Origin of the sequence: Pseudoxanthomonas sp. (assembly GCF_036845285.1) — a bacterium.
Classification (GTDB): Bacteria; Pseudomonadota; Gammaproteobacteria; order Xanthomonadales; family Xanthomonadaceae; genus Pseudoxanthomonas_A.
Genome location: NZ_DAIUEE010000015.1, coordinates 1 through 82,785 on the forward strand (window position 1 = coordinate 1; position 82,785 = coordinate 82,785).

Annotated in this window: 70 protein-coding genes and 2 riboswitches; of the genes, 35 read left to right on the top strand and 35 right to left on the bottom strand. The window is 67.0% G+C overall.

Features of this window, described 5'->3' with window-relative positions; translation table 11 throughout:
• Positions 1-802: adenosylhomocysteinase (locus V7060_RS15825; RefSeq protein ID WP_334180210.1), on the bottom strand; the 802-nt coding region annotated here is incomplete at its 3' end.
• Between the two features lie 34 nt (positions 803-836).
• Positions 837-964, bottom strand: a riboswitch (S-adenosyl-L-homocysteine riboswitch).
• A 153-nt stretch (positions 965-1,117) separates the two neighbouring features.
• On the opposite strand from V7060_RS15825, the gene ppc reads away from it, so the two are divergent.
• A complete protein-coding gene (gene ppc / locus V7060_RS15830) occupies positions 1,118-3,841 on the top strand; it encodes a phosphoenolpyruvate carboxylase (protein WP_334180211.1) in 2,724 nt (907 codons plus the stop codon).
• A 98-nt stretch (positions 3,842-3,939) separates the two neighbouring features.
• On the opposite strand, the gene V7060_RS15835 is transcribed toward ppc, so the two are convergent.
• From V7060_RS15835 to metK, 4 genes are all read right to left on the bottom strand, one after another.
• The gene (locus V7060_RS15835; RefSeq protein WP_334180212.1) at positions 3,940-5,799 is read right to left on the bottom strand and encodes an ATP-binding cassette domain-containing protein; all 1,860 of its coding nucleotides are present in this window, start codon (positions 5,797-5,799) and stop codon (positions 3,940-3,942) included.
• A gap of 40 nt (positions 5,800-5,839) precedes the next feature.
• Positions 5,840-6,340, bottom strand: a complete 501-nt coding sequence (locus tag V7060_RS15840; RefSeq protein ID WP_334180213.1) for an acyl-CoA thioesterase — start codon at positions 6,338-6,340, stop codon at positions 5,840-5,842.
• Positions 6,341-6,443: 103 nt separating this feature from the next.
• Entirely contained in the window at positions 6,444-7,985 is a 1,542-nt protein-coding gene (locus V7060_RS15845; protein ID WP_334180214.1) for an SDR family oxidoreductase, read from the bottom strand.
• 133 nt (positions 7,986-8,118) lie between these two features.
• A complete protein-coding gene (metK, locus tag V7060_RS15850) occupies positions 8,119-9,330 on the bottom strand; it encodes a methionine adenosyltransferase (RefSeq protein ID WP_334180215.1) in 1,212 nt (403 codons plus the stop codon).
• 206 nt (positions 9,331-9,536) lie between these two features.
• Here metK and V7060_RS15855 point away from each other — a divergent pair, with 206 nt between their 5' ends.
• The 3 genes from V7060_RS15855 to V7060_RS15865 are packed head-to-tail and all read left to right on the top strand — an operon-like array spanning position 9,537 to position 13,221.
• Positions 9,537-11,264 (top strand): GNAT family N-acyltransferase, encoded by a 1,728-nt coding sequence (locus V7060_RS15855; protein WP_334180216.1) that lies wholly within the window; start codon positions 9,537-9,539, stop codon positions 11,262-11,264.
• Positions 11,261-12,079 carry a UDP-2,3-diacylglucosamine diphosphatase gene (locus tag V7060_RS15860; protein WP_334180217.1) on the top strand — a complete coding sequence of 273 codons (819 nt, stop codon included), beginning with the start codon at positions 11,261-11,263 and terminating at the stop codon, positions 12,077-12,079. The genes V7060_RS15855 and V7060_RS15860 overlap by 4 nt, the downstream gene beginning before the upstream one ends.
• Before the next feature lie 32 nt (positions 12,080-12,111).
• Positions 12,112-13,221 (top strand): metal-dependent hydrolase, encoded by a 1,110-nt coding sequence (locus tag V7060_RS15865; protein WP_334180218.1) that lies wholly within the window; start codon positions 12,112-12,114, stop codon positions 13,219-13,221.
• Here V7060_RS15865 and V7060_RS15870 read toward each other — a convergent pair.
• From V7060_RS15870 to V7060_RS15890, 5 genes are all read right to left on the bottom strand, one after another.
• A complete protein-coding gene (locus V7060_RS15870) occupies positions 13,215-14,042 on the bottom strand; it encodes a methyltransferase domain-containing protein (RefSeq protein ID WP_334180219.1) in 828 nt (275 codons plus the stop codon). The genes V7060_RS15865 and V7060_RS15870 overlap by 7 nt on opposite strands.
• A gap of 11 nt (positions 14,043-14,053) precedes the next feature.
• The gene (gene dusB, locus V7060_RS15875; protein ID WP_334180220.1) at positions 14,054-15,052 is read right to left on the bottom strand and encodes a tRNA dihydrouridine synthase DusB; all 999 of its coding nucleotides are present in this window, start codon (positions 15,050-15,052) and stop codon (positions 14,054-14,056) included.
• Between the two features lie 45 nt (positions 15,053-15,097).
• A complete protein-coding gene (locus V7060_RS15880; protein WP_334180277.1) occupies positions 15,098-16,063 on the bottom strand; it encodes a ribokinase in 966 nt (321 codons plus the stop codon).
• Positions 16,064-16,181: 118 nt separating this feature from the next.
• Positions 16,182-17,480, bottom strand: a complete 1,299-nt coding sequence (locus V7060_RS15885; protein ID WP_334180221.1) for a nucleoside transporter C-terminal domain-containing protein — start codon at positions 17,478-17,480, stop codon at positions 16,182-16,184.
• A 69-nt stretch (positions 17,481-17,549) separates the two neighbouring features.
• On the bottom strand, positions 17,550-18,119 hold the full coding sequence (locus V7060_RS15890) for a TMEM165/GDT1 family protein (RefSeq protein WP_334180222.1): 570 nt from the start codon (positions 18,117-18,119) through the stop codon (positions 17,550-17,552).
• 329 nt (positions 18,120-18,448) lie between these two features.
• Between V7060_RS15890 and V7060_RS15895 the strand changes: the two genes are divergently transcribed.
• From V7060_RS15895 to V7060_RS15910, 4 genes are all read left to right on the top strand, one after another.
• Entirely contained in the window at positions 18,449-18,655 is a 207-nt protein-coding gene (locus V7060_RS15895; protein ID WP_334180223.1) for a hemin uptake protein HemP, read from the top strand.
• A gap of 137 nt (positions 18,656-18,792) precedes the next feature.
• The gene (locus tag V7060_RS15900) at positions 18,793-21,009 is read left to right on the top strand and encodes a TonB-dependent hemoglobin/transferrin/lactoferrin family receptor (RefSeq protein WP_334180224.1); all 2,217 of its coding nucleotides are present in this window, start codon (positions 18,793-18,795) and stop codon (positions 21,007-21,009) included.
• Positions 21,010-21,013: 4 nt separating this feature from the next.
• Positions 21,014-21,640: a Hemin transport protein gene (locus V7060_RS15905; protein WP_334180225.1), complete on the top strand. Its 627-nt coding sequence runs from the start codon at positions 21,014-21,016 to the stop codon at positions 21,638-21,640.
• A 13-nt stretch (positions 21,641-21,653) separates the two neighbouring features.
• Positions 21,654-22,616 (top strand): DUF6607 family protein, encoded by a 963-nt coding sequence (locus V7060_RS15910; protein ID WP_334180226.1) that lies wholly within the window; start codon positions 21,654-21,656, stop codon positions 22,614-22,616.
• A gap of 99 nt (positions 22,617-22,715) precedes the next feature.
• Here V7060_RS15910 and V7060_RS15915 read toward each other — a convergent pair whose 3' ends face one another.
• The 3 genes from V7060_RS15915 to V7060_RS15925 are packed head-to-tail and all read right to left on the bottom strand — an operon-like array spanning position 22,716 to position 25,182.
• Positions 22,716-23,897: a PDZ domain-containing protein gene (locus V7060_RS15915; RefSeq protein ID WP_334180227.1), complete on the bottom strand. Its 1,182-nt coding sequence runs from the start codon at positions 23,895-23,897 to the stop codon at positions 22,716-22,718.
• 27 nt (positions 23,898-23,924) lie between these two features.
• Positions 23,925-24,626, bottom strand: coding sequence for a hypothetical protein (locus V7060_RS15920; protein ID WP_334180228.1), 702 nt, complete (start codon positions 24,624-24,626; stop codon positions 23,925-23,927).
• Positions 24,619-25,182: a sigma-70 family RNA polymerase sigma factor gene (locus V7060_RS15925; RefSeq protein WP_334180229.1), complete on the bottom strand. Its 564-nt coding sequence runs from the start codon at positions 25,180-25,182 to the stop codon at positions 24,619-24,621. Before V7060_RS15925 ends, V7060_RS15920 begins: the two co-directional genes overlap by 8 nt.
• Positions 25,183-25,322: 140 nt before the next feature.
• On the opposite strand from V7060_RS15925, the gene V7060_RS15930 reads away from it, so the two are divergent.
• The 8 genes from V7060_RS15930 (at position 25,323) to V7060_RS15965 (ending at position 31,005) form a co-directional block, all read left to right on the top strand.
• A complete protein-coding gene (locus V7060_RS15930; RefSeq protein WP_334180230.1) occupies positions 25,323-26,282 on the top strand; it encodes an SPFH domain-containing protein in 960 nt (319 codons plus the stop codon).
• Between the two features lie 3 nt (positions 26,283-26,285).
• The gene (locus V7060_RS15935; protein WP_334180231.1) at positions 26,286-26,717 is read left to right on the top strand and encodes an NfeD family protein; all 432 of its coding nucleotides are present in this window, start codon (positions 26,286-26,288) and stop codon (positions 26,715-26,717) included.
• A 19-nt stretch (positions 26,718-26,736) separates the two neighbouring features.
• A complete protein-coding gene (locus tag V7060_RS15940) occupies positions 26,737-27,231 on the top strand; it encodes a hypothetical protein (protein WP_334180232.1) in 495 nt (164 codons plus the stop codon).
• A gap of 64 nt (positions 27,232-27,295) precedes the next feature.
• Positions 27,296-28,417 carry a glycine cleavage system aminomethyltransferase GcvT gene (gene gcvT / locus V7060_RS15945; RefSeq protein WP_334180233.1) on the top strand — a complete coding sequence of 374 codons (1,122 nt, stop codon included), beginning with the start codon at positions 27,296-27,298 and terminating at the stop codon, positions 28,415-28,417.
• Positions 28,418-28,504: 87 nt separating this feature from the next.
• Positions 28,505-28,900, top strand: a complete 396-nt coding sequence (gcvH, locus tag V7060_RS15950) for a glycine cleavage system protein GcvH (RefSeq protein WP_334180234.1) — start codon at positions 28,505-28,507, stop codon at positions 28,898-28,900.
• A 108-nt stretch (positions 28,901-29,008) separates the two neighbouring features.
• Positions 29,009-29,527 (top strand): hypothetical protein, encoded by a 519-nt coding sequence (locus tag V7060_RS15955; protein ID WP_334180235.1) that lies wholly within the window; start codon positions 29,009-29,011, stop codon positions 29,525-29,527.
• Positions 29,528-29,894: 367 nt separating this feature from the next.
• Positions 29,895-30,353 carry a hypothetical protein gene (locus tag V7060_RS15960; RefSeq protein WP_334180236.1) on the top strand — a complete coding sequence of 153 codons (459 nt, stop codon included), beginning with the start codon at positions 29,895-29,897 and terminating at the stop codon, positions 30,351-30,353.
• 115 nt (positions 30,354-30,468) lie between these two features.
• Positions 30,469-31,005: an SRPBCC family protein gene (locus tag V7060_RS15965; RefSeq protein ID WP_334180237.1), complete on the top strand. Its 537-nt coding sequence runs from the start codon at positions 30,469-30,471 to the stop codon at positions 31,003-31,005.
• 54 nt (positions 31,006-31,059) lie between these two features.
• On the opposite strand, the gene V7060_RS15970 is transcribed toward V7060_RS15965, so the two are convergent.
• Positions 31,060-32,487 (bottom strand): serine hydrolase domain-containing protein, encoded by a 1,428-nt coding sequence (locus V7060_RS15970; RefSeq protein WP_334180238.1) that lies wholly within the window; start codon positions 32,485-32,487, stop codon positions 31,060-31,062.
• Between the two features lie 87 nt (positions 32,488-32,574).
• Here V7060_RS15970 and V7060_RS15975 point away from each other — a divergent pair, with 87 nt between their 5' ends.
• The 3 genes from V7060_RS15975 to V7060_RS15985 are packed head-to-tail and all read left to right on the top strand — an operon-like array spanning position 32,575 to position 35,900.
• The gene (locus tag V7060_RS15975; RefSeq protein ID WP_334180278.1) at positions 32,575-33,174 is read left to right on the top strand and encodes a LemA family protein; all 600 of its coding nucleotides are present in this window, start codon (positions 32,575-32,577) and stop codon (positions 33,172-33,174) included.
• A gap of 16 nt (positions 33,175-33,190) precedes the next feature.
• Positions 33,191-35,107 carry a M48 family metallopeptidase gene (locus V7060_RS15980; protein ID WP_334180239.1) on the top strand — a complete coding sequence of 639 codons (1,917 nt, stop codon included), beginning with the start codon at positions 33,191-33,193 and terminating at the stop codon, positions 35,105-35,107.
• Between the two features lie 58 nt (positions 35,108-35,165).
• Positions 35,166-35,900, top strand: a complete 735-nt coding sequence (locus V7060_RS15985) for a hypothetical protein (protein WP_334180240.1) — start codon at positions 35,166-35,168, stop codon at positions 35,898-35,900.
• A 1-nt stretch (position 35,901) separates the two neighbouring features.
• On the opposite strand, the gene V7060_RS15990 is transcribed toward V7060_RS15985, so the two are convergent.
• Positions 35,902-37,500, bottom strand: a complete 1,599-nt coding sequence (locus tag V7060_RS15990; RefSeq protein ID WP_334180241.1) for a choline dehydrogenase — start codon at positions 37,498-37,500, stop codon at positions 35,902-35,904.
• 216 nt (positions 37,501-37,716) lie between these two features.
• Between V7060_RS15990 and V7060_RS15995 the strand changes: the two genes are divergently transcribed.
• Complete coding sequence (locus tag V7060_RS15995) at positions 37,717-39,075, top strand: MFS transporter (protein ID WP_334180242.1); 1,359 nt, start codon at positions 37,717-37,719, stop codon at positions 39,073-39,075.
• A 50-nt stretch (positions 39,076-39,125) separates the two neighbouring features.
• The gene (locus V7060_RS16000; RefSeq protein WP_334180243.1) at positions 39,126-39,476 is read left to right on the top strand and encodes a DUF1304 domain-containing protein; all 351 of its coding nucleotides are present in this window, start codon (positions 39,126-39,128) and stop codon (positions 39,474-39,476) included.
• Between the two features lie 107 nt (positions 39,477-39,583).
• On the opposite strand, the gene V7060_RS16005 is transcribed toward V7060_RS16000, so the two are convergent.
• From V7060_RS16005 to V7060_RS16020, 4 genes are read right to left on the bottom strand one after another with little or no spacing between them, the layout of a single operon-like run.
• Positions 39,584-40,072 carry a hotdog fold domain-containing protein gene (locus tag V7060_RS16005; protein ID WP_334180244.1) on the bottom strand — a complete coding sequence of 163 codons (489 nt, stop codon included), beginning with the start codon at positions 40,070-40,072 and terminating at the stop codon, positions 39,584-39,586.
• 19 nt (positions 40,073-40,091) lie between these two features.
• On the bottom strand, positions 40,092-40,487 hold the full coding sequence (locus V7060_RS16010; RefSeq protein WP_334180245.1) for a hypothetical protein: 396 nt from the start codon (positions 40,485-40,487) through the stop codon (positions 40,092-40,094).
• 36 nt (positions 40,488-40,523) lie between these two features.
• The gene (locus V7060_RS16015; protein WP_334180246.1) at positions 40,524-43,001 is read right to left on the bottom strand and encodes an acyl-CoA dehydrogenase; all 2,478 of its coding nucleotides are present in this window, start codon (positions 42,999-43,001) and stop codon (positions 40,524-40,526) included.
• Positions 42,998-43,951, bottom strand: a complete 954-nt coding sequence (locus V7060_RS16020; RefSeq protein ID WP_334180247.1) for an alpha/beta hydrolase — start codon at positions 43,949-43,951, stop codon at positions 42,998-43,000. Before V7060_RS16020 ends, V7060_RS16015 begins: the two co-directional genes overlap by 4 nt.
• Positions 43,952-44,093: 142 nt before the next feature.
• Between V7060_RS16020 and V7060_RS16025 the strand changes: the two genes are divergently transcribed.
• Complete coding sequence (locus V7060_RS16025; protein WP_334180248.1) at positions 44,094-44,702, top strand: TetR/AcrR family transcriptional regulator; 609 nt, start codon at positions 44,094-44,096, stop codon at positions 44,700-44,702.
• A gap of 28 nt (positions 44,703-44,730) precedes the next feature.
• On the opposite strand, the gene V7060_RS16030 is transcribed toward V7060_RS16025, so the two are convergent.
• From V7060_RS16030 to V7060_RS16040, 3 genes are read right to left on the bottom strand one after another with little or no spacing between them, the layout of a single operon-like run.
• Positions 44,731-45,144: a hypothetical protein gene (locus V7060_RS16030; RefSeq protein ID WP_334180249.1), complete on the bottom strand. Its 414-nt coding sequence runs from the start codon at positions 45,142-45,144 to the stop codon at positions 44,731-44,733.
• Between the two features lie 21 nt (positions 45,145-45,165).
• Positions 45,166-45,981 carry a DUF2145 domain-containing protein gene (locus V7060_RS16035; protein WP_334180250.1) on the bottom strand — a complete coding sequence of 272 codons (816 nt, stop codon included), beginning with the start codon at positions 45,979-45,981 and terminating at the stop codon, positions 45,166-45,168.
• 5 nt (positions 45,982-45,986) lie between these two features.
• Positions 45,987-46,433, bottom strand: a complete 447-nt coding sequence (locus V7060_RS16040) for a hypothetical protein (RefSeq protein WP_334180251.1) — start codon at positions 46,431-46,433, stop codon at positions 45,987-45,989.
• A 109-nt stretch (positions 46,434-46,542) separates the two neighbouring features.
• Between V7060_RS16040 and V7060_RS16045 the strand changes: the two genes are divergently transcribed.
• The 6 genes from V7060_RS16045 to V7060_RS16070 all read left to right on the top strand — a co-directional run bounded on the left by V7060_RS16045 (position 46,543) and on the right by V7060_RS16070 (position 53,309).
• Positions 46,543-47,286: a helix-turn-helix transcriptional regulator gene (locus V7060_RS16045; protein ID WP_334180252.1), complete on the top strand. Its 744-nt coding sequence runs from the start codon at positions 46,543-46,545 to the stop codon at positions 47,284-47,286.
• A 512-nt stretch (positions 47,287-47,798) separates the two neighbouring features.
• Positions 47,799-49,589, top strand: coding sequence for a phosphoenolpyruvate carboxykinase (GTP) (locus tag V7060_RS16050; RefSeq protein ID WP_334180253.1), 1,791 nt, complete (start codon positions 47,799-47,801; stop codon positions 49,587-49,589).
• A 371-nt stretch (positions 49,590-49,960) separates the two neighbouring features.
• A complete protein-coding gene (locus V7060_RS16055; RefSeq protein WP_334180254.1) occupies positions 49,961-50,551 on the top strand; it encodes a sigma-70 family RNA polymerase sigma factor in 591 nt (196 codons plus the stop codon).
• Complete coding sequence (locus tag V7060_RS16060; protein ID WP_334180255.1) at positions 50,548-51,033, top strand: hypothetical protein; 486 nt, start codon at positions 50,548-50,550, stop codon at positions 51,031-51,033. Before V7060_RS16055 ends, V7060_RS16060 begins: the two co-directional genes overlap by 4 nt.
• A gap of 11 nt (positions 51,034-51,044) precedes the next feature.
• Positions 51,045-51,938: a DUF4097 family beta strand repeat-containing protein gene (locus V7060_RS16065; RefSeq protein WP_334180256.1), complete on the top strand. Its 894-nt coding sequence runs from the start codon at positions 51,045-51,047 to the stop codon at positions 51,936-51,938.
• A 72-nt stretch (positions 51,939-52,010) separates the two neighbouring features.
• A complete protein-coding gene (locus tag V7060_RS16070; protein ID WP_334180257.1) occupies positions 52,011-53,309 on the top strand; it encodes an aspartyl/asparaginyl beta-hydroxylase domain-containing protein in 1,299 nt (432 codons plus the stop codon).
• A 6-nt stretch (positions 53,310-53,315) separates the two neighbouring features.
• On the opposite strand, the gene V7060_RS16075 is transcribed toward V7060_RS16070, so the two are convergent.
• From V7060_RS16075 to V7060_RS16100, 6 genes are all read right to left on the bottom strand, one after another.
• On the bottom strand, positions 53,316-53,909 hold the full coding sequence (locus V7060_RS16075) for a 2OG-Fe(II) oxygenase (RefSeq protein ID WP_334180258.1): 594 nt from the start codon (positions 53,907-53,909) through the stop codon (positions 53,316-53,318).
• Between the two features lie 4 nt (positions 53,910-53,913).
• Positions 53,914-55,758, bottom strand: a complete 1,845-nt coding sequence (locus V7060_RS16080) for a sulfotransferase (protein WP_334180259.1) — start codon at positions 55,756-55,758, stop codon at positions 53,914-53,916.
• Between the two features lie 74 nt (positions 55,759-55,832).
• On the bottom strand, positions 55,833-58,697 hold the full coding sequence (locus V7060_RS16085; protein WP_334180260.1) for a TonB-dependent receptor: 2,865 nt from the start codon (positions 58,695-58,697) through the stop codon (positions 55,833-55,835).
• Positions 58,698-59,087: 390 nt separating this feature from the next.
• Complete coding sequence (locus V7060_RS16090; RefSeq protein ID WP_334180261.1) at positions 59,088-62,021, bottom strand: TonB-dependent receptor; 2,934 nt, start codon at positions 62,019-62,021, stop codon at positions 59,088-59,090.
• A gap of 293 nt (positions 62,022-62,314) precedes the next feature.
• Positions 62,315-63,148, bottom strand: a complete 834-nt coding sequence (locus V7060_RS16095; RefSeq protein WP_334180279.1) for a hypothetical protein — start codon at positions 63,146-63,148, stop codon at positions 62,315-62,317.
• 148 nt (positions 63,149-63,296) lie between these two features.
• The gene (locus V7060_RS16100) at positions 63,297-64,193 is read right to left on the bottom strand and encodes an Hsp33 family molecular chaperone HslO (protein WP_334180262.1); all 897 of its coding nucleotides are present in this window, start codon (positions 64,191-64,193) and stop codon (positions 63,297-63,299) included.
• 123 nt (positions 64,194-64,316) lie between these two features.
• On the opposite strand from V7060_RS16100, the gene mtgA reads away from it, so the two are divergent.
• Genes mtgA through V7060_RS16115 form a run of 3 tightly spaced genes read left to right on the top strand, consistent with a single transcriptional unit; the run spans position 64,317 to position 66,515 of the window.
• On the top strand, positions 64,317-65,090 hold the full coding sequence (gene mtgA, locus V7060_RS16105) for a monofunctional biosynthetic peptidoglycan transglycosylase (protein WP_334180263.1): 774 nt from the start codon (positions 64,317-64,319) through the stop codon (positions 65,088-65,090).
• Positions 65,087-66,127: a glycosyltransferase family 2 protein gene (locus tag V7060_RS16110; RefSeq protein ID WP_334180264.1), complete on the top strand. Its 1,041-nt coding sequence runs from the start codon at positions 65,087-65,089 to the stop codon at positions 66,125-66,127. The genes mtgA and V7060_RS16110 overlap by 4 nt, the downstream gene beginning before the upstream one ends.
• A complete protein-coding gene (locus V7060_RS16115; protein ID WP_334180265.1) occupies positions 66,087-66,515 on the top strand; it encodes a CBS domain-containing protein in 429 nt (142 codons plus the stop codon). The genes V7060_RS16110 and V7060_RS16115 overlap by 41 nt, the downstream gene beginning before the upstream one ends.
• Positions 66,516-66,524: 9 nt before the next feature.
• Here V7060_RS16115 and V7060_RS16120 read toward each other — a convergent pair whose 3' ends face one another.
• From V7060_RS16120 to V7060_RS16140, 5 genes are all read right to left on the bottom strand, one after another.
• The gene (locus tag V7060_RS16120; RefSeq protein WP_334180266.1) at positions 66,525-68,474 is read right to left on the bottom strand and encodes an AsmA family protein; all 1,950 of its coding nucleotides are present in this window, start codon (positions 68,472-68,474) and stop codon (positions 66,525-66,527) included.
• Between the two features lie 87 nt (positions 68,475-68,561).
• A complete protein-coding gene (locus V7060_RS16125) occupies positions 68,562-69,257 on the bottom strand; it encodes a hemolysin III family protein (RefSeq protein WP_334180267.1) in 696 nt (231 codons plus the stop codon).
• 78 nt (positions 69,258-69,335) lie between these two features.
• Positions 69,336-70,952 (bottom strand): peptide chain release factor 3, encoded by a 1,617-nt coding sequence (locus V7060_RS16130; protein ID WP_334180268.1) that lies wholly within the window; start codon positions 70,950-70,952, stop codon positions 69,336-69,338.
• 79 nt (positions 70,953-71,031) lie between these two features.
• Positions 71,032-71,958, bottom strand: coding sequence for a M23 family metallopeptidase (locus V7060_RS16135; protein WP_334180269.1), 927 nt, complete (start codon positions 71,956-71,958; stop codon positions 71,032-71,034).
• Entirely contained in the window at positions 71,955-73,049 is a 1,095-nt protein-coding gene (locus V7060_RS16140; protein WP_334180270.1) for a phytase, read from the bottom strand. The genes V7060_RS16135 and V7060_RS16140 overlap by 4 nt, the downstream gene beginning before the upstream one ends.
• Positions 73,050-73,162: 113 nt before the next feature.
• A riboswitch (SAM riboswitch) is annotated at positions 73,163-73,279 on the top strand.
• 91 nt (positions 73,280-73,370) lie between these two features.
• Between V7060_RS16140 and V7060_RS16145 the strand changes: the two genes are divergently transcribed.
• The 4 genes from V7060_RS16145 (at position 73,371) to V7060_RS16160 (ending at position 78,134) form a co-directional block, all read left to right on the top strand.
• Positions 73,371-74,417 carry a homoserine O-succinyltransferase gene (locus tag V7060_RS16145; RefSeq protein WP_334180271.1) on the top strand — a complete coding sequence of 349 codons (1,047 nt, stop codon included), beginning with the start codon at positions 73,371-73,373 and terminating at the stop codon, positions 74,415-74,417.
• A complete protein-coding gene (locus V7060_RS16150) occupies positions 74,414-75,637 on the top strand; it encodes an O-succinylhomoserine (thiol)-lyase (protein WP_334180272.1) in 1,224 nt (407 codons plus the stop codon). The genes V7060_RS16145 and V7060_RS16150 overlap by 4 nt, the downstream gene beginning before the upstream one ends.
• Positions 75,634-76,710 (top strand): homoserine dehydrogenase, encoded by a 1,077-nt coding sequence (locus tag V7060_RS16155; RefSeq protein WP_334180273.1) that lies wholly within the window; start codon positions 75,634-75,636, stop codon positions 76,708-76,710. Before V7060_RS16150 ends, V7060_RS16155 begins: the two co-directional genes overlap by 4 nt.
• A gap of 83 nt (positions 76,711-76,793) precedes the next feature.
• A complete protein-coding gene (locus tag V7060_RS16160; protein ID WP_334180274.1) occupies positions 76,794-78,134 on the top strand; it encodes a c-type cytochrome in 1,341 nt (446 codons plus the stop codon).
• Positions 78,135-78,178: 44 nt separating this feature from the next.
• On the opposite strand, the gene V7060_RS16165 is transcribed toward V7060_RS16160, so the two are convergent.
• The gene (locus tag V7060_RS16165) at positions 78,179-81,220 is read right to left on the bottom strand and encodes a two-component regulator propeller domain-containing protein (protein ID WP_334180275.1); all 3,042 of its coding nucleotides are present in this window, start codon (positions 81,218-81,220) and stop codon (positions 78,179-78,181) included.
• 762 nt (positions 81,221-81,982) lie between these two features.
• Positions 81,983-82,729 (bottom strand): methylamine utilization protein MauJ, encoded by a 747-nt coding sequence (gene mauJ / locus V7060_RS16170; RefSeq protein WP_334180276.1) that lies wholly within the window; start codon positions 82,727-82,729, stop codon positions 81,983-81,985.
• Between the last annotated feature and the right edge of the window lie 56 nt (positions 82,730-82,785).

An 82,785-nucleotide genomic window follows, 5' to 3' on the forward strand; every position in this document is an offset into this window, starting at 1 on the left:
CGCAGACCACCGCCACCTTGCCGGCCAGCATCACGTCGAGCGCGCGCTTCAGGCCGTCGGCCAGCGACTCGCGGCAGCCATAGAGGTTGTCGAACTTCGACTTGGTGACCGAGTCGTTGACGTTGATCGCCGGGATCAGCAGCTTGCCCTGCTCGGCCAGCTGGTAGAGGCGGTGTACGCCGGTGGTGGTCTCTTCGGACACGCCCTTCCAGTCCTTGACCACGCGGGTCCAGTAACCGGGACGCTCCTTGGCGACACGCTTCAGCAGGTCCTTGATCACCTGCTCCTCGTGGCTGCCCGACGCGCTGTTGACCCAGGTCGTGTCGCCCTGTTCCAGCTCATAACCCTTGTGGATCAGCAGGGTGACGTCGCCGCCGTCGTCGACCACCAGTTCCGGACCGGTCAGCGTGCCGTCGGCCAGGGTGAAGGTCAGCGCGTCGAGCGTGCAGTCCCAGTATTCCTCCAGCGACTCGCCCTTCCAGGCGAACACCGGCGTGCCGGTGGCGGCGATCGCGGCGGCGGCGTGGTCCTGCGTCGAGAAGATGTTGCACGAGGCCCAGCGCACGTCGGCGCCGATGTCCTTCAGCGTCTCGATCAGCACGGCGGTCTGGATGGTCATGTGCAGCGAGCCGGTCACGCGCACGCCCTTGAGCGGCTTGGCAGTGGCGTGCTTGCGGCGGATCGACATCAGGCCGGGCATCTCGTGCTCGGCGATGTCCAGTTCCTTGCGGCCCCAGTCGGCCAGCGAGATATCGGCGACCTTGTAGTCGCCCTCGGTCGAAAACGTGCGTACTGCGTTCATGGCATTGCTCCGGTCTGTGCGATCAGGGTCGCAGGTTGTCCGGGCGCCGTTGCAGGTTCGTTCCACCGAGCCTGGCCGGACTATGTGGAGCGTCTGCACAGGGATATGCAGGCTCTTGCGGAAGGATCCGCACATGTCACGGTCGCAGCGCCCCTCGGCGAAGGGCCGTCATTATATCGCTTGTTCCGGATGAAACGATGGCGCACGCGCCGGCGTGATCGGGTAGGCTCCGGCATGCTGCCTTGCAGCAGACCAATCGTCCTTCGGGACCATACCAATCAAGACCAAACGAACGACGGGAACCACGCCGCGCGCATGAACAGCCCCCGCAGTCTCGAATTCGCTCCCCCCGATGTCCCGCTGCGTGAAGACGTGCGCCGACTGGGCGCACTGGTCGGCGACATGCTGGCCGAACAGGTGTCGCCCGGGTTCCTGGCCGACGTGGAGCGCGTGCGCACGACCGCCATCGCACGACGCCAGGCAGGCGAGCCGCCGCAATCGCTGGCCGGGCTGCTGGACGGGCAGGCGCCGGCGCAGGCCGAGTCGCTGATCCGTGCGTTCAGCACGTACTTCCAGGTGGTCAACATCGCCGAGCGCGTGCACCGCATCCGCCGTCGTCGCGACTACCAGCGCGCCGGCAGTGCGCGACCGCAGCCCGACGGTCTGCACGACGCGCTGTCCAAACTGAAGGAACAGGGCGTGACGCTGGACGAGCTTGCGCAATGGCTGCCGCGCATCGACGTGGAGCCGGTGTTCACCGCGCATCCGACCGAAGCGGTGCGTCGCGCGCTGCTGGAGAAGGAGCAACTGATGGTGGCCAGCCTGATCAACGGGCTGGACGGCACGCGCACGCCGGGCGAACTGGCGACCGACACCGCACGCTTCCGCATGGCACTGACGTCGGCCTGGCAGACCGCCGATTCGTCGCCGGTGCGCCCGGGCGTTGAAGACGAGCGCGAGCACGTGGGCTTCTACCTGATCGAAGTGCTGTACCGCGTCATCCCGGTGCTGTACGAAACGCTGGAAAGCGCGATCACCGAGGTCTACGGATCCGCACCGCAGGTCACCGCGCACCTGCCGCGCGTGTTGCGGTTCGGCACCTGGGTCGGCGGCGACATGGACGGCAATCCGAACGTGGATGCCGGCACGATCACCGCCACGCTGGATGCGCAGCGCCGGTCCATCCTCACGCGCTACCTGAAGGAACTGCGCCAGCTCACCACGCTGCTGAGCCAGTCCAGTTCGATCATCGGCGTATCGCCGCAGGTCGCCGCGCGCGTCGAGGAGTACCGCGCACTGATGCCGGAGGCCGCGAAGAAATCGCGTCCGCGTCATGGCGACATGCCGTACCGGCTGCTCAACGACCTGATGCGGGCGCGCCTGCAGGCCACGCTGGAAGACAGGCCCGAGGGCTATTCCTCGCCGGACGATCTGGCGCACGACATCGACCTGATCCTGCACAGCCTGGAGGCCAACCGCGGCATCCATGCGGGCTGGTTCGCGGTGCGCCGGCTGGCGTGGCGCGTGCGCACGTTCGGCTTCCACCTCGCACGCCTGGACGTGCGGCAGGAGTCCAGCGTGCATGCGCGTGCCGTTGCCGCGGCGCTCGGCGACGCCGGATGGGAAAGCCGGGATGCGGTCGACCGTGCGGCATTGCTCGGTCCGTATGCCGGTGGCGATGCGTCCTTGCCGGCCAGCGGCGAAGAAGGCAACGAACGCCTCGATGCCGTCTTCCGCGCGCTGGCCGATGCGCGTACCCGCCATGGCACCGATGCCCTGGGCACCTACATCATCAGCATGGCGCACAGTCGTGCCGACGTGCTGACGGTGCTGGCGCTGGCGCGGCGCGGTGGCCTGGTCGATGAGGCGGGGCAGGTGCCGCTCGACATCGCGCCGCTGTTCGAGACCATCGACGATCTCGGCCACGGGACCGAAGTGTTGCGCGACCTGCTGGCCGATCCCGTCTACCGTCGGCACCTGGCGGCGCGCGACCACGTGCAGATGGTGATGCTGGGGTATTCCGACAGCGGCAAGGACGGCGGCATCGCCGCATCCCGCTGGGGACTGCAGCGCGCGCAGGTGGAACTGGTCGATGCGGCGCAGGAACTCGGCATCAAGCTGACGTTCTTCCACGGCCGGGGTGGTTCGATCGTCCGCGGCGGCGGCAAGACCACGCGCGCGCTGGAAGCGGCGCCGCGCGGCAGCGTCGATGGCCGACTGCGCGTGACCGAGCAGGGCGAAGTGATCCACCGCAAGTACGGCATCCGCGCGCTGGCGTTGCGGTCCCTGGAGCAGTCCGTGGGCGCCGTGCTGCTGTCGAGCGTGCGGCCGCGCGCACCGGAACCGCGCGAAGCGACGTGGCGCGAGATCATGGCGCTGGTCGCGGAAGAGAGTTCGAGGGCCTACCGGGCTTTCGTGCAGTCGCCGCGCTTCATGGACTATTTCCGCGGCGCCACGCCGATCGACGTGATCGAACGGATGACGCTGGGCTCGCGCCCGTCGCGCCGGCTGGGGCAGGACGCCGCGCTCGGCAACCTGCGCGCGATTCCCTGGGTGTTCGCCTGGAGCCAGGCACGCGCGGTGATCCCGGGCTGGTACGGCGTCGGCACCGGATTGAAAGCGGCCGTGGACGCATACGGCGAGGAGGCGCTGCGCGACATGGCGCGCGACTGGCCGTTCTTCAGGACCTTCCTCGACGACATCTCGATGGTGTTGGCCAAGGGCGACCTGGGCATCGCCGAGATGTACTCGCGCATGTCGGGCGACCTGCATGAGGAATTCTTCCCGCAGATCCAGGCCGAACACGCCTCGGTACTGCGCTGGGTGCTGGCGCTCAACGGCAACGAGTGGCTGCTGCAGCACGACCAGCGGCTGGCGCTGTCGATCCGCCTGCGAAATCCCTACATCGACCCGATCAGCGTGATGCAGGCCGATCTGCTGAAGCGCTGGCGCGACAGCGATCGCGAGGACGACGCGCTGCTGCACGCCTTGGTCGCCAGCATCAACGGCGTGTCGCAGGGCGTGCAGAACACCGGGTGATGTGTGGGATCCCGGTGTGGGAGCGACGTAAGTCGCGATGACGCGTTACGGGTGTTCCATCGCGACTTACGTCGCTCCCACAGCTGCATCATGCAGCGTCAACCATCCAGCTCCGACCAGCGCTGGTAGGCGTGGTCCAGTTCCGCCTGTTTCGCGGCGAGCTCATCGTTCGCGCGTTGCAGGTCGGCGGGGGACTGCTGGTAGTACGCCGGATCGTTCATGGCCTGGGTGCGCTTGGCCACGTCGGTCTCGAGCGCTTCGATCAGGGCCGGCAGCTGTTCCAGTTCGCGCGCTTCCTTGAAGCCGAGCTTGCGCTTGGCGGCGACCGGTTCGGGCTGCTTCGACAGCGCGGGCCTGGCGGGTGTCGCCGAGGATGTGTCCAGTACACGGCGCTGGCGCAGCCAGTCCGAATAGCCGCCCACGTAGTCGCCCAGTTGGCCTTCGCCCTCCAGCACCAGCGTGCTGGTGACCACGTTGTCGAGGAAGTCGCGGTCGTGGCTGACCAGCAGCAGCGTGCCCTTGTAGTCGAGCAGCAGCTCTTCCAGCAGTTCCAGCGTCTCGACGTCCAGGTCGTTGGTCGGTTCGTCCATCACCAGCAGGTTGGACGCCTGGGCGAACAGCTTGGCCAGCAGCAGCCGGTTGCGCTCGCCGCCGGACAGGCGGGTGATCGGCGCGCGCGCGCGCTCGGGCGAGAACAGGAAGTCCTGCAGGTAGCCGATGACATGCTTGCGGCTGCCGTTGATCTCGATGAAATCGCTGCCTTCGGCCACGTTCTCCAGCGCGGTGCGCGATTCGTCCAGCTGGCTGCGGTGCTGGTCGAAGTAGGCGATCTGCAGGCCGGTGCCCAGCTTTACTTCGCCCTGTTGCGGCGCGAGTTCGCCCAGCAGGATCTTCAGCAGCGTCGACTTGCCGGCGCCGTTCGGCCCGATGATGCCGACGCGGTCGCCGCGCATGATGGTCGCCGACACATCGTCCAGCAGCACGCGGCCATCGTAGGCCTGGGTGATGTGCTTGGCCTCGATGACCTTCTTGCCCGAGGATTGCGCCGCCGCGGCTTCCATCTTCACGTTGCCGGACAGGTCGCGGCGTTGCGCGCGTTCGCGGCGCATCGCCTTCAGCGCGGTCACGCGGCCTTCGTTGCGGGTGCGGCGCGCCTTGATGCCCTGGCGGATCCAGACCTCCTCCTGCGCCAGCAGCTTGTCGAAGCGCGCGTTCTCCTGCGCTTCGGCATGCAGGCGTTCTTCGCGCCGGCGCAGGTAGTTGTCGTAGTCGCCGGGCCAACTGGTCAGCTGGCCGCGGTCGATCTCGAGGATGCGCGTGGCCAGCGAGCGCAGGAAGCTGCGGTCGTGGGTGACGAAGACGATGCTGCCGCCGAAGGACTTCAGGAACCCTTCCAGCCAGGCGATCGCCTCGATGTCGAGGTGGTTGGTCGGCTCGTCCAGCAGCAGGATGTCGGGATTGCGCACCAGCGCCTGCGCCAGCAGCACGCGGCGCTTCATGCCGCCTGACAGCGCGGCGAAATCGGTGTCTTCGGGCAGCTCCAGGCGCGTCAGCACCTGCTGCACGCGCAGGTCCAGGTCCCAGCCGTTGCGCGCCTCGATCTGTGCCTGCGCGTCGCCCATCGCCTCCATGTCGCCATCGTGCAAGGCATGGTGGTACAGCGCGAGCAGATGACCGAGGTCGCCCAGGCCTTCGGCGACCACGTCGAACACCGTGCCCTGCGTGTCCTGCGGGACTTCCTGTGCCATGCGTGCGACGACCACGCCGTTCTGCACGCGGATCTCGCCGTCGTCGGGCTTCAGTTCGCCGGCCATCAGCCGCATCAGCGTGGATTTGCCCATGCCGTTGCGGCCGACGATGCAGACGCGCTCGCCGGGTTCGATGGACAGGTCGACGTGTTCGAGGAGGAGCGGCCCGCCGACGCTGAAGTCGACCCGCTGGAATTGCATCAGTGACATGCGCCCATTGTACCGGGCGCGGGTCGGTCACCGGCGGTGTTCAGCCGATCGCGGGTTTCCTGGCGCCAAGCAGGGCCGCATGCCGCAGCTCCATTTCCTCGCGCAGTTCGCGGCGCAGGCGCGCGGCGGCGAAGCGGCGCACTTCGTCCGGCGTCCCCGGCTCCAGCGGTGGCACCGGCGAGGGACGCCCGTCGTCGTCCACGGCCACCATGGTGAAGAAGCAGCTGTTGGCGTGGCGCACGCTCTGCTTGCGGATGTCCTCGGCGACCACCTTGATGCCGATTTCCATCGACGACGTGCCGGCGTGGTTGACCGAGGCCAGGAACGTCACCAGCTCGCCCACGTTGATGGCCTGGCGGAACATCACCTGGTCCACCGACAGGGTGACCACGTACTTGCCCGCGTAGCGGCTGCCGCAGGCGTAGGCCACCTGGTCGAGCAGCTTGAGGATCGCGCCGCCGTGGACCTTGCCGGAGAAGTTGGCCATGTCCGGGGTCATCAGCACGGTCATCGTCAGCTGGTGGCTTTTCAGCGATTCCATGGCGCGCCTCCGCAGGGTGAGGCGCGCAGGCTACCCGATCCCGGACCGCTTGGTCAGCCAGCCCACTGAAAGAAGCGGCTGTGCCAAGTCCGGGATACGCGGATCACCAGTCCGTCGGCTTGTAATCCTTCAGGAACTGGCCCCAGACGTGCTCGCCGGTGTTGAGTCCGTGGATGATCGGGTCGACGATGCGCGCGGCGCCGTCGACGATATCCAGCGGCGGGTGGAAGCGTTCTTCGATGACCTTGCGTGCGGCGATCTCGACGGGATCCTCGTCGGTCACCCAGCCGGTGTCGACGCTGTTCATGTGGATGCCATCGGCCTGGTAATCGGCCGCTGCGGTGCGCGTCATCATGTTGAGCGCGGCCTTGGCCATGTTGGTGTGCGGGTGCTTGGTGGTCTTGAAGTTGCGGTAGAACTGGCCCTCGACCGCGGACACGTTGACGATGTGCTTGTCGCGGTCGGGCGTGCGCAGCATCAGCGGCTTCAGGCGCGCGTTGATGATGAAGGGCGCGATGGCGTTGACCAGCTGCGTCTCCAGCAGTTCCACAGACGGCACTTCGTGCATCAGCAGGCGCCAGGAATTGCGTCCGCGCAGGTCGACCTGCTGCAGGTCCTGGTCCAGGCGGCCTTCGGGAAACAGGTGCTTCTGGCCCAGCAGTTCCTCGGGCAGCAACGGCACCTGCGACAGTTCGGCGGAGCGGCTGAGCCCGGCGGTCTTGCCGATACCATCGATCGAAACCTGCATCGCGGTGGCGTTGGCATCGGGCAGCATGTTGTAGCTGCGCAGGCCTTCGTAGCTGCCCAGCAGCTTCCGCACGTGCTGCGGCGTATCGTTCAGCGCCGCGGTTTCGGCGTCCATCATGTGCGCGTAGAACTCCGGCGGGCGACGCACGGTCTGGCACGCGTTGTTGATGATGAAGTCCAGCCGCGGCAGCTTGCCGACCAGTTCATGGCAGAACGCTTCGACACTGGGCGTGTGGCGCAGGTCCAGGCCGAACACTTCCAGGCGATGGCCCCATTCGCCGAAATCCGGCTCCTGCGCGTAACGCGCGGCGGAATCGCGCGGAAACCGGGTGGTGACGATCAGGTGCGCGCCCGCCCGCAGCAGCTTCAGGCCGGCCTGGTAGCCGATCTTGACCCGGCCACCGGTCAGCAGGGCGACACGTCCGCTGAGGTCGGCCAGCTCGGTGCGCTTGGCGAAATTGAAGTCCGCGCAGGTCGGGCACATCTGGTCGTAGAAGTGGTGGATCAACGTGTACTTCTGCTTGCACACATAGCAATGCAGCAGTTCCGGCGACTCGCGTGGCGCGACGTCGGGCGAGGGCAATGCGGGCGGGAAGTAGTTCGGCGTGGTGAACACCGGCTTCCGGCGCAGTTCGCGGATGCCGGTCTGGTCGAGGATCGCTTCCGCGCGGCGGATGGCCTCGACGTTGCGTTCGCGTTCGCGCTGCTTGGACTTCTGCCGGCGCAGCTTGGGATCGGGCAGGTAGATCGCGGCAATCGCCCGGTGCAGGCGTGCACGTTCCTCGTCCGGACAGCCGTCGAGCAGGGTGCGGTCGGCGGCGATCGACTCCAGCCATTCGAGGGCAGCGCGCACGCGCGCGAGTTCGTCAGCACTGTTCGATGGCGTGTTGGTGGTCATGGCGTCGATCCGTATCCGTGCGGCGGCATGCAGCATGCCTGCACGCCGCAAAAAAACACGGGCCGCATCGCTGCGACCCGTTGTCTTCGCCCCAGTCGTCTCCCGCAGGCGGGAGAGGACGGAGAGAAGCGGCTTACTTCAGCTTGGCGTCCTTGCGGAGCGCTTCGGCGCGGTCCGTCTTCTCCCAGGAGAAGGCGGTCGCGGTGTGCTTCTTGCCGGCGGCGTCGACGTAGGAGATCTCCTTCGGCTTGCGGCCGAAGTGGCCGTAGCTGGCGGTCGGCTGGTAGATCGGGTGCTCCAGGTCCAGCATCTTCGTGATGCCGTACGGACGCAGGTCGAAATGCTTGCGGATCAGCTTCTCGATCACGTCGTCGCCGACTTTGCCGGTGCCGAACGTGGTGACCGAGATCGAGGTCGGCTCGGCCACGCCGATGGCGTAGGAGACCTGCACTTCGCACTTGTCGGCCAGGCCGGCGGCCACAATGTTCTTGGCCACGTAGCGCGCGGCATAGGCGGCCGAACGGTCGACCTTCGACGGATCCTTGCCCGAGAACGCGCCGCCGCCGTGGCGGGCCATGCCGCCGTAGCTGTCGACGATGATCTTGCGGCCGGTCAGGCCGCAGTCGCCCACCGGGCCACCGATGACGAACTTGCCGGTCGGGTTGATGTGCACCTTGTTCTTCGGCAGCGCGTCCAGCCACTTCTTCGGCAGCACCGGCACCAGGATCTCGGCGCGCACGGCTTCGATCAGGTCCTTCTGTTTGATGTCCGGATCATGCTGGGTCGACAGCACCACGGCATCGAGGCCCAGCACGGTGTTGCCGTCGTAGCGCAGGGTGACCTGCGACTTGGCGTCGGGGCGCAGCCACTTCAGCTTGCCCTTCTTGCGCACCTTGGCCTGCTGTTCCACCAGGCGGTGGCTGTAGTACAGCGGGGCGGGCATGAATTCCGGCGCCTCGTTGCAGGCGTAGCCGAACATCAGGCCCTGGTCGCCCGCACCCTGTTCTTCCGGCTTCTTGCGGTCGACGCCCTGGTTGATGTCGGGCGACTGCTTGCCGAGCATGTTGATGATGGCGCAGGTGTGGCCGTCGAAGCCGACGTCCGAATTGTCGTAGCCGATGTCGTTGATGACCTTGCGGGCCAGCGACTCGATGTCCACCCAGGCGGTGGTGGTGACTTCGCCGGCCACGATGGCGGCGCCCGTCTTCACCAGCGTCTCGCAGGCCACGCGTGCGCGCTTGTCCTGGGCCAGGATGGCGTCCAGCACGGCGTCGGAAATCTGGTCGGCGATCTTGTCCGGATGGCCTTCGGAGACCGATTCGGAGGTGAACAGGTAGCTGGACATCGGGCTTATATCCTTTGATTCGGATGAAAAGATGGGCGCGCATGATACACGCCGGGAACGGTGCGTGCATTCTGCGCCGTTCAGGGTTGCAACCGGGTTAAGGGCGGGCCGGCCGCCGTTGTCACCGGACTGCCAGAAAACGGACACGGCGCTGTCGCCGGCCGGGCGCAGCCTGCGCGGCGACACCCCGCCGGCAGCCCTTGCCCATGCGCCCGCTGGAACAGCAGATCACCGAACGTTATCCCCACTGGTTCCGAGGCCGTCGCGCCAGGCTGACCCGGCCGCTGCTGCGCACGCTGGGCCGCTGGTCGAAGCTGGACCAGGCCTACGCCTTCCTGGCCGACCATGGCCATCTTCAGGGCCTCGCCTTTGTCGAGGCCGCCATCGATCACCTCAACCTGCGGACGAATGCCGATCCGGCGGGGGAGCGGCGCATCCCTGCGCAAGGCCGGCTGCTGATCGTCGCCAACCATCCCTCCGGCGCGCTGGATGCGCTGGCGCTGCTGCAACTCGTGGGCCGCGTGAGGCAGGACGTGAGGATCGTCGCGAATGACGTCCTCATGGACATCACGCCCTTGGCCAACCTGCTGCTGCCGGTACGGATACTGGGAGGCAAGCCGAGTGCGGACAGCGTGCGCGCGGTGGAGCAGGCGCTGGAAGCCGAGCAGTGCGTGATCGTGTTCCCGGCCGGCGAAGTCTCGCGGCTGGGTCCGCGCGGGGTGCGCGATACGCGCTGGCGACGCGGCTTCCTGCGCTTCGCGCGCACCACGGGCACGCCGGTGCTGCCGATCCGCGTACAGGCGCGCAATTCACCGTTGTTCTATGGCGCGTCGGTGTTGTTCAAGCCGGCAGGGACCGCGCTGCTGGCGCGCGAGATGTTCCGCCGCAGCCAGCGGCGCCTGCAGCTGCATGTCGGGCAGGTGCTGCGCGTGGACGCGGAGGAAGATGCCGCATCCGTGATCGAACGCGTGCGCACGGCGCTGTATGCGCTCGGACGACCCGGCGGGGCATCGTCGCCGGATCCCGCCGACACCGCCGAACCCCTGGTGGCGGCGTTGGCGCCCGAGGCGCTGGAAGCCTGCATCGACGCGCTGGACGTACTGGGCCAGACCAGCGACGGCAAGCGCATCTGCGTGGGCCGGCTGGCCGGCGGTTCGCCACTGCTGCGCGAGATCGGCCGCCTGCGCGAATTGACCTTCCGCGCGGTGGGCGAGGGCACCGGCAAGCGCATGGATGTGGATGCCTTCGACACCTGGTACGAGCACATCGTGCTATGGGATGCCGCCCAGCGGAAGATCGCGGGCGCCTACCGCATCGCACGCGGCGCGCCCGTACTGGCGGCGCAGGGCCTGAGAGGCCTCTACACCGCCTCGCTGTTCGACTACGCCGACGACGCGCTGCCGCGCCTGGCGAGCGGCATGGAACTGGGGCGCAGCTTCGTGGTGCCCGAGTACTGGGGCAGCCGCAGCATCGATTACCTGTGGCAGGGCATCGGCGCCTATCTGCGCCGGCATCCGGGCGTGCGCTACCTGTTCGGTGCGGTGTCGATGAGTGCCGCCTTGCCCGCACATGCGCGCGAACGCATCGTCGCCTACTACACGCACTACTACGGGGACGCGTGCAGCAACGCCAGGCCACGGCACCCGTTCCAGTACGCGGCCACGCCGCTGTCGTTCGAGGCGCTGGATGCCGACACCGGATTCCGCGTGCTCAAGGCCAACCTGGACACGCTGGGGGCGACCGTGCCGATGCTCTACAAGCAGTACACCGACCTGTGCGAACCCGGCGGCGCGCGTTTCCTCGCGTTCGGTGTCGACCCGGATTTCAGCGACTCCATCGACGGGCTGATCGAAGTGGACCTGCACCGCATCCGGCCGAAGAAGCGCGAGCGCTACCTGGGCGATGCCTGGCGTCCGGTGGAGGCCGTGGCATGACCTCCCGGGCCGCGCCATCGCCGATGCGGCGCGCGGTCTTCGTCTCCGACGTCCACCTGGGGTCCAAGCACTGCCACGCAGCGGAGTTCGCCGACTTCCTCGCGCGATTGCAGTGCCGGCGGCTGTACCTGGTCGGGGACATCGTCGACCTGTGGTGGATGGCGCAACGGCGCGTGTCGTGGGACGCGGCCCATAACCGCGTGGTGGAAGCGCTGCATGCGCTGGCGCGCAACGGCACCGAGCTGGTCTACGTTCCGGGCAACCACGATCGCCCGATCCGCCGCTTCTGCGGCCTGATGCTGCCGGCCATGCAGGTGCGCCGACGCGCCATCCACACCACGCTCGACGGCCGTCGCCTGCTGGTCACGCATGGCGACGACTACGACGGCATCACCCATTTCGGCGGACTGCAGGAAAAGTTCGGCGACTGGCTGTACTACCGCATCCTCACCGGCAACCGCCTGACCAACCAGCTGCGTCGCCGGTTCGGCCTGCGCTACTGGTCGCTGGCCGAATACCTCAAGCGCCAGAGCGATGCGGCCGAGCGCTACATCGCCCGCTTCGTGCAGGCCGGCCTGGACGATGCACGCCGCCGTGGCCTCGACGGCATCGTCTGCGGCCACATCCATCGTGCCTCGCTGCTGCAGCGCGATGGCCTGGTGTACGCGAACGACGGCGACTGGGTCGAAAGCCTGACCGCGCTCAGCGAGGAGGCGGACGGCACGTTGTGCCTGCTGTCGCACACCGGCAAGGTGCTCGGCGAAGTGGCACCGCGGCTGCGCCTGGTGCCGCAGGACGCACAACGCGCCGCGTGAGGAAAGGCGCCAGCGGCTGCTAGGATCGCCGCATGGATTCCCTCAGCCAGATCGTTCTCGGCGGCGCCGTCGCCGCTGTCATCGCCCCCGCCGGTCACCGCCGTGCCGCGCTGCTCGCCGGTGCCGCGCTCGGTACGCTGCCCGATCTCGACAGCCTGCCGATCGCGCTGTTCTCGGACAATCCGGTCACGCTGATGACGGTGCACCGCAGCTTCAGCCATTCGCTGTTCGTGCTGCCGCTGGTGGGCTGGCTGATCTGGTGGCTGTTCAAGCGCTTCGGCAACGGACGCGTCGCGGCCTCACCGGTGCGCTGGTTCTGGGCGATCCAGCTGGCGCTGGTGACGCATCCGCTGCTCGACGCCTTCACCGTCTACGGCACGCAGCTGTGGTGGCCGCTGAGGCCGGCGCCGACCATGTGGTCCAGCGTCTTCATCATCGATCCGCTGTACACGGTGTGGCTGCTGGTGGCGTGTGTCGTCGCGTGGTGCCTGCGCGAGCGGGTCGCGGCACAGCGTGCGCTGGCGGTTGGCTTGGTACTGAGCAGCGCCTATCTCGGCTGGTCGCTGCTGGCCAAGTCGATGGTCGACCGCGAAGCGGAGCGGACACTGGCCTCGATGGGCTTGGGCGACGCGCCTTACTTCTCGGTGCCGATGCCGTTCAACACGTTGCTGTGGCGCGTGGTGGCGATGACGCCATCCGGCTATGTCGAGACGGAACGCTCGGTACTGGCCGACGACGGCCCGCTGCAGTTCCGTGGTTACCCGTCCAACGTGCAAGCACTGCGCGAAGCGGCCGCGGTGCCGGCCGTGCGGCGGCTGTCGTGGTTCAACCGTGGCTTCATGCGCGCGCAGGTGCAGCAGGGGCAGTTGGTCCTGTCCGACCTGCGCATGGGCATGGAGCCGGACTACAACTTCCGCTTCAACGTGGCCGAGCAGCGCGAAGGACGCTGGCAGGCCATCGCGCCGGTGCAGGCGCCCTGGTCGATGCCGATCGCCGGCTGGGACGGCGTGCGCCAGCTGCTCGCGGTGATGTGGCACCGGATCCGGCATCCTTCGCCCGTGCCGATACGCACCATGCTGGGCGACAGCGTGGTGCCGCCCGCGCCGCGGCAGGACGCGGGCCAGGTCGCGCCGGCTCAGTAAACCGTCGCGCGCGCCTGCACGAAGGCGTAGAAGAACACCGCGTCGGGATCGTTCTGCACGTCGTGCATTTCGCGGCGCATGCCATCGACCACGTCCTGCGTCACCCGGCCCGCCTCCATCAGCGAATCGGCCGCCGACAGCAGCAATTCTTCCCAGAACGCGATCATGTCCTTGCGCCGTGCCGGCTCGCGGTTGTCGAGGTGCACCGTCTTGATCTCGGTCGCCACGTCGCGGTAGCCGCCCGCCAGCAGCAGGTTGCCGAGCTTGGCGCCGATGAAGGGATCGCCGCCGTTGTCGTACTGGAAGTCGTTGAACGCCATCCAGTAGCGCCACGTGTTGGGCGAGTAGGGATGCAGCAGGAACGAGGAGTTCATCACCTCGGTGATGTAGATCGGCGAGCCCGGCGCCAGCACCCGGCGGACTTCGCTGAGCACGCGCGCGGGGCTGGGGACGTGCTCCAGGACCCAGCACAGGAAGGCCGCGTCGAAGTCGCGCGCGCCGAACGGCAACCGGCCGGCATCGGCCTGTTGCAGGCTGTAGCGGTCGCGGCACCACGGCATCGTCGCGAGGTTCTGCTTCGCGGCCTGCAACTGCAGCTCGCTGAGGTCGACGCAGCTGACATGCACGTCCGGGAAGCGCCGCAGCAGAATCTCGGTCTGCGCGCCGACGCCGCTGCCGACTTCCAGCAGCCGGCGCGCGCCGGTGTAGTCGACGTGGTTGAAGATCGTGCTTTCCAGCAGGCGGGCCTGCTTCATCAGGCGGGCCTGTTCGACCGACGAGAAGCCGTGGAGATAGGCGGGACTTTCGTTCGTCTCGGACATGGCGCGTATCCCTAGGCGGCGGCGGGCAACACCGGCGTGACGCCGGCGATCAGGGCATCGAAATAGTCGCGGGTCAGCCGCACCTGGTCGTCCGCGCTCTCCGCGCGGTTGACCACGGCGCGGAAGGCGAGGTTCTCCGGACGATCCTTGGCGTACCAGCCCAGGTGCTTGCGCGCGATACGCACACCCTGGGGTTCGCCATAGAACGCGTGGAGCGCATGCAGGTGCGCCAGCAGGATGTCGCGCACCTCGGACACCGTGGGCGGCGGCAAGTAGCGGCCGGTGGCGAGGAAGTGCGCCACTTCGCGGAAGATCCACGGCCTGCCTTGCGCGGCGCGGCCGATCATCACCGCATCCGCGCCGGTGTCCGCCATTACCTGCGCCGCCTTGTCCGGGGAATCGATGTCGCCATTGGCGACCACCGGAATGCGCAGCGCGGCCTTGATCGCGGCGATGGTCCCGTATTCCGCCGTGCCGGCGTAGTGCTGGTCGCGCGTGCGGCCATGCACCGCCAGCGAGGCGATGCCGCTTTCCTGCGCGATGCGCGCGATCTCGGGGCCGTTGCGGTGGTCGCAATCCCAGCCGGTGCGGATCTTCAGCGTCACCGGCACGTCGACGGCTTTCACCACGGCTTCCAGGATGCGGCCGACCAGCGCTTCGTCGCGCATCAGCGCCGAGCCGGCCCAGGCGTTGCAGACCTTCTTCGCCGGGCAGCCCATGTTGATGTCGATGATCTGCGCGCCATGGTCGGCGTTGTAGCGCGCCGCGTTAGCCAACTGCTCCGGCTCGGTGCCGGCGATCTGCACGCTGACGGGGCTGGGTTCACCCTCGTGGTCCATGCGGTGCAGGGACTTGGCGGTATTCCAGAAGCGCGGATCGCTGATGGTCATTTCCGACACCGCCAGGCCCGCGCCCAGCCGCTTGCACAGCAGGCGGAACGGCTTGTCGGTGACGCCGGCCATGGGGGCCAGCATCACCGGTGGGTCGATGCGGTAGGGGCCGATCTGCATGGCGGCATTATCCGCCGCCCGCTCGGGCGGGGAAACCGTCCGCGGCTACTCGCCGTGGCGGGCGATCAGGTCGGCGCGCGTCGGCATCGCCAGTGCGGCACCCGCCCGTTCGGTCGACAGTGCCGCGTAGCGGTTGGCGAAGCGCACGTGGTCCGCGAAAGCCGGCAATGCGGCTTCCGCCAGCGAGGCCGCCAGCGCGCCGTTGAATGCGTCGCCCGCGCCCGTCGTATCGACGACCGTCGCCGACTCTGCCGCGACGCGGTAGTGCGGGCGCGCGTCGCCGCGCAGCGTTTCTTCAGGGTGCGACACATACACGCCGGTCGCGCCCAATGTCACCACCACCGTGCCGTGCGGGAACAGTTGGCGGCAATGCTGGTGCAGGGTGACGCCGTCGAGCGTGGCCACGTCGTCGGCGCTGATGCGCTCGCCGAGATGACGCGCGAGCAGGGCGGCGAATTCGGTTTCGTTGGGCGTGACGACGTCGGCGTGCGCGAGCAACTCGGTGGTCGTGGCGGCGTTGGCGGGCGCAGGGTTGAGCACCGTCGTCGCGCCATGCTGGCGTGCGGCCTGCAGCACCGCCAGTACGGTCTCCGCCGGGGATTCCAGCTGCGCAAGCACGACGCCGGCCGCCGCGAAGGCCTCGGCGTGGGAACCGGCATGCTCCGTCGACAGGGCGGCATTGGCGCCGGCGCCGATCACGATGGTGTTGCGCCCGTGCGCATCCACGTAGATGCCGGCGGTACCGGTGGGTTCGTCGCTGTCCTGTGCGCGCAGGTCCAGCCCGTCGGCCTTCGCCAGCTCGCGCGCGAGCCTGCCACCGGCATCATCGCCCAGCGCGCAGACGAACGTCGTCGCCACGCCTGCACGCACCGAGGCGATCGCCTGGTTGAAGCCCTTGCCGCCCGGGCCGCTCGCATAGCGACCGGCGATGGTCGCGCCGGCGGCGGGCAGGGCATCGCAGCGCCAGACGTGGTCGACGTTGAAGGAACCCACGACGACAACGCGGGGCAGGGTGGCAGGAGGCGTGTTCATGCGGTGGTACCTGAGGTCCGGACCGCAGCAGCGCTGCGGTCACGGGAAGGAAACGGAGACAGGGGGACCTGGGCGGCCGTCGGCCGCCGTGTCCGGGTCAGCCGAAGTGCGACAGCACGCCGGCGATGGTGGCCGTCATCAGCGTGGCGATGGTGCCGCCCAGCACGGCGCGCAGGCCGAACCGCGCCAGGTCCGAACGCCGCTCCGGTGCCAGGCCGCCGATGCCGCCGATCTGGATCGCGATGGAGCTGAAATTCGCGAAGCCGCACAGCGCATACGTGGCGATGAGACGGCCTTCGTCGGTCAGTGTGACGCCGGGCGTCTGGCCGTTCACGATGCCGGCCAGTTGCAGGTAGGCGACGAACTCGTTGATGACGACCTTCTGGCCGATCAGCGAACCGACGGTCGTCGCATCCTGCCACGGCACGCCGATCACCCACGCGATGGGCGCCAGCAGGTAGCCGAAGATGGCGGCCAGGTCGGTGGGCTTGCCGATGGCGGCAGCCAGGCCGGTCACTTCACCCAGCCACGTCAGCGGCCAGTTGAGCAGCGCGATCAGGGCGATGAAGGCCAGCAGCATCGCGCCGATGTTCAGCGCCAGCCGCAGGCCGTCGCCTGCGCCCGCGGCCGCGGCGTCGATGATGTTGCTGGACGTCTTCTCGACTTCCATCTTCACCGTGCCACGGGTCAGCGGCGTGCCGGTTTCGGGGATCAGCAGCTTGGCCACGACCAGCGTGGCCGGCGCGGCCATGATCGATGCGGCCAGCAGGTGCTTGGCGTAGAAGGCCTGCTGCTCCGGATCGCCGCCGCCCAGCATGCCGACATAGGCCGCCAGCACGCCGCCGGCGATGTGCGCCATGCCGCCGATCATCATGGTGATCAGCTCGGACTCGGTCATCTTCGGGATGTACGGGCGCACCGTCAGCGGTGCCTCGGTCTGGCCGATGAACACGCTGGCGCAGACGCTGGTCGTTTCCGCGCCGGACACCTTCATCACCTTGGTGATCGCCAGCGCCATGATCCGCACGACGAACTGCATCACCCCCAGGTGATACAGCACGCCCATCAGCGCGGCGAAGAAGATGATGGTCGGCAGCACCTGGAACGCGAAGATGAATCCGTAGGTCTCGGTATTCATCAGGCTGCCGAAGATGAAGCTGGAGCCGGCGTTGACGAAGCTCAGGATCTTGACGAACCCATGGCCGAGCCAGTCGAACACCTCGCGCCCGCCCGGCACCAGCAACACCAGCGCGGCGAAACCGATCTGCAGGGTGATGCCGGTGGCGACCAGCTTCCAGTCGATCGCCCGCCGGTTGTTGGAAAACAGCCAGACGATGCTCACCAGCACCGCAAGACCGAACAGGCCGAAGCCGATCCGCCCCAAGACTTCCAGCATGTATTCCCCCAGACCTTGCCTGTTGTTCTGACCGGGCAGTCTAGCAGCGCACGGCCCGGTCCCGGCCGTTCAGCCAACCCCGCGCCAGCCCACCCAGATCGCCAGGGCGAAGAACACCACGGCCGCCAGCGTCCGTGCGAGCTTCAGCGGCAACTTGTCGGCGAACCGGTGGCCCAGCCACACCACCGGCAGGTTGGCCAGCAGCATGCCGATGGTGGTGCCGACGACCACCTGCCACAGCGGGGAATACTTGGTGGCCAGCAGGACGGTCGCGACCTGGGTCTTGTCGCCGATCTCGGCCAGGAAGAACGCGATGGTGGTGGCGATGAAGGCGCCATGGGCCGGGAGCTTTTCGTTCTCGTCCAGCGTGTCCGGCTTCAGCGTCCACAGCGCCACGGCCAGGAAACTGCCCGCCACCAGCCAGCGCAGCACTTCGGGAGACAGCCACTCGGTCAGCTCCGCGCCCAGCCAGGCGGAAATGGCGTGGTTGACCACGGTGGCGGCCAGGATGCCCCAGGCGATCGGCCAGGGCTTGCGGTAGCGAGCCGCCAGCAGCAACGCGAGCAACTGGGTCTTGTCGCCGATCTCGGCCAGGGTGACGGTGCCGGTGGACACCAGCAGGGCGTGCAGGGATTGCATCAACAACTCCGGGGCCAGGCATTCGCGTTGTGCGCGAAGGCAAACGACGCACTGCCCGGCCCGGGTAAGCGCGACGCCTGCCTTCGGTCTTGCCCGGCGAAGCGGATCGCTTCGTCCCGCGCACCATGGTCGGCTGACCAAGTGTGTTGACGCGCGGACCCCGTCAGGACGGGTGGGCTACTCCCCGGAGGAGGAAAGTGCGCGCATTTTACGGAGGTGATGAAGGGAATGGCGGAGTCATTCTCATTTGCCCGGGCGAAGATCGCGCAGGTGTTGACTCGCAAATAAGAATCATTATCATCAATGGCGTTCCTCCCTGGAGCCCTCCGATGATTTCGAACGTCACTGCATTGCCCCTGGCCGACACGCCGACGCTGCGCGAGCGCCTCTCACTGCCGCCCATCGCCGTCCGCGACGAGGATGTCCTCGACAGCGGCACGCTGCTCAAGGGACAGCGCGAAGTGCTGATCCGCCATGGTGACCGGGTCTACCGCCTGCGCCACACCAGCAACGACAAGCTGATCCTCACCAAGTAATACGTCGCCTCGCCAGTTGTGGCGGAGCAGCCGCCGCCGCTCGTCGCGGCGGCAACACACACTCCACCGGGCGCCAGCCAAGGATCCACCGGCCGCCAGCTTTCCGGGTTCACTCAAACCACAGGACTGCTGCAGTCATGATCCGCCCCACGCTGCTCACCGCGGCCGTGTGGCTGGCCCTTGCCGGCCATGCCCATGCCGAAACTCCCGCCGACGCCGCTTCCGCCAGGGAATTCGACCGCGTCCAGGTCACCGCCACCCGCACCGAGCGTGCCGTGGTGGATGTTCCCAACACCGTCAGCGTCATCGACCGCGAACAACTGGACGATCAGCTGATCCGCGATATCAAGGATCTGGTGCGTTACGAACCAGGCGTCACGGTGACGTCGAGCTTCGGCCGTTTCGGCCTCGGCGGCTTCCGCGTCCGTGGGCTGGAAGCCAACCGCGTGCGCATCCAGACCGACGGCATCGCCGTGTCGGATGCATTCTCGATCGGCAGTTTCTCCAATGCGAACCGCAACTTCATCGACCTGGACACGCTCAAGCGTGTCGAGATCGTCCGCGGCCCGTCCAGCGCGCTGTACGGCTCGGATGCGCTGGGTGGGGTGGTGTCGTTCATCACCAAGGACCCTTCCGATTATCTGGAGGAGGGCAAGGACGCCTACTTCGGCTTCCGCCTGGGGTACGACAGCAGTTGGAGCGGCCTGCTGGGCGGCGCGACGGCCGCCTTCGGTGGCGCGCGCTGGAGCGGACTGGTCAACGTCAGCCACCGCCAGGGCAAGGAAACCGAGAACCAGGGCAGCGTCGGTGGCACCGGGAGCGCGCGTACGCGGCCCAATCCGCAGGCGCGCGATGGCCGCAGCCTGCTGGGCAAGCTGGTGTTCGCGCCCGACCAGAACCAGCAGTTCACCCTGACGGTCGAGGGCAACGAAGACACCACCGATACCGACCTGCTGAACCAGCGCGGCCTGCAGCCGCTGACACGGGCCACCAATACGTCGGTCACCGCGCGCGATCACCAGACGCGCGCCCGGCTGGCGTTCTCGCACGCGTGGAACGGGCTGGAATCCGCATTCGCCGACAGCCTGGACTGGCAGGTGTACCGGCAGGACAGCGAGACCACCCAGTACACCCGCGAGGAACGCACCCTGCCGGCGCCGACGCTGCGCGACATCCGCGAGCGTGAGTTCAATTTCGACCAGCGGACGTACGGCCTGCAGGCCAACGTCCGCAAGGCCTTCGGCGACGGCGTGCGCCACGAACTAGCGTACGGCATCGATCTTTCGCGTGCCGAGACGCGCCAGAAGCGGGACGGCCTGCGCACGTTTCCGCTGACCGGCGCCAACACGCCGGTGATGCTGCCGGATGTCTTCCCGGTGCGCGACTTCCCGATCAGCGAAACCACCACGGCCGCGCTGTATGTGCAGGACGAGATCAGCTTCGCCGACGGCACGTTCCGCCTGGTGCCGGGCCTGCGCGTGGACCACTACCGTCTCGATCCCGAACAGGATGCGATCTTCGGCGGCGACAACCCGGGTGTCGTGCTGGCCAACATCCGCGAGACCAGTGTCTCGCCGAAGCTGGGCATGGTGTGGAAGTTCGCCCCGGACTGGTCGCTGTTCGGCGGCTACGCGCGCGGCTTCCGCTCGCCGCCGTACAACGACGTCAACATCGGCTTCACCAACGTGCAGTTCGGCTATACCGCCATCGCGAATCCGGATCTGAAGCCGGAGACCAGCGACGGTCTGGAATTCGGTGCGCGGTACGCGGGCGAGGCGGTCTACGCCAGCCTGTCCGGGTACTACAACCGTTACGACGACTTCATAGAGTCGATGCGTTTCATCGGTTTCAACGATGACGGCCTGATGGTGTACCAGTCGCAGAACGTGGCGGAAGCGCAGATCCACGGCGTCGAGCTGAAGGCCGGTGCCGACCTCGGCGCCTGGTCCCGGGCACTCGAAGGCTGGTCGCTGCGCGGCGCGGCGGCGTGGTCGCGCGGCAAGAACCGCACCGAGGATGTGCCGCTGGACAGCGTCGATCCGCTCACGGCCACGCTGGGCGTCGCCTACGACGCCAAGGCGTGGGGCGCGGAACTGGCGGGCCGGTTCGTTGGCCGCAAGGACCGCGTGTCCGCCGAGGCGTACTACCGGCAGCCGGGCTATGGCGTGCTGGACCTGTACGCGCACTGGAACTTCGCGCCGGGCGCCAAGGTGAACATCGGCGTGCTGAACCTGGCCGACAGGACGTACATCGACGCCGGCGACATCGCCCTGGTGTCCGCCGCCAGCACGACGCTGGACCGCTACACCTCGCCCGGCCGCACGCTGTCGGCCAGCCTGTCGGTGAGCTGGTAGCGCCATGGCGACGCTGCGCGCACTCCCGGGCACGATCACCGGCGCATCTCAGGACGCGTTTCCCGCCGCTACGCAATTGGCGGCATTGGGGCCGGTGCTGTGCCTGTACCGCACGCAGCAGGGAAGCGAACTCGCCGGGTGGCAGCAGGCGGTGCGGGTGGAAGCCCACGCCGGCGTCGACAGCGATGGATTGGACGAGCGCCTGCTGTTCTTCGACGCGCAGGGACGCTGCTGCTGGCGCCTGTGCCTGTTGCCGGACAGCGACTTCGTCGCCTGGGACCGTCTGGTGGCGTCATTGCCGGCAGGCGTCGACGGCGAAGCCGGTGGGCTAGCCGATCGTCTGTGGCAACGGCTCGCCGGGCGTCTGCTCGGCGGGCAGTGGCGCGCCTGCGCCCTGCAACTGCACGCGGTGCCACGGCCCGCATCGTTGCCGGTGCTCGCGGCCAGCCTGTCGCTGATGTCGCCGCTCGGCGTCGCCACGTCGCGACGCATCGCCCAGGCCGAAGGCGCCGAGCTGGAGAGCGGGCTGCACGATTGCTGCTGCGAGCAGTCGTCCCGTTTCGCCGCCGCACACCTGGAACAGAACCACGAAGCGGGCGACCAGGTCGTGCCGCTGATCAGACTTCAGTAAAGAGAGAGCCTCCATGAAAGCGCCGGTCGCCATCCCGCTGTCCATCCTCATCCTTGCCTGTTCCACGTCCGCCATGGCTGCTGCGGATCCCGTCCGCGACCGCCAGTCCATCCTGGCGATGCAGGGCGACTACGCCGTCGATTTCGCGTTCGACGAAACCGTGCTGCTGCAGCCCGGCTATGAACGCCAGCCGGCGATGCGCAGCGGTGGCGACGAGACGGTGATCGTCGTCGAGGACACGCCGGCGCGCATCGTGCTGCAGCACATCCTGGTGGACGCGAAGAGCGGCCACGTGACCAAGCACTGGCGCCAGGACTGGTTCTACGAGGCGCCCACGCGCTTCGAGTTCACCGCCGACCAGACCTGGCACGTGCGCACGATTCCCGCCGATGCAACGCGTGGCGCCTGGACGCAGTGCGTCTATGAAGTCAGCGATGCGCCGCGCTACTGCGGCACCGGCCGCTGGGACTACAGCAACGGCGTGGCCACATGGACCAGCGACCTGAGCTGGCGGCCGCTGCCGCGCCGCGAGTACACCAGGCGCAGCGACTACAACGCGCTGTCGGTGGTCAACCGCCACACGCTCACGCCGAACGGCTGGACCCACGAGCAGTTCAACACCAAGGTGCTGCGCAAGCCCGATGGCACGCAGGTGGAACTGGCGCGCGAGTTCGGTTTCAACGATTACCTCAAGACCACCGGCGTCGACTTCACGCCCGCGCGCGACTACTGGCAGGCCACGGCCGGCTATTGGGCCAAGGTGCGCGCGCACTGGAACGGCTTCCTGTCGAAGCCGCCGGGCGTGCATCTGAAGACCAAGGTCGACGGCATGGCGATGATCGTTCCGCTGTTCACCCAGGCCGGCGATGTGCAGGACGGCAAGCCGGTCGCGGATGCCGCGATCGCCAAGGTGTTCGCGGACTGGGTGGAACCGGCGCCGACGGAAGCGAAGCCCCCCGCAGGCACCTCCCGCTGATCGCTCTCTCCGGCACACGGATGTGCCTTCTTACAAAAAAAAGACCCCCGCGCAGGCGGGGGTAGGGGATTCATGCGGTCTCTCTTCTAATAATGCGTGTCAGAGCAGGGCGCCACCCTTGCCTGCGGCCGGCGCAGGGGGTGCGGGAGGTGCTGGAGGCTGCGGGGCGTCGCCGACGCCGTCCTCGAAGGTCTGCACCTTCCCGTCCTGGTCGATGATCATCACGCGGCGCTTCTCGACGATGGTGGGTGCCTGGCCCGCGCCGACGGCGACACGCGGCTTGACGGTGACCCGCGAGGTTGCGGGAAAGCGGAATGCCGCCGCTTTGGGTACCGATACCGTACTGGTCCGCGTCTGCCGGTCGCGCAGGTACTCCACGGCGACCTTCGCGTCTTCCGGTTTGTCGCGCAGCAGCTGCGTGACGTCGCGGGGCGTCGCCACGGGCGTGCCATCCACCTTGCGGATCACGTCGCCTGCCTGCAGGCCCGCCAGTTCGTCGCCGACGGACAGGACCAGGACGCCTGTGTCGGTGCCGAAGTAACGTCCCAGCGAAGCATCGACCGTCGCCAGGTTGAGGTTGCTCCAGCGGAATGCCTCGGCCAGTGCAGGCAGGCGGCAATCCTCGCCCTTGCAATCGCCAAGCCTGCCGAGCTGGCGGAGTTCGCGCTGCACGTCGGGTGAGATGACGTTGGTGATCTGGCCGAGCGGCACGGGAACGCCGTCGATCTGCGGCATGCCGCCTTCGCCCGTCTGGAAGAAGAAGCTTCCAGGCGCCTGGCCGGCCAATGCGACGCGCGGCGATACCCGCGTGGCGACGACATCCGCCTCGTGCGCCTTGCCATCGCGCTGGTAGGTAACCCGCACGGTGGCGTCGGTCTTGAGATCGGACAGAAGGTCGCGGGCATGCGCGACGCGCACTTCGGCGGTGTCGCCGTCGACGGGTGTGCCGGCCACGCGCAGCAGGCGGTCGCCCGCCTTGAGCCCCGCCTTGGCCGCACCGCTTTCCGGTGTCACGCCGGTGATGCGCACGCCCGTCGCGTCGTCGCCGGACAGCAGGACGCCCAGGCGTGGCCGGCTGACGATGATCTGGTCGATATTGATCGGCGTGCGCAGGTGGCCGGCGTCGCGCGAGAGTTCGGCCACGCGCTTCGCCGCGCGCTGCAGGTCCGCGCGGGCGTCGTCGAGTTCCTTCTGCTTGCCGGCATCGGCCTGCTGCGCGAGCGCCGGCAGGGACGCGACCAGCGCGAGGACCAGCAGCGAGCGTGAAAGGGGTTTGAACATCGGGGATCTCCTCGTGGTGGTTCCGGATCAGTAGATGGCGCTGTAGGCGCCGTCGTCGTTCAGCGCGACCTGCCAGCGTTGGGTGGCTTCCACGCCGGTGAGTTGGCGCAGGGTGTCGACGCGTTGTTCCCACAGCGCGGTACGGGTGACGTCCGGCAGTGCCGGTTGCGAGAGCGCCAGGTCGATGTGGGTCACCTGGTCCTCCAGTTCGGCACTGACCGCGAGCGCAGCGACGTTGCCGGCGCTGCTGTCGGGCAGTTGCGCGAGCACGGCTTCGAGCCGCGCGGATTCGGTATAGAGCGCATCCAGCCGGGTTGGCGCGGCGCGCTCCGCGGCGCGGCGGACCCGCGGCGTCGCGGCCACCCTGCCGGGCGCCGATGTTTCCGGCGCGATGGGTGGAGCAGAAGCCGGGGTGGCGGTCTCGATGGCGGTCGCTGGCGGGGTCGTGGAAGCGCCGGTCGTGGCGACCACGTTGGGCGAACGCTGCAGCGGTGGCGTGGTTTCCACGGCGCGCCAGTGCATCAGCGGGATCACGGCCGCGAAGAACGCCGTCGCCACCAGCGCCAGCGCCGGACGATGCCAGCGCACGGTGCGGACGGGTGCCCGCATGGGCGGCAGCGCGGCGGCGACGCGCTGCCAGCCGTGCTCGGGGGGCGCTTCCAGCGGAACGGCGCCGAACGCGTCGCGCCAGTCGCGTGGCATCGGCTCGCGGGTACGGGAATCAGGCATGGACGGTTTCCTCGATCTGCAGCAGCGCCCGCAGCCGGCGGGTACCGCGCGAAAGTTGCGACTTGGAGAAGCTGGGCGTGCGCTGCATCAGTGCGGCGATTTCGTCATGGGTGTAGCCCTCGGCGTGGTACAGCCACAGCACGCTGCGGGTGGCGGCGGGCATCGCCTCCAGTGCGCGCTGCAGCAGGGCGGCATCTGCCGCGGCAGCGGGGGGCAGGCCACGGTCTTCCGGCAGGTCGTCTTCGTCCACCGCGATCTCGGCGACCAGGCGCTTCTGCCGGCGCAGACGCAACAGCGCCTCGTTGACCGCGATCTGCCGCAGCCAACCCCAGAACGGACAGTCGGCACGGTAGTCCGGCAGATGGTGGAACAGCTTCAGCATGGTCTCCTGCAGCACGTCGCCGGCGTCCTCGCGATCACCGCAGATGCGCAGCGCCAGCGTGAACACCGGTCGCTCGAAGCGCCGGTAGATCTGCTCGAACGCATCCCGGCACCCGGTGCGCGCACGGGCGACCAGGCTGTCTGGAATGTCGATGGCTAACTGCGATCGGCTCACGCGCAAGGATTCTTCGGACGGTCCAAGGTAGGGATGCAGCAGAGGGCAATACCGTCGCACGGCGCCGGAAGTTCATCGCCGGCCCGCCGTCCATCGCGGTCTATACTGGCTCGCATCGGGAACCAGAGAGGGGAATATCGATGTTCGAGACCAGTTTCGTCGCCATCATCCTGTTGGTGGCCGGCGTCATCATCCTGTTCAAGACCGTGCGGATGGTGCCGCAGGGGTATGAATGGACGGTGGAGCGCTTCGGCAGGTACACGCACACGCTGGACCCGGGGCTGCATTTCCTGGTGCCGATCATCTATGGCGTGGGCCGCAAGGTGAACGTCATGGAGCAGGTGCTCGACGTGCCCAGCCAGGACGTGATCACCAAGGACAACGCCGTGGTGAAGGTCGACGGCGTGGTGTTCTTCCAGGTGCTGGACGCGGCCAAGGCGGCGTACGAGGTATCCAACCTGGAGCAGGCGACCATCGCGCTGGTGCAGACCAACATCCGTACCGTGATCGGCTCGATGGACCTGGACGAATCGCTGAGCCAGCGCGAAACCATCAACGCGCAACTGCTCAGCGTGGTCGACCAGGCCACCAACCCGTGGGGCATCAAGGTCAACCGCATCGAGATCCGCGACATCCAGCCGCCGCGCGACCTCATCGATTCGATGGCGCGGCAGATGAAGGCCGAGCGCGAGAAGCGCGCGCAGATCCTGGAAGCCGAGGGTTCGCGCCAGTCCGAGATCCTGCGCGCCGAGGGCGAGAAGCAGGCGGCGGTGCTGGAGGCCGAAGGCCGCAAGGAGGCCGCGTTCCGCGACGCCGAAGCACGCGAGCGCCTGGCCGAGGCGGAAGCCAAGGCGACCGAGATGGTCAGCAACGCCATCGCGCAGGGCGACGTGCAGGCGATCAATTACTTCATCGCGCAGAAGTACGTGGAAGCGTTCAAGGAACTGGCCACCGCGCCGAACCAGAAGTTCGTGCTGATGCCGATGGAGAGCAGCGGCATCATCGGCTCCATCGCCGGCATCGCCGAACTGGCCAAGGAAGCGCTGGGCAAGCAGCAGGCCGCGCCGCCGCGCGTGCCGCCGCCGCGGATGGGAGGCTGAGCCATGCGCTGGGACGTCGCGGGTTGGGCGGCGGTGGCGTTGCTGCTGTTCGCCGCAGAAACGATGGCGCCGGGCGCCTTCATGCTGTGGATGGGATTCGCCGCGGCGGTGGTGTTCGTCGGCGTGCTGGCGGTACCGGGCATTCCGCTGCTGGCCCAGGTCGCCGCCTTCGTGGTGCTCAGTTTCGTTTCCATCCAGATCTACCGCACGTGGTTCCGCGGCAAGGCCCGGCATAGCGACAGGCCGCTGTTGAACCGCCGCGCCGAACAACTGGTCGGCATCGCGGCCGTGCTCGACCAGGCGATCGCCGGCGGCCGCGGCCGGGTCAAGATCGACGACGCGTTCTGGGTGGTGGAAGGTCCCGACCTGCCGGTGGGTACCCGCGTGCGGGTCGTCGCGGTGAACGGCATGACGTTGAAGGTGCAGGAGGCTTAGTGGGAAGTGCGATGCGCACATGGTCGATGGCCCTGCTGGCACCGTTGTCGGTGCCACCACGGACCTGATCGGCCGCGTGATGCCGCCATATCCCGCCGGGCTGGATGAACTGGGCGGCAGCTGCGTTTCCGCTTCCGCCGGCGCCGCGCACGTGTGCGACTACTCGGTGGGCGTACTCGCGACGCCCGCCGTCGACCAGGCCGGCGAGCCGGTCCCGCGCTTCGTGGTGGCCGGGCAACTGGCGGGGCGCGACGGCGCCCGCGCGCAATGGCGCATCACCGACGCGCAGCCGTACCCGGCCGGACGGTCCGACTACTACCTCCAGTTCGGCACCTGCCGCGTGAATGGCCGGGACGACGCGCACGTCGCCGCGCTCGTGCGCCAGCACGACACCGTGACCGAGTGGTTGAAGGATGTCGCTTGGGCGGGCCGCCTGCGGTTGCCGGATGCCCGGTTCGACATGCTGGACGTGCGCACCGTGGACTGCATCAACGAGGCCTACTACGGGTTGTAGCGGTACCGCACCGCGCCGGTGCGTTCTGGGATAATGCGCTTCTTTGTCCGTCCCGGAAGCCGTCATGACCCAGAAGACCATCCTCAACGACACCCATCGCGCGCTTGGCGCCAAGATGGTCGACTTCGGCGGCTGGGACATGCCGATCCACTACGGTTCGCAGATCGAGGAACACCACCAGGTGCGCCGCGACGCCGGCATGTTCGACGTCAGCCACATGACCGTGGTCGACCTGCACGGCGAGCGCGTGCGTGAATTCCTCCGCCAGCTGGTCGCCAACTCGGTGGACAAGCTGCAGAAGCCGGGCAAGGCGCTGTACACGGCCATGCTCAACGAGTGCGGCGGCGTGATCGACGACCTGATCATCTATTTCCTCGGCGAGTCGTTCTTCCGTCTGGTCGTCAACGCAGCGACCCGCGAGAAGGACCTGGCGTGGATCACCGCCCAGGCCGCCGCCTTCGACGTGCAGGTCACCGAGCGTCCCGACTTCGCCATGATCGCCGTGCAGGGGCCGACCGCGCGCGAGCGCGTGCACGGCCTGCTGCGCGAGGAGGATCGCGCGAAGGCCGGCAAGCTGGCCCGCTTCGCCGCCGTCGACGCCACCAGTGCCGGCGGCGTGCCGCTGTTCGTGGCGCGTACCGGCTACACCGGCGAGGATGGTTACGAGATCGTGTTGCCGCAGGCGCAGGCCGTGGCGTTCTGGAACGCGCTGCTCGATGCGGGCGTCAAGCCGGCCGGGCTGGGTGCGCGCGACACCTTGCGCCTGGAGGCGGGCATGAACCTCTACGGGCAGGACATGGACGAGTCGGTGTCGCCGTACGAAGCGGCGCTCGCCTGGACGGTGGCGCTGGACGAAGGCCGCGCGTTCACCGGCCGCGCCACGCTGGAAGCGCAGAAGGCCGCCGGCGCGCCGCGTCAGATGATCGGCCTGGTGATGGACGAGAAGGGCGTGCTGCGTCACGGTCAGAAGGTGCTCACCGCGCATGGTGATGGCGAGATCCTGTCCGGCACCTTTTCACCGACGCTCGGCAAGGCGATCGCGTTCGCGCGCGTGCCCGCCGGCGACGTGCCCCTTGGAACGGCCGGCGGCGTGCGCGTGGACATCCGGGGCAAGGAAGTGCCCGTGCGCGTGGTGAAGTTTCCCTTCGTGCGCGAAGGCCAGGCCCAACCAGGCGTTCTGGAATGAAACCGCCGCGGGTGTCCTGCCACCCGCTCGATCCTCCGCTAGACTATCGCCTCCTTCCCGACCTATCGCACCGATCCGGAGTAGCCCATGAGTGAGATTCCCGGCGACCTGAAATTCCTTAAGTCCCACGAATGGGCCCGCGTGGAGAGCGACGGTCGCGTCACCGTCGGCATCTCCGACCACGCGCAGGGCCTGCTGGGCGACCTGGTGTACGTCGAGCTTCCCAACGTGGGCGATCGCATCGAGGCCGGCAACGCCAGCGCCGTGGTCGAATCCGTCAAGGCGGCGTCGGACGTGTACAGCCCGGTGACCGGCAAGGTGCTGGAGGTCAACGCCGCGCTGGCCGACAAGCCCGAGACCATCAACGAAGACGCCTACGGCGACGGCTGGATCTTCGTGATCGAAGTCGAAGAGCCGGACCAGCTCAACGAACTGCTGTCGCCCGACGACTACGCCGAGCTGATCGAAGACGACGACCACTGAGGACTGCCCCCGGGCAGTCCCCTCGCGGGGAATCGGCAACGGCGGACGTTTCGCCGGCGCCGGTTCCCCGTTTTTTTTCCGGAGACAGCCGACATCGCGACCGGCGACATGGTGCGCTGCGCCCGGCGGCGTACGACCGCATGCCGACCGACGAACGGCGAGTACAAGCGCGGTGGATTCCACCGTCGCAAAGATGATCCGACAGGCATCGCCGGCGCCGCGCGGATGCGTTCCTTGCCGATGCCGCGGGAGGCGAACACGCCGATGCCGTCGTCGCTGGAAGGAAAAATCTTTGCGCAGTTCGGCGCAAACGGGCTTGTGCGACGCGAAATCGGAAGCCGCTCCGGAAAGTTTTTTTTAGCCTGCGTTCAAGCCGTTCGAGCACGCGTCGGCGGTCCTGACGCACCTGCCTCGTCGTCGCCTTCGTCGCACGCGTGCAATGTCGCGACGAAAAAAAAGCGCGTTTTACCGATGTTTTTTTTCAGGCCGATGTCCGTCGGCACCGGTCCGCACTTCCGGCGACGGAGCGATGCCGGCGCCACAGACACTTTCCATCGCCACCCCGGTGCGATGCCCGAGAAAAAAAAGTTGCACGAAGGTGTTGACACCTTGAAAAACCGTGATTAGGTTTCGCCCCAAGCAGCGCTTGCTGCGGAAGCGAGTGAGTCGAATCAACACGACAGCGCGAAAGACAACACAGCCCATCGTCCGCACCGGGATCACGGTGGACGCAGGCCTCGCTTCCCCCGGAAAAACGCAACGCCCCTTCTTCAACGCACCCGTGTCGCCTGGCGACACGGGTGTTTTCGTATTTGTAGGGAGCCTGGTTTCGCACACCTGGCACCCTGGGGAATCCGCATCGCCGCGCGTGTCGCGACGACGGCTGCCGACGGGTCCGACTCCCGCGGCGTTTCTTGCAGCTGGGCCTGCCTCCGGGCAGATGTGCTGTAACCAGACGTAACCATCCATAGTTCTATTGACGAGGAGCCATCACATGGCAATGAAGAAAGCTGCGAAGAAGAAACCGGCCGCCAAGAAGGCTGCCAAGAAGGCCACCAAGAAGTCTGCGGCCAAGAAGACCGTGAAGAAGGCAGTGAAGAAGGCTGCCAAGAAGGTCGCCAAGAAGGTCGCCAAGGCCAAGAAGGCAGTGAAGAAGGTCGCCAAGAAGGCCGCCAAGAAAGTAGCCAAGAAGCCGGCGAAGAAGGCTGCCAAGAAGTCCGCGAAGAAGACCACCAAGAAGGTCGCCAAGAAGTCCGTGAAGAAGGCTGCCAAGAAGGTCGCCAAGAAGCCGGCTAAGAAGGCTGCCAAGAAGACCGCGAAGAAGGCTGCCAAGAAAGTAGCCAAGAAGCCGGCCAAGAAGGCCGCGAAGAAGGCCGCCAAGAAGCCTGCCAAGAAGTCCAAGAAGAAAGCGGCCCCCGTCACGCTGCCGGCCACCCCGGCTCCGCTGATCTAAGCCCACCCCGGTTATCCGTAACACCATGGACTCTCTCCCTGTGCCCAGCGGGGGGAGAGTTTTTTTATGGGCGACCGGCTAGGCTGCCGGATATCGAGTGCCGTGGAGGCGATGCATGAAGTTCATCAGGTGGGTGTTGGCGGCCATCGCCGTGCTGGGACTGGGGTTCGTGCTGGGCGGGTTGTTGCTGCCGTCGACGACCCACGTCGAGCGCAGCATCGTCGTTGAACGCGATCCGGCGCAGGTGTTCGCCGCACTCGATTCGTTCGAACGCTTCAACGCGTGGTCGCCCTGGGCCGAGTACGACCCCCAGGCGACGTACACCTTCGAGGGGCCGGCCAGCGGCGTGGGCGCGCGCATGCGCTGGGTAGGCAACCAGGCGGTGGGCCGTGGCAGCCAGGAAATCACCGCGAGTGAACCGCACCGTCGGATCGACGTGGCATTGGACTTCGACGGCAACCAGGCGCAGGCGAGCTACCTGCTGGTACCGGAAGGCCAAGGAACGCGTGTGACGTGGGCGTTCGACAGCGCCCACGGAATGAACCCGTTCAAGCGCTGGCTGGGCCTGGTATTCGACCGGATGATCGGTGCGGACTACGAGAAAGGGCTGGCCAGGCTCAAGGCCATGCTCGAACACGACACACCGCGCTGACTGCGGCGCACGCGGTGGCGCGATGACCGCACCGACGTGCCGACAGGTAACCGCTCAGCGAGGCGAAGCGGTGCCGCGATGGGAGGACGTACCGCTGTCCTTCCGGCCGTCGACAGGTGTTCCGTCAGGCGACTCGGCCAGCAGCAGATCGGCGTCGGCTGGCGTCTCGACCCACGGTTGGCCCGGCAGTCCCATCGCACGATCGAGAATGGTGGGCAGCAGGCCCGACGGCAACGAGCTGTCGCTGTTCCACACCAGCGCCACGCCGAAGTCCTGGCCCGGAACGAGCGCGACCAGGCCACGGTAGCCCTGCACCGCGCCGGCATGGAAGACCACCTGCTGCCCCGCGTAATCGAATACGCGCCAACCCAGCGCATAGCTGGCGGAGTGGATGCGCTCACGACGCCAGCCGCCGCGCATTTCGCCGGGCGTGTTCACCACCGGCGCGTGCAGCGTCGCCAGCAGCGGCGCAGGGAGCACATCGGGGCGATGGCCGGTCTGGGCGATCAGCCATTGCGCCAGATCGCTGACGCTGGCGTTGACGCCGGCCGCCGGTGGCAGGCGGTAGTAGGTCGGCTTCGGCGTGAGCGACACCCAGCCGTTGCGGCTGCGGACGTGCGGGCGCGCCCAGCGCGTGCTGCCCTCGATGCCGGCCAGGCCCATGCTCGCATCGTTCATGCCCAGCGGTTTGAAGATGCGGCGATCCACCGCCTGATCGTAGAAGGTGCCGGACGCGGCGAACACCACGTCGCCGATCAGGCTGTAGGCGACATTCTGGTAGGCGTAGCATTCGCCGGGGGCGCACTTCAGTGGCGCGTAGGCCAGCTTGCGGGCCACGTCGTAATACTCGGCGTTGGCTTCGATGTCGCGATCGAAGGCGTTGTGCGCCTGCAGGCCGACGCTGTGGCTCAGTACGTCCGCGACGGTGACATGCGAGGTCGCGTTGGCATCGCTCAGCTGGAATCCGGGCACGAACTGGTTGACCTTGCTGTCCCAGCGCAGCGAGCCGTCCTGCACCATCAGTCCGGTCAGCGTGCTGGCGAAGGCCTTCGACAGCGACGCCAACCGGAACACGGTGTGCGAATCGACCTGCTGCGGATTGACCACGTCGGTGACGCCGTAGCCGCGCGCGCTGAGCACGCGACCGTTGTGGACGATGGCCATCGCCAGTCCCGGCACGCGCTGGCCGACGGTCAGATGCTCCGCCATGGTCTCGAACGAGCGCACGTCGAAGCCGGCCGCGAGCGGGCGGATGTTCTGTTCGGCCAGTGAGGCGCGGTAAGGCAGCGGCTGCGTCGGCGACACATAAGGCGCTACGCTGGCGGCGGCGCTGCTGGTGGCTGCGGTCGCCTCGGTACCGTGGTTGGCGGCGGTCCAGCGCAATGGCGTCTGCGCGGTGGACGAGAGCGTCAGGGGAAGCAGCAGTCCGACCAGGCCGATCCTGACAACGTGCAGCGACCGCCGGCTTGTCTTGAGTTTCATCGTGCGTGACGCCTGCGTAAGCTCATGCCTTCGGGGATCATAACGCCGCTTTTTTCGATTGCACAAACAAGGAGAGGTTCCATGTCCATGTTGTTCATCCTGCTGCTGATAGTAGGTGTGGCGGTCGTCGCAATTCTGTGGGGCACGGGCATCTACAACGGGCTGGTGACCGCACGCAACGCGTTCAGGAATGCCTTCGCCCAGATCGACGTGCAACTTCTGCGCCGGTTCGACCTGATCCCCAACCTGGTGGAGACCGCGAAGGGCTACATGAACCACGAACGCGAGACGCTGGAGGCGGTCGTGGCGGCGCGTTCAGCCGCGCAGTCCGGCCTGGCGACGGCGAAGGCGAATCCCGGCGATCCAGGCGCGATGGCGCAGCTGGCGGCTGCGCAGGGTCAGCTGAATGCGGGATTGGGGCGCCTGCTGGCCGTTGCGGAGGCCTATCCCGACCTGAAGGCCAACCAGAACATGATGCAGCTCACCGAAGCGCTGACATCGACCGAGAACAAGGTCGCGTTCGCGCGGCAGGCCTACAACGACGCGGTGATGGCCTACAACAACAGGCGCGAGATGTTCCCGTCGAGCGTGGTGGCGGGCGCGTTCAACTTCGCGCCGGCGGCACTGCTCGACCTGCCGGCGGAACAGGCGGCGCAGGTGCGCGAGGCGCCGAAGGTGCAGTTCTGAGCCGGCGGGGCAGGCCATGAACTTCTTCGAACACCAGGCTGCCGCGCGGCGCGGTTCTTTCCGCATGGTGCTGCTGTTCGCGCTGGCGGTGGCGGGCATCGTCGCCGTCGTCGACCTCGCGGTGGTCCTGCTGTTCGGAGCGCGTGCGGCGTCCGAGGAAGGTGGCGCATCGTTGATGGTCATGCTGGTGCTGGCGACGCTCGGCACGCTGGCAGTGATCGGATTGGGCTCGCTGTACCGGCTCGCCTCATTGCGCGACGGGGGCGGTGCCGTGGCGCAGCAGCTGGGCGGTAGCGAAGTCCCGCAGGACACGACCGATCCGTCGCTGCGCCGGTTGCGCAACGTGGTGGAGGAAGTCGCCATCGCGTCCGGCGTGCCGGTACCGCGGCTCTACGTGCTGGAGCATGAAGCGGGCATCAATGCCTTCGCGGCCGGCTACTCGCCCGCCGACGCCGTGGTCGCGGTCACCCGCGGCGCGCTGGATCGCCTGAACCGCGACGAGTTGCAGGGCGTCGTCGCGCACGAGTTCAGCCATATCCTCAACGGCGACATGCGGTTGAACATCCGGCTGATGGGCGCGCTGTTCGGCATCATGATGCTGGCCATCATCGGCCAGCGCGTGCTGGTCTACGGGCGTGCCGGTCGAGGAAAGGACGGCGCCGCGGTACTGCTGCTCGCGCTGGCGGCGATGATCGCAGGCGGCGTGGGGCTGTTCTTCGGCCGCATGATCAAGGCCGGTGTCAGTCGCCAGCGGGAACTGCTGGCGGATGCATCGGCGGTGCAGTTCACGCGGCAGACGCAGGGCCTGGCCGGTGCACTGAAGAAAATCGCGGGGCTGCACGCCGGGTCGGCGCTGGAGGACAAGGGCAAGGTGGAAGAGGTCAGCCACATGCTGTTCGGCGCAGGGCGCGCGTATCCGCACCTGTTCGCCACGCATCCGCCGCTGCTGCAGCGCATCCGCACGCTGGATCCGCTGTTCGGCCAGCAGCAGCTCGACGACCTCACGCGGCGCTGGGCGAGCTCGCCGCCGGATGGCCTGCTGGAAGATCTGGCCCTGCGCATCGCGCCCGGTGACCCGTCCCCGTTGCCGCCGGCGACAGGCAGCGTGCCACTGACCCCGCCGATGGTGGCATCGCAGGTCGCAACGCCGATGCAGGACGACTACGGTCGCGCGCATGTCATCGCCGGCACGCTGCCCGACGGGCTGCGGCACGTGGTACGCCAGCGCGACCTGGTCATGCCGCTGCTGCTGGCGCTGGTGCTCGACGAGTCGGCGCCGGTGATGGCGAGGCAGCGCATCGAGATCGCCGCACGGCTGGGTGAAGCGCGGGCCGCCCAGGCCATCGAGGTGCGCGACACGCACCTGCGCGCGCTGCATCCGGCGCATCGCCTGCCGCTGGCGGCATTGGCGTTTCCGGTGCTGCGCCGCTTCCCGAAGCCGGAACTGGACGCCTTCATCGATACCGTCGATGCCGTCGTGCACGCCGATGGCCAGGTCTCCCTGTTCGAATACTGCCTGGCGCGCCTGCTGCAGGTGCAGGTGCGCGAAGCGCTGGCGCCGGGGCGGAACCCGCCGTTCGGGCGACGCAAGCCGGGCGATGTGCGGATACCGTTTGCCACCCTGCTGGCCGTCGTCGCGCAGGCGGGACACGACACGCCGATGAAGGCACAGCACGCCTACCTCGCCGGACTGCAGCGCGTGCTGCCGCGCGACCACCTTCCGTATGCGCCACCGCCGCAAGGCGTGCTGGCGCTGGACGCCGTGTGGGAACCGCTGGATGCGCTGGATCCGCTCGCCAAGGAACTGCTCGTCGAAGCCCTGACGGCCGCCGTCAGCCACGACGGCCAGGTGCGCGTGCCGGAAATCGAACTGCTGCGCACGATCTGCGGATCGCTGCATTGCCCGTTGCCGGCGATGCTCGAAGGCAAGTGAACCCCGGAAACGCCGGTGGGGCGTTCGATCCGTGCACGAGCGAGAGGAGGGCGACGTCATGATGAAGCGGCGATGGATGCTGGTCACGGTGGCGATGCTGGCCGTCGCGCCGGTGCAGGCCACCACCTGGGGCACCGATACCGTGCAGGATCCCGTATCCGGCAAGCCGTGCGCGGTGAGCAGTCCTGCGAGCTTCGGCGGCTACGTGTACCAGTGGCCGGAGAAGTACGACCAGGTGTTCTGGCCGCTGACCGATCCGATGGGGATCTGGCTGTGCGATGCCTCCGGCTTCGCCACCTTCATCGGCGACATCGAACTCGAGGAAGGCGAGAAGCAGGCCATCGCCGCGCTCCTGCGCGACGCGCCACGGCTGCCGGAGCAGGCGACGCTCGCGGCCAGGCTGGAGCGTCTGGAGGCGATCTATGCGCTCAGGACGCTCACACCCGATGCGCGGTCGCGCATCCTGCGTGCGCTCGCCTACCAGTACCAGTCCGATGGCCAGCAGGCCAGGGCCGATGCGCTGCGCGAGCAGGCCCGCACCCTCATGGAGGCGCGTCTTCAGGACCAGGCGCTTCCGCTCGACCTGCGGCTGAAGTACCTGTTCGTCACTGCCAACTACGCACGCGAGCGTGGCGATGCGGCCGAGGCCGACCGCAGGCTGGATGCGCTGGCGACTCGGCTGCGTGAGGCGCAGAAGGACGACAAGGTGAAGGACTACGCTGCGTACCTGGACGAACTGATCGTGCCGTCCCGGACCATCGCGCCCGGCGGCGTGCTGGCGCCGGAGCCGTAAGTCACGCGTGCGGGGCGGCCATCCGTCCCCTGATCAGGTCCGAGGCCCGCTCGGCGATCATGATGGTCGGCGCGTTGGTGTTGCCGCCGATCAGCGAGGGCATCACCGAGGCATCGACCACGCGCAGCCCGTCGACGCCACGCACCCGCAGTTGCGGGTCGACGACCGCGGACTCGTCGTCGCCGATGCGGCAGGTGCCGACCGGGTGATAGACGGTTTCCGCCTTGGCGCGGATGAAGGCGACCAGTTCCGCATCCGAGAGGTCGGTACGCGAAGGATGGATCGGGGCGCCCCGGTAGGCATCGAACGCCGGCTGCGCGAACAGGTCGCGCGACAGCGTGGCGCATTCGACCATCATCTTCAGGTCGAAGCCTTCCGGGTCGCTGAGATAGTTGGCCTCGATGCGTGCGTCGGCGCGCGGATCGGCGCTGGCCAGCACGATGCGGCCACGGCTGCGCGGCCGCAGGAAGCAGGCATGCAGTGTGTAGCCATCGCCGGGCAAGCGGTGGCGGCCGTGGTCGTCCAGCATTGCAGGGACGAAGTGCATCTGGATGTCGGGGCGGTCGTCCGGCGCCAGCGACGAACGCACGAAGGCGCCGGCTTCGGCGATGTTGCTGCTGCCGGGACCCCGGTGGCCGCGCAGGAAGTAGTCGAAGGCGGTCTTCAGTTCGCTGGTGCGGTCGTAGGTGACGGGCTGGGTGCTGTGCTGCAGGGTGCAGATGTCGAGATGGTCCTGCAGGTTGCGGCCGACGCCCGGCAGCGCATGGCGGACGCTGATGCCCGTCTGTTCCAGATGGTCCGCAGGCCCGATGCCGGACAGCATCAGCAACTGGGGTGAATTGATCGCACCGCCGCTCAGCAGCACTTCGCCGCCGCAACGCGCCACGACCTCATGGCCACCGCGCGCGTAGGCCACGCCGACGGCGCGCCCCTTCTCCAACAGGATGCGGCGCACCAGCGCGCCGGTGACGATGTCCAGGTTCTGGCGATCGCGCGCGGGGTCCAGATAGGCCACCGCCGACGAGCAGCGGGCGCCGTCCTTCTGCGTGACCTGGTACAGGCCGAAGCCGGCCTGTGTGGTTCCATTGAAGTCGTTGTTGCGCGCGAAGCCGGCCTGCACGCCGGCTTCGATGAAAGCCGTGGACAAGGGATTGGTGTAACGCAGGTCGGACACGTACAGCGGACCGTTGCCGCCGTGCAGCGCATCGGCGCCACGCGTGTTGCGCTCGGAGCGGCGGAAGTACGGCAGCGCGTTGGCCCAGTCCCAGCCGTCGGCGCCTGCGTTCGCCCAGTCGTCGTAGTCCTGCGCGACGCCGCGGATGTAGCACATGGCATTGATCGAACTGGAGCCGCCCAGCACCTTGCCGCGCGGCCACCACAGGCGACGGTTGTCCAACTGCGGTTCGGGTGCGGTGTCGTAGTTCCAGTTCATGCCTTTCTGCCCGACCAGCTTGGCCAGGCCGGCGGGCATGTGGATGAAGGGATGCCAGTCGCGCGGGCCGGCCTCCAGCAGCAGCACGCGGCATGCGGGGTCTTCGCTCAGGCGGTGGGCCAGGACACAGCCGGCGGACCCGGCGCCCACGATGATGTAGTCGTACACATGCTGCCCTGTTGCGAAGTCCGGCCGAACCTAGCGGCGGGGGATAGAGCAAATGCTCGGGCCGCTCGGCGGGCAGGCGGAAACCAGATGGCCGCCGCTGCTTTCCCGCCCTGCACGGACAGGAAAACGCTGGCGATGTTGCAGTGCATCGGATACCTTGCGCGCCACAGGCGGGCCGTGCCCGCGTCCCGATGATGCGATCGCAGGCCGCACCCCATGGACCCGTCTTCCCCAGCGACCTCCCGGTTCGGCCGGTTCCGTGCGGCGATGATGGAGTCTCCGCCGCTGCTGTGGGCCTTCGTCTACTTCTTCTGCCTGCTGAGCGGCTATTACGTGCTGCGGCCGGTACGGGAGGCGATGGCGGCCTCCAGCGACATCGAAGCGGTGTTTCCTCCGGCGCTGATCGCCTTCTTCGCAGATCGCGGCGTCGCGCTCGGTGAATTCACGCTGCAGTTCATCTTCAGCGCCGTGTTCGTGATCATGCTGGTGTTGCAGCCGGTCTACGGCTGGCTGGTCAGCCGCTTCCCGCGACGGGTATTCCTGCCGGTGATCTACGGCTTCTTCATCGCCACGCTGCTGGTGTTCTATGCGATGTTCGACAGCGGCATCGCAGGGCGTGGCCTGGCGTTCATCCTGTGGATCACGGTCTTCAACCTGTTCGCGGTCGCCGTGTTCTGGAGTTTCATGGCGGACGTCTTCACCAATGCCGAAGCAAAACGCTACTACGGCTACATCGGCGCGGCAGGCACGATGGGAGCGTTTCTCGGCCCTGTGCTGACCAAGACCCTGGTGGTCCGGGTCGGCATTCCCAATATGATGCTGGTGTCGGCGTTCCTGTTCTCGATCTGCGTGCTGTGCATCGTTCGCTTGCGCGCCTGGGCGGTCGCGCGCGAGGCCGAGCGCCGGCAGGCGAGTGGCGAGATCCCGATGGGCGGCGATGTGCTGGCGGGGCTGAAGCTGATCGCCCGCGAGCCGCTGTTGCGCTGGCTGGCTGCGATGGTAGTGATGGGGGTCGGCGTGGGCACATTGCTCTACAACGAGCAGAACGCCATTGCACGCATCATGTTCACCTCGGCGGAGGCGCGGGCCAACTATTTCGCGACGCTGGACCTGGCGGTCAATTCGCTGACCCTGGTGGTGCAGCTGCTGTTGACCCGCGTGCTGCTGTCGCGCTTCGGCATCGCGCCGGCCCTGCTGATTCCCGGCGTGGCGATCATCATCGGGTTCTCGATTCTTTCCGCGTCACCCTTGCCGATGATGGTCGCCATCGTTCAGGTGGTCACGCGCGCCAGTGAATTCTCGTTGGCCAAACCGGCGCGCGAGACCATCTACACGCGGGTCGGCCGTGAATGGCGCTACAAGGCCGGTGCCGCCATCGACACGGTGGTCTATCGCGGCGGCGACCTCAGTTTCGTCTGGCTGCACAAGCTGCTGTCCGCGTTCGGCTCGAACGTGGTGTTCGGCGCCGGCCTGCTGGTCGCCAGCGCGATGACCTTCAGCGCGTGGCGACTGCTGCGCGAAGAAGCCAAGCTGCCGTCCGAGCGTACGACACCGTCGGAGGCCACGCGCGCCTGACGTCTCGGCGCATTGCCGTTATGCTGCCTGCCTTCTAACGGGAGATGCGGATGGACGTGATCGCGACGGTACTCGTGGTGCTGGTGGCGCTGCTGCACGTCTATTTCCTGGTCCTGGAGATGTTCCTGTGGACCAAGCCACTGGGGCTGAAGACCTTCCGCAACACGCCCGAGAAGGCCGAGACCACCCGCGTGCTTGCCGCCAACCAGGGCCTCTACAACGGCTTCCTCGCCGCTGGCTTGCTGTGGGGCCTGTTCACGGCGCAGTGGAACGTGGTCGTCTTCTTCCTGCTGTGCGTCATCGTGGCGGCGCTGTACGGCGCGTGGAGCGTCAACAAGCGCATCTTCTTCGTGCAGGGCCTACCGGCGGTAGCGGCGCTGGTCGCGGTCTGGTTCATCTGAGGAAAGCCATTGTAGGAGCGACGTAAGTCGCGACCGCGAACTCCGGATTGCCGGAGATCTTTGTTGACGCGGGATCGGATGCCGTGCGATCGCGACTCACGTCGCTCCTACAACGGCGATGCCTCGCGTGGCGGTTTCGGCGACACCCACATGGCGATGCAGGCGCGGAACACCGCTTCGCCCTGCGGGTTGCTGACCACCACGTCCATCGGCAGGTCGTAGCCTTCAGCGGATTCGCGCGGCTCGAACGCCGGCGTGGCGACGGCGTGCATCGTGCCGACCGCCTTCTTCAGGTATTCGACGGTCATGCCCTTGGGAATCCAGCGCATCGAGCGCGGGATGCTGACGTCGGTGGTCAGCCCGCCGACGAACTCGGCCAGGTTGCACAGCGCGATCGCATGCACCGTACCCAGGTGGTTGGTGACCGACCGGCGGTGCGCGATCGTCGCCTCGCCACGGCCGGGTTCCAGCCGCGTCACGCGCGGCCCTATGCTGCCGAAGTAAGGCGCCTTGAAACAGATCAGCCGCGAAAACAGCCAGTGGCCGAACGGCTTCCTGCTCAGGCTGCGGTAGATCGTCAGGACATCGGCGCGCATGGGATCGGATTCCGTGGGGTCAGGCCAGCCAGGTCAGCACCGCGACACCGAGCAGCCCGATCCAGCCGGGATGCCGTCCACGCGTGGCCACGAAGACGAACAGGGCGCCGGCCAGCATCCCGCCGATGACCGCGCGCTCGACGAACAGTCGCTGCACCTCCGGGCTGTCCGCGAACGCGAGCCGGACGAGGATCGCACCGAGCGCGATGCCGAAGGCGCTGGTGAGGTGCCAGCTCGCCCAGAGGATGCGCACATGGCGGATCCGCAGGACATTGCCCCCGTTGTCCGGCATCCAGCCGGTCGTCCGCTGGCGGCGGAAGATCATGTATTCGCCGGCCACCGAATGGATCGCCGCGACCAGGAAAGCCAATGCCCCGGCCGCCAGCAGCAAGGGGTGTACCGGGGCATCGGTCATGGACGGGTCCTTGCGTCGTGGGCCGTCGCGCCGTCCTCAGGCCGCTTCGCGCGGGTGCCGCTTGTGCTGGGGCAGGTCGTAGAAGCTGGCCGCGCGCAGTTCGTGGGTGTCGAAGTCGTCCACCGTGATCGTGTCCAGCGTGATCGCGCGCAGTTCTTCCAACTGCTTGCGCTCGTCGGCGGTGATCCAGCCCTCGCGCACGCCTTCGTCCAGTTGCGCGCTGTAGTCCAGCGCCTCGATGTCCTTGGTCTTCAGCGCCTTCAGGAACTTGCGCTCCACCGGCTCGGCGGCGACGGCGGCGGCCAGGTAGCTGTCGATGCGGCCACCCGGATTGTTCTCGCACGGGGTCAGGAACACGCCCTGGCCCAGGCGGTCGCGCGCCTCGTTCGGCGCCATCAGCAGCATGGCGACGCGATGGCTCAGGCGATCGCCAGGCGCCACCGCACGGCGGCCCCACGGGAACACCACCGGCCACAGCAACCAGCCCAGCGGCTTGATCGGGAAGTTGCGCAGCGCCTGCGACAGCGCCAGTTCGATCTCGTACGCGCTGTTGTGGAAGGCCCAGGCCAGCAGCGGCTTGTCGGCTTCCGGCGTGCCTTCGTCGTGATGGCGCTTCAGCACCGCACTCATCATGTACAGGTGGCTCAGCACGTCGCCCAGGCGGCCGGACAGCGATTCCTTGAACTTCAGCTTGCCGCCCAGCGCGCCCAGCGAGATGTCGGTCAGCAGCGCCAGGTTGGCGGCGTAGCGGTCGAGCTTGCGGAAGAACTTCTTCGTATACGCATCACCCGGCGCGGCACCGATCTTCGAGCCGGTGATGCCGAACCAGAACGAACGCACGGCGTTGGAAATCGCACCGCCAATGTGCGGATACAGTACCGCGTCCAGCTGGTGGATGCCCGCCTTCGCATCGGGATCCTGCGCCGCGCGCATCTCCTTGATGATGTACGGATGGCACAGGATCGAACCCTGGCCGAAGATCAGCAGGCTGCGCGTCATGATGTTCGCGCCTTCCACCGTGATGGCGATCGGCGAGGCTTGCCAGGCACGGCCGGCGAAGTTGCGCGGGCCCAGGATGATGCCCTTGCCGCCGACGATGTCCATCACGTCCTTGGCGACGTCGCGGCCCATGTTGGTGCAGTGGTACTTGGCGATCGCCGACGGCACCGACGGCACATCGCCGCGGTCCACGGCCGCCGCGGTGGCCTGCGACAGCGCGCTGATCGCGTAGGCCTTGCCGCCGATGCGGGCGAGGGCTTCTTCCACGCCTTCGAAGCGGCCGACCGACAGGCCGAACTGCTTGCGGATGCGCGCGTACGCACCGGTGACGCGCGCGCCGGCCTTGGCGCCGCCGCTGGCGGTGGAGGGCAGGGTGATCGAGCGGCCGACGGCGAGGCACTCGTTGAGCATGTTCCAGCCCTTGCCGGCCATCTCCACGCCACCGATCAGCTGGCTGAGCGGAATGAACACATCCTTGCCGTGGATGGGGCCGTTCTGGAACGGCGAGTTGAGCGGGAAGTGGCGGCGGCCCACGTCCACGCCGGGCGTGTCGCGCGGCAGCAGCGCCAGGGTGATGCCGATGTCGCGCGTGTCGCCGATCAGGCCGTCCGGATCGTACATGCGGAACGCCAGGCCGATGATGGTCGCGACCGGCGCCAGCGTGATGTAGCGCTTGTCGAAGGTCAGGCGGAGGCCCAGCACGTTGGCGCCGTTCCACTCGCCCTTGCAGACGATGCCGTAGTCGGGGATCGAGGTCGCATCGGAACCGGCGAACGGACCGGTCAGGCCGAAACACGGCACTTCCTGGCCGATGGCGAGGCGCGGCAGGTAGTAGTCCTTCTGTTCCTGGGTGCCGTAGTGGTTGAGCAGTTCACCCGGGCCCAGCGAGTTCGGTACGCCCACGGTGGAACTGACCACGCTGCTGACCGAGGCGATCTTCTGGATCACCTTGTGGTGCGCCAGCGCGGAGAAGCCCAGGCCGCCGTACTGCTTCGGGATGATCATGCCGAAGAACTTGTGCTTCTTGATGTAGTCCCACAGTTCCGGCGGCAGGTCGGCGTGGACGTGGGTGATTTCCCAGTCGTTGGTCATCCGGCACAGTTCTTCCACCGGACCGTCGAGGAACGCCTGCTCTTCGGCCGTGAGCTGCGGCTTCGGGTAGGCGAGGAGCTTGTTCCAGTCCGGGTCGCCGGTGAACAGGTCGCCCTCGAAGCCCACCGAGCCGGTTTCCAGCGCGATGCGCTCGGTCTGCGACAGCGGCGGCAGCGCACGGCGCAGGAAGCCCAGCGCGGGCGCGGTGATCAGCGGCTTGCGGATCGCCGGGATCAGCAGCGGCACCGCGATCGCCACCACGACCAGCGCCGCGACGACGGTGGCGGTGGGGTTGGCGCCCAGCAGCCAGCACGCGACCAGCAGGCTGGCGGTGATCGCTGCCCAGTAGGCGAGCCGGATCCGGTGGTAGGCGGCGAACGCGCCCGCCAGCAGGAAGGCGAGGAAGGGGATGACGATGCTCATGGGGTTGCTCCGGACACGGATTCGGTTACATCGGATTCGGCATTACCCGGCACGGCCGACAGGCTTGCCAGGTATTCCAGCACGGTGGCGGTAAAGGCGTCGTTGTCATCGCCGGCCACCATGTGCGTGGCCTGCGGCAGGTGCACGTGGCGCGCATGCGGCACCAGCGTCTTGAATTCTTCGACGGTCTTCTCGGACACCAGGTCGCTGCGGCCGCCGCTGATCAGCAGCACGGGGCAGCGCACCTGGCGCGCGGCGTCGGCGATGGCGTCCTGGTGTTGCGCACTGTCGCGCGCCAGTTCGTCCACCAGGCGCGGATCCCAGTGCCAGCGCCAGCGCCCGTCGGCACCTTCGCGCAGCAGTTCGCGCAGGTCGTCGGCGGACTTGCGCGTGCGGCGCTGCGGTTGGTAGGCGGCGATGGCATCGGCGGCGTGGTCCAGCGAGTCGAAGCCGTCCGGGAACGCGGTCATGAAGGCCAGGATGCGCTGCAGGCCGGCCTGTTCCCAGCGCGGGGTGATATCGATCAGCACCATGGCGCGGAACAGGCCGGGCCAGCGCGATTCCGCGATCAGGCCGAACAGCCCGCCCATCGAGGCGCCCACCAGTACCGGCGGCTCGGGCTGTTCGCCGGCCACCACGATCAGGTCGTCGGCGAACTGGTCGCCGGTGTAGGGCAGGTCGGGGGCGTTGCGGTCGGAGCCGCCATGGCCGCGAGCGTCGTAGGCGAGGCCGGCATACCCCTGCGCGGCCATCCGTTCGCCGGTTCGGGTCCAGGCACCGCGCGTCTGGCCGAAGCCATGCGCAAAGATCAAGGCGGGATGCGCCTGCAGCGCGCCGGGCGAGGCGAAATGGCGGATCGCGAGTGAGGCATCGCCTTGCCCCGGCAACACACCATCCGTTCCGGTGTCAGTGACGAGGGAGGGGGCTGTCGGGGCTGGAGAGGCGCGCATCACCATACGGGCTAGTATGGGTTGTCGCATTTAGAGTAGTCAATCGGGCCGGTGCCGACGCTTCTGCTGCAACCGCTTGATTTGGCTTTACTTGTGATGCGTCGCAACATACATACCGCTACACACCGCGGCGTATGGTTAAATGCGGAACATGAACGCACCCAGCCCCGAGACGCCCGCCGCCGCCCCCACCCGCAATGCCCGCCTGAGTGCGGACGACTGGGCGCAGGCGGCGCTCGACCTGATCGCTGAACAAGGTGTGTCGTCGGTGGCGGTGGAACCTCTGGCGCGCCGGTTGGGCGTCACCAAAGGCAGCTTCTACTGGCACTTCCCTTCACGCGATGCGCTGCTGCAGGCGGCGCTGGAGCGCTGGGAAGTAGGCGAGCAGGAAAACATCTTCGGCAGCCTGGAGAAGGTCGCCGATCCGCGCGAGCGCCTGCGTGCGCTGTTCCAGCTGGTCGGCCATGAGGTCAAACCGCACATCATCTACAGCGAACTGCTGAAGGCGCTGGACCATCCGGCCGTGCAGCCGGTGATCGACCGCATCTCCCAGCGCCGCCTCGATTATCTGGTGGCGATGTTCCGCCAGGCCGGCCTGCAACGTACCGATGCGACCCACCGCGCACGCCTGGCCTACGCGGCCTATGTCGGTTTCCTGCAGTTGTCGCTGCAGTTGCAGCAGCCGCGCATGACGTCGGAAGAATTCGAGACCTACCTCGAACACGTCATCTCGACCTTGATTCCGACCTGATACGCGGGGCGGGTCTGCGCCCGCCTAGCTAGCTGGACGCTGACGCGGCGCGCTTCAGCTCCGACAGCCGCACGATGACATACGCAAGTAGCGCCACCGCGAAAAAGGCCAGCAGCATCCAGGCGATGCCCTGCAACGTCTCGATGATGGTGCGGTAGACCTCCAGTACCCAGCGCTCGGTGGTCAGCGCGATGATCTGCGCCTTTTCCTTGTCCATCCACTGCGGGGCGGTGATGTAGCGCTCCAGTTCGTGGATGCGCACGCCGGACGACACGCCGACCACGAGCGTGGCGAACTGCATGTAGCGCAGCCATGCCTTACTGATGTCGTCGGCGATGATGCGCGTCAGGATCCGGTCGATGGGCTTGGAGAACATCCATGTAACGCCCCATGCGACCGCAGCGGAGAGCAACAGGGTGACGGCGAGCAGGGTCAGGAACATGTCGATCTCCTCGTGAGCGGATTACGCCGGCCCCATTGCCCGCTGCCGTACGCCACCCCGCCATTCCCGCTGCTCGCGCACGTAGCCGCTACGCTCCAGCCATCGGAAGATCGAGCGCACCGTGACGACCGGGTAGTCGCCGGACAGGCGTGTGCCGACGGAGTGGTCGGTGAAATCGGTGTTGGCGGAAAACAGCCCACCCAGCACGCGCTTGGAATAGGCGATATGCACCGTATCCGGCACGAAGCCGTCGCCGCGCGCGAACGCGTACGCGCTGCGACGGTCGTAGATGCCGCGGTCCGCCATCGCCGATGCCATCACCTCCACGATCCACGCGGTGGAGTTCTGGTAGTCCTCGCTGCCGGGGCGTGCGATCAGGTTGTAGCGCGGGTGGTGCAGGCTGTGGCGCGGCATCTGCTGCAGGCGCGCGGCCAATCGATCGGCGACCTCCGGCGGGAACCACACGATGCGCAGGTCCTGGTTCACCAGGTCGTCGGAGAAGAAGTTCACCAGCCCCTGCGCGTACAGGCCGGAGCGGTCGGTGCCGCATTCGTTGAGCAGGTGCACGACGGTCCAGCGCCCGTGCGCGTGGTCGCGCACCGCAAAGCCGGCATGGCTGTAGACCAGTCCCTGCTTCGACAGGTCGGTGCCGACGCGCGCGATCAACGCGACCGGTGCGTCCACCTCGTCCAGTTGCTTCGCCGCCAGCAACGCCGTGCGTGCGGCCTCGGCGACCTTGTGCGGCGGCATCTCCATCTGCCGGCAGGCATCGCCCCCGCGTGCCGTCCCTGGCAGCGCGAGGGCGATGATGAGACACAGCACCGCGAGCGCGCGCATCGCGCTCAGCCGCCGTAGCGATGGCTGTGGATATGCGGTCGCGCGGCGTCGTTGGCGATGAAGCACAACGCCTCGCCGGCCGCGCTGAGGATCCAGCCCGTCGACACCACCGCCACGCTGACTGCGGTACCCACTGCGATACCCAATCGCTTGATCGCCTCCGCGCTCAGGTAGACCACGAACGAGGCCGCACCCACCACGCCGGCGGCGGCGACGGATACCGTCACCGCCACGCTGCCGGCGACGACCGCCACGCCGGTGACCACCGCCGAGGCACCGTGGCCCAGCGCATGGATCACCGCCACCGGCACTTCGATGGAGGCTTCCAGGCTGGCCTGCGACAGCCGGCTGGCGCCATCGGACTGCGGCGCGGCCTGAGCGGGAAGGGTGAAGCCGCCGGAGAGTGCGGTGGCCAGGGTGAGGGTCAGTGAACGGGCGATCAGGCGGGTCATGATGGAGTCCTCCGGCGTCGCCGCACCATGGGCGGCGCCCCGGGCGGTGTTCAATCGGCATCGACGAGGTAAGCTCCGGCGCAACGTCCGGTATAGGAATGCGCTACCGATGGCCGTCTCGGTCGACCTGATCGACGCACTGAAGCGCTGCTTGCGCGCACAGAACCTCACCTACCGCGAACTCGCCGTGCGCATCCGCATGAGCGAGGCGGCGGTCAAGCGCATGTTTTCGCGCCGTGCGATGAGCCTGCAGCGGCTGGAGCAGATCTGCGAGGTGCTGGACGTCGGCCTGGCCGAACTCAGCGCCGAAGCCTCGCGGGGGCGCAAGGCAATGGCGCTGCTGAGCGAGGCGCAGGAACAGGCGCTGGTCGACGAACCCACCCTGCTGCTCGCCTTGTTCCTGACCCTCAACCGCTGGCGGCAGGACGACGTGATGGGCCACTTCGGCTTCACCCCGGCGCAGTGGACCGGGATGCTGGTGAAGCTGGACCGGCTGGAGATCATCGAGCTGATGCCCGGCAACCGCGGACGCGCACTGACCGCGCGCAACTTCCGCTGGCGCGCCGACGGGCCGATGGAGCGCTATTTCCGCCACACTCTGCTGACCGACTACTTCGCCGATCCGTTCGATGGCGAACAGGACGCGCTGCTGCTGCTCAGCGGCAGCCTGAGCATCGACGGCATCAAGCAGCTGCGGCAGCGGCTGGAGGAAGTGGCGCGCGAGTTCGACGCCCTGCTGGCCCGCGACGCGACGCTGCCGGCCGAAGAGCGAGTGGGCGTGAGTCTGGTGCTGGCGCAGAAGCCCTGGCTGCTGCAACTGTTCAATCCCTACCGGCGCTCGCGCGGGGCGTGACCGCCGCGGTGAGGATGGCGCTCCGAAGCCCGATGATCGAGTTCGGAGGGCCATCGATCGAGCAAAAAGGGCCGTCGATCAAGCTCAAAGTGCCATCGATCGCCTTCCGAGTTCCATCGATCGAGCAAGAAGCACCCTCGATCGCCCTCTGTGCGCCATCGAGATGGCCCTTTTTTCTCCATTGATGGAGTTCTGAACCCCATCCATCACCTTCCTTTGCTCTATCGATGGCTTTCCGAACCCGATCGATAGCCTTCCGAGTCCCATCGATGGCCCTTTTTGCTCGATCAATGACATTCATGGCCTCGCGGAGGAGCTTGGGGAGCGATCGATGGCGTTCCGAAGACCATCGATGACGTCCTGCCCCCCTCACCCCGGCCCTCTCCCCCGCCAGTGGGGAGGGGCGGCTAATTCCGGCCGCCGCCTGACCGCCAGTCGCCTCCGGGCGCGTTCTCCTCGTCTGAAGGACAAGACATTGGTATCATTTTGGTCTCACTTTTCGAGGGTGGCGCATGAACGCAGCGGTCGATGTTTTCAAACGCAACGATTTTCCGGGCAGTTCGCTGGATGCATTGAATGCCTGGGTTGCGGAGGTCGCCGCGCTCACCCAACCCGATCAGATCCACTGGTGCGACGGCAGCGATGCCGAGAACGCGCGGCTCACCAGGCAGATGCTGGCCGACGGCACGCTGCTGCCGCTGAACCCCGAAACCCACCCGCATAGCTGGCTGCACCGTTCCAGCCCGAGCGACGTGGCGCGCGTGGAGCACCTGACCTTCGTCTGCACCACGCAGCAGGAAGACGCCGGCCCCAACAACCACTGGATGACTCCGGCCGAGGCGCACGCCAAGATGGACGCGCTGTTCGCCGGCTGCATGCGCGGCCGCACCCTGTACGTCATTCCCTACTGCATGGGGCCGATCGATTCGCCACTGTCGCGCTGCGGCGTGGAGATCACCGATTCGCCGTACGTGGTGGCGAACATGCGCATCATGACCCGCATGGGCGCTGCGGCGCTGGCGCGTATCGAGCGGGAAGGGACCTTCGTGAAGGGCCTGCACTCGACCGGCGAGCTGGACCCGGACCGCCGCTTCATCATGCATTTCCCCGACGAGCTGACCATCAAGAGCTTCGGCTCCGGCTACGGCGGCAACGCGCTGCTGGGCAAGAAGTGCCACGCGCTGCGCATCGCCTCGCACCAGGCGCGCAACGAAGGCTGGCTGGCCGAGCACATGCTGATCGTCGGCATCGAGAACCCGCAGGGCGAGACGCATTACATCGCCGCGGCGTTCCCCTCGGCGTGCGGCAAGACCAACCTGGCCATGCTGATCCCGCCGGAAGGCTATCGCCAGGCCGGCTGGAAGGTCTGGACGATCGGTGACGACATCTGCTGGATGCGCCCCGGCGCCGACGGCCGCCTGTACGCGATCAATCCGGAGGCCGGCTTCTTCGGCGTGGCGCCGGGCACGTCGGACAGCTCCAATCCGAATGCGCTGGCCACCATCAGCCACCACACCATCTTCACCAACGTCGCCGTCACCGACGAGCAGGAGCCGTGGTGGGAAGGCCTGGACACGCGCACGCCGTCGCTGGACTGGCAGGGCCGTCCGTTCGACGCCGCCAACGGCCCGGCCGCGCATCCGAACTCGCGCTTCACCGTGTCGGCCAGGCAGTGCCCCAGCTATTCCGCCAAGGCGGAGGACCCGCAGGGCGTGCCGATCAGCGCCATCGTCTTTGGTGGCCGCCGAGCCTCGCTGGTGCCGCTGGTGTTCGAAGCGCGCGACTGGACGCACGGCGTGCTGGTCGGCGCCGCGATGGGGTCGGAAACCACCGCCGCCGCGACCGGCGCGGTCGGCGTGATGCGCCGCGACCCGATGGCGATGAAGCCGTTCTGCGGCTACAACTTCGCCGACTACTTCGCGCACTGGCTGTCGTTCGATGGCGCCGATGCGAAGCTGCCGAAAATCTTCCACGTGAACTGGTTCCGCAAGGGCGGCGACGGCAAATTCCTGTGGCCGGGCTTCGGCGAGAACCTGCGCGTGCTGGAGTGGATGATCCGCCGCGTCGAAGGCAAGGCCGACGCAGTGGAAACACCGATCGGCCACCTGCCACGCGCCGAGGACCTCAACCTGGACGGCGTGGCGCTGAGCGACGAAGCGCACGAGCTGCTGTTCGGCTTCGACCGCGCCGGCTGGCAGGCCGAGTTCGCTGGCATCGGCGACTACCTGGAGGAATTCGGTGCACGCACCCCGCAGGCGCTGAAGGACGAACAGCAACGCATCGCCGCCCGCCTGGCGCACTGATTCCCCGCCTCGCGCACCCTTTTCCTGCGCAAGCCCCGCCGCATCCACCCCGGATGCCGCGGGGCTTTTTCTTGGGGCGCGTTTCCTTCTCCCCGCCTGCGGGGAGAAGGTGCCCGGAGGGCGGATGAGGGGCGACGGCGCACATGTCAGCGGTACGCCCGCAGGTCGTCGAGCATCGATGATCTGGATCTTGTCCTGATGCGCATGCCCCCGGACTTCGTTCGCCCCTCACCCGCCTTCGGCACCCTCTCCCCGTTCCACGGGGCGAGGGGAGCCGCGCATAGAGAGGGCTTTGTGGTGGACTGAACCCGCGTCGGCAAAAAAGTCCGGCGCCTCTAAACCCCTGCGCACCCGCCCGCATCCCAGTCAGTATGCTGAATGCCGTGATCGACCCTTTTGCCGACTGCCTCACCCCCGAGGACGCCGCCGCCCAGGACACCACCCTGGCGCGCTCGGCGGCCACGGGGGACATGCGGGCCTTCGAGGCGCTGTACCGGCGGCACGCAAGCCGCATCCATGGCGTCATCCAGCGCTTGGTGGGCCACCACGGCGTGAGGGCGGAGGATCTGACGCAGGAGGCGTTCGTGCGGGCCTGGCAGGCGCTGCCGGCGTTCCGCTTCGAGAGCGCCTTCAGTACCTGGTTGCATCGCCTGGCAGTGAACACCGCGCTGATGGAACTGCGTGGCCGCCGCACCGGTCCGCGCTTCGACGATGACGAGGACGCGCTGGAAGACCTGGGCATGGCCGACAGCGCCGGCAGCAGCACGGCTCTGTCGATGGACCTGGAGCGCGCCGTCGCCACGTTGCCGCCTCGCGCCCGCGCCGTGCTGGTCCTGTACGACGTGGAAGGCTGGAAGCATGAAGAGATCGCCGCCGAGCTGGGCATGGCGGTAGGCAGTTCGAAAGCCCAGTTGCACCGCGCGCGGCACCTGCTGCGCGAGCGTCTAGGAGCACACGCATGACCCCACACGATCCCACCCCATTGTCTGACGACGCGCTGCGCTGGCAGTTGCGTGCCCTGCGCCAGGACGCGCCACCCTCGCGCGACCTGTGGCCGGACATCGCCGCGAAACTCGCAGCGGCGCCTGCGATGGCGATCGCCCCGTCGCGACGCCACCGTCGCGTGGCGCCATTCGCCCTGGCGGCTTCCGTGCTGCTGGCTGTCACGGTGACCTGGCAGCTGCAGCGTGCGCCCGAAGGCGATGCGCTGATCCAGCGCGAAGCCGCCGCGATGACGCGCGACTACACCGGTGCCCTGGCGCAGATGGATGCGCAGGCCAAGGCCTCGCCCGACTACGCCCCGGCGCTGCATGCGCTGGACCAGAGCGCGGCGGAGATCCGCCACGCCATCGCTACCGATCCCCAGGCGCGCTTCCTGCTGGAACAGCTGCGCCGCACCTACGCCCGTCGCCTGGCACTGACCCAGCGCGCGGTCCTGACCTGAGGAGTTTCCCCATGCGTACCTATTCCATCTCCCTGCTGCTGGCCACCGCACTGCTGGCGCCGTCCGCGCTGGCGCAGACCGCCATCAACGAGACGCGCCCGCTGGATGCGCGCGGTCGCGTCGACATCAACAACGTCAGCGGCCGCATCGAAGTGCGCGGCTGGGAGCGCAATGAAGTCCAAATCACCGGCACGCTGGGCAAGGGCGTGGAGCGTCTCGACATCGATGGCTCGCGCGAGCAGCTCAGCATCGAGGTGCGCTATCCCAAGAGCAACTGGGGCGGCAACAGCGCCGGCCCGACCACGCTGGTGGTGATGGTGCCGGTGCGTGCGGACCTGGATATCGAATCCGTGGCCGCCAGCGTGGATGTCAGCGGCGTGGCCCCCGATGAGCTTTCGATCAGCAGCGTCAGCGGCAGCGTCGTCGCGGCCGCCGCACCGCGCAAGGCGGACGTGGAAACGGTCAGCGGCAACGCCAACCTTACGCTCAACAGTCAGGACGTGGACGTCAGTACGGTCAGCGGCTCCATCGTGCTGCGCGGCCGCCTGAACGGTGACATCGACGCGGAAACCGTCTCCGGCCGCATCGAAGTGGTCGTCAACGGCGAACGCGTGCGCGACCTCAGCGCCAGCACCGTCAGCGGTCGCGCCGAAGTGAGCACGGCGCTGGCGCCATCGGGCGAGATCAGCATGGAGTCCGTCAGTGGCAGCCTGCTGCTGCGCCTGCCGAAGGATGTCTCCGCGCAGGTCAGCGGCGAGAGTTTCAGCGGCAGCCTCAAGGCCACCGGCGTCACCATCGAGAAGCGCCGCGGTCCCGGTGCCAGCTTCTCCACCACCTACGGCAGTGGCAGCGGCCGGGTCAGCCTGGAAACCTTCTCCGGCAGCGCGGAAGTGCGGGTGGAGTAAGCGCCTCGGCGGCGGCGCGCCGTCCCGTATCATCGACGCGTTTCCCGATGATTCCGACCGAGGCTCCGCCGCATGACCAGTGCTGCATTCCATGTCCAGCAAGCGCGCCACCATCTGGAAACGGGCAATGCCGCACAGGCGCTGGCCGATGCCGAACAGGGGCTCGCGGCGCATCCCCATGACGATGCCCTGCAACTGGTTGCGGCGCAGGGATTGATGGCGCTGGGGCGCTTCGCCGAAGCGGCCACCCGGTTGGATACGCTGACGGCCGCCGCACCAGGCATGGGAGAAGCCTGGATGCGGCTGGGGGCCTGCCGGCTCCACGTGGGCGATACGCCAGGCGCGGTCGATGCGCTTGAACGCGGCGTCGCGCTGGCGCCGGAAGCCTTCATTGCGCGCCTGCAACTCGCCGAAGGCCTGCAGGTGCTTGGACGCACCGAAGAAGCGCTGGTGCAGTTCTTCCGTGCGGTCACCACGGCGCAGGCGAAGGGCCGCTGGCTCAACGACACCACCACCGTGCCCGACCTGCGCGATCGTGTGCGGCAGGCGATGGCGACCATCGATGCCGGCCGGCATGCGCTGTTCTCCAATGCGGTCGCGCCACTGGTCGAACAGCATGGTGCCGACGACCTGCGGCGCGTCGTGCACGCCCTGGAGGGCTACCTGGGCCTGCGGCCTGCAGGCAGTCCCGATCCCCGCCAGAAGCCGACGTTCTTCTACGTACCGGACCTGCAGCCCGAACCGTACTTCGACCGGACGCTGTTCCCGTGGTACGCCGCGCTGGAACAGGCCACCGACGCGATCCGTGCGGAACTGCAGCAGGTGCTCGCGGCGCGCAAGGGATTGCAGCCGTTCCTGGACTTCAGCGGGGGCGCACGCAAGAGCGATTTCCTGGACAACGCGCACGATCTGGACGCCGCGGCGTGGGACGGCTACTTCTTCTACCGGCATGGCCAGGCGTATGCCGGGCATCTGGCGGCCTGTCCCGTGACCTCGGCCGTGCTGGCGCAGGTGCCACTGACGCGCATCGACGGGCATGCCCCGGAAGTGCTGTTCTCGCTGCTGTCGCCCGGCACGGTGATCAAGCCGCACCATGGCGTGACCAACAGTCGCGTGGTCACGCACCTGCCGCTGATCGTGCCGCCGGACTGCGCGCTGGAGGTGGGCGGGGTGGAGCATGCGTGGGCGGAGGGCCGCTGCGTGACGTTCGACGACTCGTTCCTGCATGCTGCCTGGAACCGCAGCGATCGACTGCGCGTGGTGATGATCCTCGACACCTGGCATCCGCGGTTGCGCGAGGTGGAAGTGCAGGCGCTGACGCGGCTGGTGGAGACGATCGGCGCGTTCAACGCCCGCGCCGGTGTGGCGTGACCACGCTTACTCGTGCGTGTGGTCGGGCGCACCCGGCTTGTCGAACAGCAGGTAGGTCGACAGGATGTATTTGTCGTTGGACACCGGCGGCGCGCCCACGTGCTGGAACATCCAGTAGGGCGGGAACATCAGCAGCCGACCCGCGCGCGGCGTCACGTCGATGCCGAGGTCGGTGAAGCGGGTGGCGCCGCCCTCCTGCACGTCGTTGAGGTACCACAGGAACACCATGTAGCGCCCAGCGACTTCGTCGACCGAATCGAAGTGCGGCTGGAAGGTGTCGCCGCTGTTGGCGCGGTACTTCTTCATCGTCAATCGGTCGATGCGTGGCCGCAACGGCACCGGAAGCGTGAGCGACAGGTCGGCGTTGTAGCGCTCCAGCGCCTGTTCGATGCGTGTCATGAAGAATCCCACGAACGCAGGATCCGCCAGGCGCGTGAGGTTCATTTCCATCCAGCGGCTGTCGTCCAGCGCGGGCCGGTAGCCGCGCCCGTTCGGCACCTGGAATTGCGTGGACGCTTCGAAGTTGTCGATCAGCTGCCGGCAGAACGCGGCGGGCAGGGCATCGTCGTAAGTGCGGATGCAATCGGCGAGGGCTTTCATCGACTCATCGTACCGTCAGGTCGTAGCGCCAATGGTCGGCCACCGGCTGCAGGATGGGCAGTGCGGGCGCCAGCCAGCGTGCATACGGCTGCCAGCGGCCGACGGCGCGGGTATTCACCGGCTCGACGACCTGCGAATAACTCGGCGTACTGATGTAGCCCTTGCGCGCGGCGTGCTGGCTGAACTGCGCCAGGAAATCGCGGTCCTCGATCCCGAGGAACGTACCGATGCGGTCGACCTGTGCGGGGAAGTCGCCCACGGTATCCTCGTAGCGGAGGATCAGCGTATCGGGCGCCAACAGGGCCTGGTGGTGGATCCAGAAGCGCATCGCATTGGTGTAGCTTTTCGCCAGCCTTTCCAGGCTCGAGCACAGCACCATGAAGGCCGGCGAACGGAAGTTCTGCATGTAGCAGCTCAGCAGCACGTCACAAGGATGGCGCAACGCCAGGATGATCTTCGCGTTGGGGAACAACCGCAGGATCATCGGAAGCCGCAGCATGTTCAGCGGATTCTTGTCGACCAGTTGCTGGCCAGGCGCGAGGGTGATGACCTTCGCCACCTCCGTCCAGTAGACCGCGCGCAGGTCGTCCGCTGCCGCAGCGTCCAACCGATCCAGGCCATGCGGATACTCGAATCCGCGCTTCTCCATGTGCTCGATGCAGCGCTGCAGCGTGGCGCGCTCGTCCATCGACGCGTAACCGGGATGCGCATCCAGCATCTGTTCCAGCATGGTGGTGCCGGAGCGCGGGAATCCGACGATGAAGACAGGCGATGCCTTCTCATCCGGTGCGTGCGGATCGTGGCGGAAGCCACCTTCGTCTTCCGCCAGCCATTTGCTGGAGACTTTCAGCGGCTCGGCATCGGAGTGGGCGATCTCCGGCACCACGTCTTCCGCGAGCCGGAAGTGGATGGCGTGCGCCTTCTCCAGGTGCGCCATCGCTTTTGAGGGCTCCCGTTGCTTATCAGCGATGCTCGCCAACGTAAAATGGGTGCTAGCCTCGGCTTGGACGCTTGGATGAAGATCGAGTAGGGCATATGCATATTTGCTTGCCTCATCATGCCTTCCCATCCTCAAGGCAAGAGAAGACTGTAGTCCTAGGAGTTCGATCTGGAGTTGGCGCTCCAATTCGCTGCTCTGATGCTTCAAGTGGTCAATGAGTTTCAAGGCATCGTCGGTTCGATTTGTTCTTTCGAAAAGCTGCGCGAGTCGTATTGAAATCGAGGCCTCGGATGTGTTGCTCAGCCGCTCCTGCATGATGCGCTCGGCCTCATCTATGCGTCCAACCTGCATCAATGCCGTCGCCAGTTGCTCACTCAGCTGGGGTGAAAGTCCGTTCCAAGTTTTGGCATCTGGCAACAGAACTGCTGCCCTTTGAGCATCCCCGCATTCGAAGCATGCGATCGATGCATAGATCCTGGCATCAGGAAGGTCGGGCTGCGTATCCACCGCATCCAGAAACCGGTGACGCGCTTCGCCAATGCGTCCCATGTCCATCAGCAGAAGCCCGTAGTCCAGCATGCACTCGGTGCAGCCAGGGTCGAGAGATAGTGCGCGGCGGTAAGCTTCATCCGAATGGGCATACTCGCCGCAGTGGTGCAGAGCCCGCGCCAAGTTCGCCCAATGCGCGCCAACTGTAGGTCGCTGTTCCGCCAGCGAACGATAAGCCGAAATCGCCAGTTGATGGTTTCCCAGATCCTCTAAAGCGGATGCCTTCAGAATCAGGAGCGTTTCAGCATCCGCGACTCCGAGTGACGAGTCGCGGAGCACTTGGTCACAATAGTCTACAACAGCCTCCGCCCGGCCGGATTGAAGGAGCTGTAGCGCGTGTCGGAGTTGGTCTTGGATCATGCGCAGGATGATATAAAAAAACCGCGCGGAAAATCCGCGCGGTTCGGTGCTTCAAATGCGGACTTCAACGACAATCAGAAATTAACGGTGTATCTGGCCCACAGGTAGCGACCCAGCGTATCGAACGTTTGCACGTCGGTATTCGCGTTCAGCACGTTGTTCTGGTACATCATCGGAGGCTGCTTGTCGAAGGCGTTATCGAGGCCGATCTCGACTTTCGAGTTGAACCAAGGCAGTGAATAACCCATCTGGAAGCTGTGCACGAAATAGTCGCTGTACGTGGTTTTTACGCCGCAGAACTGGGGATTGTCCAGCGAACAGCCGGCATCGGAGCTTTCGATATCGAATCCACCGACATAACGAACTCGCCATGATGCAGTCATGTCGCCCTTCTGCCAGTTTGCGAACAAACGGCCACGATTGCGGGCCAAGTTGCCGTACTGGGTGCTGTAGGTGCCCGCTACACGATTGTTCAATGCTTCGGGGCCGCCTGGCAGCGTGTTGTTGTCGTAGCGAGCGATATATGTAGCGTCGAGGCCGAACAGCCAGCTACCCCAAGCGGTGTCAGGCAGTTTGTAACGCAGCGCAAGGTCCCAGCCCTTGACGTCAAGTCGTCCGAGGTTGACGACCGGCTCGCGAATGAAGCGAATCTGGCCATCGTCGTACCGGCTGATCAACGAGCAGGTTGGGCTGCTGTCGTCGGCATAGCAGGCGTTCAGTACGGTATTGGCAGCGAGGTTGGTGATGGTGTTGTCCAGATACATCCGCCAATAGTCCAGGCTCAGCGAGAGGCCTGGCAGCCATTGCGGGTCGTACACGACACCCCAGTCGAATGACTTGCCTTCTTCCGGCTGTAGGTTGTAGCCCAGAAGGTTCGCGCCGGAAGTGATTGCGTTGACCTGCGAGAGACCGGGGTTAATGATGCCAGTCGCCGGGTCGATGTTGGTCGCGCCGGTGGGGGCGCCGCAGGCATTCTCATGATTCAAAGGTGTGCTGGCGCGCCCGTAGCCCGCGCAGATGTCGATGGCCGTGGGGCTATTCGCGGCCGAACCAGCGTAAAGGTCATTGATGCTGGGTGCGCGGAAAACCTCAGCCACGGTGCCGCGAAGCAGTAGATTCTCGATCGGACGCCACTCCACCTGCAATTTACTGTTGGTGGTGTCGCCGAATAGGCTGTAGTCGGAATAGCGGGTGCCCAGCGTAACAGCCAGTTGGTGGGCGAAGGGGAGCTCCGACAGAATCGGAACGTACAATTCGCCATAGAGTTCGGTTACATCGAACGAGCCCGCATTCGGGGTCGAGCAAGCTTCACCTGAGATGACGCAGTAGATGTTTCCATCTTCGTCGAACTGGGCGAGTGCAATGTAGCTAACCCCCGAGTCCTGGGTCTCTTCGCGATACGAGGCGCCGAATGCCAACTGGACGGCACCTGCAGGAAGGCTGAAGAGTTCGCCGCTTGCATTGGCTTCGAAGCTACGATTGATGTAGCGGGTCGAGTAGTCCGGGATGGCTTGATACTGCTGCAGCGTCGCGATGGTCTGGGGATCGTCGATGTTGAAGATGTTGAGTGGAACGCAGCCAGAGATAATGGCGCCGGCTGCGCCACACTTGACTACGCCATCCGTATCGCGGAAGGAGGGTCCGAGCGCATCGGCCAGGCTGGCGTAATCGACGTAGCCATAGCTGGAGTTGCGGCTCTCATAGTGGCCGTAGTTGATGGCGGCATCCCACTTCCACGTTTGCCCGACAAAGCCCTCTAGACCGGCAACCGCTTGGCTGGTGTTGGTAGTGTAATAGGATCGGCGCTGTCCCAGCGACGTGAACCGCGTGCGGAAATCGCGTGCCGTGCCCGCGCCGAAATCGACGCCAAACGGATTGTAGAAATTGTCGGCAGCGATGTGCACGCCATCAGAGCGACCATCGAACGGAAGTGCGGCGATAGCGAAGTTTGATGTCGTCCGGTTGTGATAAACCTCTGCGAACGCATTGAGGTTTTCGCCGATCTGATAGTTTGCTAGGAAGAATACGTTTGAGCGCTCTTGTGGCGTTACGATCAGGTTGGTGGCCTGATAATTGTACGAATCAGTAGCGCCGCTGTAGCAACGATAGTCTCCGAGTGAAGCGCCAGAGGCCCCTTCAATACGAGTCACGCTTGAGCAATTGAATGAATTGCCTGACGGCAGGTAGATGCGTCCACGCGGGGCGCGGCTAGAACCGAGGATAGTTACGTATCCACTGTATAGATAGGTGGCATCCTTGGAAAAGTCACGATCCGCCGACGAGACACCATCGAACTGGTTGTAGTTGATGCCAGCGATGATGTTGCCCTTCTCGCCAACTTGGCCGAAGGTTACCGAGGCGCCGGTACGTTGCCCGTCTTGATGGCTTGGCGTGATACCGAAGTCGACCGACGCAGTCAGGCCTTCGAAATCACGGCGCAGGATGAAGTTCACAACGCCCGCTACTGCATCCGAGCCGTATACGGCCGAAGCGCCGCTGGTCAGAATCTCAATTCGCTCGACTGCGGTAGCTGGAATCGAATTGATGTCATTGTTGACTGTGCGACGGCCATTAACCAGCACAAGCGTGCGCTGCGAGCCTAGTCCGCGAAGATCAATGGTCGAAGCGCCGTCGCCGCCGCCATTGTTGACCTGTGGATTGGTAGGGGCACCGGATATTGCAGGCATTTCCTGCAACAGATCGCCCAAGGTTAGCTTGCCAGTCTGCTCGATAGCGGCGCGATCAATGATGACAACGGGGCTGGCGGTTTCGGTTTCTACGCGGGCAACGCGTGAACCAGTGACACGAACCGTGTCCAGATTCTTGGCGTCACTTGCCGCCTCTTGCGCGAAAGCAGCTCCACTGCCGGCAGCACTGGTGACGCCCACTGCGAGTACAAAGCCGATGGCTTCGCGCAGCTTGTTGGTCTTGTGGTTCATTCTCTCTCCGAGTGAGGTCGTTTAAGCCCTAGGGAATCCCCGCCGGCCGGCCAAGAAACGGCGGCCAAATGGCGAGGGTGGCCCGATCATAGTCGGGCACCGGCAAGAATTAAAGTGTTGTTAAGCGGCCAAAATTCGGCAAAACCACCGGCCCGCAGAGGCAAAGTCCTCTCCAGGTGCAGAGATTTCAACCTGAACAGGCAAAAGCACTCTGACGGTGCGAGGCGGCGACAGGACCGCCGGCCGTAACTTGGAGCGAAGCGCCTCGGCAAGCGTCTTCTCGCAGCCGCTTGTCCCGGTGACCATGTGTTTCACTTCTTGATCTATCAAAACAAAAAAGCACGGCCCCTTGCGGGGCCGTGCCAAGTCTTACAGCAGCAGTTCCGGTTATCAGAAGCGCTGGGTGTAGCGCATGTACATGAAGCGGCCGATGTCGAAGCCGCCGTAGTACGACACGTTGGCGCTCGGCTGGCTGTAGAACACCTGGCCGACATGGTTGAACACGTTGTTGGCACCGACCGAGATGGTGGCATTCCAAGGCGCCGTCCAGCGGAGCTGGAGGTCGTGGAACGTATTGGAACCCAGCTCGTTGGTGGCGCGCGACGTGGCGGAGCCGGAATTGCTGGGCGCCGAATAGGTCGGGTTGCTGCACTCGTCCGGGTATGCCGCTGCGCTGAGGCAGGCTTCCTTCAGGCCGGAGTAGTAGCGGGCAGTCCAGCTCGCGCCCCACTCACCCAGTTCCCAATTCAGGTTCAGGTTCGAGCGAATGCGGAAATGCGTGCCGGTGTCGGTTGCCGCCCAGCCCACGCCAGTAAAGGGATTGGGGTGGGTAACCGCGTTCTTCGTGCTGACCAGATCGTCGCGGACCGTATAGGTGCTGGTCCACTGGATCGCGAAGTTGCCCCAGCTCTCGGTCGGCAGGCGATAGGCCACGTCCAGATCATAGCCTTCCACTTCACGGTAGCCGGCGTTGATGCCGGTACGGCGCAGGTAGTTGACGATGCCGGTGAGCGGGTCTCGCTGGAACGCGCCGCAACGGGCGGCAATGTTGTTGATGTAGCAATCGTTGAGGATCAGGTTGGCACTATCGGAGATGATGGTGTTCTCCACCTTGATCTCCCACCAGTCCAGCGCGACGTTCAGGCCTTCGACAAAGCCCGGGCTCCAGACGGCGCCAAGGTTCTTCGAGCGCGACTGTTCCGGCGTGAGCTGGTCATTCGAGCCGGAAAGGAACGCCACCGGCGTCTGCGAGCTGGCCGCCGTGGTCGGAACGAAGCCCTGCTGCAACTGGCGGAAGGTGTCCGCGTTGACCGCACCCAAGCCCGTCTGGCAGCGCGCACGAACCGCCGCGCTGGTGCGCGAGGCGCCAAACTGCACGTCGCATGGGTCGGTGAAGAAGTCGAAGCTCTGCGAGCCGCCGCCGTACAGGTCGTTGATCGTCGGCGCACGGAAGCCATCGGCGATGGTGCCGCGGATCATCAGTGAATCGACGGGCTTCCACTTGAAGCCGAACTTGTTGTTGACGGTGTCGCCGAACGCATCGTAATCGGAATAGCGCGTCGCGATGTTGAAGCTGAGTTCACGTGCGCCCGGAAGGTCGGCCAACACGGGGATCTGCAGTTCTGCGTAGACCTCATCCACCGTGTAGCCACCGTTGGTGGGGAAGTTCGCCAAGTCGGTGGTGTTGCCGCTCTGGACCAGCGAGTCAGGACTGAACGCGCCTTCTTCCTTGCGGTTTTCCAGGCCGATGGCGAAGCCGAGGTCGCCAGCGGGCAGCGTGAACAGCGAGCCGGCCAGGTTGGCGGTGATGACGGTGCTTTCGGTCTCGGCGGTGGCGTGCGAGGTCGGGAACAGGAAAGCCTGCAGCGCCTGGTTGCCGCTCAGTGCGCCCTGCCCAGTGTTGCCGAAGTGGATGAACGGGTTGTACGGCGAGCACTGGTTCAACGCGATCGGGGCGGCTGCGGTGCCGCACTGCACGACGCCATCACCGTTGAGGAACGAGGGACCCACCGCTGCGCGCAGCGAGGTGAGGTTGAGGTTGCCCGTACCGGTCTGTACCAGCTTGTTCTGGTTGTAGAGGTAACCCACGTCCCAGTCGAAGAACTTCTCGCCTACTTCGAAGCTACCCTCGAAGCTGCCGGCGAAGCGGTAGGTCGTCAGGTCGGACTGGCTGGTACGCGGCACTTCCCACGTGCGGCGCCACCAGTTCTGAATCTCCACGCCCAGCGGATTGAAGTAGCTATTGGCAGCCATCGGCGTACCGAAAGCAATTGCCTGATACGGGTAACCGGCAACCTGTCGCAGGCTGTCGCGGTTGCTGTACATCAGGTTGGTGCGGAAGCGGACGTTGTCGGTCAGGTCGTAGATGCCGTCGACAAACAGTGCACGACGCTCCTGCGGGGTACGCAGGTCGGTCTGCAGGTTGGTGTTGGTCTTGTCGGTGGTTACCGTCGAATCGACGTTCTGCGGGCGGTAGTCAGCCGGGTTACGCGGGTTGCCACCGTCGCGGAGGATGTAGCGGCCATTGGCAAAACCAGGCAGCGGGAACAGGCTGGACACCGCAAAGCCACCGTACTGGCCAACCACCGTCCAACCCAGGTCCGGATGTATGTTGCTGCGCGGGAACGCCGAATAGGGGCGATCAGCAGAGGCAACCTTCTTCTCATCCGCCCATTCGGCGGCGATGGTCAGCGAGCCGCGCTCGCCGGTGAAGCCCATCGTGACGTCGCCGAGGGTGGTCTCGCCGTCACCTTGGCCGTACTGACCATAGTAGACGCTGGCTGCAGCGCCTTCGTAGTTGGAACGGGTGATGATGTTGATCACGCCGGCGATGGCGTCCGAGCCGTAGATCGAGGACGCACCGTCCTTGAGGACTTCGATGCGCTCGATAGCGGCGACCGGCACGGTCGAGATGTCCTGCAAGCCGCTGGTGGTGATGCCAAGACGCTTGCCATTGAGCAGTACCAGGGTGCGGGCGGCACCCAAGTCACGCAGGCTGATGAAGGTGCCGCCGACGGCTTCGCCCGAAGAGAGCGGCTGCGCGCGACTGATCGGCGGAGTGCCGACAGCGCTGATGTTCTGCAGGATATCGGCAACCGAAGAGAAGCCCTGCTTCTCAATCTCGCCGCGACTGATAGTCAGGACTGGCTGCGAGGTTTCGGTATCAACTTGGCGGATGCGGGTGCCGGTGACCTCGATGCGATCTAGCGTTGTGGCCTGCGCCTGCTCTTGAGCAAAGGCGATCGTGGTGCCGGCAGTCGAAATCATGCCCGCCGCGAGCGCGAACGAGATCGCGTCACGGAGCTTCGTGGTTTTGCAGTTCATTTTTTCTCTCTCTCCCGTAAAGGGGCTATCCCAAGGTGTCCCTCGATGCGGCCAAAAGGTGGCCACGAAACGAGGGGGTGACCGGATACTAGTCGGGTTTTAACAAGAATTAAACCCGCGTGAAGACCCGGGACGGATAGAGATAAGCTTAGTTACGTATTTGTGATGCCGGGCACGCCTTGCTGCCGGCACATGCCGGCATGGGTGCCAGAACATCACCAATCTTGGTTGCCGGACACGCGTAGCCGCCGCGCTGTGAATGCGCGGTTCGGGAGGTAGAAAAGCAAAGGGGGCTAGAGGTCCTGCTCGTACCGGACGTAAGGCACGGTGCCTTCGTCGGCGTTCTCGTTGGTCAGCGAGAAGGGATTCTTGCCGCGGGTGATGACGTTCTCGGCCCCGACGGTGAGCTGTCCGCTCCACGGGGTGCGCCAGGTAAGGCCCAAGCCAAGGCCTTCGAACTTGCCGGGCTGACCGGGGACATCGACGACACGCCCGATGATGTTGGCGCTGAAGGGGCCGTAGCCGCCGCCGACGGTCAGGCTGCGGCTGTTCCAGCGGTCGGCAAGGGCGGGCAGGTCGGAAGCGGGCACCAGGGTGGCCTTCGCCACCGCGCCGCCGATCGACACGAAGCCTTCGCGGCCGATGTTCTTCTGGCCGAATACGGTCAGATCGTTCTGTTCGACACGGCTGGTACCGCGCCCGGATGACAGCCAGGCAGGCAGCGTGTCGCGGCCGGTGCCGGCGGAGAGGCCAAGCTTGCCGCCGGGGCGGCTCAGGATGGCCGATGCGCTGACGCGCTGGCTCGCGTTGGTGTCGTCGTCGTCGCCCAGCGTGGCGAGCATGCAATGGCTGGCCAGGTTGCCGATGTTGCCCACCACGCCGGCCTTGCGGTTGCAGACCAAGCCCAGTTCGTCGCCGCTGTCCAGCCCGAAGGCGGTGGTCAGCGAATTGCGCCCCATGCGCCAACGGGCGCCGGCTTCGGCCTGGCCGGTGGGTTCCAGCAGCAGCACGGCTTCGACCTTGCCGTCGTTGTTCCAGATCGGCAGGGCGGTGGGATGGGTGTCGGAGGCGGGCTTGCGTGGGGCCTTCTGCGCATGCGCGTCCGTTGCCACGCCGGAGGCGAGCAACAGGGCAAGCGACAGTGACAGGCTACGCAGATTCATGGCTCGCTTCAGACTCCTGGGGCTACCCGGAGTTCCCCTCCCGAAGGGGAACCGATGCTATGCCGTTTATGTTTCTTTAACAAGTCCCCGAGGCGGTAAGCCGGCTGCCGGATCACTGCAGGCGACTGGGCGCGTCCACATCGACCCGGGGCTGGCTGAAAAGTTCCGCGATCTGCAGGGGAGAGAAGCGGTACTCCTGCCCACAGAACTCGCAACGGACTTCAGCTACCCCATCGGCCAGTGCGGCCGTCGCTTCTTCCTCCCCCAACGACTGCAGCATGCTCTCGACCCGCTCGCGCGAACAAGAGCAGCCGAAGCGAATTGGGCGCTGGGTCAGGATTTGCGGCGACTCCTCGTGGAACAGGCGGTGCAGCAGGTCCGGCACGGCGGTCGCGAGCAGTTCCGCCTCGCCCAGCGTGTCGAACAGGGCGCCGGTGCGGTTCCAGCCATCGTGGTCGCCTTCGTCGCCGGGCAGCTTCTGCAGCATGAGGCCGGCGGCCCGGTCGCCGTCTGCCGACAACAGCAGCCGCGTGGGCAATTGTTCCGACTGGCGGAAATAGTCTTCGAAGGCATCGGCCAGCCGGCTTGCCTGCAGGCCGACGAGGCTCTGGTAACGCTGAGGCTCGCGTGGGTCCAGGCCCGGGTTTTCGATGGTGATGGCCAGCAGCGCGTCATCGCCCAGGTCGCGCAGGTCGCGCGGTGCATCCTGGTCTGGAGAAAGTTGCGCGATGCCGCGCACGGTACCCGCTGCCGTGCATTCGGCGAACAGGCTGCGCAGGCTGCCCTGGCTGCGCAGTTGGATCGAGAGTCGGCCGTCGACCTTCGTATGGCCGGTGAACAGCACCGCCGCCGCCGCCGCTTCGCCCAGCAGTTCGCGGGACGCGGGGGGATAGTCGGCGCGGCCGGCCACCGTCTGCCAGGTTTCGTCCAGTCGAACGGCCACGCCGCGTACCCCGGCGGCGGGAAGGAGGAATCGGGTCAGGGTGTCGGAGGACGAGTCGGCAGTCATGGAAATCCGGGCGGAGCATGCGGGGCGGGCTGGCGTCTCGGCATAATGCCGCTGACGACACGCACCGAGGGGAACCATCACGATGGGGGCAACCGACACCATCCTCAAGATCCGGCAGGCCCGATGAGCGCAGCCTCCGTCATACCGGTGCCGCGTCGGCGCCGATGGTTCCGCTGGCTGCTGGCGTTGCCATTCCTGTTTGCGGCTGCCAGCGTCGTGCAGGTCGTGGTGCTGCGCTTCGTCGACCCGCCGTTCACCGCGTTCATGGCGGCACGCGTGTTCGAGGCCTGGGGGCAGGGGCAGTTCGGGTTTCGGCTGGCCTACGACTGGCGTGATCTGGACCGCATGGCGCCGAGCCTGCCGTTGTCGATGGTCGCCGCGGAGGACCAGAACTTCGCCACCCATCATGGCTTCGACCTGGCGGCAATCGAGAAGGCCCGCGTACACAACCGCAAGATGGTCGAGCGGGCGGAGGAGCGAGGTCGTCCGGTGACGCGCCTGCGCGGCGCCAGCACGATCAGCCAGCAGGTCGCGAAGAACCTGTTCCTCTGGCAGGGCAACCACCGCGTCACGCGCTGGGCGCGCAAGGGGCTGGAAGCCTGGTACACCGTGCTGATCGAAGCGCTGTGGCCGAAGCGCCGCATCCTGGAGGTCTATGCCAACGTCGCCGAGTTCGGTGACGGGGTGTACGGCGGGCAGGCGGCGGCGCGGCGCTACTGGGGCAAGGATGCGGCGCGCCTGACGTCCAACGAAAGCGCGCGCCTTGCCGCCGTACTGCCGTCGCCGCGCCGTTACAGCGCCCAGCGTCCCGGTCCGTACGTGCAACGACGCGCGACGCGGATCGAGCGGCAGGTCCGGCAGATCGGCGGCAGCGCTTACCTGGAGGCGCTGCCATGAGCGGTGCGAACCCCTGGCAGGTCACCGTGGTGGTGGCGGCGTACAACGAGGCGGAATCGCTGCCGTTGCTGCATCCGCGCGTCATGGCGGCCCTCGATGCACTGGAGGGCGCGCAAGGCCGCGTGCTGTATGTCGACGACGGCAGCCGCGATGCCACATGGGCGGTGATGCGGGCGTTCGCGGCGGACGATCCGCGCGTGTCCGTGCTGCGGCTTTCGCGCAACTTCGGCAAGGAAGCCGCATTGACGGCAGGCCTGGATCGTATCGATGCCGGGGCCGCATTGATCCTGGATGCCGACGGACAGGATCCGCCGGAACTGATCGGCGACTTCGTGCGCGAATGGCAGGCCGGCTACGACAACGTGCACGGCACGCGCATCGCCCGCGATGGCGAGGGATGGCTGAAGCGCGCCACGGCGCATGCGTTCTATCGGGTGATCGGCCGTCTGTCGAAGACGCCGATCCCGGCCGACACCGGCGACTTCCGTCTGTTGTCGCCGCGCGCGCTGGCGGCCTTGCGCGGACTGCGCGAGCGGCACCGTTTCATGAAGGGCCTGTTCGGCTGGGTGGGCTTCAACCAGAAGGCGCTGCCGTACCACCGCGAGGCGCGCGTGGCCGGCAGCAGCAGTTTCGGTTTCTGGAAGCTGTGGAACTTCGCGCTGGAGGGCATCACCAGCTTCACCACCGCGCCCCTGCGCGTGGCGACCTACCTGGGCGTGCTGACCGCATTGCTCGCGTTTTCGTTCGCGATCTACATCGTCGGCAAGTCGATGCTGTTCGGCGATCCCGTGGCGGGCTGGCCGACGATGATGACGGTGATCCTGTTCCTCGGTGGCGTACAGCTCATGGCGCTCGGCCTGATCGGCGAATACCTCGGGCGCCTGTACGAGGAGTCCAAGCAGCGGCCGCTGTACCTGGTGGATGCGTGGCAACCCGCATCGGCAGGAGTATCCTTGGCCGGACCAGATCGACCCGCTCCCCGCCCCGGAGATCGCCATGCGCACGGTTCGTCAGTTGCTGGGGGCCAAGGCCCCTGAAGTCTTCGCGGTATCTCCCGACGCCTCCGTCCTGGACGCCATCACGCTGATGGCCGAGAAGGGCGTCGGCGCGGTACTCGCCATGCAGGGGCCGCGCCTGTGCGGCATCGTGTCCGAGCGCGACTACGCCCGGAAGGTCATGCTGCAAGGGCGGTCTTCGTCCAATACGCCGGTGCGCGACATCATGACGGCCAAGGTGGTGACGGTGCGGCCGGACGACAGCGTCGACCACTGCATGCAGGTCGTCACCGAGCACCGCATCCGCCACCTGCCGGTCGCCGAAGGCGATGCCATCGTCGGCGTCATCTCCATCGGCGATCTGGTGAAGGCGGTCATCGAGGACCAGCAGGTCGAACTGGACCAGTTGCAGCGCTACATCGCCAGCTGAGTTGCTGCGCTACTTCGCGTATCGGCCACCGCAGGCGCTGTCCTCGCCAGGACCCACTTCGATGGTCGCCAGCAGGGCGGCGGGCGGCGTGATGGTGCCGAGCGCCACGGCCACCGCGCCACGCAGGCCCAGCCGCTTGAAGTCCGGGCGGAACGAGGGGTTCTTGAACGTGCCGCCGACGACGAGCGGCGAACGTAGCGCCAGGATGCTGCGGTCCTTCGGGCGCGGCCTCAGTTCCAGGTCCAGCGTCTCGTCCTTCAGGCTGACCTGGCCCTTGCCGACGATGATCGTGTCCTCTGTATCGAAGGCGAGCGTGCGCGCCTGCATCACGCCGTCCTTGACCGCGAAGTCGCTGAACGCGCAGCGCACCGGCACGGTCTTGTCCTTGGTGATGAGGAATTTCAGTGCCTCGGCGATATCCAGGCCTGCGAGTTCCATCAGCAGGTTGCTGATCTGCCCGCGCCCCATGCCGATGGCGATATCGCCGTCGGCCGTGCCCAGGATGCCGGCGATGGAATTGCCCGTGCCCGCGAGCGTCATGTCGCCGCCTAGGCGGCCGATCGCAGTCTTCGTCAGTTCGGCCTGCGGGAACAGTTCGCCCAGATCCAGCCCGCGCATGGCGATCTTCGCCTGCGTGCGGATGGTGTCGTTGCGCGCATCCATGCGGATCTGCGAACGGATGTCGCCCTGCGCCACGCCGAAGTTGAGCGGCTCCAGACGCAACACGCCTGCATCGAGCAGCAGGTGCGCATCCATGTCGTCGATGGGAAGGCTGGGCGCATTGATGCGATGCGCCTTCCAGCGGACGTCGGCGTCCATCGCGCGCAGTTTGGTGAGGTCGTACGGCGTGTCCGGCAGCAGGCGCGCATCCGCCGCCAGCGCCGCGGCCTTGGCGCGTTGCTCGGCGTTGCTGGCTTCGTCGCCGCCGGTCTGCGGGGGCGCACCGACGAAGCCCGCCAGATCGTCGAAGTCCAATCGCTTCGAGACCAGATTCGCCTGCAGGAGCGGACGCGCGCGCCCGACGGTGACGCTCGCCGAGCCGGCAAGGTCGCTGTCGCCGACGACGCCGGTGAAGCCGTCGTAGCGCCATGTGTCGCCATCGCGGGTGAAGCGGCCATCCAGCCGATACGGCGGGGTGGGAGGCGTCGCGATGCCGATCAGCGGGAACAGGTCCTCCATGTCCTGGCCCGCCAGCATCAGCTGCAGATCGAAGTCGCGCAGTCGGAACGGGTCCACCAGGGTGCCACGCGCATGGGCGCGGGTCGGGCCTGCGGTCGCCCGCAGGTCGATGCGGTAGGGCTTGTCGGTGTCGCGCAGCGCCAGCGGCGATGCGACCTGGCCGCCTAGCGTGAAGCGGTTTCCCGCCCAATGGCCCTTGCCTTCCACGTCGACGGCCGACGCCGCTTCCGACTTGGGCGACGGTGCGCTGTCCAGCGTGATGTCGACGTTCGTCCTGTTCTTCGGGTCGAGGAAGAGCAGGCGGCCATCGTCGATCCTGAGGTCGCGGAAGATCGTCCGGCGCTCGCCGCTCGTGTCGCCGAACACCCAGTTGCCGATGCCGTCGGGTCCGCTTTCCAGCCGCAGTTGCGGGCGCGTCAGATGGATGCGGGGGATGCGCGTCTCGCGTTTGAAGACAAAGGGAAGCACTTCAACGCTCAGCTCGGCGCGATCGGCTGCCGCCATCGTCGGCACCTTGGACCAGGCGGCGTTGCCGAAGGTCAGCGCATCGGCGCGCATCGTGGTCACGCGCCCCAGATCGACGTCGAGATCGCCGGCGATATGGAAGCTGCGGCCCGTCTGCCGCTCGACGGCCCACTCGATCGGCCGGCGCAGCCAGTTCCAGTCGAACAGGATCGCCACCACCACGATCATCGCTGCCAGCACGCCCACCACGATGGCGCCTGTACGCGACAGCGGACGCAATCCGAAACGGCGGCGTGGGGCAGGCGCATCGTTCATGCCTGCATGGTTGGCGACTACGTGTTCACGTACCGCGAAACGGCAGCCCGCCGGTTCATGCAGGGGACACCAAAGTCGACGCGCGATTCACGACGACAGGCGCGGCGACAGCACCTGCTGGGTAACGGCGACGAAGTGGCAGACGCTGCCGGCGATCACGAACAGATGCCAGATCGCGTGCGAGTAGCGGATCGATTCGCGGTGGTAGAAGAAGGTGCCGAGCGTGTAGAACAGGCCCCCGGCCAACATCCATCCCAGCGTCACCAGATCGACCGAGGTCAGCAGCGGCTTGATCGCCACGACCACCAGCCAGCCCATCGCGATGTAGAGGATCGTCGACAGCAGCTTGAAGCGGCCGGTGTAGAACAGTTTGAAGATGACGCCCGCGATGGCAATCGTCCAGATCGCGGCGAACAGGCCCCAGCCCCACGGGCCGCGCAGGCCGATCAGGGTGAAGGGCGTGTAGGTGCCGGCGATCAGCAGGTAGATCGCGCAGTGGTCGAACACCTTCAGCCGCCCCTTCGCCACCGGATGCTGGATGGCGTGGTACAGCGTGGAGGCGGTGTAGAGCAGGAGCAGGGTGATGCCGAACACGATCGACGCGCCGAGCTGCCAGCCGTCGCCGTGGATGGCGGCGAGCGTGATCAGGACCGCGCCGCCGGCCAGCGCAGCCACGGCGCCGAGGCCGTGCGTCAGCGCGCTGGCCAGTTCGTCGCGCAGGTCGACCAGATGGTCGGCGCGCTTGCGGGCGCGCAGGGCTTCGAAGGAGGTCGGATCACTCATGTGGTCACGTTACCGCAATGCAGCACGAGATGCATGGGGGGCCGTCGATAGACAGGAGGAGTATCGACGGGCGCATGTTCAGCCCAGGTCGACGCTGTGCGCGTGCTCGCGCGTGGCGAGGAACTGCACGTCCGGCGCGCGTTCCTGCGCCAGCTGCAGGTTGACCCGCGTCGGCGCCAGGTAGACCAGCTCGCCGGCCGCATCCAGCGACAGGTTCATCGCGTTCTTGTCGCGGAACTCTTCCAGCTTCTTCGCGTTGTCGCAGCGGATCCAGCGCGCCGTGGCCACGCTGACGTTCTCGAACGAGGCATCCACGCCGTACTCGTCCTTCAGCCGGTAGGCCACCACGTCGAACTGCAGCACGCCGACCGCGCCCAGGATCAGGTCGTTGCTCATCAGCGGGCGGAAGAACTGGGTGGCGCCTTCCTCGCTCAGCTGCGCCAGACCCTTCTGCAATTGCTTGAGCTTGAGCGGATCGCGCAGGCGCGCACGGCGGAACAGTTCCGGCGCGAAGTTGGGGATGCCGGTGAACGACAGCGCCTCGCCTTCGGTGAAGGTGTCGCCGATGGAGATGGTGCCGTGGTTGTGAATGCCAATCACGTCGCCCGGGAACGCTTCGGCCGCGATCTCGCGGTCGCTGGCCATGAAGGTCAGCGCATTCGCCAGTTTCATTTCCTTGCCGCTGCGCACATGGAAGGTCTTCATGCCGGCCTCGAAGCGTCCCGAGCACACGCGCATGAACGCCACCCGGTCGCGGTGCTGCGGATCCATGTTGGCCTGGATCTTGAACACGAAGCCGGTCAGCTTGCCTTCCTCCGGCTGCACCTCGCGGCCGGTGGTCGCGCGCGGTTGCGGCGACGGGGCATGTTCGACGAAGAAATCCAGCAGCGGCTGCACGCCGAAATTGTTGACGCCCGAGCCGAAGAACACCGGCGTCTGCTTGCCGTCCAGGTAGGCCTGCTTGTCGAACGGATGGCTGGCGCCTTGCACCAGTTCCAGCTCGTCGCGCAGCGCGGACAGCATCTCGGTGCCGATGCGTGCTTCCAATTGCGGATCGTCCAGCGAGGCGAAGATCGTCGAGTCCTGGCGCGTGAAGTTGCGGCCCGGCTCGTACAGATGCACTTCGCCGGTGAGCAGGTGGACCACGCCCTTCAGCCGCTGGCCCATGCCGATCGGCCAGGTCACCGGCGCGCACTGGATGCCGAGCACGCTTTCCACTTCATCCAGCAGGTCGATCGGGTCCTTGCCCTCGCGGTCCAGCTTGTTGATGAAGGTCATGATGGGCGTGTCGCGCAGGCGGCAGACTTCCATCAGCTTGATGGTGCGTTCCTCGACGCCCTTTGCCACGTCGATGACCATCAGCGCGCTGTCCACGGCGGTGAGCACGCGATAGGTGTCCTCGCCGAAGTCGGCGTGGCCCGGCGTGTCCAGCAGGTTGATGATCTTGCCGTCGTACGGGAACTGCATGACCGACGAGGTGACCGAGATGCCGCGCTCCTTCTCCAGCGCCATCCAGTCGGACGTCGCATGGCGCGCGGCCTTGCGGCCCTTCACCGAGCCGGCCATCTGGATCGCGCCGCCGAACAGCAGCAGCTTTTCGGTCAGCGTGGTCTTGCCGGCGTCGGGGTGGGAAATGATGGCGAAGGTACGGCGCCGCGTGGCTTCATTGGCCACGGCGCTGGAGGGATTGGACATGGGGCGGACGCCCTGACGGGCGTGGAGCAAGCGGGAAGGCGGCGATTATACCGGCCGGGATGGGGTCGGGCCGGCCGGCTCAGCGGGTTGACGGGAACTGCAACTGGCCCAGCGGGCCGAACATGCGGAACGGCACCGATGCCAGCCGCATGCCAAGGTTGGACTGCACCACGAAATGCAGGTGCGGCGCGGTGGAAAAGCCGGTATTCCCCGACAGCCCGATGTACTGGCCCTTGCTGACGTACTGGCCGACACGCACCTGCACCCCTTCCGCCTTCAGGTGGGCGTACAGCGCCATGCTGCCGTCGGCATGCAGGATGCGGATGAAGTTGGCGCGGCCGCCGTACTTCTCGCGGTTCAGGCCGGCCTTGTCGAAGTCCGACTCCACCTGCATCACCAGTCCCTCGCGTGCGGCGACGATCCGCGTGCCTTCGGGCACCGCGAAGTCCACGGCATGCAGGTTCTGCACGTCGCTGTGGCTGAAGCGGCCCCCCGGGCCCTGGTCCACGCGCACGCGACCGTAGTCGAACGGCAGCCGGTACTCGTAGTCCTGCGGGCGGCTGGCGGGGTCGCCCGGCATGCCGTCGAGGGACAGTTCGAAATCGCCGCCCCGCAGCGGGTCGGTGACGCTGATGTTGGCCACCAGCACGCTGCTGCGCGCCGGTACCACGGCCCGGGCCGGCAGGTCGGGCGCACTGCGCACATCGCGCTGCCGACGGAACCCGAGTTGCACTTCCACCGGCCCGTGCATCAGGTTGTCCGCCCACGCCTCGTAGCGCGTGCCCTGTTTTTCCAGTCGCAGCCGCACCAGCGCGCTCGGCGGGTTGCGAAAGCGCATGACGTCCACGCCGCTGCCGGCCAGCTGCTCCGGCGGTGGCGGCTGGTCGCCGTACTGGGTGTAACCCTGCTTGTCCTTCCAGCGGTACAGTCGGGCGGCGTCCAGGTCGCCGACGCCGCCGACCAGCACGGCGATGCCGCAGGCCAGGGCCAGCAGGCGCGTCTTCACCGCGGGCAGTCGCCTTGCAGGTCCAGCGCGCGGGCGATGTCGCGCAGGTCGAACGCGGCCAGAGATACGTCGTTGTGCAGCGCGAACAACGCGCCGGCAGGGAAGCGTTTGGTCGGCATCGCGTACACGGTTTCGCCGTCGGTGTTGGAGGTGACCTTGCCGGAGAACACACCCGCCGGGGCCAGCGTGGCACGGTCGAACAGCCGGAAGCGGGTCGGCGTCAGCTGGTCCACCGCGATCCAGTAGCCATCCTCGGCGCTGCACGACCACAACGCGACGCCTTCCGCATCGGCATCGAATACCGGCAGGCTGTGCCCGTTGTAGGTGCCCGTCGCCAACCTGTAGTCACGCAGGGTGGACCCGACGCGCCGGTCCTCCTCGGCGATCAGCAGGCGTCCGTGGACCGGATCGCCCGCAATGGACTCGACCATGCGCAAGGCACCGGCGGCACCGGTGTCGCCGAACTGGCCCAGCAGCCGGGCGTCCATCCTGCCGCTTTCCGCTACCTGGACCCGGAAGCGCTTCACGCGGGCATCCAGTTCGGCCATCGGCGGCAGCGTCATGGTTCGGAAATCGGCCATGAAGCTGTCGGTGACGAACAGTTCCAGCGCGCCCGGCGCGGTTTCATGCACCCACAGGCCGTACGGGGAGCGCAGCACGTCGGCGCCGAACGCGCCGAGTGGGGTGAACTCCGGCAGCCGGAACGCCTGCACGCGGTGGTTGTCGCGTTCGGCCACGAACAGCAGGTCGCCGAAGACGGCGATGCCGTTGGGCCGGTTGAACTGGCCTACCGCATTGCCGGGCGCACCCACCGAGCGCAGCCGGGCGCCGGTGTCGGCGTCGTAGACGACCACCTGGTGGGCGGCCTTCGCGGTGGCGATCAGCCAGACCTGGCCGTCTTCCGTCGGCCAGGCGGCCAGCGAGTCCAGTTCGTCGCCGGCCACCGGCTCGGAAACCCAGGACTCGGCGATGACGGCATCCGCAGCGCTTTTCGGCGCCGGTGCCGGTGGCGTGGACGTATGCAGGGGGGCGGTTGAACACGCCGCCAGGAAGGCTGCGCAGAGGGCGCCCAGCAGGGATTTCGATGTCATGTGAGGAATTATGCGGCATTGCCGCACCGGCGGGCATCGCGACCGCCATCAACGTTCATCGCTTCATCCGAATAAAGCGATTGACATCCGGCCGGACGCCCGGCAAAGTGCGTCCACCATCGAGACCGGCAGAGGGACAGGCCCGACGAAGCCGGGGCAGCCAGCGACGCGCAAGCGCCGTGGTGGTGCCAAATCCTGCGGGGACCTCAGCGTCTGCCGGAAGATGGTTCGTATCGTGTCCTCGACACGGCGAACGCGAGCTCCGCGAAGCTCGGTGGTGCAGTCCCGTCCCGCAAGGGACCACGCCCATCGGATGCCGCCATGAGCTACGCCAGTCCCGCCCTGAACCGCCTGCCCGAACCGTCCCCGATCGACGGGTTCCCGTTGTCGTCCACCCAGGACGACGGTCCGCGCGCGCTGCGCGGCGAGGTGGTGGTCGAACTGGCGATGCGCCACGCCGGCACCCGCGCGCTGACGCTGCGCTACGAACTGCAGGGGCCGGCCGGCGCGCCGGTCGTGTTCGTCGCCGGCGGCATCTCCGCGCACCGCCACCTGGCAGCGAGCGACGTGTTTCCCGAGAGCGGCTGGTTGAACGACCTGGTCGGTGCCGGTCGCGCGCTGGATCCCTCGCACTGCCAGTTGCTCGCATTCGACTTCCTGGGTGCCGACGGCCGCCTCGATGCGCCCATCGACTCGTCCGACCAGGCCGACGCCGTCGCCAAGCTGCTGTCGACGCTGGGCATCGCGCGGCTGGAGGCTTTCGTCGGCTATTCCTACGGCGCGCTGGTCGGCCTGCAGTTCGCCGTGCGGCATCCGGATCGGTTGAAAAAGCTGGTCGCCGTCAGTGGCGCACATCGTGCGCACCCGTATGCCGCCGCCTGGCGCGCGCTGCAGCGCCGTGCCGTCACGCTGGGCCAGTTGCAGTGCGCCGATGCGCAGGGGCTGTCGCTGGCGCGCCAGTTCGCCATGCTCAGCTACCGCACGCCGGAGGAATTCGGCGAGCGTTTCGACAGCGCGCCTGAGATCGTCAACGGCCGCGTGCGCGTCGCCGCCGAGGACTACCTGGACGCCGCCGGCGCGCAGTACGTCGCGCGCACGCCGGTGACCGCCTACGTACGCCTGTCCGAATCCATCGACCTGCACCGTGTCGATCCCGCCGATGTCCGCGTGCCCACGCTGGTGGTCGCGGTGGAGGGCGACCGCCTGGTGCCGCTGTCCGACTCCGTGGCGCTGGTCGAAGGCCTCGGCACGCTGGGCCAGCTGCGCGTGCTGCGCTCGCCCTACGGCCACGACGCCTTCCTGAAAGAAACCGACCGCATCGATTCCATCCTCACCTCGGCCCTGCGCGCCGCCGGAGACCTCGCATGAGCAGCTACATCCCCACCGACGCCGACGCGCCCTGTCGTCCCGCCACCGCCGCCGTGCGTGCCGGCATCGACCGCGACACCGCCTATGGCGCCGTCACGCCGCCGATCGTGCTGTCGTCGAACTTCAGCTTCGCCGGCTTCGCGCAGAAGCGCGAGTACGACTACACCCGCAGCGGCAATCCGACCCGCGACCTGCTGGCCGAAGCGCTGGCCGACCTGGAAGGCGGTGCCGGCGCCGTCATCACCGCCACCGGCATGGGCGCCATCACGCTGGTGCTGAACGCGCTGCTGGAGCCGGGCGACCGGCTGGTGGTGCCGCACGACGCGTACGGCGGCAGCTGGCGCCTGTTCAACGCATTGGCGAAGAAGGGCCACTTCGAGCTGATCACCGCCGACCTGACCGATCCGCGCTCGCTGGCCGACGCGCTGGCGCAGTCGCCGAAGCTGGTGCTGATCGAAACGCCGTCCAACCCGCTGCTGCGCATCACCGACCTGCGCTTCGTCATCGACGCGGCGCACAAGGCCGGTGCGCGCACGGTGGTGGACAACACCTTCCTGTCGCCGGCGTTGCAGACGCCGATCGCGTTCGGCGCCGATGTGGTGCTGCATTCGACCACCAAGTACATCAACGGCCACAGCGACGTGGTGGGTGGCGCGGTGATCGCGCGCGATGCCGACACGCACCAGCACCTGGTGTGGTGGGCGAACGCACTGGGCCTGACCGGCTCGCCGTTCGACAGCTTCCTGACCCTGCGTGGCCTGCGCACGCTGGACGCGCGCCTGCGCGCGCACCAGGAAAACGCCAACGCCATCGCCGCGCTGCTGGATGCGCACCCGGTGGTGTCGCAGGTCTATTTCCCCGGCCTGGCCTCGCATCCTGGCCACGCCGTCGCCGCACGGCAGCAGAAGGGTTTCGGCGCCATGCTGAGCGTCGAACTGGACGGTGGCGAAGCGGCGGTGCGCGCGTTCGTCGAAGGCCTGCGCTACTTCACCCTGGCCGAATCGCTGGGTGGCGTGGAAAGCCTGGTCGCGCACCCGGCGACCATGACGCACGCGGCGATGACGCCGGAAGCGCGCGCCAAGGCCGGCATCTCCGACGGTCTGCTGCGCCTGTCGGTCGGCATCGAGGCGACTGACGACCTGCTGGCCGACCTGACCGCGGCGCTGGAGCGCGCCGAGGCCGTCGCCACGGAAACCAAACGCAAGCTCGCCGACGCATGAGCACCGTCGTCCGCCTGGCGACCGCGTCGCGCACGGCGCCGAAGCTGGCGCTGCTCGGTACGGGGGTGGTGGGCAGCGCCTTCGTCGCGCGCTACCAGCGCCTGCAGGACCGCGCGCTGCCGTTGCCGGCGCTGGCATGGCTGGCCAATTCCCGGGCGCTGCAGGCCTGCGGATCGTCCGCGCAGCAGGCGCTGGACGATGCCAACCAGGCGACACCGCATGACGGTGATGTGCCGCCCTGGGCGGAAGGCGAGGCGCTGCGCTCCGGCGACATCGTGGTCGATGCCACCGCCAGCGAGGCGGTGGCGGACTGGCATGCCGAATGGCTGGCGCGCGGCGTGCATGTGGTGACGGCGAACAAGCTCGGTGCCGGCGGTGCGCTGTTGCGCGCGGACGCCATCGCGCGTGCGCGCGCCGATTCCGGGGCCGGCTATGGCGACGCCGCCACGGTCGGCGCGGGGCTGCCGCTGCTGCGCAGCCTGCGTGCGCTGGTCGCCGGCGGTGACCGTATCCATCGCGTCGAGGGCGTGCTGTCCGGTTCGCTCGCATGGCTGTTCAACCACTACGACGGCATGCGTGCGTTCTCGGGCTTCGTCCGCCAGGCCCGCCAGGCCGGATATACGGAACCGGATCCGCGGTTGGACCTGTCCGGCGAAGACGTGCGGCGCAAGCTGCTGATCCTCGCGCGCGCCGCAGGATTCCCGTTGCAGGCCGAAGACGTGCGCGTGGACTCGCTGGTGCCGCCGGAACTGGCCGCGCTGCCGTTGCCCGATCTGGACAGCGCGCTCGTCCACCTCGATGCGCCGCTCGCTGCGCGTTTCAGGGAGGCCTCCCGCAACGGCGCGCGCCTGCGCTTCCTCGGCCGCTTCGATGCCGAACGCGCGAGCGTGGGCCTGCAGGCGCTGCCGCTGGACCACCCGCTGTGCGGCGGAGGCGGCACCGACAACCGCGTCGCCATCTACAGCGACCGCTATCCCGAGCACCCGCTTGTCGTGCAGGGGCCGGGTGCCGGCGCCGAGGTCACCGCCGCCGCACTGCTGGACGACGTACTGGCCATCGCGGCGGCTGCCTAGGCCATCTCCTTGCATGCAGGTGTCCGCGTCCGGGCACCTGCCGCGTTGGCTCCGTTCGACACCCCGTCATCCGGAGCGTTCCGATGCGCCTTGCCTCGTGCGTGCGAACCGCGTTGCTTGCCGGAGGCCTGGTCTGCGTCGCGGCCTGCGGAGAGCCGGCCGCGCCCGTCACCGCAACGCCGGCCCGGTCGGCCATCGCCCAGCAACCGCCGCTGCCCGGCCTGCGCGTACGTCCGCTGACCGACCGTGTATTCGAGCGCACCGATGCACGACGCGAGCGGGGCCGCTACCTGGCCGACGGCATCCTCCAGTGCGCGCTGTGCCATTCCGACCGCGACTGGGGACAGCCCGGCGCACCGCCCGTGCAGAGTCGCACGATGGCGGGGCATGTGTGGAAGGACGAAGGCGCGACACGGCTGGTCGCACCGAACCTGACGTCCGACGTCGAGACCGGCGTGGGCGGGTGGAGCGACGACATGCTGGCGCGCGCGATCCGCGAGGGCATCAGCCACGATGGCCGGCCGCTGCATCCGCAGATGTGGTACCCCTCGTTCTCGATGCTGTCGGACGAGGACCTCGCCGCGGTCGTCGTCTACCTGCGTTCGCTGCCGGCGATCCGCAACCCGCTGCCGCGCACGCAGCTCTCCGACGAACAGGTCCAGCGCATCGTCGGCCGTCCGATGCCGATCACCGCGCCCGTGTCCGGACCCGTCGACGACAGTCCGCTGGAACGCGGCCGCTACCTGGCGGCCATTGGCGACTGCGGCGGCTGCCACACATTGTGGGAGGGCAAGCGATTGCCGGGTGCGTTCGCCGGCGGCAACGCCATCTCCCGCGACGGCCGGGACATCTACAGCACCAACCTGACGCCGCATCCCACCGGCATCGACTACGACGCGGCGGCGTTCGTCCAGTTGATGCGCACCGGCAAGCAAGGATTGACGCATCCGATGATGCCGTGGGTCGCCTTCCGCCATCTCGGCGACGAAGACCTGCGCGCGTTGCACGCGTTCCTGCAGACGCGCCATCCGGTGGCCCATGCCATCAGCAACCTGGCGCCGCCGACCCTGTGTGCGGTCTGCGGACAGGAACACGGCCTGGGCAGCATCAACCGTCTGCAAAAAACGAAGGGTGTCACCGTATCCGACGCGATCCTGCGCGACTACGTCGGCACGTACCGCGTCGAACGCTACGACTGGACGCTGCGCATCACGTTCGCGCACGGCCGACTGCATGCGCAATCGGCGGACGAAGCCCCCGTCGAACTGGTTCCGCTGGACGACACCCTGTTCGCCATGGACGGTGGACTCGGTCCGTTGCGCTTCCGGCGTGGCGCGAACGGCAAGGTGGATGCGGTCGTGTCGCAGGACGTCGATGACGTCGTCCTGGCGCGGATCGGCGATGCCGTCGCCTCTGCCAGGTGAAACCCGTCAGGGAGCCGTCGAATGTCCGGCGCGTCGCAGCGGCATCAATCGGGCTGCGTGGGCGCGGATGTCGTCGGTGCCGGATGATGCGGGCCACGCAGGGCGAGATGGCCGCTGCGGACCAGCTCGCCGGGGTCGCGGCGCACGTGGTCCGCGTCGAGCGCGGGCAACGGCAACGGCGTGGCTTCGTACAGCGCCCAGCCATTGCGGCCGTGCGCCTTGACCGCGTAGAGCGCGCGATCGGCCAGTGAGACCAGTTGTTCCCATCCCAGCAGGTCGGGCGCGTCGGGGAAGGGCGGGTAGCCGATCAGGCCCAGCGACGCGGTGACCTGCACGTGCGCGCCGGCCACCTCCACCGGCGTGGCGGCGATCGCCGTGCAGATGCGGCGCCCCAGTGCATGCAGTTCGTGCCGCGGCATCGGCCGGAACACCATCAGGAATTCCTCGCCGCCCCAGCGGATCACGTAGTCGCCATCGCGCGAAAGCGTGCGCAACCGGTGCGCGACGGTCTGCAGCACGTGGTCGCCGACCTGGTGGCCGTGGCCATCGTTGATCGACTTGAAGTGGTCGATGTCGAGCAGCGCGAAGGCGAGCACGTCCACGCCGGCGGCGAAGCCGGGGGTGCGCTGGTAGTAGGCGATGTCGGCCGGCAGTTGCCGGGTCAGGTAGCGGCGGTTGTGCAGGCCGGTCAGTGGATCGGTGAGGCTGATCGCCTCCAGTTGCCGGTTGGCCTGCTGCAGGTCGCGCGTGCGCTGTTCGACCAGGCGTTCCAGTGCGATGCGGCGGTTGTGGTGGCGCCGCAGCACCCAGCGGTTCGACAGCAGCACCAGGATCGCCAATGCGATGGCCAGCAAGAGATAGAACCACGGACTCTCGTAGGCGTACGGCGCGATGGTGAAGGGCTGCGTGGCGGCGGCGCGTCCGGATACACCGCTGTTGTTGGTGCCGAGCACCTCGAACACATAGTGCCCCGCCGGCAGGTTGGTGTAGGTGGCGCTGCGCTGGTGGGGATCGTCCAGCAGCTTCCACTCTTCGTCGTAGCCCTTGAGGCGATAGCGGATGTCGATGTGGTCCGACGCCTGGAAGCTGAGGGTGGTGAATTCGAAGCGCAGGTCGCGCGCCGCGCTCGGCAGCGCCCATTCGATCGCGCGCTCCGCCGGCCGCCACTGTCCCTGGACCTGGACGCGTTCGACCACCGACTCTGGTTGGTAGTCGTTGGACAGCGACTGGTCGGTCGCCATCACCACCACGCCGTCGCGGGTCGGCAGCCACAGCGCGTTGTCGGCCAGGAAGCCGCGGCTGTTGCCGGCGCCATTGCAGCAGTCGCCCTTCTGGCCGCCATGGCGATCGCCGCGCTCGTTGAGCAGCGTGCGCGCGCCGACCTTGAACGCAGGATTGTCAACGGCAGTGAGCAGGTCGGCGACCGGCACGCGGTAGATGCCGCGCAGGCCACCCACCCACAGGAAGCCGCCGGCGTCCTCGGCGAAGAAGAAGGGCGCATTCGCCGGAATGCCGCGCGTCTTGTCCAGGCGCGTCCAGCGATGGCCGTCGAACAGCACCATCATTTCTTCCGACAGCGCGCCGGCCAGCCATTGGCCACCGGCGAGTTCGTGCAGGGAGACGATGTGCGGCGCATCCAGGCCCGTTCCCGTCAGTGGAACGGCGAGCAGGCGTTCATCGACGAATTCGTACAGGCCGCTCTGCGTGCCGACCAGCAGCCGCCCGTCGCGTGTTTCGAGCAGCACGCGCACGCGCACGTCGCGCAGGCCGGCGCGTTCGCCATAGTGGCGCAGGCGGGCCTCGCCTTCCGTCCATCGGTAAAGGCCCGTGCTGGTGGCGAACCACACCCGTCCCTGGCGGTCGCGCACGATGCCGTTCACCTGCGCGGCATCCATCGCCGCCAGCATCCGGGGCCGTTGCACGCGGCCGTCGCGGTACAGCGCGGCACCGTCGCGGGTGCCGATCCAGGTCTGGCCGTTTTCGGGCAGCAGGCTGTAGGCGGCCGGATGCGGCAGGTCGCGCCCGGCGACCACCGTGCGGAAGCGGCCGCCTTCCAGCACGCTCACCCCATCGTCGCTGCCGACCCATACCCGGCCATCGGGCGCCTGCGCGGTGGACCACAGCAGCGGGTGGTGCAATCCCTCCGTGCGGCTGTAGCGCCGCGTCCAGCCGTTCCACACGCGGCTGACGCCTTCGTTGTTGCTGCCCAGCCACAGGTTGGACTCGCGGTCCTCGTGGAACGCACGGATCTCCGCCAGCGGTCCTTCGGCGGGGATCCGTTCCAGCAGCCGGCCGGCCCGCAGCCGGTACAGGGTATTGCGCGTACTGACCCACAGGATGCTGTCGCGGTCCTCGTGCAGCGCCTGGATGCCGCCGCTGACGGCGGTCACGTCGCGATACCGTTGCCAGTGCGTCCCGTCGAGTACGAACAGGCCGGCATCGCAGCCCGCCCAGAGGCGTCCGTCGTGGCGCGCCAGCGACGTGATGGTGGCGAGCGATGCGCCCACCGGGAGTTTCAGGATGCGTTCGCCCGTTCCGTCGAACACGTGGACGCGGCCCCGTCCACCGACCCAGAGCGTGCCGTCGTCATCGGCATGCAAGGCCAGCGCGCCGCCATCATCGATCGGATGCAGGGTCTGCAGGCGGTCCGCCACCACCACCATGACGCCGCGGTGCGTGGCTACCAGCAGGCGACCGCGAAGGTCGCGCGTGAGCGCACGCACGTCGACCACGCCAGCGGCTTCGCCCGGCGCGACCGACACGGTCTTCATGCGGTTGCCATCGCGCACCGCCAGTCCCTGCGGCGTGCCGATCCACAGGCGGCCTTCGCGGTCGGTATGCAGGGCCTGGATCCAGGTGCTCGGCAGTTCCGGCGTGTTGTCCAGGTCGAAGTTGGTGAAGCGCACGCCGTCGAAGCGGCTGAGGCCGGCCTGCGTGCCGAACCAGAGGTAGCCGGGCCGGTCCTGGGCGATGGCGAGCACGCTCAACTGTGGGAGGCCCTGTTCCAGGCTCCAGTGGTTGCGTACGTAGTGATGGAACGACTTGGAGGGGTCCAGCGCATGCGCGGTCGGGCAAAGCGCCGCCATCCCGCCCAGCAGGGGCAGGCACCAGACCGCCAGCCGGCGCCGCCACCAGGGCGTGCCGCAGCGGGTCTTGTCGACGAGGTCGGACAGGACGCGTCTCCGGTAAGTCGGTTTACCAAGAACGGTATCGGCGCGGAGCCGCGCCCCTAAAGGGTCGAAGCATCGGGTCCGGTGTGTGGTCGTACCGTGGACGTGGAAACCCGGAACCAGCCCGTAGCCCGGGTAAGGCTGAAGGCCGCACCCGGGGAATGCATGGTGCGTCGGCCCCGGGGTGGGCTGCGCTTACCCGGGCTACGCCGGCTCTGCGAAACCACCCCGGAACGGTGCGTGCTCAAGGCGTCGAAACACGATGGCAAGGCGATTTGCCTCAACCGCAAGGCTGGCTCGGCATGCGGCCAAGGCGCATTGCCTCGCGCGTGACGTAAAAAGGTGCGTCGACGAGGCAATTTTCCTCGGCATCAAGGTGTTCGGAAGGGTGACGTCACCCCGGTCTGCCTTGCCGTTGAGGCATTCCGCTTCGACCACGAAGCACCTCTGCCTCGGCATTGAACCAACGTGGTGCAGGATCGAGCTTCCGAGTCTTGGTCGCAAAGGATGAAAACCCAGCCGCACGCGCGAGGAAGAGTCCCGTAGCCCGGATAAGGGCAAAGGCCGCACCCGGGGAGTGCGTCAGTGTGTCGGGTCCCGGGTGCGCTTCGCTTACCCGGGCTACGCTGGCTACGCCTCAAATGGGCGTTACCGCGCTGGACAATGCTGACGATATCGCTAGTAAAGAGTTCTTCTGATGTTGAGTTCGCTTTCTATGAGGTGTTCAGCAATTTCCCGGATTATCGGCATGTCCGCGGAGAGGCGATGCACGTCGGCTACGTCGTCGGGGTCGACCAGCGGGGTGATGTAGGCATGTGCTACTGCGCACCGCCCGGACTGGTAGAGGTACGCTGCAACGTCAGAATTTTTCTTGCTTATCGCTGATATGCGATCAATCGCCAAAGAGTCCTTTAGCAGCGGCATGATGTTTCTGATGCCGTCGACTATTTCATGAATGACGATTCCACCTTTGGCTGTGATTTTCTTGTCTTGCCAGAAGATGTTCAGGATCTTGAAGTAGCTCAGGAATTCGAATGGAACTGAGTTCACCGTGACGGCTTCGCGGTACAGTGCCAATGCCAATCTGGCTTTCGGATCTGATTCGAGTTCTCTATGAAATGGGAAGGCAAAGGATGATCCGACTTGGCGGGAGGCTTTCGGTACTGATACCGGAATCGGGTTTCCAGACCAGCCATAGTGGTTTTCGAGGCTTTGACCATCGCACCATGAAACTGTGCTCAAGAATCGGTTTATCAGGGTTAGCGCGTCTGTATCTGAGATCCTGCGCAAATTGATGTGGACAGACTGATCGCAGTCTTGCGTTGCCGGCCGGAGGATCAGGTCGTGGCCACCGAACTGAATGGACGTTTCCTTTGTTGGCCAACATGCATGGCCAGAAACACGAACGTTCAGCCAGCGGTCCACATCAGCACTCGATGACGTTCACCGCCAGCCCGCCCCGGCTGGTTTCCTTGTACTTG

Bases quoted from the DNA above. Each gene is read 5' to 3' on its own strand.
- V7060_RS16030 (WP_334180249.1), bottom strand. From the start codon at position 45,144: ATGTTCCTGACCCTGCTCGCCGTCACCCTGTTGCTCTCCGCTGCGGTC.
- V7060_RS16050 (WP_334180253.1), top strand. From the start codon at position 47,799: ATGAACGCAGCGGTCGATGTTTTCAAACGCAACGATTTTCCGGGCAGT.
- V7060_RS15940 (WP_334180232.1), top strand. From the start codon at position 26,737: ATGGTCGATGGCCCTGCTGGCACCGTTGTCGGTGCCACCACGGACCTG.
- V7060_RS16055 (WP_334180254.1), top strand. From the start codon at position 49,961: ATGCTGAATGCCGTGATCGACCCTTTTGCCGACTGCCTCACCCCCGAG.
- V7060_RS16165 (WP_334180275.1), bottom strand. From the start codon at position 81,220: ATGGCGGCGCTTTGCCCGACCGCGCATGCGCTGGACCCCTCCAAGTCG.
- V7060_RS15895 (WP_334180223.1), top strand. From the start codon at position 18,449: ATGATTTCGAACGTCACTGCATTGCCCCTGGCCGACACGCCGACGCTG.
- V7060_RS16080 (WP_334180259.1), bottom strand. From the start codon at position 55,758: ATGATCCAAGACCAACTCCGACACGCGCTACAGCTCCTTCAATCCGGC.
- V7060_RS16005 (WP_334180244.1), bottom strand. From the start codon at position 40,072: ATGCGCGCCGATGTCCTGACGATCTACCGCAGCCTGAGCAGGAAGCCG.
- V7060_RS15900 (WP_334180224.1), top strand. From the start codon at position 18,793: ATGATCCGCCCCACGCTGCTCACCGCGGCCGTGTGGCTGGCCCTTGCC.
- V7060_RS15955 (WP_334180235.1), top strand. From the start codon at position 29,009: ATGGTGCGCTGCGCCCGGCGGCGTACGACCGCATGCCGACCGACGAAC.
- V7060_RS16000 (WP_334180243.1), top strand. From the start codon at position 39,126: ATGGACGTGATCGCGACGGTACTCGTGGTGCTGGTGGCGCTGCTGCAC.
- V7060_RS16150 (WP_334180272.1), top strand. From the start codon at position 74,414: ATGAGCAGCTACATCCCCACCGACGCCGACGCGCCCTGTCGTCCCGCC.
- V7060_RS16145 (WP_334180271.1), top strand. From the start codon at position 73,371: ATGAGCTACGCCAGTCCCGCCCTGAACCGCCTGCCCGAACCGTCCCCG.
- V7060_RS15845 (WP_334180214.1), bottom strand. From the start codon at position 7,985: ATGACCACCAACACGCCATCGAACAGTGCTGACGAACTCGCGCGCGTG.
- mtgA (WP_334180263.1), top strand. From the start codon at position 64,317: ATGAGCGCAGCCTCCGTCATACCGGTGCCGCGTCGGCGCCGATGGTTC.
- V7060_RS16010 (WP_334180245.1), bottom strand. From the start codon at position 40,487: ATGACCGATGCCCCGGTACACCCCTTGCTGCTGGCGGCCGGGGCATTG.
- V7060_RS16120 (WP_334180266.1), bottom strand. From the start codon at position 68,474: ATGAACGATGCGCCTGCCCCACGCCGCCGTTTCGGATTGCGTCCGCTG.
- metK (WP_334180215.1), bottom strand. From the start codon at position 9,330: ATGTCCAGCTACCTGTTCACCTCCGAATCGGTCTCCGAAGGCCATCCG.
- V7060_RS16035 (WP_334180250.1), bottom strand. From the start codon at position 45,981: ATGCGCGCGCTCGCGGTGCTGTGTCTCATCATCGCCCTCGCGCTGCCA.
- V7060_RS16110 (WP_334180264.1), top strand. From the start codon at position 65,087: ATGAGCGGTGCGAACCCCTGGCAGGTCACCGTGGTGGTGGCGGCGTAC.
- dusB (WP_334180220.1), bottom strand. From the start codon at position 15,052: ATGCAGATCGGCCCCTACCGCATCGACCCACCGGTGATGCTGGCCCCC.
- ppc (WP_334180211.1), top strand. From the start codon at position 1,118: ATGAACAGCCCCCGCAGTCTCGAATTCGCTCCCCCCGATGTCCCGCTG.
- V7060_RS15930 (WP_334180230.1), top strand. From the start codon at position 25,323: ATGTTCGAGACCAGTTTCGTCGCCATCATCCTGTTGGTGGCCGGCGTC.
- gcvT (WP_334180233.1), top strand. From the start codon at position 27,296: ATGACCCAGAAGACCATCCTCAACGACACCCATCGCGCGCTTGGCGCC.
- V7060_RS15835 (WP_334180212.1), bottom strand. From the start codon at position 5,799: ATGTCACTGATGCAATTCCAGCGGGTCGACTTCAGCGTCGGCGGGCCG.
- V7060_RS15935 (WP_334180231.1), top strand. From the start codon at position 26,286: ATGCGCTGGGACGTCGCGGGTTGGGCGGCGGTGGCGTTGCTGCTGTTC.
- V7060_RS15920 (WP_334180228.1), bottom strand. From the start codon at position 24,626: ATGCCTGATTCCCGTACCCGCGAGCCGATGCCACGCGACTGGCGCGAC.
- V7060_RS15960 (WP_334180236.1), top strand. From the start codon at position 29,895: ATGGCAATGAAGAAAGCTGCGAAGAAGAAACCGGCCGCCAAGAAGGCT.
- V7060_RS15980 (WP_334180239.1), top strand. From the start codon at position 33,191: ATGAACTTCTTCGAACACCAGGCTGCCGCGCGGCGCGGTTCTTTCCGC.
- V7060_RS15975 (WP_334180278.1), top strand. From the start codon at position 32,575: ATGTTGTTCATCCTGCTGCTGATAGTAGGTGTGGCGGTCGTCGCAATT.
- V7060_RS16085 (WP_334180260.1), bottom strand. From the start codon at position 58,697: ATGAACCACAAGACCAACAAGCTGCGCGAAGCCATCGGCTTTGTACTC.
- V7060_RS15855 (WP_334180216.1), top strand. From the start codon at position 9,537: ATGCGCCCGCTGGAACAGCAGATCACCGAACGTTATCCCCACTGGTTC.
- V7060_RS15910 (WP_334180226.1), top strand. From the start codon at position 21,654: ATGAAAGCGCCGGTCGCCATCCCGCTGTCCATCCTCATCCTTGCCTGT.
- V7060_RS16140 (WP_334180270.1), bottom strand. From the start codon at position 73,049: ATGACATCGAAATCCCTGCTGGGCGCCCTCTGCGCAGCCTTCCTGGCG.
- V7060_RS16115 (WP_334180265.1), top strand. From the start codon at position 66,087: ATGCGCACGGTTCGTCAGTTGCTGGGGGCCAAGGCCCCTGAAGTCTTC.
- V7060_RS16070 (WP_334180257.1), top strand. From the start codon at position 52,011: ATGACCAGTGCTGCATTCCATGTCCAGCAAGCGCGCCACCATCTGGAA.
- V7060_RS15985 (WP_334180240.1), top strand. From the start codon at position 35,166: ATGATGAAGCGGCGATGGATGCTGGTCACGGTGGCGATGCTGGCCGTC.
- V7060_RS16020 (WP_334180247.1), bottom strand. From the start codon at position 43,951: ATGCGCGCCTCTCCAGCCCCGACAGCCCCCTCCCTCGTCACTGACACC.
- V7060_RS16155 (WP_334180273.1), top strand. From the start codon at position 75,634: ATGAGCACCGTCGTCCGCCTGGCGACCGCGTCGCGCACGGCGCCGAAG.
- V7060_RS15905 (WP_334180225.1), top strand. From the start codon at position 21,014: ATGGCGACGCTGCGCGCACTCCCGGGCACGATCACCGGCGCATCTCAG.
- V7060_RS16100 (WP_334180262.1), bottom strand. From the start codon at position 64,193: ATGACTGCCGACTCGTCCTCCGACACCCTGACCCGATTCCTCCTTCCC.
- V7060_RS16060 (WP_334180255.1), top strand. From the start codon at position 50,548: ATGACCCCACACGATCCCACCCCATTGTCTGACGACGCGCTGCGCTGG.
- V7060_RS16065 (WP_334180256.1), top strand. From the start codon at position 51,045: ATGCGTACCTATTCCATCTCCCTGCTGCTGGCCACCGCACTGCTGGCG.
- V7060_RS16130 (WP_334180268.1), bottom strand. From the start codon at position 70,952: ATGTCCAATCCCTCCAGCGCCGTGGCCAATGAAGCCACGCGGCGCCGT.
- V7060_RS16015 (WP_334180246.1), bottom strand. From the start codon at position 43,001: ATGAGCATCGTCATCCCCTTCCTCGCCTTCCTGCTGGCGGGCGCGTTC.
- V7060_RS15865 (WP_334180218.1), top strand. From the start codon at position 12,112: ATGGATTCCCTCAGCCAGATCGTTCTCGGCGGCGCCGTCGCCGCTGTC.
- V7060_RS15965 (WP_334180237.1), top strand. From the start codon at position 30,469: ATGAAGTTCATCAGGTGGGTGTTGGCGGCCATCGCCGTGCTGGGACTG.
- V7060_RS16045 (WP_334180252.1), top strand. From the start codon at position 46,543: ATGGCCGTCTCGGTCGACCTGATCGACGCACTGAAGCGCTGCTTGCGC.
- V7060_RS16125 (WP_334180267.1), bottom strand. From the start codon at position 69,257: ATGAGTGATCCGACCTCCTTCGAAGCCCTGCGCGCCCGCAAGCGCGCC.
- V7060_RS15840 (WP_334180213.1), bottom strand. From the start codon at position 6,340: ATGGAATCGCTGAAAAGCCACCAGCTGACGATGACCGTGCTGATGACC.
- V7060_RS15890 (WP_334180222.1), bottom strand. From the start codon at position 18,119: ATGCAATCCCTGCACGCCCTGCTGGTGTCCACCGGCACCGTCACCCTG.
- V7060_RS15870 (WP_334180219.1), bottom strand. From the start codon at position 14,042: ATGTCCGAGACGAACGAAAGTCCCGCCTATCTCCACGGCTTCTCGTCG.
- V7060_RS16040 (WP_334180251.1), bottom strand. From the start codon at position 46,433: ATGACCCGCCTGATCGCCCGTTCACTGACCCTCACCCTGGCCACCGCA.
- V7060_RS15915 (WP_334180227.1), bottom strand. From the start codon at position 23,897: ATGTTCAAACCCCTTTCACGCTCGCTGCTGGTCCTCGCGCTGGTCGCG.
- V7060_RS16160 (WP_334180274.1), top strand. From the start codon at position 76,794: ATGCGCCTTGCCTCGTGCGTGCGAACCGCGTTGCTTGCCGGAGGCCTG.
- V7060_RS15860 (WP_334180217.1), top strand. From the start codon at position 11,261: ATGACCTCCCGGGCCGCGCCATCGCCGATGCGGCGCGCGGTCTTCGTC.
- V7060_RS16090 (WP_334180261.1), bottom strand. From the start codon at position 62,021: ATGAACTGCAAAACCACGAAGCTCCGTGACGCGATCTCGTTCGCGCTC.
- V7060_RS16025 (WP_334180248.1), top strand. From the start codon at position 44,094: ATGCGGAACATGAACGCACCCAGCCCCGAGACGCCCGCCGCCGCCCCC.
- V7060_RS15995 (WP_334180242.1), top strand. From the start codon at position 37,717: ATGGACCCGTCTTCCCCAGCGACCTCCCGGTTCGGCCGGTTCCGTGCG.
- gcvH (WP_334180234.1), top strand. From the start codon at position 28,505: ATGAGTGAGATTCCCGGCGACCTGAAATTCCTTAAGTCCCACGAATGG.
- V7060_RS15885 (WP_334180221.1), bottom strand. From the start codon at position 17,480: ATGCTGGAAGTCTTGGGGCGGATCGGCTTCGGCCTGTTCGGTCTTGCG.
- V7060_RS15970 (WP_334180238.1), bottom strand. From the start codon at position 32,487: ATGAAACTCAAGACAAGCCGGCGGTCGCTGCACGTTGTCAGGATCGGC.
- V7060_RS16075 (WP_334180258.1), bottom strand. From the start codon at position 53,909: ATGAAAGCCCTCGCCGATTGCATCCGCACTTACGACGATGCCCTGCCC.